Origin of the sequence: Yoonia sp. (genome assembly GCF_965660735.1) — a bacterium.
Lineage (GTDB): Bacteria > Pseudomonadota > Alphaproteobacteria > Rhodobacterales > Rhodobacteraceae > Yoonia.
In genome coordinates this window covers 1-112,884 of record NZ_CBFIBD010000002.1, presented here as the reverse complement: position 1 = coordinate 112,884, position 112,884 = coordinate 1, and the positions used below count along the sequence as shown (strand labels likewise).

The window sequence follows — 112,884 nt, the reverse complement described above, 5'->3', positions numbered from 1 at the left end:
CGACGCGCTTGATCTTGTCATCGGCTGCCAGTGTCGTGTCGGAATTGCCGTGCTGGGCGTCATCCCACAGAACGCGGTGGAAACTGGACCCGGTGGTGAATTCCTCGGCCCGGGATACCGCCATCTTGTGCCGCAAAAGCGATTTTGGCGTCATCAGGATCAGCGGTTTGCGGAATGTCCGGTGCAGCTGGCGGCGGAGCAGGTGGAAATAGTTTGCGGGCGTCGTGCAATTCGCCACGATCCAGTTATCGCCGCCGCACATCGTCAGGAACCGTTCCAGACGGGCGCTGGAATGTTCCGGCCCTTGCCCTTCATAGCCATGCGGAAGCAGGCAGACGAGGCCGGACATGCGCAACCATTTGCTTTCGCCGGATGAAATGAACTGGTCGAACATGATTTGCGCGCCGTTGGCGAAATCGCCGAACTGCGCCTCCCACAGGGTCAGGGCGTTGGGTTCGGCCAGCGAATAGCCGTATTCGAACCCCAGCACCGCATATTCCGACAGCATCGAATCGATGACCTCGTAATGCGCCTGCCCCTTGCGAATGTGATTCAGCGGGTAGTAGCGATCTTCGTTTTCCTGATTGACCAAGGCCGAATGTCGCTGGCTGAATGTGCCGCGGGTGCTGTCCTGACCGGACAGACGCACAGGGTAACCTTCGGTAAGCAATGACCCAAAGGCCAGCGCCTCGCCCGTAGCCCAGTCGATACCTGTTCCGGTTTCGAACATCTGCGCCTTGGCCTCCAGCAGTCGGCCAACGGTCTTGTGCAAGGGAAACCCGTCTGGCGCGGTGGACAGCGCGCGCCCGATATCCTTGAACGTGGCCCCGTCGATTGCGGTCACGCCGCGCTGATAATCATCTTTTTCGCGGTCAAGGTGCGACCATTTCCCGTCCAGCCAGTCTGCCTTGTTGGGCTTATAGGTTTTGCCCGCTTCGAATTCTTCGTTCAGGTGGGCCTGAAACGCGGCTTTCATATCCTCGATCTCGCCTTCGGGGATCAGTCCATCTCTCACCAGCCGCTCGGTATAGAGCGTCAGCGTGGTCTTTTGTTTCTTGATCTTCTTGTACATCACCGGGTTGGTGAACATCGGCTCGTCGCCTTCGTTGTGACCAAAGCGGCGGTAGCAAATGATATCCAGCACCACGTCCTTGTGGAACTTCTGGCGGAATTCCGTGGCGACCCGGGCGGCATGCACCACAGCTTCGGGGTCGTCGCCGTTGACGTGGAAAATAGGCGCTTCGACCATCAATGCGATGTCCGTGGGATAGGGAGAGCTGCGCGAGAAATGCGGCGCGGTCGTGAACCCGATCTGGTTGTTGACCACGATATGCATGGTGCCACCGGTCTTGTGGCCGCGCAGGCCTGACAGGCCAAAGCCCTCGGCAACCACGCCCTGACCGGCAAAGGCTGCATCACCGTGCAGCAGGATGGCCATTACCTTGGTGCGGTCATCGTCGTTCTTCTGATCCTGTTTGGCGCGGACCTTGCCCAGGACAACGGGGTTCACGGCTTCCAGGTGGGACGGGTTCGCGGTCAGTGACAGGTGGACGGTATTGTCATCAAACGTCCGGTCGCTGGATGCGCCAAGGTGGTATTTCACGTCCCCCGATCCATCCACGTCTTCGGGCTTGAACGACCCGCCCTGAAATTCGTTAAAGATCGCGCGGTAGGGTTTTTCCATCACGTTGGCCAACACCGACAGACGGCCCCGGTGCGGCATGCCGACGACGATTTCTTCCAGTCCCAGCTGGCCGCCGCGCTTGATGATCTGTTCCATCGCGGGGATCAGGCTTTCGCCACCATCAAGGCCGAAACGCTTGGTGCCCATGTATTTGACATGTAAAAACTTCTCAAAGCCTTCTGCATCGACAAGCGCCTTGAGGATCGCCTTGCGCCCTTCCTTGGTAAAGGCAATTTCCTTGCCGTAGCCTTCGATACGTTCCTTTAGCCAACCGGCTTCTTCGGGGTTGGAAATGTGCATGTATTGCAGCGCGAAAGTGCCGCAATAGGTACGCTGAACGATGGCCATGATCTCGTTCATCGTGGCGACTTCGAGGCCCAGAACGTTGTCGATAAAGATCGGGCGATCCATGTCCCTGGCGGTAAAGCCATAGTTGGCAGGGTCCAGTTCCGGGTGCGGTTTTGTTTCGCGCATGCCAAGCGGGTCAAGATCGGCAATCAGGTGACCCCGGATGCGGTAGGCGCGGATGATCATCAGCGCGCGGATGCTGTCGAGCACGGCGTTGCGGACCTGTTCCTCGGACAGTTCCACACCTTTGTCGGCGGCCTTTGCCTTGATCTTGTCGCCGGCGGCCTTGGGTTCAGCGGGCCATTGCCCGTCAAGGGCAGCAGTCAGGTCGTCATTGGGAACGGGTGGCCAGTCGGTGCGCGCCCAGGACGGGCCTGCTGCTTCTGCTTGCGCATCTGCGGGGCTGTCGCCAAGGCTGCGGAAAAACGCTTGCCAGCTTTCATCGACCGCGCCGGGGTTGTCGGCATAGCGGGCATACAGCTGTTCCACATATTCGGCGTTATGCCCCTGCAAAAAGCTGGAAGCATGGAAGACGTCATTCGGGGATTGGTCGGTCATGGTCGCACCCTTGGTTTCATACGGACGGGCAGGGACGAGCCCCCGCCCGCAGGTCGGTGTGTCGGGATGATCCCCGACCTACCCGATCGCTTTCAGCACAGCCTCGCCCAGTGTTGCGGGGCTGTCGGCCACGACAATGCCCGCGGCATTCATCGCTTCGATCTTGGATTCCGCGTCGCCTTTGCCACCCGCGACAATCGCACCGGCGTGACCCATGCGGCGGCCCGGAGGGGCCGTGCGCCCGGCGATGAAACCGGCGGTGGGTTTCCAGCGGCCAGCCTTGCGTTCGTCGGCAAGGAACTGGGCGGCATCCTCCTCGGCGGAGCCACCGATTTCGCCGATCATGATGATGGATTGCGTTTCAGGATCGGCAAGGAACATTTCCAGCACGTCGATATGTTCGGTCCCTTTGATCGGGTCGCCGCCGATGCCCACGGCGGTGGACTGGCCAAGGCCGCTGTCAGAGGTCTGCTTGACCGCTTCATAGGTCAGCGTGCCGGAACGGGACACAACGCCGACCGACCCGCGCTTGTGGATATGGCCGGGCATGATGCCGATCTTGCAGGCGTCAGGCGTGATGACACCGGGGCAATTTGGCCCGATCAGACGCGATTTCGACCCTTCCAGCGCGCGCTTGACCTTCATCATGTCCAGCACGGGGATGCCTTCGGTGATGCAGATGATCAGTTCCATTTCGGCGTCGATCGCCTCAAGGATACTGTCCGCGGCAAACGGCGGGGGCACATAGATGACCGATGCGTTGGCTTCGGTTACATGCTTGGCCTCGTGGACCGAGTTGAAGATCGGCAGGTCAAGGTGTGTCTGCCCGCCCTTGCCGGGGGTCACGCCGCCGACCATCTTGGTGCCATAGGCAATCGCTTGTTCCGAGTGGAATGTCCCCTGCGAACCGGTGAGGCCCTGACAGATGACTTTGGTGTTTTCGTTGACGAGAATGGCCATGTGGGCCTCCTTGGAAATCTTGCTGTAGGGTGGGGTTCACCCCACCGATGAGGGAGCACGGCGGGGTGAACCCCGCCCTACGATTAACCTTTGACGGCTTTCACGATCTTCTGTGCGCCGTCTTTCAGGTCGTCGGCGGCGATGACGTCAAGGCCGGAGTTGTTGATGATCTCTTTGCCCTTTTCGACGTTCGTGCCTTCCAGACGCACGACGAGTGGAACCTTCAGGCCCACCTCTTTCACAGCCGACACCACGCCTTCGGCGATGACGTCGCAGCGCATGATGCCGCCAAAGATGTTGACCAGAATGCCTTTGACGTTGGGGTCGGATGTGATGATCTTGAACGCCTCGGTTACCTTTTCCTTGGTCGCGCCACCGCCCACATCAAGGAAGTTGGCAGGCTCGGCCCCGTAAAGTTTGATGATGTCCATCGTCGCCATGGCCAGGCCCGCGCCGTTGACCATGCAGCCGATTTCACCGTCCAGTGCGATATAGTTCAGATCGTATTTCGACGCTTCCAGCTCCTTGGAGTCTTCCTCGGTTTCGTCGCGCAGGGCGGCGATGTCGGCGTGGCGATACAGCGCGTTGCCGTCGAACGATACCTTGGCATCCAGCACCTTCAGATCGCCCTTGTCTGTCACGATCAGCGGGTTGATTTCCAGCATCTCCATGTCTTTTTCGGTGAACGCCTTGTAAAGCTGCCCCATCAGCGTCACGCATTGTTTGACCTGCGGACCGGTCAGGCCCAGCGCGAAGGCCACCCGGCGGCCATGGAACGGCTGGTAGCCGGTGGCGGGGTCCACGGTGAAGTTCAGGATTTTTTCAGGGGTCGATGCGGCGACTTCCTCGATGTCCATTCCGCCCTCTGTCGAACAGACGAACCCGATGCGGCTGGTTGCGCGATCCACCAGAAGGGCAAGATACATTTCCGTTTCGATCCCGGAACCGTCCTCGATGTAGATGCGGTTGACCTGTTTGCCTGCCGGACCGGTCTGATGCGTGACCAATGTGCGGCCCAGCATGCGTTTCGCCTCGGTCGCTGCTTCCTCAACAGATTTGGTAAGCCGCACACCGCCTGCTTCGCCTGCATCGGCTTCCTTGAACTTGCCTTTGCCGCGGCCACCTGCGTGGATCTGCGCCTTGACAACCCACAGCGGGCCGTCAAGTTCGCCTGCGGCAGATTTGGCTTCTTCTGCGCGTGTGACAGGGCGACCGTCGGAAACAGGGGCGCCATAGCTGCGCAGCAGGGCTTTGGCCTGATATTCGTGGATGTTCATAGGGACATGTCCAATTTGGCTTCGATTGCCCTATCTAAAACACAGCCTATGAACAGTTTCTAACCGAAATCACCATTACACATGAATATTCGAACATTTGTGATCACAGTTTTTCAGGGTGTGATCACAAATGACGGCCCTGAAACGCGCTCTCGTCAACTTCTCGAGATTCGGGAGCGGGATCGCTGAAAATTCACCGTGGTCCGACTCTGCCGTGTGATGCGCGTAACGAAAAAGGGCCGCCCGTGGGCGACCCTTTGGTGTTCAATGGGCGACCAGATCAGGCAAGGCTGCTGTCGATTTCCTTGCAGGCAGCGACCAGGCCTTTGACCGCATCGACGGATTTGTCGAACATTGCCTGTTCGGCCTTGTTCATCTTGATCTCGACCACCCGCTCGATGCCACCGGCGCCGATGATTGTCGGCACGCCGACATAGAACCCATCAAGACCATAGGCGCCCTCGACATGGGCGGCACAGGGCAGCAGGCGTTTCTGATCTTTCAGATAAGCCTCGGCCATTTCGATGGCAGAGGTGGCAGGCGCATAAAATGCGGAACCGGTTTTCAGCAGGCCGACGATTTCGGCACCTCCGTCACGGGTGCGCTGCACAATGGCGTCCAGTTTGTCTTGTGTGGTCCAACCCATCTCGATCAGATCGGGCAGGGGAATGCCGGCGACGGTGGAATAACGGGTCAGCGGCACCATCGTGTCGCCGTGGCCGCCCAGTACAAAGGCCGACACATCGCGCATGGAAACGTTGAATTCCTCAGCCAGGAAATGGCGGAACCGTGCGCTGTCCAGCACACCGGCCATGCCACAGACCTTTTCGGCGGGCAGGCCGGAAAATTCGCGCAGTGCCCAGACCATCGCATCCAGCGGGTTGGTGATGCAGATGACAAAAGCGTCGGGCGCATGGGCCGCAATGCCTTCGCCCACGGATTTCATGACCTTGAGGTTGATCCCCAGCAGATCATCACGCGACATGCCGGGCTTGCGCGGCACACCTGCGGTCACGATGCAGACATCGGCACCTGCGATATCGGCATAGTCGTTGGTGCCCTTGAAGCTGCCGTCGAATTTTGCCGACGGTCCGGATTCGGCGATATCAAGCGCCTTGCCTTGGGGGAAACCTTCGGCAATGTCGAAAAGCACAACATCGCCGAGCTCTTTGACAGCGGCGAGGTGCGCGAGCGTGCCGCCGATCTGTCCGGCGCCGATAAGGGCAATCTTGGGTCTGGCCATGGAACTTTGATCCTCTGGTGTGGTTTGGATTTGGCCGTGGGGGTAAGCCTTTGACGGGCCGCTGGCAAGGGTGCTGCGCTGCGGCATCACAAATTACAGCGTGGTCAATGGCGCGGCTGCGCAGTAACGAAGTGCAAACAACAGACGTTATAGGGGCGTGATGTGCTTGAATTTGATTGGCAATTCTTTGCTGTGGGCATTCCTGCAATCATGTTTGCCGGAATATCCAAAGGTGGTTTCGGATCTGGTGCAGCATTTGTCGGGGGTGCGATTCTGGCGCTTGTCGTGCCGCCGGGGGCCGCATTGGGGATCGTCTTGCCGCTTTTGATGGTGATCGACGCGGCCACGCTGAAACCTTATTGGCGACAATGGCACTGGCCCTCGGCCAAGGGAGTGATTGTTGGTGCGGTCCCGGGGATCGCGATTGCTGCGCTGATCTATGCCTTTGTGGATGCGGATATGTTCCGCCTGCTGATCGGTGTAATCTGTCTTGCGTTTGTCGCGTTTCAGGTCAGCCGCGCAAGGGGCTGGCTGAAAGTACCGCACATCGCGTTTTCGCAGCTTTTCGCGTGGGTTGCGGGCCTTGTGGCCGGGTTCACCAGTTTCATCAGTCATGCCGGTGGCCCGCCGGTGGCCGTTTTCCTGTTGTCGCAGGGGATGGCCAAGACAACCTATCAGGCGACCACCGTTATCACGTTCTGGGCGATCAACTGGATCAAGGTCTTGCCCTATGCCTATCTGGGGATTTTCAGCTGGGACACCTTGATGGGCAGCATCGCACTGGCGCCTTTTGCCGTGGTCGGGGCGCTTATTGGCGTGCGCGCGCATCATCTGGTGCCCGAACGGCTGTTTTTCGCGATTACCTATGTATTGTTGGTGGTGACGGGGCTGCGGCTGATCTGGCTGGCGCTGACGTGATTCGCATGTGCCGGCTCACGCGCCCTGTTCGATGCCGGGCAGGGCGTCGTTCAACTGCTGGAACGCCTGACCGGCGGCGACAAGGCAAGTCGGCCCGCCCGGCGTTGTCACCGTGATGGTCCAGCTTCCGGTATCCATGGATGCAAACACCTCGACCAGTGTATTGTCATCGCCCAACCCGATGGATTGGCGGCTTTCGCCATAATGTTCGGACAGACGCGCCACGACGGTGCCGTGATCGGCGCAGCTGCGCGCCTGCGCTTGCGCGTGATTGGCTGCCAGCAGCATCGCGCCGATGCCAAAGGACAGAAGGAACAGATTGCGTTTCATTTCATTCACCTTGATGCAATGGGGACCGCGGCGTTTCGCTGGCGGTCAGCAAGTGGTGGACAGTTTGAAATCAATTTGCCGCAAATTGGTTAACGCACCGTAACGATGGCCGTTGCTGCAATGCGGCAATCAGCCCTTGAATGAATGGCGCTTTTCTGGCCTTTTTCACGCAACATTATTACAAGGAAGATTCGATGCAGGACCGCCCCCACCGTTCAGCCCTATATATTCCCGGTTCCAAGGATCGGGCGTTGGACAAGGCCCGTGGCCTGCCCGTCGATATGATCCTGTTCGATCTGGAGGATGCCGTCACCCCCGACGCCAAGATTGCCGCCCGTGACACGCTTTACGCTGCACTGGCAGCGGGCGGTTACGGCCCCCGGCTGAAAATTGTGCGAATCAATGCGCTGGATACGCCGTGGGGGGTGGAAGACGCCGCCGCCGTTGCTGCGATGGCGTGTGACGGTGTGTTGCTGCCCAAGGTCAACGGCCCCGGCGATGTGGATGCGTTGGCGGGTCTGGTGCCGGACCTGCCGATCTGGGCGATGATGGAAACGCCGCAGGGGGTGCTGAATGCCGCCGCGATTGCCGCGCATCCGCGGATTGCGGGGTTCGTGCTGGGCACCAATGATCTGGCCAAGGATATGAATTCGCGTGGGCGCACCGCCTTGATGATGTCGTTGCAGCACTGCCTGTTGGCGGCCAAGGCGGCGCGGATCGTGGCGCTGGATGGCGTTTATAATGCCTTCAAGGATGATGACGGCCTGCGCGCCGAATGTGCCGAGGGGCGTGACATGGGCTTTGACGGCAAAACCCTGATACATCCCGCACAGATCGCGATTGCGAACGCAGAATTTGGTCCATCCGAGGATGAAATCGCCCTTGCCCGCCGCCAGATCGCCGCGTTCGAAGCGGCCGAGGCCGAAGGGCAGGGGGTGGCCGTCGTGGATGGCAAGATCGTAGAGAACTTGCATATCGTCACCGCCCGCGCGACCTTGGCCAAAGCCGAAGCCATCGCCGCATTGGAGAGCGCATGATTTATCTTATCCTTGGTCTGATCCTGTGGTCGGGCACGCATTTCTGGAAACGACTGGCCCCGGCGCATCGCGCGTCATTCGGGGACAAGGGCAAGATGGTCGTCGCGATCGGGTCGCTGGCCGGTCTGGTGCTGATGATTGTCGGTTATCGCATGGCCGAAACGACATTCTATTGGGGCCGCTCCCCTGCGATGACGGGTATCAACAACCTGCTGATGTTGCTGTCGTTTTACCTGTTCGCCGCCAGCGGATCAAAGGCGAGGATCACGCAATATATCCGCCATCCGCAACTGACGGCGGTGGTGATCTGGTCGGTCGCGCATTTGCTGGTGAACGGCGACACCGCGTCCTTTGTGCTGTTCGGCGGGCTGTTGGTCTGGGCCACGTCTGAAATGGCACTGATCAACCGCGCGAACCCGAACTGGACACCCGGCCCCGACGTGCCGATGAAAAAAGAGATATCTGCCGTCGTCGCGACCGTGATTGTCTTTGTCGTCGTATCGGGCGTGCATATCTGGCTTGGCTATAACCCGTTTGGATAAATCCATGAAAATCTACCGGCTGTTGACCGAAGACGACACATCGGCGTTCTGCCACAAGGTGTCGGACGCACTGTCCAAAGGATGGGAACTGTATGGCGATCCGACCTATGCCTATGATCACGCCAATGGCGTCATGCGCTGCGGGCAGGCGGTCACCAAGGAAATCGACATACCCTATTCGTCCGACATGAAGCTGGGCGCACAATGACCAAGACAAACGCAGGCCGGTTTTTTGAAGATTACGCCGTTGGCGATGTGATCCACCACGCGGTGCCGCGCACCATTTCAGGGGGGGAAAGGGCGCTTTACCATGCGCTTTATCCGGCACGCGGGGCGCTTTATTCGTCGGATGAATTCGCGCGGGCCTGTGGATTGCCCGCGTCGCCGGTGGATGATCTGATCACCTTTCACACGGTTTTCGGCAAGACGGTTCCGGATGTGTCGCTGAATGCTGTGGCCAATCTGGGCTATGCCGACGGGCGCTGGCTGGCGCCGGTCTATCCCGGTGACACGCTGACTGCGACGTCACAGGTGATCGGGGTCAAGCAGAACTCCAACGGGAAAAGCGGTGTCGTGTGGGTGCGCACCACTGGGCGCAACCAGCGGGGGATTGATGTCCTGCGCTATGTCCGCTGGGTCATGGTGCGCAAGCGGGGGGATGGACCCGCGCCGGAACCGGTGATTCCTGTGCTGCCGGCGGTGGTCGCGGCAGGCGATCTGGTGGTGCCGGACGGGCTGACCTTTACCAACTACGATTTCGCGCAGGCGGGTGAACGGCATCGGCTGATCAATTATGGTGTTGGCGAAATTATCGACCACGTGGACGGCGTGACCGTGGAAGAGGCCGAGCACATGTTGGCCACACGTCTGTGGCAGAACACCGCCAAGGTGCATTTCGATGCCACCCAGCGGGCGGATGGCAAGCGGCTGATCTATGGCGGGCATGTGATTTCGCTGGCGCGGGCGCTGTCGTTCAACGGGCTGGCCAATGCGCAGATGATTGTGGCGCTGAATGGCGGTGCCCATGCGAACCCCTGTTTCGCGGGCGACACGGTGCGTGCCTGGTCAGAGGTGCTTGACGTGGCTGAAACGGCGGCGCATGGCGTCGGCGCGATCCGGCTGCGGCTGGTGGCGACCAAGGGGTCCGCGGGAGTGCTGCGCGGCGATGACGGAAAATATCACGCGGACGTCCTGCTTGATTTGGACTACTGGGCGCTAATCCCAACTTAAACAGTTTGGAATATTTGTGATCACAGTATTTTTTTCTGTGATCACAAAGTACTAAAATCTGCAAAATCGCGTCACTTTTTCACAGTTTGTCCGCGTTGGGCGGCGTGACTCTGCCTGCGGAATGGTGCAGAACAGGGTGACTGCCGCGACCTGTCTCAGGCCGCCAATCCAACGAAGGGATGACACATGGCCGATGTGAACCGGGGCAACCGCCCGCTTTCGCCGCACCTGACGATTTACCGCCCGCAGCTAACCTCTATGACATCGATCTTTGTGCGCCTGACGGGGAACGCCCTGTTGGTGGCCGCGCTGATGATCGTCTGGTGGTTCATTGCCGCAGCAACCGGGCCAGAGGCGTTTGCCCGCGCCAATGGTTTCGTGACCAGCTGGTTTGGTGATCTGGTGATGTTCCTGTCGGTCTGGGCCGTCTGGTACCACATGTTCGGCGGTATCCGGCACCTGATCTGGGACAGCGGCCATATGCTTGATGTCGAACGTTCTGAAAATGCAGGGATTGTGATGATCATCGCGTCCGTGCTGTTCACCATCTTCACCGTCATCGTGCTTTGGTAAGGGGGGCGCAGCATGGCTTTTCTGACTGACCGTAAACGCGCCGAAGGCTTGGGGTCTGCCAAATCCGGCACCGAACACCACTGGCACATGATCGTGACTTCCGTGGCCCTGGTGGGGCTTGTGCCGCTGTTTTTATTCACGTTCGGCGCAATCCTTGGATCAAGCCATGAGGAAGTGATTGCCTATTATCAGCGCCCGTTCCCTGCGATCGTGGCAATTCTGACCATGGGCGTGGGTTTCCTGCACTTCAGCAAGGGTGTGCAAACCTTGATCGAGGATTACGTCCATGGTTTCGCCCGCAAGGTGCTGATCATCGCGATGATCTGCCTGTCCTATTCTGCTGCTGCCGTTGCGATTTACGCAATCGTGCGCATCGCCCTTTGATTTTCCGGAGCATCTGACACATGGCTGCATACGAATACGAAACCCATACCTATGACGCGATTGTCGTGGGGGCTGGCGGCGCTGGCCTGCGTGCCACGCTTGGTCTGGCTGAACAGGGACTGCGCACTGCCTGTATTTCCAAAGTTTTCCCGACACGGTCGCACACCGTTGCCGCACAGGGCGGCATCGCTGCATCGCTGGGCAACATGGGTCCCGACAGCTGGCAGTGGCACATGTATGACACGGTCAAGGGGTCTGACTGGCTGGGCGATACCGACGCGATGGAGTATCTGGCGCGCGAGGCGCCCAAGGCGGTCTACGAGCTGGAACATTACGGCGTGCCGTTTTCGCGCACCGAAGAGGGCAAGATCTATCAGCGCCCGTTCGGCGGCCACACCACCGAATTCGGCGCAGGCCCACCCGTGCAACGCACCTGTGCCGCCGCCGACCGGACAGGCCACGCCATTTTGCACACGCTTTACGGCCAGTCGCTCAAGCAAAAGGCAGAGTTCTATATCGAATATTTCGCGCTCGATCTGATCATGTCGGATGACGGCGTCTGTCAGGGGGTCATCGCGTGGAAGCTGGATGACGGCACCATGCACGTGTTCAATGCGAAAACCGTAGTTCTGGCCACGGGCGGCTATGGCCGCGCCTATTTCAGCGCCACATCGGCCCACACCTGCACCGGCGACGGTGGTGGTATGGTCGCGCGGCAGGGCCTGCCGTTGCAGGACATGGAATTCGTGCAGTTCCACCCGACCGGCATCTATGGTGCGGGCTGCCTGATTACCGAAGGCGCACGCGGTGAAGGCGGCTATCTGACCAATTCCGAAGGCGAGCGGTTCATGGAGCGTTACGCCCCGAATTACAAGGACCTCGCGCCGCGCGATTACGTCAGCCGCTGCATGACGATGGAAATCCGTGAAGGGCGCGGCGTCGGGCCGAACAAGGATCACATCCATCTGAACCTGAACCACCTGCCAAAGGAAGCTCTGGCCGAACGTCTGCCCGGCATTTCCGAAAGCGCGCGGATCTTTGCCGGGGTGGACGTCACCAAAGAGCCGATCCCGGTGCTGCCCACTGTGCATTACAATATGGGCGGCATTCCCACGAATTATTATGGTGAGGTGCTGAACCCCACCAAGAAAGACCCTAACCGCGTGGTTCCCGGCCTGATGGCCGTGGGCGAGGCGGGCTGTGCATCGGTCCATGGCGCAAACCGCCTTGGGTCCAACAGCCTGATCGACCTCGTGGTCTTTGGCCGCGCGGCGGCCATCCGCGCCGGAGAGGTCGTGGATCGCGACGCACCCAACCCGACGCTTAATCAGGCATCAATCGATGCGTGTTTTGATCGGTTCGATAAACTGCGCCATGCCGACGGCAATACACCGACTGCCGAACTGCGGCTTGAAATGCAAAAGGCCATGCAAGAAGACGCTGCAGTCTTCCGCACCGACAAGACGCTGGCCGAGGGTGTGGAAAAGATGACGGCGATTGCCGCAAAGCTGGATGACCTGCACGTTACCGACCGCAGCCTTGTGTGGAACAGCGACCTGATGGAAACGCTGGAACTGACAAATCTGATGCCCAATGCGCTGGCCACCATTGTCGGGGCCGAGGCCCGCAAGGAAAGCCGTGGCGCCCACGCACACGAGGACTACGCCACACGCGATGATGACAAGTGGCGTGTGCACACCATCAGCCATGTCGATGGTGCAAAGGTGAAGCTGACATATCGCCCCGTGATCACGACACCGTTGACGACCGAGGCGCAGGGCGGCATTTCCGAGGCGCAAATTGCCCCGAAGGAAAGGACGTTCTGATGCGTCTTGCAGCCTTGATGTTGACAGGGCTTTCCCTGTTGTCGGCCTGCGCCGAACTGGGCGCAGAGGGCGACAGGGTGGCCCGCCAAGCCGCAAAAGGCGTGGTGAATACCGTCATCTCAAACCGGTTTCCCGGGATGAATGCCGCCCCGCTGACCGACTGCATAATTGACAATGCCGACATCACCGAAGTTTACCAGATTGCCGAAGCGGCCGTCGTTGGCCCTGGCCCGACGACCACGAACCTGATCGTCGACATTGCCAGCCGCCCCGAAACAGTGCGATGTGCTGCGGATAATGCACTGTCAACAGTGCTGTCGGGGGCGTGATGTTAGGGCGTGTCGCTGTTATAGTGCTGGCCTTGTCTGCCTGCAGCACGACTCCACCCACCCCGGAAGAAGCGGCACGCATCTGCGAAAAACGCGCACAGGCGGCGCAAGCCCCCGAAGTCGGCATGACCATCGGCGCCAGCAGCAGCGACGGACCCTTTGCCAGTGCCAGCATTGCGCTGAGCGCAGATCTGTTGCGGGGGCGCGACCCGATGGAAGTCTATGAAAGCTGCGTTATCGAACTGACCGGCGAAATGCCGATCCGGCCACCGCGGCTTCGCGATTTGTAAGTTTTTTGGGGGCCGGAGCCCCCATATGGAAGGAACATCAAGATGGTGCAACTGACACTTCCCAAGAATTCCCGCATGACTGTGGGTACGACCTGGCCGAAACCGGAAGGGGCGACCAATCTGCGCAAAGTGCAGATCTATCGCTGGAATCCCGATGATGGCAAGAACCCGCAACTTGATACATATTTCGTTGATATGGATAGCTGTGGCCCGATGGTTCTGGACGCATTGATCAAGATCAAGAGCGATATCGACCCAACTCTGACCTTCCGCCGGTCCTGCCGCGAAGGCATCTGCGGATCCTGCGCGATGAACATCGATGGCATCAACACGCTGGCCTGCATCTATGGCATGGATGAAATCAAGGGCGACGTGAAGATCTATCCGCTGCCGCATATGCCGGTGGTCAAGGACCTGATCCCGGACCTGACGCATTTTTACGCCCAGCACGAATCCGTCATGCCTTGGCTGGAAACCAAAACGAACCGTCCCGCAAAGGAATGGAAGCAGTCAATTGACGACCGCAAGAAGCTGGACGGCCTATATGAATGCGTCATGTGTGCGTGTTGTTCCACCAGTTGCCCCTCTTACTGGTGGAATGGCGACCGTTACCTCGGGCCGGCCGCCTTGCTGCATGCCTACCGCTGGATCATCGACAGCCGGGACGAGGCGACAGGTGAACGGCTGGACGAGTTGGAAGACCCGTTCAAGCTCTACCGTTGCCACACGATCATGAACTGCGCAAAGACATGCCCCAAGGGGCTGAATCCTGCCAAGGCGATCGCGCATATCAAACAGATGATGGTCGAACGGGCCGTCTGATCAATATCCGGATAAAGGGCCCGCCTCCTATGATGTTGGCGGGTCCTTCCCGGTCATTACCGGCCACGGACATCGGCGTCCCCGCCTGTACCGCAACGCCAACTTCGCATATCAACATTAATTTTTCGTTATTATTGGCCCATAAATATCCTGGGGGAGACCCGTTAGGGGCGGGGTCAAAGCCCCCTGATCAAATTTCGCGAAATTTGATGCCTCCGGCGGGGATATTTATCCTCGGAAGAAGCGGATTGTATTCCGTACCGATTTGCGTTGATGATAGCACATGATGGAAGTTCATCCCCCACGCGATGCAGACGAACGGCGCGCGGTGCCGCCTGTCATCTGCTATCTAACAGATACACTGCCGCAACCTGATATGGCGATATACACGGCAGCACGGACCGATCTTGTCGAGACAGATCATGTTACCGCATTGCCACGCAGCGCGGCCGCAGTGGTCGTTCCGGCGGGACATTTCCTGCGTATTGTCAGCGTCGGTGGCCCCCAGGTTGGCGACCTGAACCTGTTCAACGCTCATGATCTATCCGAACGGTTCTATTCGGGCAAGACCCGCGCGCTACATGGTGCCCATGTGACGTCGGGTGACAGGTTGTGGTCATCCTTTCCAACGCTCCGCCCGATGGCGACAATTACACATGACACCCTGGGGTGGTATGGCATCGACGAATTCGGAGGAGGCGTGCATGATGTTATCGGCACCCGCTGTGATCCCTATACGGGGCGTTTGCTGTCCGGCTATGACTATCACAATTGCTGCCATTCCAATCTGACCCGCGCGCTGGCCGATCATACCGGGTTGTCATTGGCCGAGGCGGAACCCCTTGTTCACGACGTTCTGAATGTCTTTATGTGCACTGGCTTTACCCGCGACACAGGGCAATATTTCATGAAGGCCAGCCCGGTGCGTCCCGGTGACTATCTCGAGCTGTTTGCCGAAATTGATCTGCTGGCTGTGCTGAGTGCTTGTCCTGGGGGCGATTGCAGTACGGAACATTCCAGCGACTCTGCCGTCTGTCACCCTCTGGACATGAAGGTGTTGCGCCCGGCCGATCTGTTCGGATGGACACCGCCTGCTGTCAACGCTTACGATCGCAGTCACGGGCGTTGATGGTTTTCAGGTAAATGCCGCTGCCAGCGCGATTTCCACCATGTCCCCAAACGACCGTTCGCGGTCTTCTGCGGGCAGGGCCTCTTGTGTCAGCAAATGGTCGCTGACTGTCAGGATAGCCAAGGCACGTCTCCCATGGCGGGCGGCGAGGTTATAAAGCTCTGCCGCTTCCATTTCGACACCAAGGATACCGTGGCGGACCATTTGGTCGTTCAGATCGGGGCGTTCGTCATAAAACACGTCCGAAGAATAGATGCCGCCCACATGGGTAGGCACAGCTTTGGCGGCTGCGGCCCTGTGCGCTGCTGACAGCAGCCCGTAATCGGCACAGGGCGCAAAGTTCAGTTCCTTGAATATCCCGCGTGATGGCGTGGACAGGGTGGAGGCCGTCATGGCCAGGATCACATCGCGAATACCGACATGCTCTTGCATGCCACCGCAGGAACCGATGCGGATCAGGGTCTGCGCGTCATAGTCGCGGATCAGCTCATTGGCATAAATCGACAGCGATGGCATGCCCATGCCTGACCCCTGGATCGTCACCGGGTGGCCGTTCCATGTGCCGGTAAACCCCAACATGCCGCGCACCGCGTTGATGCAGCGCGCGTCGTGCAGGAACGTCTCGGCAGCCCATTTCGCGCGATAGGGATCGCCGGGCATCAGAACGGTTGGCGCGATGTCATCTTTCGCGGCGCCGATGTGGATTGTCATACTGTGCCTTTTCAGATTTCCAGACTGTCCGGCGATGTGCCTGCCGCCAGCGCGGATTTGAACCATTCAGGCTGACGCCCCTTGCCCGTCCAGGTTTGTTCGGGGTTTTCGGGGTTGCGGTATTTCGGCGGAGATACCTTTTTCGGGCCGGATTTCGTCTTGCGTGTTTTTGCCCCGCCATCGCCCGTGATTTCGGAAAGGGAGAACCCGTGTGCGGCTGCTGCCTTTTCGGCGGCGGCACGCGCGGCTTTTCTCTCTTGCTCTGTCACGTGTTCAATGGCTTTTTCCACATCAGCCCTGAGCTTTTCCAGCTCTTTGCGGGTCATGGATTTCAAATCAGCTTTCATTGCAGTCTCCAATTCAAGATAAGTGCAATTATCATCGTGCCAATGATAGTAAAGTCAGTTTACATCCAAACATATGCAAAAGTATATTGTGTGATCGTTTATTCTGCTGCCAATGACCTTGGATCAACCAAAGTCACGATATCACCCATGATCTTGTTCAGCTCGAAATCTTTCGGTGTATAGACTTTTGCGACACCCATTTTCTGCAATTCGACAGCGTCTTCTTGAGGAATAATACCGCCGGCAATGACAGGGATATGTCCCAGACCCGCAGCGCGCAGCCTGATCATAACATCGCGTACAAGTGGAATATGCGAACCCGACAGAATCGATAATCCGATCACATGCGCATCGTCGTTCCGTGCGGCTGTGACGATTTCGTCAGGCGTCAGGCGAATACCTTCATAAGTGATGTCCATGCCGCAGTCACGCGCGCGTGCCGCGATTTGTTCCGCCCCGTTCGAATGACCGTCCAGCCCCGGTTTCCCGACAAGAAACTTCAACCGGCGGCCCAGGGCCGTACTGACCAGATCAACCTGTTCGCGCAGATCGTCCAGTCCCTCGGTTCGGTTGGAGGGGTGATTGCTGACGCCTGTGGGCGCACGGTATTGGCCAAAGACGGCACGAATGACATCGGCCCATTCGCCCGTTGTCACGCCAGCGCGGGCGCAAGCGATGGAAGGGGGCATGATGTTGCTGCCGTCTGCGGCGGCTGTTCGCAGGGCGGTCAGGGCTGCCGCCACGGAACCTGCGTCGCGGCCGGATTTCCATGCGGCGAGACGCGCAAGTTGATGCGCCTCGGCCTCTGGGTCGGCTGTCATGATCGCGTCGTCCCCGGCGGTCAGCGGCGATGGCTCGCCCGTCTGCCATTTATTGACGCCGACAACGGTGGTTTCGCCGGTTTCAATTCCAGCAATACGGGCGGCATTACTTTCGACCAGTCGTGATTTCATATAGGCAATCGCGCCAACGGCGCCGCCCATCTGGTCGATTTGCGCCAATTCGGCGCGCGCGCCTTCTTTCAATGCGTTTACTTTGCGATCAATCGCAGGGTTTCCGTCGAACAGGTCGTCGAATTCCAAAAGGTCCGTTTCATAGGCAAGGATTTGCTGCATGCGCAGCGACCACTGCTGGTCCCAGGGGCGTGGCAGGCCCAAAGCCTCGTTCCAGGCAGGTAATTGCACGGCGCGGGCGCGGGCGTTTTTCGACAATGTCACCGCGAGTGTTTCGAGCAGAATGCGATAGACGTTGTTTTCAGGTTGTTGTTCGGTCAGCCCCAGCGAATTGACTTGTACGCCATAGCGGAAACGGCGGTATTTTGCATCGGTGACCCCATAGCGGGTTGCGCAAATCTCGTCCCATAATTCAACAAAAGCGCGCATTTTGCAAAGTTCGGTCACAAACCGAATGCCCGCATTCACGAAAAACGAAATGCGGCCGACCATCGCGGGGAAGTGTTCCGCCGGCACCTTGCCGCGCAAATCATCCAGCACGGCGGTGGCGGTTGCCAATGCAAAGGCCAGTTCTTCCTCTGGCGTGGCACCGGCCTCTTGCAGATGATAGGAACAGACATTCATCGGGTTCCATTTGGGCAGATGTTCGCGGGTATATGCGGCCACATCGGTAATCATACGCAAGGACGGTTCTGGCGGGCAGATATAGGTGCCGCGCGACAGGTATTCCTTGATGATATCGTTCTGGACCGTGCCTTGCAGCGCGCTGATATCCGCGCCCTGTTCTTCGGCCACAGCGATATAAAGTGACAACAGCCACGGTGCCGTTGCGTTGATCGTCATGGATGTGTTCATCTGGTCCAGCGGAATATCGTCGAACAACGCGCGCATGTCGCCCAGATGGCTGACGGGCACGCCGACCTTGCCGACCTCGCCCCTGGCGAGCACGTGGTCGCTGTCATAACCCGTCTGTGTCGGCAGATCGAAAGCGACTGAAAGACCGGTTTGCCCCTTTGCCAGGTTGCCGCGATAAAGCGCATTGGACGCCGCAGCGGTGGAATGGCCCGCATAGGTGCGAAACAGCCATGGGCGGTCTTTCTGCGGTTGCGACATCTCGGGCCTCCTTTTGAATCAGTGCGCGTAATTAAATTACGCCTCGGCCCCATTTATGGGAAATTATATGACGCTGTCAATTCGCCGCGGCGCGGCATGACGGGATTTACCCCGGCGTCATTCCCTGTCACTTTCACGCAATGACACAAACTGTATCCATGCCGCTTTGGGCTTTTGTTCTGATTGTCCTTTTTGCGGCAGTCACCTTTGCGTCGCATTTTCTGTTTCCATCGGTGCGCTGGTTTTTCCGCAAACGGGCCGAACGGGTGATCGCGCGGGTTAACAAGCGCCTGCGCCGCCCAATCGAGCCGTTCAAGCTGGCGCGGCGTTACGACATGATCCAGCGCCTGATCTATGACCCCGAGGTGACGCAGGCCATTGTCGACCACGCCGTGGCCGAGGGTATCCCCGAAAACGTGGCGTTCGAACAGGCCCGCCGCTATGCCCGCGAAATCGTGCCGTCATTTTCGGCGACGGCCTATTTCAGCTTTGGCATCCGGTTGGCACGATGGTTGTCGAAATCGCTCTACCGGATCAAACTGGGCACGTTCGACCGGGACAGGCTGGAAAATATCGACCCTGACGCGACCGTGATCTTTGTGATCAACCATCGCAGCAACATGGATTACGTGCTGGTTACCTATCTGGCCGCAAACACCGGCGCGCTATCTTATGCGGTGGGGGAATGGGCGCGGGTCTGGCCGCTGTCGGCGATCATTCGGGCAATGGGCGCCTATTTCATCCGGCGCCGGTCTGCTGGCGCATTATACCGCAAGGTTCTGGCCCGTTACGTGCAGATGGCCACGCGCGGCGGCGTCAGCCAGGCGGTGTTCCCCGAAGGCGGGCTAAGCCTGACAGGGCGCACGGCGCCGCCCAAACTGGGACTGCTGAATTATATCGTGGATGATTTCGACCCTGAAAAGCGCGAAGTGATTTTCGTGCCTGTCGCGCTGAATTATGACCGCGTGCTGGAGGATAGTTTCCTGATCACCGCCGACAAATCCGGCAACCGCCGCTTTCGGCCGCCGCTGCGGGTCATTGTCGGGGCGGTGCTGGGGCATCTGTGGCAGCGGATAACCGGGCGGTTCAAAGGGTTTGGCGTTGCCTCTGTCAGTTTTGGAGAGCCACTTGAATTATCTGCCATGGCCAGAAAAGACGGGGGCGACCTGACCGCAGCGGTGGGTGCCGAATTGATGCGCCGGATCAACGATGTCATCCCGGTGATGGGGGTGCCGCTGGTTGCGCGGTCATTGATGCGCCATGCGCCGATGACGCGCGATGCACTGGAACAGGATCTGACCGCTGCCATTGCCACATGCGCCGAACACCGGCTGCCCCGTCCGGTGCGCAAGGTAGGTGCCATTGCGCAGGACGCGATCACGCGACTGGCGGCGCGTAATCTGATCCGCGAAACCGGTGGAAACATCACGGTGACCGAACAGGGGCGGGATGTTCTGGCCTATTACGCCAACACGATTGCGCATCACTTTGATGCAGGTGCAGCAAGTTCTGATGAAAATGCTGCAGTTGCAGAGTAATTAAATTACAAATAATGACCTATACGGGTTGCAAAGTTACCCTGATAATCGCTATGCATGGATGAACGCACCGATTCTGCGGTGCGGCAAAAACGGAATCGCAGCGATGGAGTTAACGATGGCCCTTGACCAGTCAGACCAGACCGCCCCCTATACGGCGCCGCAAAAGGACCTTTACGAGGTGGGTGAAATGCCTCCCTTGGGTTACGTGCCTGCGCAGATGTATGCGTGGACGATCCGCCGGGAACGTCATGGCGAACCCGAAAAGGCATTCGAGATTGAGGTGGTGGACTGCCCCAAGCCCGACAGCCACGAGGTGCTGGTGCTCGTGATGGCGGCAGGTGTGAACTATAATGGTGTCTGGGCCGGGCTTGGCATTCCGATCAGCCCCTTCGACGTCCACAGGGCCGACTACCATATCGCCGGGTCCGATGCGTCGGGCATCGTCTGGGCGGTGGGTGACAAGGTCAAGCGCTGGAAGGTCGGGGATGAGGTCGTCATCCACTGCAATCAGGACGATGGCGACGACGAACACTGCAACGGCGGCGACCCGATGTTTTCGCCCAGCCAGCGGATCTGGGGCTATGAAACGCCGGATGGATCGTTTGCGCAGTTCACCTGTGTGCAAAGCCAGCAGTTGATGCCGCGCCCCCAGCACCTGACGTGGGAAGAAAGTGCGTGTTACACGCTGACGCTGGCCACCGCATATCGGATGCTTTTCGGCCATGAACCGCATGATCTGAAGCCGGGCCAGAATGTGCTGGTCTGGGGCGCCTCGGGGGGGCTGGGGTCTTATGCGATCCAGTTGATCAATACGGCGGGGGCCAATGCGATCGGCGTGATCAGCGACGAAAGCAAGCGTGACTTTGTGATGTCGCTGGGCGCAAAAGGCGTGATCAACCGAAATGATTTCAACTGCTGGGGCCAGATGCCCACGGTGAACACCCCCGAATACAAGGCGTGGTTCAACGAAACCCGCAAGTTCGGCAAGGCGATCTGGGACATCACCGGCAAGGGTAACAATGTCGACATGGTGTTCGAACACCCCGGCGAGGCGACGTTCCCGGTGTCCACGTTCGTCTGCAAACGTGGCGGCATGGTGGTTATCTGTGCGGGGACCACCGGCTATAACCTGACGTTTGACGTGCGGTATATGTGGATGCATCAAAAGCGTTTGCAAGGCAGCCACTTTGCCAACCTCAAACAGGCAAGTGCGGCCAACAATCTGATGGTCGAACGTCGTCTTGACCCTTGCATGTCAGAGGTCTTCGGTTGGAACCAGATACCGGCCGCCCATACCAAGATGCGCAAGAATGAACATAAACCCGGCAACATGGCGGTGTTGGTGCAGGCCCCCGTCACCGGTCTGCGGACGTTTGAAGACACGATCGAGGCGTCGCAAAAACGCTAACGGCGCACCGGAATATTTCGAAAGGCGCGGCAAGTGATTGCTGCGCCTTTTATATTTTTCAAGCACTTGACGAGAGGCGCCCCCCCTATTTCTGGGGGGTCTGAAACGGTCGGTTTAAAATTTGTACTCAATTTCCTAAACTAAGACCTGAGCATTTGGTTAATAACGAGCTGAGAGACTTCTTATGGGACATGACTGGATCATCGACGTTCTTGCCGACCTGAAAAACTTTGCCAAGACAAACGATTTGCCACTGCTGGCAGCAGAAATTGAGCATACAGCACTTGTTGCTTCGGCAGAGATCTGTTCACATGCAACCAGACCATGTCTGCCGACCCGAGGTGAATGTGCCGAAAATAGATCAGTTCCTACAAGCTTTGGACCGGGCCGGGGCGCTTGACGAAATACATGCGTTAACGGTCGGATTGCGTGACGCATTCAAAGTTGATCACATCGTTTATCATTGGGTCAGCCCCGATGGGGAACAATATGGTTTTGGCACGTATGATCCTGCTTGGGCGCAGCGCTATGTCGAAAAGGATTATCTGCGCGTTGACCCTGTCGTCATCGGATGCTGTCAACGATTTGACCCTGTAGACTGGAAACAACTGGACTGGTCCGCAAAGGCAGCACAGGCGTTCCGCAAGGACGCGATAGCATACGGCGTCGGAAATCAAGGGTATTCAATCCCGGTTCGCGGGCCGAATGGGCAATTCGCACTGTTGACGGCGTCACACGCGACCGATGATGCGACATGGGATGCAATCATCGCCAGTCACCAACGTGATTGGATCCTGATTGCCCATTTCCTGAACCAAAAGGCGCTTCAGCTTGTGAAAAACCGCGCGCCAGAACCATTGCGCGCCCTATCGCCGCGCGAAACCGATGCGCTGACCTATCTTGGCATGGGTTACAGCCGGGGACAGGTGGCTGATTTGCTGAAAATATCAGAGCATACCCTGCGCGCCTACATCGAAAGCGCCCGTTTCAAGCTGAACGCGCTGAACACTACCCATGCGGTGGCGCGCGCCGCCAGCGAAGGCTTGATCCTGGTGGGTGGTGCCGCGCGATCCGCCACCGGCGGCTGGCCCGGGCGCGATGCCGAAGACAGCCATGTCACGATTGCCAATCAGTAAAATGTTAACGTTAGATTAACGTCGCGGCCTCCGCGTTAACTATTGGTGCTCTTACCGAACCTACCCTGTTGCCACTTGATCATCTTTCAAAGGGTAGCAGCATGCTTCGTTACATTTACGCATCAGACTTGTCGCAGTATCCCGCATTGCGGGCATCCATGCATCGTGACCGCGCGACGCAATTTGCGGATCGGTTGAAATGGGCCGTCACCGTTGATGAAAGCGGGTGGGAGCGCGACGAATACGACGCGATGAACCCCCTTTATGTGATCTGGGTGAACCCGGATGGCACCCATGGCGGATCAATGCGGTTTTTGCCGACAACCGAGCGCACGATGGTCAACGACCATTTCGCGAATTTGCTGAACGGGGTCGATATCCGCAGCCCGTTCATTTGGGAATGCACGCGGTTCTGTCTGGGCCGACAATCCACGCCGCGTGTGGCGGCGGCCATGATGCTGGCGGGCGGCGAATTGATGCGGGCGTTTTCACTGACCCATCTGCTGGGCGTGTTTGACCCACGCATGGTGCGGATTTATTCCATGATCGGGGCCTCGCCCGAGGTGCTGGGCAGCATGGGTGAAGGCCGCGACAAGATCAGCGTCGGCCTGTGGCCCTTCCGCCCCGAGGACCGGGTCAAGGTGTTGCGCCGCGCAGGCCTGTCATCCGAAATTTCAGAACACTGGTTCGCGCGGTCATTTGGCCGGACGGTGCAACAGATCGAAAAAGCCGCCTAATCCGCTGGCAGCGTCGCGACGGTCAAGATACTGTCGCGGCATGAACGCACCAACGATCACATTTTCCGACGATCAGGCCGAGGCATGGGATAATGTGGCCATTGCCCTGCGCCAGTCCGGCGTTGATCTGGACGACAGCCTGCTGCAACCGCCGCAAACCGACACGACGTCGGTGATGGCAGTGATCGGCAAGGCGGGGTCGGGCAAGACGATGCTGCTTGCGCGTCTGTATAAGGCGCTGGAGGATGCAGGCGTCGATGTCATTTCCGGCGATTGGGAAGGGCGCAAACGCAAGGACCGGCGCACGCTGGCAATACTGGCCCCCACAAACAAGGCCGCCAGCGTGCTGCGAAATCGCGGCGTGCCGGCAACCACGATCCACCGTATCCTGTATACGCCTGTCTATGACCCCGAATACGAAAAGGTCGCAGAATGGCTGGCCGGTCAAGGCGAGCGCCCGGATATCGCGGCGTTGACCGATATCGCGCTTGATCGCGCCTATGCGTCCTATCAGATCAATAAATCGGTGCCCGCCGCATTGGCCGCCGCTGGCTTGCGCGGCAGCGATTTCATCACCGGCTGGAAACGGCGCGAGGAACCGATGGATATCGGATTTGTCGATGAAAGTTCCATGCTGGATGAAAAGCAGTTTGCGGATCTGAAAGAGATTTTTCCAACGCTTTTGCTGTTTGGTGATCCTGCGCAGTTGCCGCCTGTGCAATCAAGCGGCGGGATGGTCTTTGAAACCCTGCCCAAAAACCGCGTGCTGACCCTGAACCGGATCCACCGGCAGGATGCGGGCAACCCGATCCTTGATCTGGCCCATGCGCTGGCTGACCCCGATGTGGATTTCCACGCATTTGAACGCATGGTCGAGGAGGCCGCCGCGCGCGATGAACGGGTCGTCATGGCCCAGCGTGTCGAGGCAGACCTGATGGCCCGTTCCCCTTGTCTGGTGTGGCGGAATGCCACGCGCATCCGGCTGATCCACGCGTTTCGGGCGGCCTTTGATGCGCCGGTGGACGAACTGTTGCCGGGCGAGCCGTTGATTTGCGACGGGCTTGAGCTGCCGTTGAAGCACCGCAAGAAACGCCTGGACCTTGAGGCGCGGGGGCTGATCAAGGGCGCGCAAGTGATCTACCTTGGGCCAGGCCGAAAGCCGGGTTTTTCGCGGCTGCATGTGATGGGCGCCGAGGACCCCCAGGTCAGCGCGGCCAGCATCGTCAAGATCGAACAGGAAGGCGACACTGAACCTTTCATCCCCTTTGCCGCGCGCATGGGGGCGACATTTCTGCACGGGGCCGCAGTGACGATTCACAAGGCGCAGGGGTCGCAATGGGACACGGTGCAGGTCTTTGCCCCCGATATTTACGCCGCGTCCCGCATGGGCCGGATCGAGGCGGGACAGCCGTTGTGGAAACGGCTGGCTTATGTGGCTATCACGCGGGCGGAAACGCAGCTACGCTGGGTAGTGCGCAACCGGCTTGCGCGGCCGCAAGGCATCCTGCGGACCGATGATCTGGAGGTTCCGGCCGTCCCATTGGAATTGAAAAGCGAAGAGATATGAAAAGCATCATCATCACAGGCGCCAGCAGCGGCATCGGGCGGGTCACGGCAGAACATTTTCTGGAACAAGGCTGGCGGGTCGGCCTGATCGCGCGGCGCGCCGATGTCTTGGCCGAGTTCACGCATGAAAACGCTGTAGCGCTGCCCTGCGATGTGACGGACGAGACAGGCGTTGACGCGGCCTTTGAAAAATTCGGCCATCTGGATGTGCTGTTCAACAATGCGGGCATGTTCGGCCCGCAGACCACGATTGATGAAATCGCGCTGAAGGATTGGAAGCAGGTGGTAGATGTCAACCTGACGGGGATGTTCCTGTGCGCGCGCGCTGCATTTCGACAGATGCGCCACCAGACGCCGCAGGGTGGGCGGATTATCAACAACGGGTCAATCTCGGCGCATACCCCGCGCGAAGGGTCGATTTGTTATACCAGCACCAAACATGCCGTGACTGGCCTGACCAAGACGCTGACGCTGGATGGGCGGGCGTTCGATATTGCCTGCGGGCAGATCGACATTGGCAACGCCCGCACGGATCTGGTGCTGAACCTGGAAAAGACCCGCGCCGCCCAAGGGCTGGAGCCGCTGCCATCCATGGCCGTCGCGGATGTGGCGAAATCAGTCTATCACATGGCATCACTGCCGCCCGAGGCAAACGTGCAGTTCATGATGGTGATGGCGACCAAGATGCCGCATATCGGGCGCGGTTAGCGGCGCAGCAGGCTGAACGCAGCAGAAGCCCCCCAACCCGCACCAATGGCAATCGCAAGTGACATCAGCCCGTAAAGTATCGCCTGTTCATGAGCGAGGTTGTAGAGCCAGCGTTCCATCCCGACCTTCCGAACCGGTATCGAAGTAAGGTATTGATCAATGACACGACCATCCCGCGTCAGGAAAATCCGCGCGGTGTAGTTGCCTTCGGTCAGGTTGGCGGGCAGGCTGATTGCTGTGCGAAACAGGGTTTCTTCTTCAAGGTCAACAGTGTCTTCCAGCACCTGATACAGACCCTCGCTAGCGCGAATGCGGATCAGGGCCTGTGTAAAGGCGCGGCTATCGCTGACATCTGCCCCGACGGACCTGATCGCGCGGGGGATGCTGACCTTGTAGCGCAGATCCTCAACTTCGCGCAGCACGTCATCCATCGGCCCACTGCTGGCCACGGCATAAAATGAAGGGGCCGCGTCCACCTCGACGTTGTGGGTGTTGACCCAGATGCCAAGGCGACGATCCTTGCGGCGCACGGTCACAGGTAGAGTGGGCCCGGCAACGGTCACAATGACGCCCAGATCATCGCCTGCCGGAATTGCTGTTTCGCGTTTGACGGCCCCAAAGATCAGGATATCCGAACCGTCGAAATTCGCGGTAATGGCAACCTGATCGCGGCTGAGGCCCAGCACGATTTCCTCGGCCTGTGCGGGCAGGGCAAGGACCGTCAGAAAGGCCAGCATGCGGATCATGTTTTCACGTCCATGCCGATCGAATACAGCTCTTTGGGTTGCACCAACAGGTCAAAGGCCAGTTTGCCGCAGACGCCCAGCACCATGATTGCCAGCAGGATGCGCAGTTGTTCGGCCTTCATCTTGACCCCGATGGCGGTACCGAACTGTGCGCCGATCACCCCCCCGACAAGCAGCAGCACCGCCAGAACGATATCGACGGTATAGTTGGTCGTTGCATGCAGCATGGTCGTGAAGGCGGTCACAAATATGATCTGAAACAGCGATGTCCCAATCACGACTTTGGTTGGCATGCCCAGCAGATAGATCATCGCGGGCACCATGATGAACCCGCCGCCAACACCCATGATTGCGGCCAATACACCCACCAGCAGCCCCACCATCAGCGGCGGAATAACCGAGATATACAGCCCCGACACACGGAATTTCATCTTGAAGGGCAAATTGTGCACCCAGTTATGCTTGCGCCGCGTTGGTCGCGCGCCACCGGGTTTGCGGGATCGACGGATTGCGTTCAGACTTTCGATGAACATCAGCCCGCCGATGGTCCCCAGAAACACGACATAGCAAAGCTGCACCAAAAGATCGACTTGTCCAAGCGAGCGCAGATAGTTGAACACCACAATGCCCAGTGCCGACCCGATGAGGCCACCCACCAGCAGCACCGACCCCATCACCATATCAACGGTCTTGCGTTTGAGATGCGCCAGCAGTGCTGAAAATGACGATGCAACGATCTGGTTGGTGCTTGTTGCCACGGCAACGGCCGGGGGGATGCCGATAAAGAACAAAAGCGGCGTGATCAGAAACCCGCCACCGACCCCGAAAAGCCCCGATAGAATACCCACAAGTCCGCCGATGCCCAAAAGCAGGAAAGCATTCACCGAAACTTCGGCGATGGGGAGGTAAATCTGCATCAACACATCCGGGCGTTTGTGCCTGTAGCAGCAACAAAGACCTTTCTGTAAGCCCTGTCAAATGCCCATAGCGATTTCACACTGCAAACGCAGCATATTTGTCTTCTGGCATTATAGGCGATAAGGAATTGGATCTAAATTTCCCGCCCTATGCCAGTTCGGACAAGAACCGCCGCAGGATTGCTTCCAGTTTGGCTGCTCCGATCGGGGCCATCGCCTTGGTATGTTCATGGCTGATCGCCTCATCGCTCAGCCCCGCAGCCATATTGGTGATGGTGGATATTGCAGCGGCTTTCAGGCCCAGAAAACGCGCCAAAATCACCTCTGGCACGGTGGACATGCCAACGGCATCGGCCCCCAGCATGCGGATCGCCCGGATTTCGGCCGGGGTTTCGAACGACGGGCCTGAATACCAAGCATAGACACCATCGGCCATGTCGGTGCCGGTGGCATCGGCTGCCGCCCGCAGGCCTGCCCGCAAGTCTGGATCATAGGCGTCCTTCATCGGAACAAAACGCGCATCGGTCGTTTCGCCGATCAGTGGGTTCAGACCGGAAAAGTTGATATGATCCGACAGGCACATGATTGATCCAGTGGGCATGTCGGGCCGCATCGATCCGGCGGCATTGGTGGCGATCATCGTGTCGGCCCCCAAATTGCGCAGCACCTCCAGCGGCAGGCGCATCGTGTCAGGCTTGCCGTTTTCGTAGTAATGCGACCGCCCCCCAAAGACAGCGACGCGCACGCCTTCCAGATCACCGATAACCAGTTTGGGGTTGTGGCCGGACACACCCGCATGGGGGAACCCGGCTAAGTCTTCATAGGGAATAGCCACGCCATCGACGCTGTCTGCGATATGGCCAAGACCGGACCCCAGGATCAACCCGGCGCGGACCGGTGCATCGCCTGCTGCGCCCTTGATCTGGGCGGTCAGCAAATCAGCGTTCTTTGACATAGGGCTGCCCCCCCGCGCGTGGGGGGATCGCCTTGCCAACGAAACCGGCAAGGATGATCACCGTCAGAATATAGGGCAACACGTCCAGCAACTGCCCGTTGACCTGGAAACTCAGCACCCGCTCGATCACGTCCGGGCGTAGCGCCATCGCTTGCAGGAAACCGAACAACAGGCAGGCATAAAGCGCATACCACGGTCGCCATTTGGCAAAGATCAGAGCGGCCAGCGCGATATAGCCGCGCCCCGCGCTCATGTCCTTGACGAACCCGGCTTGCAGCGCCGTCGCCAGATATGCACCTGCAAGGCCGCACAGCACGCCGCAAATGCCCACAGCCGCAAAGCGCAACCCGATGACCGATACACCGGCGGTATCGACGGCGGCAGGGTTTTCGCCCACGGCACGCAACCGCAGGCCAAACCGGGTGCGAAAAAGCACCCACCATGTAAGCGGCACCATCAAGACCGCGACATAGACAAGGATCGTGTGGCCAGAAATCAGTTCATAATAAATCGGTCCGATGACGGGCACTTCGCGCAGCGCCTCGGCAAAGGGCAGGGTGATCGGGTTGAATCGCGCATCGCCGGATAATTGCGGTGTGCGTCCGCCTTGGCGAAACCAGCTTTGCGCGACCACAACGGTCAGACCCGCGGCCAGAAAATTGATCGCTACCCCGGAAATCAATTGGTTGCCGCGAAATGTGATAGAGGCAAGCCCGTGTATCACTGACAGCACCAACGACGCGCCAATGCCCGCCAAAAGACCAATCCAGACGCTGCCCGTCACAGCCGCAATAGCCGCCGACATAAAGGCGGCTGCCAACATTTTACCCTCTAGCCCGATATCAAAGATACCGGCCCGCTCGGAAAACAGGCCGGCCAGACAGGCCAGCAACAGCGGGGTCGCCAGACGCATCGTGGCGTCCAGCATCTGCAAAAGGGTGGCAAAGTCCATTTAGGCGACTTTCTCCTTGATGAAGGGGAAGAGCGAACAGAAACGGTCTACCACTTCGGGGTGACGCCGCAGGGCGGCCTCGGCCTCGGCTTCGGTCATATCGGCCATGCCGGCATGTTCGGGGCGCACAAGAAGGCTCATTGCCATCATCGCGTCGAACCGATCATCTGTGATGAACGGATCATGGGGCAGGCGGCGCATGACCGCCTCGTTCGGGCGAAACACGTTCGACCGGTTCTTGACTGCCAGCAGTGCCACCAGATGCGGTGGCACATCGCCGCCGGGGGTTTCTGCGATCACATGATGGATCCACATATGCAGTTCTTCCATTGTGATCACGCCCATCGCCAGACAACTGAGCACAAAGCCCAAGTCTGCGCCGGAATCATCATCGACACCGATTTTAAAAGGTCCTGCCATCATTTTATGCTCTCCTCATTGCCAGGAATAGCCGCTCGAGCGGCATACGCACCATGTTATCCAGTGCGCCCGTGAACAGGATCACCAATGCCTGTATTACGATGATCAATTCACGGGGGATCGACGTCCATAGGGCGAGTTCTGCGCCGCCTTGATATAGAAAGCCGAAAAGAAGGGCCGCCAGGAACACCCCAAACGGGTGGCTGCGCCCCATCAGTGCGACGGCGATGCCGATAAAGCCCGCCCCCTCCACTGCGTTCAGGACCAGCCGTTCGGCCTCGCCCTGGACATTGTTGATGGCCATCATTCCGGCCAGCCCGCCAGAGATGAGCATGGCCACCATGATGATTTTTGTCGGATTGATGCCCGCGTATTTTGCGGCCTGGTCCGAATGGCCAAAGGCCCGGATCTCATACCCCAAGCGGGTGCGCCAGATCAGCGCCCAAAGCGCGATGCAGGCCGAAACGCCCACGAAAAACGCCACATTCGCAGGGGCACCGCGGAAAAACGTGGTGTCACCCCAGTTGAACATGTCCTGAAACGACGGCAGATGCGTCGCCTCGGGGAATTTGGCGGTGGCGGGTTCCATCGAACCCGGCACCTTGAGCGCGCCGATCAGCAGGTAGTTCAGCAAGGCGGCAGCAATGAAATTGAACATGATCGTCGTGATCACGATGTGGCTGCCGCGCCTGGCTTGCAAATACGCAGGGATTGCGGCCCAAGCGGCCCCGAACAGGGCTGCCGCGACTGATGCCCCGATCAGCGCGACGGTCCAGTGCGGCCAAGGCACGTAAAGACAGGCCAGCGCGACACCAAGTCCGCCCAGCACCGCCTGGCCTTCACCACCGATGTTGAACATCCGCGCATGAAACGCGATGGACACGGCCAAACCGGTAAAGATGAAATTGGTGGCGTAATACAGCGTATAACCCCAGCCATAGGTCGACCCCAACGCGCCATCGACCATCAGCTTCAGCGCGCGCCAAGGGCTTTCGCCGATCGCAAGGATCACCAGCGCCGACAGCATCGCCGCCAGCAGGACCGAAATCAGGGGGATCAGGACAACATCAGCCCACTTTGGCATCTCAGACTTCCTTGCTTGCGTCGCCGCCGGCGTGGGCAAGGTTTTCCGCGACCGCCTTGTGCAACGGGCCACGCGGCGCGGTCGTCATCCCGGCCATGAGCAGGCCAAGTTCTTTTTCGTCGGTTTCATTTGGCATCCGCTCGCCCATCAGTTTTCCATCAAACATAACAGCGATCCGATCAGAGAGGGACAAAATTTCTTCTAACTCTACGGAAACCAACAGAATTGCCTTACCCTGATCCCTAAGTGCAACAATCTGCTGGTGGATGAATTCGATGGCCCCGATGTCGACTCCCCGCGTAGGCTGGCCGATCAACAGCAAGTCGGGGTTACGCTCGATTTCACGGGCGAGGACGATTTTCTGTTGGTTGCCGCCGGAAAAATGTTTGGCTGCAAGGTTCGGATCAGGGGGGCGCACGTCGAAACGGGCCATCTTTTCTTCGGTATCGCGCTTGATCGCGGCGTTATCCATGAACAGGCGCGATTGCTGATAGCGCGCATCGTGATGATAGCCAAAGACGGTGTTTTCCCAAGCGTGAAAATCCATGATCAGCCCCTCGCGCTGCCGGTCTTCGGGGACATGGGCGATCCCGCGCGCGCGCCGGCTCTGCCCGTCTGCCGTTGCACCGGACAAGTCGATATCCTCACCGTTCATGCGGATGCTGCCGGTGGCTTTTTCATAGCCTCCCAGCACCTCGAGCAGTTCTGACTGCCCGTTGCCGGCCACCCCGGCAATCCCGAGGATTTCGCCAGCATGGACGTCGAAGCTGATCCCTTTCAGGCGATGCACGCCCTTTTCGTCGCGCACGTTCAGGTCGCGGACTTCCAGTATCTTACGGCCGACTTGCGCAGGGGCCTTATCCACCCGCAACAGCACTTTGCGGCCCACCATTAGCTCTGCCAGTTGCGCGGGGCTTGTTTCGGCGGTCTTGACCGTCGCGGTCATTTCGCCGCGCCGCATCACGCTTACGGTATCGGTGATTTCCATGATCTCGCGCAGTTTATGCGTGATCAGGATGATTGTTTTACCTTCGCGGCGCAGGTTTTCAAGGATGCGGAACAGGTGATCGGCCTCTGCCGGGGTCAGCACGCCTGTGGGTTCGTCAAGGATCAGAATATCCGCCTTGCGATACAAAGCCTTGAGGATTTCGACACGCTGTTGCATGCCCACGCCAACGTCTTGAATGACGGCATCGGGATCGACGTTCAGTTCGTATTCTTCGGCCAGCGATTTCAACTCGCGCCGTGCACGTGCCAGCGACGGGCGCAGCAATCCGCTGTCTTCGGCCCCCAGCACCACGTTTTCCAATACGGTGAAATTTTCGACCAGTTTGAAGTGCTGGAACACCATTCCGATGCCTGCTGCGATGGCCGCCTGACTGTCGGGAATTGCAGTTTTGCGACCTGAAATCCAGATTTCGCCCGCGTCTGCCTTGTAGAAACCATATAAAATCGACATCAGTGTCGATTTTCCCGCGCCGTTTTCCCCGATGATCCCGTGGATCGTGCCGGGCATGACCCGGATCGATATATCCTTGTTGGCCTGAACAGGTCCAAACGCCTTGGAGATGCCTTTGAGTTCAATGGCGGGGGCGGTATCGGTCATGTGGCACCTTTGTCATGCAAAGGGCCGCGCGGATAAATCTGCGCGGCCCTGTTTGGTCGTGGCCTGCCCGGCTGGCTTAGAAGTCGAGCGCAGGGCAGCTTTCGTCGGATGTATAGTCGTGCACCATCAGGTTACCCGCAGCCATTTCTGCAGCGGCGGCATCGACGGCGGCTTTCATTTCTTCGCCAACCAATTCGGCGTTGAATTCATCCAGCGCATAACCGACGCCTTCGTTTGCAACGCCCATGACGTTGAAACCGGTTTCCAGATCGGTGCCGGCGGTAAACGCGTCATAGACAGCGTTATCGACACGTTTCAGCATGGATGTCAGCACCTGGCCGGGGTGCAGGTAGTTCTGGTTCGCGTCAACGCCGATCGACAGGATATCGTTATCAGCGGCCGTTTGCAGAACGCCAACGCCGGTGCCGCCAGCGGCAGCAAAGACAACGTCAGACCCCTGGCTGATCTGCGCCAGTGTCAGCTCGGACCCTTTGACGGGATCGTTCCATGCGGCAGGTGTGGTGCCGGTCATGTTGGCGATGATGGTCACGTCAGGATTGGCCGCCTTTGCCCCCTGCGCATAGCCGCACGCAAATTTGCGGATCAGCGGAATATCCATGCCACCGATAAAGGACACCGTGTCACTTTCGGATGCCATGGCGGCCATCATACCGACCAGATACGACCCTTCGTGTTCGTTGAACACGACGGACCGCACGTTTGGCGCGTCCACAACCATGTCGATGATGGTGAATTTGGTGTCGGGATAATCAGCGGCCACTTCACCCAATGGTGTGGCCCATGAAAAGCCCGCCATGACGATGGGGTTGGCGCCGGATTCGGCGAAACGGCGGATCGCCTGTTCACGCTGGGCGTCGGACTGGATTTCCACCTCGGCATAGGAACCGCCGGTTTCTGTGGCCCAGCGTTCGGCCCCGTTATAGGCGCTTTCGTTGAAGGATTTGTCGAACTTGCCACCAAGGTCGAACAGGATGGCGGGGTCTGCAGCAGCAGCGCCAGCCGTCAGGGCCAGCGCAGCAGAGGCGCCCAGGAATTTCTGCATAAGGGTCATTTTTGTCTCCCAAGTCGTGAGGCGAGGTTTGTGCGGGCGAAATATCGCCCCCTCTGATTAACGCGATCCGATCTTTGTCGGTTCATCGTGCGATAAGGCAACGGTGTGCCCCGAAGATCAACAGGTTTTTCGGGGATTTGCAGGCGTTCGCCCAGAAAACAGGCGCAATTTCCAATATGACGCAGGGTTAGGCGGCGACCAGCTGTTTGCGCAGCACCAATGCAGCCACCGGGGCGGCATCCTTGGGCTGGTAATATCCCGGCCGGCGCCCGACCTGCCCATAGCCTGCGTAGGCATAGAGCGCGCGTGCGGCTGTATTGTCTTCAGCGACTTCTAGAAAGATCTGGGTCGCCCCGGAGTGGCCGACAGTGTTTTCGGCAGTCTGCAGCGCGACCCTGGCCAGCCCCTGCCGCCGGTGGCTTGGGTCGGTCGCGATTGTCAGCACTTCGGCCTCGTCCAGCGTGACGCGGATCAGGGCAAAGCATCGGGTGTCGCCGATCAATATCGTGCCGGGCTGGGCCAGAAGGCTGGCAAACTCTGCCGCTGACCACGTGCGCGTGGCACTGAAGGCACGGGCATGTGCTGTGGCCAGATCATCCGCCGTCATGGCAGGATCGTCGGGGCCGCATCGCGGGCCGGGGCTGCATCGGCGGCGCGCACATAAAGCGGGGCAGGCCGGTCGTGCGCGTGACCCATCCGTGCAGCGGCAACATATGCGATGGCTGTGATCAGTTGATCAGGGGTTTTTTCATCCAGCGCCGGATAGGTCAGTTGCAGATTGTCGCGCAGCACCTGCACCGGGGGCGATGCGGTGCCGGCTGCGCTGAATTCCTGCACATAGCATTGATCGCGCGGTGCGGTGATAATCGCCGTGGCAGGCAGGGTCGCACCGTGAGCACGGGCGTCAAAGCCTGACACGCCGATGGCCGGCTTGCCGAGCCCCAAAGCCAGACCACGTGCGGCGGCAACCGAAATGCGGATACCGGTGAAATTGCCGGGGCCGATGCCCACACCGATTGCATCCAGATCGCGCCACACCATTGCTGCATCCGCCAGCATCTCTTGCAACATGGGCATCAGATGTTCGGCCTGTCCTTTGGCCATCTCATCCACGCGGGTCACAACCCGGTCGCCAAACAGCAAAGCGGCGGCGCAATGCGCCGCCGATGTGTCGAATGCCAGAACGACAGGGTCAGGCCGCAACCGGTCGCACCTCAACCACTTCGGGGATGTAATGGCGCAACAGGTTTTCGATCCCCATTTTAAGTGTCAGCGTGGACGACGGGCAACCGGCACAGGCCCCCTGCATATGCAGATACACAATGCCGCGATCAAAGCCGTGGAATGTGATGTCGCCTCCATCCTGCGCTACGGCAGGACGCACACGGGTGTCCAGCAGTTCCTTGATCTGGCCCACGATTTCGGCATCTTCGCCGGAATGTTCGGCGTGGCCGCTGACGGGCTTGTGGTCTGCCGCCATGACAGGCTGGCCGGACTGATAGTGTTCCATGATTGCGCCCAGAATACCGGGTTTGATATGGTCCCATTCCACCGCGTCGGCCTTGGTCACGGTGACAAAGTCGATGCCAAAGAAAACGCCTGTCACATCGCCAGCCGCAAAGATCCGCTTGGCAAGCGGCGAATTTTCGGCCGCTTCGACGCTTGGGAAATCTGCCGTTCCAACCTCAAGCACATTCTGGCCGGGCAGGAATTTCAGCGTGGCGGGATTGGGTGTGGATTCTGTTTGGATGAACATGGGACCAACCTTTTTTATCAGGCTTCAGATATGGCCCCCGGCAGTGCGCATGTCAAGGATTGGAATCGTTCTAATTTGGGGCAGCAAGGGGCGACATGAACTGCCACCCCCTGCCATCGTCATTCATCGCGGACATTAAAGTGTTTGACCGCCACAACATCGTCACCTTCCAGGATCACCGCCAATACGTCTTGCTGTGGGGGCGTGCCGAGGTTGACACGGACGTCCGGGTTCGCCCCTGTGTGCAGGTCGGCGCTTCCCAAAAGCTCTCCCATTGCACCGCCCGAGAACTCATAGACGTGCACAGTTGCGTCCTGATTTGTGGTGATCAAACCAAGTTCAACGATTGAAGAAGATTCAAGGAATTCTCCAAAGCCAAAATGTGCTTCGGCCCATACCCCGGTTGCAAGTATCGCCGAAAGAGCAACTGTTGTGATGACTGTTTTCGAGGGTTTCATATCATCCTTTCCGGGTCGTTTTGACGACCGCAGTCTGTTACGTTCGAGGAGTCATCTCCTGAAATTGAAAATAACGCATCAAGCCATAACCAGATTGATATTTGTCAGCACCAACTTGAAAAAGCCGGCCCATTTCTGGACCGGCTTTGTGTCTTGCAAAGCGTTGCTTAGCGGTTGATGTCGTATTCACGTTCCACGACGACTTCACCGTCGATCTTGAGCAGTGCGATCACATCCTGTGTCGGGCGCACGCCAACGTTCACACGGACGTTCGAGTTTGCGCCGCCTTTCACTGACTGAGTCCCGAGCAATGCGCCCGGTGCGCCACGGGAATTGTCATAGATTTCGATGACACCGTTGTCGGCAGACCGGACCAGCCCGAGGTCAAGTACGGACGAGCTCTTCAGTGTTTCGCCAAATTCGAAGTAGCTGTTTGCAGTCGCGGCAGAACCGGCTGTGGCGACAATGGCGGCAAGTGCGATTGGTTTGATAAACATGTTTTTTCCTCTCGGGGTTTCAATTGTTGCGGCGGGATTGCCGCGTTTGATGACACCAAGATTGGGCCTGAACCGTTCGGCGTGAAGTCCGCCAGCGGTCACAAAAAAGAGGAACGATGTGATAGCTGCCTGTGCTTGACATGCGGGTCATGTGCGCAGTCACGGAATTTCCTGCAAAAACGCACAGAAGCGCACGTGTTTCTGTGCGTCGCCGGAAGGGAGTTATCGATATTGCGTCACGGGCTGTCTTTCAGCTGTTCACGCATTTCATCAAAGCGCAAATCTGTGAACGTCATTTGTTACGCCCCGCTGACCTGCCCGTGATCGGAAAATGCGGGGAACGTGAGGACATCAGCGCACAGTGGCCGGAAATCAGACCTAGTCCCTGGCAATCAGGTGATTGCCTCCAGCCGTTCCTTGGACAGGTCACCAGGAACAATCGTGATCGGGACAGGCAGGCTTCCCGATTGCCGCACCAGATTGCTCACAAGCGGGCCGGGCCCCTTGTTATCGGTGCCCGCGCCAAGCACAAGAACCCCGATCTCGGGGTCTTCCTTGATCTGGTTCATGATCTCGACCAGCGGTTCGCCTTCACGGATGACCAATTCAGGGTTTACGTTCTGCTTGTCGCGCATCCATTTGGCAAAAACTTCGTAATGCGCTTCGATCCGTTCACGGGCTTCGGCGCGCATGATTTCGCCGACACCGATCCAATGGTTGAATTCATCCGGGGGAATGATCGACAAGATCGCAACCCCGCCACCCGAATGGGCCGCCCGCATCGCGGCAAAGCGCATGGCGTTCAGACATTCGCGACTGTCATCAAGCACGACCAGAAACTTGCGCATTTTGTTCTCCCTGTTGGCTTGGGGGATATTGGCGCATCACCGCTGCGCTGGCAACGGGTCTTGCTGGCGGCGCATCAACAACGGCACCAGCGCCGACAATAGCAGTAACCGCCCGACATGGGCTGCTGCAACAAAACCGGGGTTCGCCCCGATGGCACCCCCGATGACGGCCATGGTTTCCAGTCCGCCGGGGGCAAAGGCGACCAGCACATGGGGCAATGGCATGTCGATCAGGGGGGCCGCGATCCATGCGGCAATCAAGGTCAGCCCGGCGGCCAGGGCAGTCCCCGCGACACCGGCCAATGCCGAGCGGCGCAAGGCACCTAGCGTGATGCCGGCAAACCGGGTGCCGATCAAGGCGCCGACGGCGGCCAGAACCGGATAGGCGATCAGGTGGCTCATGCCGCCGGAGGAATATCCACTAAGCCGGGCAGCGGCGCCAACGACCATGCCGGCCAGCAGCGCAGGCGCAGGCGCGCGCAGCATCACCATCAAGGGAACAACGCCAAGAGCAGCCAACGCGCAAATCATGGTCTGGCCCAAAGACATTTCGGCGACCGCCCCCGCAGCCAACCCCACGCCGGTTTCAAGACCGGTCATTTGCACCGTAAATGGCACGAATAGCGTCAGCGCCAACAGGCGAATGGATTGCACCACGGCAATACGGTCGGTTGAAAGCCCAAGGTCTTCGCCCAATGCAATGACAAAGCTCAGGTGGCCCGGCGTCGCGGCCAGCAGGGCAGACCGCGGGTCTGCGGGCATCATCCTGCGCATCATCTGCTGCCCAAGCAAGATCAAGACGATCACCGTGGCGGCTAGAATTGCAAAGGCAATGGGCCAATGCAACAACGCCGACAGGCTGTCAGCCGACACCGTGGCCCCGATGGCGATACCCGCCAACAGGAATACTGCCGCCCTGACGCGATGCGGGAACACCAATGGCACGCCGGCAAGACAGGCCAGCGTCGTGATGATGGCCGGCCCGGTGAGGAGTGGCACAGGCAAACCCAGCCCCACGGCCAGCATCGCCCCTGCCAAAGTCAGCCCGGTCAAAAGGGCCAGCCGTCTGATCATGACGCGGACGCGGCCCAATCCCAATACATGTCACGGACCCGCCGGGTGATGGGGCCGACCTGATATTGGTGATCTTCAAAGGCAGTGACCGGCGTGACCTTGGACATGTTGCCAGAAAGAAACACCTCGTCCGCCGTCGCAAAATCGGCAAAGCCCAGCACGGCTTCATGTATCTCCATGCCGTCGGCGCGCATATTGGCGATATGGCGCGCGCGTGTGATGCCAGACAGAAACGTGCCGTTTCCGATGGGCGTGAACACGGCCCCGTCGCGCACTATAAAGACGTTGGCCGTCGCCGTTTCGGCCACATTGCCCAGCGCATCGGCTACCAGCGCGTTGCCAAAACCGCGCGCGCGCACCTCGGCCAGCATCCGGGCGTTGTTGGGATACAGGCACCCTGCCTTGGCGTTGACCACGCTGCTTTCCAGCACGGGGCGGCAAAACCGGGTCCGGCCCAGTGTTGTGGTTGCTGTCGGTGCGGCCATCGGGATCGCCTCAAGGCAGATGGCAAAGCCGGTGGTGTCGGCGCTGGGCACAATCGCAGTCGGGTCGCTGTCGATCCCCCAATACATCGGGCGGATATAAACGGCGGCGTCCTTGGGATACAGCGCCAGCCCGTCACGGACGATGGCAACCATCTCGTCGGTGCTGACGGTCGGTGTCAGCATCAGCGCGCTGGCCGACCGGTTCACGCGGGCGCAATGCAAGTCCAGATCGGGGGCCAGCCCGTCTACAAATCGTGCCCCGTCAAACACGGTGCTGCCGAGCCATGCACCGTGGTCTGCCGCACGCATGATGGCGATATCGCCATCGTGCCACTGCCCTTTGAAATAGGTGCGAATATGTGTGCCGGTTGCCATGGTGGTCCTCCTTGGGGCGGACATTAGGCTGGCGTTTGTTCAAGGTAAAGCGGCCTGCGCGCCCGGTGCCGGGGAACACCGGGCGCTATGCCGGGCGGGTGTCGTGGGATAGAGCCCGACACCCAAGGCAAAACCGCAGAGCGAATCGATGCGGTGCGATGGCTCCAGGATGGACCGGGGCGGATTCAGTTTTATGACGTGCGTGCCAGGGCGACCAAAGCTGCCACATCCAGAGGCGCGTTGACCATCGCCAGATTACCTTGCGTATCGCGCGGCCAGTCGGCGGCAGGCTTGTCGGCATAAAGCTCGACACCGTTCTGGTCGGGGTCGCGCAGGTAAACCGCTTCGCTGACACCATGGTCGGCGGCCCCGTCCAGCCGAATGCCGGCGGCCTGGACCCGGGCAATGGCCGCACCCAGCGACGCGCGGTCAGGGTAAAGGAACGCAGTATGATACAGCCCCGTATGCCCGGCCGGCGGCGGCGTGGCGCCAAGGCTTTCCCATGTGTTCAGCCCGATATGGTGGTGATAATCACCCGCTGCCAGAAAGGCCGCACCGGGGCCATAGCGCTGGGTCACGGCAAAGCCCAGCACGTCGTGATAAAATGCAATCGACCGGTCAAGATCAGAGACACGCAGGTGAATATGCCCGACACGGGCGTTGGCAGGGGCAGACATGGCAACCTCTTTTTGAATGGCCTGCCATCAACCTAGGCCTATGCCCATTTACGCGCAATTGTCCGGTTTCAACCGGCTTTGTGCATTTTTGCGTAGGGTGGGCCTTGACCCAGCTTAGGACCGCAGCAACCCTACAATGTCATAAGTGTCACGCAGGATCGGTTCGGCAATCGCGCGTGCCTTTTGCGCGCCATCCCCTAGAATACGGTCAATCTCTGCGGGGTCGTCCATCAGCCGGGCCATTTCCAGCGATATGGGCGCCAGCTTTTCAACTGCCAGATCGGCCAGTGCGGGCTTGAACCGGCCCCAGCCTGCACCCGCGTACTCGGTGATCACGGCCTCGGCTGTTGTGTCGTTCAGGGCTGCGTAGATTTCGACCAGGTTGCGCGCCTCGGGGCGGGTTGCCAGCCCGTCGATGGTGTCGGGCAGCGGTTCGGGGTCTGTTTTGGCCTTTTTGAATTTCTTGGCAATCGTCGTCGCATCATCGGTCATGTTGATGCGTTCCATATCGCTTTCCCCTGACTTGGACATCTTCTTGGTGCCGTCGCGCAGGTTCATGATCCGCATGGCGGGGCCTTCGATGACGGGTGTGGTCATCGGAAAGAAATCAGCGCCGAAGTCGTGGTTGAACTTGGCCGCGATATCGCGGGTCAGTTCCACGTGCTGTTTCTGGTCCTCGCCGACCGGCACATGGGTCGCGTGATACAGCAGAATGTCGGCGGCCATCAGCGCGGGATAGGCATAAAGCCCCAGCGACACCTTTTCCGCGTTGCCGCCGGCCTTGTCCTTGAACTGAGTCATGCGGTTCATCCAGCCCACACGGGCGACGCAATTGAAAATCCAGCCCAGTTCCGCATGGGCAGGCACCTGGGATTGGTTGAACAGGATCGACTGCGCGGGGTCCAGACCGGCGGCAAGATAGCCTGCTGCGACCTCTCGCGTCATGTTGGCCAGTTCCTTGGGGTCTTGCCAGACGGTGATCGCATGCATGTCGACCACGCAATAGATCGTGTCCATCTGGCCCTGCATGCCGACAAAGCGTTTGATCGCGCCCAGATAGTTGCCCAGCGTCAGACCGCCGGACGGTTTGATCCCGGAAAAGACGCGCGGGGTGAAGGTGGTCTGTGTCATCGTGGCATGTCCGGGCTGGATTTCGGGGCAGGGGTCGCATACCCATGCCAGACAGACCCGTCAACTTCAACTGCCCGCAAAGGTCACCATGATGCAGCCTGAACGCGCCCTGAATGTCATCCCACCGGTGGTGATTGTCCTGACCCTGTTGATCGTCGCGATCGAGGCGGTGATGCAACTGGCCAATCAGGGGATTATCGGTGGCCCGCAGGGGGTCGGCTGGCGGTTGGCAGCAATACAGGAATACGGGTTTTCGGCGCGTGTGTTCGACCGGGTTGTGGCGCAGGGGGATATGTCGTTCGATATGCTCAAGCGGTTCGTGACCTATCCCTACATCAACGCGGAACTGACGCAGGTTGCGTTTTGCGCCGCACTGACGCTGGCGTTGGGGAAATTCGCGGGTGAATATTACGGCGGTACGCGGGTGCTGGTCGTCTATGTTTTCGCGACGGTTTTCGGTGCGGTTGCGTTTGGGCTGCTTGCGCAGGGGGATTATCCGCTGTTCGGTGGGTTCACCCCGGTATACGGGCTGATCGGGGCCTATACCTATGCGCTTTGGCTGCGACAGGCAGAAGCGGGCGACAACCAGCTGCTGGCGTTCCGGCTGATCGGGTTCTTGCTGGGGATACAGCTTGTGTTCGGTCTGATCTTTGGCACCACACCGGCATGGATCGCGGAACTGGCCGGGTTCGCGGCGGGTTTCGGAATATCAGTTCTGCTGGCGCCGGGCGGTTGGGCAGCCTTCGTCAGCCGGATGCGTCAGCGGTCCTGACGGCGCAGGTTGCGGCGGAATTCGCCGATGCGGAACGCGCCGATCAGATGGCCAATGCCGAAATAGCTGACGATGCCCGCAACCACCAACACAGCTAACGCGCCATAGCGTAGGGTGGCGATGGCAAAGAATGGCGACATGGCACCAGCCAGCACGGCAAGAACCAACCCCATGCCCAGCGATGCCAGAACGATCCGCATCAGCCGCCGCTTGAACCGGTCATCAAAACGGGCGGCATCGCCCATGGTCCGCGACCCGCGCCACAGCATGAACACTGTCGCCCAGCCCGTCAGTGATGTGCCGACCGCCGCCGCCACAAAGCCGATGACCGGCGACAACCCGATCGCCAGTGCAGCGTTCAATGCCAGCGCGACCAACGCATAGTAGAACGGACGCTTGGTGTCTTCGCGGGCAAAAAACAGCGGTTGCAGCGTTTTTTGCAGCACAAAGGCGGGCAGGCCCAGCCCGTAGATCGCCACCGCCAGTGCCGTCGCCGCCGTATCATCGGCGCCAAAGGCCCCACGTTCATACAGCACACTGACAAGCGGCATCGGAATGATCAGCAGAGCGGCAGCAGCAGGCACAGTCAGCGCCAGGCTGATTTCGCAGGCGCGGTTAAAGGCGTCGCGCCCGCCATTTTCGTCGCCCGCCCGCAGGCGGCGCGACAGATCGGGCAACAGCACCACACCAATGGCAATGCCCACCACGCCAAGCGGCAGCTGATACAACCGGTCCGCATAATTCAGCCAGGCCACCGCCCCGTCAAAGAAACTGGCAACTTGCCGTCCGACCAGCAGGTTGATCTGCACCACCCCGCCAGCTAATGCGGCCGGGGCGGCGATCACGGCAAGGCGTCTGAGTTCGGGGGTCAGTTTCGGCCAGCCCGGCATCAGGGCAAAACCTGCACGTCTGGCGGCAAACCAGACCAGCATCATTTGCGCTATGCCGGCGATTGGCACAGCATAGGCAAGGGTTTCGCCAATGGCCGTCGGCTCTTGCCCTCCAAAGACCGCGCCAACCAGCAGGGCGGCGATAAAGACCATGTTCAGCAACACAGGCGCTGCCGCAGCAGCGGCGAAGCGGCCAATCGCGTTCAGCACACCGGACAACAGCGCGGACAGCGAAATGAACAGAATATAGGGAAAGGCGATCCGCCCATAGAAAACTGCCAGATCAAAACGGTCTGATCCGATAAAGCCGCTGGCCATCATCGTCACCAGCGCAGGCATCAGGATGACACCACCCACCGTGAACAGCGTCAAAACCCCCGCCAGCCCGACGAATGCATCCTGCGCGAAACGCTGCGCGTCTTCGCCACCTTCCATTTTCTTGGAAAACATCGGCACAAAGGCCATGTTGAACGCGCCTTCGGCAAAAAAGCGGCGAAACAGGTTAGGCAGGGAAAAGGCGACCAGAAACGCCTCGGCGACGGGGCCGGTGCCAAGGTATGCGGCAATCATGATGTCGCGGACAAACCCCATGATCCGGCTGAGCAGTGTCCAGATGCCGACAGTGAAAAAGCCCGACATCAGACGGATGGGTTTCACGTCTCGGCCCTTTGGACACCCTGCACGATGGCCTCGCGTAGTTTGCGTTCAAGGGCAGCGCGCTTGGCCTCGGAGTGGAATTTCAGCCCGACCATATCCTTGACATAAAAGGTATCGACCACCTGTTCGCCATAGGTCGCGATGACGGCAGATGCGATATAGACATGGTTTGCCGCCAGCGTGCGCGTCAGGTCATACAGCAGACCGGGGCGGTCGCGGGTGTCGACCTCGATGATGGTGTAAATCTCCGAACCGTCGTTATCAAAGGTGATATTGGTCGGCACGCGGAATGCGCGCTCGCGCTTCTTGATCTTGTCCTTGTCTTTCAGCGCTTCGCGGGCGACGACCTCGCCGCGCAATGTGCGGCTGATCATCTGGCGCAGGCGCGGCAGGCGCGATTCCTCGTAGGGGTTGCCGTCGTTGTCCTGCACCCAGAACACGGCAGTGGCATAGCCGTCCTTGGATGTGTACGTGCGTGCATCCACGACATTCGCCCCGACAAGCGCAAGTGCCCCGGTCATCCGGCTGAACAGGCCGGGATGATCGACCATGGCAAAACAGGCGCGGGTGGCGTCGCGGTCTTCGTCGGGCATCAGGTCGATCTTGATCTGATCATTGGCCAGATCGCGCAGGAGATTGGCAAAGATGATGTGCGTCGATAGCGGCAGACCCTGCCAATACGTCCCGTAATGGCGGCCCATTTCGACGCGCAGCGCCTTGCTGTCCCAATCGGCAAGGGCTGTGCGCAGGGCACGCTTTGCCTCGGCTTCGCGGGTTTCGCGGTTCAGATCCTCAAGGCCGGTTTGCAGCGCGTCCTTGGTTGCCTTGTACAGGTTGCGGATCAGCACGGCCTTCCAGTTGTTCCATGTGCCCGGCCCCACGCCACGAATGTCACAGACCGTCAGCACGGTCAGCAGGTCCAGCCGTTCCACCGATTTGACGGCCTTGGCAAAGCCGCGCACGGTGCGCGGTTCGGCGATATCGCGTTTCTGGGCAGTGTCCGACATCATCAGATGGTGCCGGATCAGCCATTCGACGGTTTCACATTCCTTCTTGTTCAACCCCAGCCGTGGAGCCACCTTGCGGGCGATCTGCGCGCCCAGTATCGAATGGTCTTCGTCCCGACCCTTGCCAATGTCGTGCAACAACAGCGCGACATAAAGAACCTTGCGGTTCACCCCGCGTTCCAGAATGCCCGAGGCAACAGGAAGTTCCTCAATCAGTTCCTTGCGTTCGATCTGGGCAAGGTTGCTGATGCATTGGATCGTGTGTTCATCCACCGTGTAGTGGTGATACATGTTGAACTGCATCATTGCCACGATCGGTGCGAATTCAGGGATAAATGCGGCCAGCAGATCAAGTTCGTTCATGCGCCGCAGGGCGCGTTCAGGGTTGCCGTGTTTCAGCATGAGATCAAGAAAAATGCGGTTCGCCTCGCGGTTGGTCCGCATGTCGTCGTCGATCATGTCCAGATTTGCAGAGATCATCCGCATGGCGTCGGGATGCAACAAAGTGCCGGTGCGCAAGGCTTCTTCAAAGATGCGCAGCATGTTCAGCTTGTCGGCAAAGAACGCCGATTCATCCGCAATCGTCAGGCGGTTCTGCTTGATCGCATAGGGCGCCTTGGCCTTTTTGCGTCGCGACAAAAGCCGCACCAGCATCGGGTCCGGTTTGGTATGGGTCGCCTCGAGCGCGGTCAGAAAGATGCGGGTCAGTTCGCCCACGCGGTTTGCCTGCCGGAAATAAGCCTGCATGAAATGTTCGACCGCGCGCCTGCCGCCGTGGTCGGTATAGCCCATGGCCGCGGCGACTTCGACCTGCATATCGAAAGTCAACTGATCCACCGCACGCCCGGACAGCAGGTGCAAATGGCACCGGACGGCCCACAGGAAATCCTCGGCGGTGACGAAGGTTTCAAATTCTTCTGCGGTGAAAACGCCCAGATCGACCAGCTCGGCGGCGTCTTTGACACCATGAATATATTTGCCCATCCAGAAAAGCGATTGCAGGTCTCGCAACCCACCCTTGCCTTCCTTGACGTTGGGTTCGACGACGTAACGCTGGCCGCCCTGCTTGCGATGTCGCTCGCTACGTTCGGCCAGCTTGGCCTCGACGAATTCGCTGGCGGTCGATTTGAACAGGTCGTTCCAAAGCCGCTGGCCCAGTTTCCCGGCCAATGCCGCATCGCCTGCCAGAAAACGATATTCCACCAGCGATGTCCGAATGGTGTAGTCATCGCGCGCCAGCCGGATGCAATCCTTGATGGTGCGGCTGGCGTGGCCAACCTTGAGCTTCAGATCCCACAGCATGTAAAGCATCGATTCAATGACGCTTTCGGCCCAGGGTGTGATTTTATAGGGCGTCAGGAACAACAGGTCCACATCGGAAAACGGGGCCATTTCGCCCCGCCCGTATCCGCCGACCGCGATCAGCGCCAGTTTTTCGGCCTCGGTCGGGTTGGGCAGTGGATGCAGCCGGTTGAGCGCGACACCCAGCACCAGCCCGATGATCTGATCCGTCAGCCAGCTGTAGGCGCGGGTCGTGGGGCGCGCGGCGAAAGGTTGCGCCTGAAACGCCTCGGCGATGACGGCCATGCCGGAATTGCGCGCCTCGGTCAGGATTTCCACCGTGGCGCCACGCACTTCCTTTTCAGAATTTGCCGCATGAATAGCATCCGTCAGCCTGCGGCTGACGGTGTCGTGGTCGAAAATATCATGCGCCGGACAGATAAGATTGTCCGGCGCATCGCAGATCCGGGCCTGAGCGAGTTCAGAACCCGGCAGCGCCAAAGCTTCTTGGGGCTTGTTCAAGGGTTACCACCTGATTGTCTTGAATGGTTGCAATGGCCAGCGCGCGTTCGTTCAGCCCGTTTGGCAGAAGGCGAAATGCGCCCGATGTGCCGCGAAATCCTTCGGGTGTGGTCAGCGCTGCCTTGGTCAGCGCGTCGCGATTTCCCTGCGCGATAAGCGCGCCAATGGCGGCGATCCCGTCATAGGCCAGCCCCGCCAAAGGATGCGGTTGCTGGCCATAGGCTGCGGCATAGCGGTTATTGAACAGGCTGGCGGTTGCCTGGTCGGGCATCGCGAAAACGCCGCCTTGCAAGCCGGGCAAAGACAGCGCCTGTGGCACCGTATCCCACCGTGTCAGACCGAAAAACCGCGTGTTCTGGGGGTCGATCCCGGCATCGGGCAGCGCCGTGGCCAGGATTGGCAGATCGGCGTTCAGGCTTGCCGTCATGAAAATGGCTTGTGCACCAGAACTGCTTGCGCCAGCCACGATCTGTTGGGTTGCGCTGAATATGCCCTGCTGCGAAAGCCCGTAACTTTCAATCGCGACAACCTGCGCGCCATTGCGTTGCACCGCATTGGTGATGGCATCGCGGCCTGTCTGGCCTTCAAAGTTATTGCCGTGGACAACCATGTAGCGGTTGATGCCCTGGCGGGCGCCATATTGCACCAGCCGGTTCGCAGTGTTGTCAAAGGTGGCCCCCAGCAAAAAGACATTGCCACCGGCAATTGTCGGGTTGTTGGACAGGGCAAGCACGTTCACGTTGCGCCCTGCAACGGCAACACCGGCAGCATTTGCAGCCTCGCCATAAAGCGGGCCGACGATGATTTTTGCCCCGTCATCGACAGCTGCGCGCGCGGCCTCTGCGGCCTGTGCGGGGTTCCCGCCGCCGGTATTGTAGACGCGCAGGTCAATCCTGGCGCCCGCGATATCCGCGATCGCCAGACGGGCCGCGTTTTCGAAATCACGTGCAATCAGATTGTCACGTTCCTGCGCAGACCCCCCCGGCACCAAGAGCGCGACTTGCACCGGCGCGGTAGGATTTATCTGGCGACCGGTGTTGGCGTCGGGCGCCACTGTGACGTCACAAGCTGCCAGCCACAATAATGAGATAAAGGCGAAAAAGCGGGCAACCGGCTTGCGGGCAGTGCTGAAACGGGCGAACATGAAAGAAATTCCTCCTGAATGGCGCGACGATCATGCAGGCCGTGGCCCGACAGGTTGCCGCCATGTAACACCATCATAAAGCAGGGGGCACCCGGGTCCAGCCATGAATCATATGACCAAGCCACTCTCTGCCGGATTGTATTTCGTCGCAACACCGATCGGATCGGCGCGCGATATCACCCTGCGGGCGCTCGACATTCTGGCCTCGGCCGATCTGATCGCGGCAGAGGACACGCGGACAGCGCGGAAACTGATGGAAATTCATGGGGTTGCCCTGAACGGTCGCAAGGTTGTCGCGTTTCACGATCACAGTGGTGAAGGTGCTGTCGCACGGCTGGTCGCGGATATTCAGGCGGGTAAATCCGTCGCCTATGTGTCAGAGGCCGGCACGCCACTGGTGGCTGATCCCGGTTATGAGCTGGGCCGCGCCGTGATTGCCGCAGGTTTGCCGGTAACATCGGCGCCGGGGGCATCGGCGGTGCTGGCGGCGCTGACCGTTTCGGGGCTTGCCACGGATCGGTTCGCCTTTGTGGGGTTTCTGCCGGCGGGCAAGCAGCAGCGCGAAACCGAAATCGCCTTGCTGCGCGATGTGCCGTTTACGCTGGTGTTTTACGAAAGCCCGAAACGCGTTGGTGAAATGTTAGGTAATTTGCGCGATGTTCTGGGGGGCGAACGGCAGGCGGTCGTGTGCCGGGAACTGACAAAGCGATTCGAGGAAGTGACGCGCGGCACGCTGGCTGAACTGGCTGACGCCTTTGCAGATCGGAATGTAAAGGGTGAATTGGTTGTTCTTGTGGGCCGTGGCGGGGCCACGGATGTGGCCGACACGGATGTGACAGAGGCCCTGCGAGAGGCGATGAAAACGATGCGTGTAAAGGATGCGGCCACTGTTGTTGCCGGTGCGCTGGGCCTGCCCCGCAGGCAGGTCTACCAGATCGCGCTGAATATGGGAGAAGACGGATGACCGGATCGGTCGGGTATTATGCAGGACTAGTTGCAGAAGATATCGTCGCGGCAGATTATGCCCGGCGGCGGCACATGCTCGCCGCGCGTCGCTGGCGTGGCCAGGCTGGAGAGATTGACTTGATCATGCGCGATGGTGAGACGGTCGTTTTCGTCGAAGTAAAGAAAAGCCGCACGATGGGCCGGGCCGCATCCCGGTTGGGGCGGCGACAAATGGACCGTATTTGTGCCGCAGCCGGTGAATTTCTTGCGGGTGAACCCAAGGGGCAGTTGACTGATGTCCGTTTCGACCTGGCGATGGTGGATGGTCGGGGCATGACTGCTGTCATCGAAAACGCATTCATGGAAATGTAACCGCCCATTGCACAAGCCCCTTGGCTGCGCCATGTATCCTGACGATAATGATTGACGGTGAGGACACCCGCATGGCGCTGAAGATTGCTTTTCAGATGGATCCGATCGGACCCATCAACATCGATGCCGACAGCACCTTTCGCATTGCCGAAGAGGCGCAGGCGCGCGGACACAGCCTGTTTTACTACACCCCTGATTTGCTGGCCTACGATCGTGGACGGGTCATCGCGCGGGGCTGGCCGTTGACTGTGCGGCGGGTGAAGGGCGACCATTTTCAACTGGGTGCGGAAACCACCGTTGATTTGGCGGATGTTGATGTGGTCTGGCTACGCCAGGATCCGCCGTTCGACATGAGCTATATCACCACGACTCATATTCTGGATATGGTCCACCCCGGCACATTGGTTGTGAATGATCCGTTTTGGGTGCGTAATTATCCTGAAAAACTGCTGGTTCTGCAATTCCCGGACCTGACACCACCCACGATGATTGCCCGTGATCTGGCGACGCTGAAATCCTTTCGTGACGAACACGGCGATGTAATTCTCAAACCGCTTTACGGCAACGGAGGCGCGGGCGTGTTCAAGCTGGCCCATGCCGACAGCAACCTAGCATCGCTGCACGAGCTGTTTTCCGGCATCAACCGCGAACCCCTGATCATGCAGAAATTCCTGCCAGCCGTGTCCAAGGGTGACAAACGGGTCATTCTTGTCGATGGCGAACCCGTGGGGGCGATCAACCGTGTTCCCGCAGCAGGTGAAACCCGGTCCAACATGCATGTTGGCGGGCGCCCGGAGAAAGTGGAACTGACCGACCGCGACCGCGAGATTTGCTCCCGGATCGGGCCGTTGTTGCGCGAAAGGGGCCAGATTTTTGTGGGCATCGACGTGATTGGCGATTGGTTGACCGAAATCAACGTGACCTCGCCGACCGGCATCCAGGAACTGGAACGATTTGATGGCGTGAACATTGCCGAAAAGATATGGCAGGTGATCGAGGCGCGGCGCAAGTGAGCTGGCAACTGGCCCTTTTGAACCGGCATCTGCGCTGGTTCGAAAAGCCGGCACTGGCGCGACATGGAATCGCGCGGTTGCGCAAATCGTTCGCCTTCAAGGCACGGCTTTATTTTCATGCGCCCAGGGGCACCCGGCGGCGCCGCGCGACTCTGGGCGGGGTGCCGGTGCAATGGGTCTGTTCACGTAGGGCGCGCAAGAGTCCGGTGATTTTGTATCTTCACGGCGGGGCTTTCGTTTTCGGGTCATCCGACACGCATAGCGCGATGCTGGGCAAGCTATCCGACTTGACCGGTCTGCCCGCCTGTTTGCCCGATTATCGGTTGGCGCCGGAAAATCCTTTTCCAGCGCAAATCGACGATACGCTGGCATGCTATCGTGCGCTGCGGGCCGACAACGAGGTGATCATTGGCGGTGACAGCGCAGGTGGCGGGCTTGCACTGGCGCTATTGCACCAGATCATAAACCTGGATTTGCCACAGCCCAAGGGCGTGTTCGCCTTTTCGCCGCTCACCGACGTTACCTATTCAGGTAAATCGGTTGTCGAGAACGCGCAGAGTGACAGTGTCTTGACCGCCACGCGCATTGGCGAGATGGTGCAGGCGTTCATCGGCTCGCATGACCCCAGGGATCCTCTTGCATCACCCCTGTTCGGGCAATTCAAGGGTGCGCCGCCGGTTTGGCTGACCGTGGGGGATACGGAAATCTTGCGCGACGATTCGCTGCGGATGCAGGCGGCGCTGCGCACTGAAGGGGTTGAATGCGCCCTGACGGTTGTTCACGACCATCCCCATGTCTGGCCGATGTTTCACAATGTCCTGCCAGAGGCGCGGGCGACCCTGCGCGATCTAGCTGCATGGATTGCCGCGCGCCTGGCCTGAGTTTCACCCTCAACTGTCGCGGGCAGTCATGAGACGATAACTCACCGCCTCGGCCACATGGGGTTTGCGCACGTCGTCGCTGCCTTCCAGATCGGCGATGGTGCGGGCCACCCGCAACACGCGGTGATAGCCACGTGCCGATAACCCGAACCGTTCGGCGACCCTGACCAGCAAATCGCGGCCTTCGCTGTCCGGGGTGGCGATCTGGTCCAGCAGGTGCCCTTCGGCATCGGCATTCACACGCGCGCTGTCGTGTCCGGCAAAACGCTCTGTCTGGCGCGCGCGGGCCGCGGCGACGCGGGCGGCGACGCTGGCAGAGCTTTCACCGCTGTCGGGCAGGTCGAGGTCGGTAAATGCGACGGGCGGCACCTCGACCCGCAGATCGAAACGGTCCATCAACGGGCCGGAAATGCGGCCCATGTAATCCTCGCCACAGATGGGCACGCGTGCGCAGGCGCGGGCGGGGTCGGCAAGATAGCCGCATTTGCAGGGATTGGCCGCCGCCACCAGCATGAACCGGCAGGGATAGCGCACGTGGGCGTTGGCGCGGGCGACCACGACCTCGCCGGTTTCAATCGGCTGACGCAAGGTTTCCAACACGGCACGCGCGAATTCGGGGAATTCATCCATGAACAGCACACCGTTGTGGGCAAGGCTGATTTCGCCGGGTTTCGCCGTGCGCCCGCCGCCCACGATGGCCGCCATGGATGCGGTGTGATGGGGTTCGCGAAAGGGCCGTTCGCGGTTGATCCCGCCTTCGTCCAGCAGGCCGGACAGGGAATGGATCATGGATGTTTCCAGCGCCTCGGCCGGGGTCAGCGGCGGCAGGATGCCGGGAATACGTGCGGCCAGCATGGATTTTCCCGACCCCGGCGAGCCAACGAACATCAGGTGATGGCGCCCGGCCGCCGCGATTTCCAAGGCACGTTTGGCGCGCTCCTGGCCCTTGACCTCTGACAGATCGCGGGTGGTCGCTGTGCCGCGCACCTCGCCGGGTTCGGCGGGCGATAGCACGGACTGACCCGTATAGTGCCGGACGACATCGGCCAAGGTGCGCGGTGCGATGACTTTCGCGGCACCGACCCACGCGGCCTCTGCCCCGCAGGCGTGAGGGCACAGCAGGGTGCGGTCCTCTTCTGCGGCGGCCATGGCAGCGGGCAGGGCGCCAATGACGGGGACCAGCGTGCCATCCAGCGACAATTCGCCCAAGGCCACGGTTTGTGCCGCGTCATCAAGCGGGATGATATCAAGCGCGGCCAGCAGGGCCACCGCGATGGGCAGGTCGAAATGCGATCCTTCCTTGGGAAGGTCGGCGGGGGACAGGTTTACTGTGATGCGTTTTGAGGGGAGCGCGATCGCCATGGCGGTCAGCGCCGCGCGCACTCTTTCGCGGGCCTCCGACACGGCCTTGTCCGGCAAGCCAACGATGGAAAAGGCGGGAATCCCGGGTGAAATGGCACATTGCACCTCGACCAAGCGGGCCGCGATCCCTTCGAATGCTACCGTATAGGCCAGCGCGACCATCCATCACCCTCCGTTGATGGTTAACGGGTAGCGGGGCGCAGTTTACGAAAGGTTAATTTCCGGCCATGGCGCGCGATCAAGTTGCATCGGATAGGGCCATGGGTCGTAGGTTTCGGATAATGAATCTGTCCGCCACGTCAGAAAGGCCGAATCTGTCAGATGGTGATTGATATAGGTCTGGCTGGTGTCGCTGACCGGCAATCCATAGGCCGTCATCCGTAGTGCCACCGGAGCAAAGAACACATCCGCCAGCGAATAGGCCCCGAAAAGCCATGGCCCGTCCTGCCCGTGCCGTTCCCGCGCCAGCCCCCACAACATTTCAATCCGGGCGATGTCGTCCAAGACAGCATTTGACGGCACAAAGCCTTTCCAGACATGGCTGATCATGTTGGGGCAGTCGCCGCGCAGCGCCAGATAGCTGCTGTGCATTTCCGCCGTCATCGACCGTGCCAGCGCCCGCCCACCCGGATCGCGCGGGTATAGCGCGATATCGGGGTGCCGTTCGACCAGCGTTTCGGCCATCGCAAGGCTGTCGGTCAGCACGTGACCTTCGGGCGTACGCAGCACGGGCACCGTGCGTGCGGGCGCCAGATGTGCAAGGTCATCGGCCATGGTGCCGGCATAAAGCCCCACCATATGCGTCCGGTATGGCAGGCCGAATTTTTCCAGCATCAGCCAGCCCCGCAAGGACCAACTGCTGAATGTGCGATCACCGATATAGAGGTCATATGTCATGACGGGCAGAATAGCGCGGTCATGCTGTCTGTGCATAACGCCAATTTTTGACCCCCCGCATCACGGGATGTGATTGATGCGCCCGACCGTCCAATCGCCGTCATAGTGCAGATCGGTTACCGACAGGTTGTCGATCTTGTGGCCAAAGGCGGCATAGGCCCCTATGCCAAGCGCGCGTTGTAGCTGGGTCAGGATCATGCCGAAATGCGCCACGATGATCAGGTCGGCATGGCCTGACTGCACATAACCGTCGATCGCGGTATCGACGCGCGCCCGCACCGCGTTCCAGCTCTCGCCGCCGGGTGGGGCGATATCGCCGGGGGTTTCCCAATAGGCGCGAATTCTGGTGGGGTCTTCGGCCTCTACCTCGGCGAATGTGCGCTGCTCCCACGCGCCGAAATTAATCTCGCGCAGGGCGGGGTCATGGGGCAGGCGGTGGTGACGGATCAGCGTATCGGCTGTGGCTGTGGCCCGGATCAGGTCGGATGACACGACCGGGGCATCGGGCAGGTAATCGCGCAAACGTGCAAGGGCGGCCGTATCGGAAAGGTCCGCAGGCAGATCGGACCAGCCCACCATGGATTTTGCATGGGTCGGCCCGTGGCGCACCAGCCAGAGCCGGGTCAAGGCAGCGTGCCCTTGAGGGTCAATGGCAAGCCTGCCATGATCGCGACAACCAGATCGGCCTCGGCTGCGATGATCTGGTTCAGTGTGCCCTGGGCATTGCGGAATTTGCGTGACAGCGCGTTGTCGGGCACGATGCCCTGCCCGACTTCGTTCGATACGATCACGACAGGGGCAGGACAGGCGCGCAGCGCAGCGGACAGCCGGTTTGTGTGCGCGGCGATATCATGGTCGCCCAATATCACATTTGTCAGCCACAGCGTGGCACAATCGATCAGGACGGCCTGATCTTGGGTGCACCGGCCCAGAACGCTCGGCAGATCCAGCGGTTCTTCGATTGTGAACCAGTGATTGCCGCGCTGATCACGATGCCGTGATACCTTGGCAGCCATTTCGGCGTCAAATATCTGTGCCGTTGCAATGTAAACGGGCGCGTTTGTCCCTTGCAAAACAAGGGTTTCCGCAAAGGCCGATTTCCCCGAGGCAGCGCCCCCTAGCACCAATGTCAGATCCGGCAATGTCATTGAGCCATCTTTGTGTGATCCACATTTATTAATGGTGCGTAAATAAGACGAACAACACACAGGCGCAACCTGCGCCCCACGGGAGAAATAACATGGGAACGTCCGGTTTTTCTGATCAGAGTTTGTCGCGGACGGCCATGAAGGCCGAACTGTTGGATGCAGAAACAGAACTCAGGCTGGCGTATGCCTGGCGCGACCAGCGCGATGAAGAGGCGCTGCACCGCCTGATCACTGCCTACATGCGGTTGGCAATCTCGATGGCGTCGAAATTCAAACGCTACGGCGCGCCGATGAACGACCTGATCCAGGAAGCATCGGTTGGATTGATGAAGGCTGCTGATAAATTCGATCCTGACCGCGGCGTGCGTTTTTCGACCTACGCTGTCTGGTGGATCAAGGCGAGCATTCAGGATTACGTGATGCGCAACTGGTCGATGGTGCGCACCGGGTCCACGTCTTCTCAGAAATCGTTGTTTTTCAACATGCGCCGCGTTCAGGCCCGTCTGGAACGCGAAGCCGCCGCCGAAGGCCGCACCTTGGAACGCTACGAATTGCACGAATTGATTGCGATCGAGGTGGGCGTGCCGCTGCATGATGTGCAGATGATGGAAGGGCGGCTATCTGGGTCAGACTTTTCGTTGAACGCGACCCAATCGTCAGAGGACGAAGGCCGCGAATGGATTGATGCGCTGGAGGATAACGGCCCGCAGGCAGCGGAAACCGTCGCCAACGGCCATGACAACGCGACCTTGCGGCAGTGGCTTGTCACAGCGCTTTCAAACCTGAACGACCGCGAACAGTTTATCGTGCGCGAGCGCAAGATGCGCGAAGATCCCCGGACATTGGAAAGCCTTGGCACCGAACTTGGCCTGTCCAAGGAACGTGTCCGCCAGCTGGAGGCCGCGGCCTTTGGCAAGATGCGCAAGAGTCTGGAACAGCAAAGCAGCGAAGTGCACGCATTTTTTGCGTGACCGCTTGTCATTGTGTTTCTGGTGTCATCTGACCTAATGTCCGCTCAGGTGATACCGGGGACGGCAGATGCTGGCTGACAAACATATCCTGTTGATCGTGGGCGGCGGAATTGCCGCATTCAAGGCCCTGGACCTGGTGCGGCGGCTGCGAGAGCGCGAGGTGCACGTGACGCCTGTGCTCACCCGGGCCGGAGCTGAATTTGTCACGCCGCTCAGCCTTGCTGCGTTGTCCGCCTCGAAAATCCATCAGGATCTGTTTGACCTTACGGAAGAGGCCGAGATGGGCCATATCGAACTGTCCCGCGCTGCTGATTTGATCGTTGTGGTCCCGGCCACAGCCGATCTGATGGCGAAAATGGCGGGCGGGCTGGCGCATGATCTGGCCAGCACCTTGCTGCTGGCAACCGATAAACGCGTGTTGATCGCGCCTGCGATGAATGTGCGGATGTGGGACCACCCGGCAACCCAACGCAATCTGGCGACGCTGCAAGGCGACGGCGTGCTGGTCGTCGGCCCCAATGACGGCGACATGGCCTGCGGCGAACACGGGCCGGGGCGCATGGCCGAAGTGCCTGAAATCATTGCCGCGATTGATGCGGCCCTGTCAGATGGCCCGCTGCGCGGCAAACATGTGCTGGTCACATCCGGCCCGACCCATGAACCGATTGATCCGGTGCGCTATATCGCAAACCGGTCGTCCGGTGCACAAGGCACCGCGATTGCGCGTGCGCTGGCTGATTTGGGGGCCGATGTGACGTTTGTGACCGGCCCTGCCGACGTGCCGTCGCCTGCGGGTGTCAAGGTGGTCAGGGTCCAGACCGCCCGCGAAATGCTGACCGCCGTGCAGGCCGCGCCCCCCGCCGATGTGGCAGTCTTTGCGGCTGCCGTGGCGGATTGGCATGTAACAAATGCGGGCAAGGGTAAGATCAAGAAAGACGGTGACCGCTTGCCGAAACTCGAATTTTCTGAAAACCCCGACATCCTGGCGACTGTTGCACAGATGAAATCTGGGCGCCCCGGTCTGGTCATCGGCTTTGCCGCCGAAACCGACGATGTGATCGCCAATGCGACAGCCAAACGGGCGCGCAAAGGGTGCGACTGGATCGTCGCCAATGATGTGTCGCCCGCAACGGGGATCATGGGGGGCACTGAAAACGCGATCACGCTGATCATGGAGGACGGGTCTGAAACATGGCCCCGCATGACCAAGGATGCGGTTGCCGCTGCACTTGCAAAACGCATTGCAGAGGCGATGTCGTGACGCCGGACATCCAGTTTAAGTGGGTCGATGATGCGGATACCAGCCTTGGGCTGCCGTCATACGAAACATCCGGTGCCGCCGGTGCCGATCTGCGTGCGAACCTGCCAGACCAGCCGCCCGTGATCTTGACCACGGGGGAACGGGCGCTGATCCCAACAGGCCTTCGCATGGCGATCCCGCAGGGGTTCGAGGTGCAGATCAGGCCACGGTCCGGTTTGGCGCTGAAACATGGGCTGACGCTGGTCAATACACCCGGCACGATTGACAGCGACTATCGCGGTCCCGTCGGTGTGATCCTGGTCAATCTGGGGCAAGAGGATTTTCAAGTGACGCACGGCATGCGCATTGCGCAAATGGTGGTGGCCCCTGTGGTGCAGGCGCGTTTTGTCGCTGTAGACGAACTGGATGAGACAGCCCGTGGCGCCGGTGGGTTCGGGTCCACCGGCCAATGATTATGGTTGGCGCAATGATCGCGGCCCTTTGGGGGATCGGTGTCGCGATGAAAACCCCCTATCAGGCGCGGTGGACGATGATTGCCATTCTGTTGCTGGCGGTGATGATGTTGCAGGTGGTTCTGCCCGACGGCCATCCGCTGCGCACCGCGACAGGGGGCGATGCACGGCTTTGGGGCTTGCTGATCGCGTTTGGGTTTATCGTTTGGGGCTATCGCAAAGTGCTGGGCCTGCTGCGCGCGCGGGTGGTGCAAACCGCTGCGCCTGTGGCGAAATCCGACAAGTTTTCCCCAACCGAACTGGACCGTTACGCCCGCCACATAATCCTGCGCGAAGTAGGCGGGCAGGGGCAAAAGGCCTTGCGCGATGCGCGCGTTCTGGTAGTGGGCGCTGGCGGGTTAGGCGCGCCGGCGCTGCAATATCTGGCCGCCGCCGGCGTGGGCACGATTGGCGTGATCGACGATGATCTGGTGGAAAATGCCAACCTGCAGCGGCAGGTGATCCACCTTGACCGCAACATCGGCATGCCCAAGGTCCATTCCGCAGCAGAGGCGATGACGGCCCAGAACCCTTTCGTCACCGTGCGCCCCTATCACCGGCGGCTGGATGCAGATATCGCAGATGACCTGTTTGCGGACTATGATCTGGTGCTGGATGGCACCGATAATTTCGCAACCCGCTATCTGGTGAACCGGACGACCGTTGCACAGGGCAAGCCGCTGGTCGCCGCCGCGCTTACGCAATGGGAAGGCCAGATAAGCCTGTATGACCCCGCCCACGGCACGCCCTGCTATGAATGCGTTTTCCCCACAGCCCCCGATGCCGCACTGGTGCCCAGTTGCGCCGAGGCAGGAGTGATCGGGCCCTTGCCCGGTGTGATCGGCGCGATGATGGCGGTCGAGGCGGTGAAACAGATTACTGGCGCGGGGTTGGGGCTGGGGGGGCGGTTGCTGATCTATGATGCGTTATATGCCGAAAGCCGGACGATTGCGATCAAACCGCGCGCCGATTGTGCTGTTTGTGGCGGCAAAGGCTGATGTGGTGCGCCTGCTGCGCCGGCCCATTTTTTGAGTATTTTTGGCAAGATGATGAGACAGGTTCTGGCAAAAGCCGACCCGCGGACCTAGCTTGAGGGCAAAGGAGATTTGCCATGACAAACCCGTTGCTTGCCGCTTGGGACACACCGTTCGGGCTGCCGCCGTTTGACCGGATGTCGGACGATGATTTCGCTCCCGCCGTCGATGCGGCCTTGGCCGAGGCCCGGGCGAATATCGCTGCGATCACCGATTACCCCGAGCCGCCCACCTTTGCCAATACGATCGAGGCATTGGAACAGGCCGAGGAAACGCTGGGCCGCGTGCTGGGCGCATTTTACCCGATGGCAGGTGCCGACAGTAACCCCGCGCGTGAGGGATTGCAGCGCGAATTTGCCCCCATGTTGGCCGCCTACGGGTCCGAGATTTCGGAAAACAAGGCGCTTTTCGCCCGAATAGAGGCGATCTGGGCCGATCGTGATGCGCTGGACCTGACCGACGAACAAAAGCGCGTGCTGATGCTGACGCGGCGCGGCTTTGTCCGCTCTGGTGCGCAGCTTGACGGGGCCGAGGCCGAGGCATTGCGCGCGGTCAAATCGCGCTTGTCGGTGCTGGGCACGCAATTCACGCAAAACCTGTTGGCGGATGAACGTGCGTGGTTCATGCCACTGGATGGCGATGACCTGACCGGCCTGCCAGATTTCGTGATCGCGACGGCAAGGGCTGCGGGTGCGGAAAAAGACGCAGGCGGCCCGGTGGTCACGCTGTCACGGTCGCTGATCGTGCCTTTCCTGCAATTTTCCGACCGGCGCGATCTGCGCCAAAAGGCATACGAGGCATGGGCGGCGCGTGGCGCCAATGGTGGCAAGACCGACAACCGTGCCCTTGCGGCGGAAACGCTGCGCTTGCGTGAACAGCGGGCAGGTTTGCTGGGTTATGACACATTCGCCGATTTCAAGCTGGAAACAGAAATGGCGGGCACGCCTGACGCGGTGCGCGATCTGTTGATGCAGGTCTGGGAACCGGCCAAGGCCGCCGCCACGGCAGACGCCAAGGTGTTGGAAAGGATGCTGCATTCGGACGGGTTTGACGGCCCGCTGGAACCATGGGACTGGCGCTATTATGCGGAAAAGCGGCGCAAGGCGCTGCACGATCTGGATGAGGCGGAGCTAAAGCCCTACCTGCAACTGGACCGGATGATTGACGCGGCTTTTGCCTGTGCCAACCGTTTGTTCGGTCTGGATTTTGCGGAAATCACAGGGCCGACCTATCACCCCGATGTGCGCATGTGGGAGGTGACGCGGGATGGCTGTCATGTGGCGGTGTTCATGGGTGACTATTTCGCGCGCGGATCGAAACGGTCGGGTGCCTGGTGCACTGCGCTGCGCACGCAAAAACGGCTGGGCGGCGATACCCGCCCGCATGTGCTGAACGTGTGCAATTTTGCCAAACCCCAGAATGGAGAGCCCGCTTTGCTGTCCTATGATGATGCACGCACGTTGTTCCACGAATTTGGCCATGCGCTGCACCAGATGTTGTCGGATGTGACCTATGACAGTATCAGTGGCACATCGGTGGCGCGCGATTTCGTGGAATTGCCCAGCCAGCTGTTCGAGCACTGGCTGGAAGTGCCGCAGGTTCTGGCGGAGTTTGCCACCCATGCGGATACCGGCCAGCCGATGCCGCAGGATTTGCTGGACAGGATGCTGGCCGCCACGACCTATGACATGGGATTTCAGACGGTGGAATATGTCGCCTCGGCGCTTGTCGATCTGGGGTTTCACGATGGCCCGGCCCCGGTGGACCCGATGCAGAAACAGGCGGAAATACTGGAAAGTATCGGCATGCCCCACGCGATCCGCATGCGCCACGCGACGCCGCATTTCGCCCATGTGTTTTCCGGTGACGGATATTCCAGCGGCTACTACAGCTATATGTGGTCCGAGGTGATGGACGCCGACGCCTTTGCCGCCTTTGAAGAGGCAGGCGACCCCTTTGACGCGGATATCGCCAAACGGCTGGAGGCAACGGTGCTGTCATCTGGCGGGTCGGTGGATGCCGCAGATCTTTATACCGCGTTCCGTGGCCGGTTGCCGGGGGTCGGGGCGCTGTTGAAAGGGCGCGGGCTGGATCGGGCCGCCTGACGTTTCAGGCGCGCACCAAACCGTGACAATTGCTGATCCCGCTGTGACGATCAACAGGGTTACGCTCTTTCTTGTGGGTGAATTGGCACCCGTTTGAAAGAAGGAGGGTAAAATGAGGATTTTGACATTTGCGATTGGCGTCGCGCTGGCAACACCGGTAATGGCGCAGGATGCCATGCCGTTTGGTTCGGATGCGGACAAGGCGTATGCCGCAGCGCTTTGGGATACCATGATCGAGAAAAATCTGGCGGGTGACGGGCTGATGATTTCGTTTCCTTATCCGGGGACTGATCCGCACGGGTTCCTGTTGGAGACACTCTATACCCAGGCCACGATTGACGGACACACAGGCGCGCTGGTGGTCAAGCGGAACTATGGCCCCATGAACGTGAGCGAGGACGAAGTGATCGCCGACCCCAAAGGGCATTTGGGCGCCATCACCGTGATGTTCGAACGCGAAGCGGGTTATGACGATGCGACGCAGAACTGGTTCTATGCCAAATACCTGCCTGACGGGACATTGGACGTGAACCCGATGGGGGCATCGCTGGCAGGTCTGGTGGGCAAGGATGCGGATGCCGGGTGCATTGCATGCCATCAGAATGCGGGTGGCGATGATTACATCTTTACCACAGATGCCCGGGTCACGGTGAACTAAGGCCGCAACGCGCTAGGGGCGTGGATCATCGGGGTGTTTCTGGACCCCGACGGGGTCTTTGTGGATCAGCACATCGGCGCGCGGATAGGCGGCAATGATCGCCCGGCGCAGGGCGGCCCCGATCGCATGGGCCTGGTCCAGCGTTTGATCGCCGTCCAACTCGATATGCAGGTTCACGAACACCCGGCTGCCTGCGACGCGTGTTTTCAGGTCGTGGTAACCATGCACGCCGGGGAAATCTGCGGCAATCGCACTGATCCCTGCGATCATGTCAGGGTCTGCCTGCCGGTCCATCAGCGCGTCCCACGCGCCCTTGCCGATCCGCAGCGCGCCCACCGCCAGCAGGGCGGCCGCCCCTAGCGCCACGACGCTATCAATCTGGCCAAGCCCGAATGTCGCAGACGCCCAAAGCGCAATGATTGCACCGATATTCGGGATCAGGTCACCCAGATAATGCAGACTGTCGGCCTTGACGACCTTGTTATCGGTTTTGCGCGCCACATGGCGCTGCCACAGCACCAGCCCTAGCGTGACGGCAATGGAAAACACCATGATTGCGATGCCCTGACCTTCGCGGTCGGGCAGGGTCACGGTGTCGTCCAGCAGACGCAGGATGGCGGCGACGGCAATCACCCCGGCTGAGATCAGGATGAACAGCGACTGGCTTAGTGCTGCCAGATCCTCGGCCGAGGTGTGGCCGAAATTGTGGTCTTCGTCCGCAGGTTTGGCAGCATAGGCGATGGCCGCCAGCGCGCCCAGCGACATCATCAGGTCCATTGCGCTGTCGGCCAATGTGGCAGCCACGGCAAGTGAACCGGTTTGACCCAGTGCCCAAAGTTTCGCCAGCACCAGTACCAATGCCACCATCACCGACAAAAAGCCGGCGGACAGGTTCAGGCGGGTATCATGGCGGTGGGTCATCGGGCTGGACCTATGGTGTTTGGGGCGTTGTATCACCCCTGTTTGCGGATGTCAGACCTAAGCGCCGTTCCTTTGCGCATCAACTGCTGTGCAGTGGCTTTTTGTTGTGCCTAAAATGTGGGCGTAACCGGTTCACCGCACAATCATTGTGCAGGCCTATTGCGCATTGGCTGTTTCCAGCTACCCTATCCGAATGAGCAATAGACCGGATTATTTTGACGAAATGATGCAGGCAGGTGGTGTGCCACGCGCGCCCTACGCCGATTATCACGACTGGTTCAAGGGCGAGGAGGCCGGTCGGCTGCTGGAAAAGTCAGCCGAGGCCGAGGCGCTTTTTCGCCTGACAGGGATTACTTTCAATGTTTATGGGGATCCAAGCGCAGCCGAGCGTTTGATCCCCTTTGATCTGATACCGCGGATCATCGGGGGGCGCGAATGGTCGCGCGTGTCCAAGGGGATCGAACAACGGGTGCGCGCGTTGAATGCGTTTTTGCACGATATTTATCATCGGCAGGAAATCGTCAAAGCGGGGCGTATTCCCGCCCACATGATCGCGCGCAATGCGGCATTTCTGCCCCATATGATCGGCGTGACGCCACCGGGCGGGATTTATACGCACATCGTCGGCACCGATCTTGTGCGGACCGGGCCGGACGAATTTTTCGTGTTGGAGGATAACGCACGCACACCTTCGGGCGTATCCTATATGCTGGAAAATCGCGAAACGATGCTGCACATGTTCCCCGAACTGTTTTCCAAGGTGAAAGTGCAAAGCGTGTCGCAATACCCCCGGTCGCTGCGGCGGTCACTGGGGGCCTGTGCACCCAAGGCCTGCGAGGGTCGCCCGACGCTGGCGGTGCTGACGCCTGGGATATACAATTCGGCCTATTACGAACACGCCTTTCTGGCCGACCAGATGGGTGCCGAACTGGTCGAGGGTCACGACCTGCGGGTCGTGAATGGCCGTGTCGCGATGCGCACGACCGAAGGGTATAAACCGATTGATGTGCTCTATCGCCGGATTGACGATGACTATCTTGATCCGATGAATTTCAACCCGGATTCGATGCTGGGTGTTCCCGGTATCATGGACGTTTATCGTGCTGGCGGTATCACACTGGCCAATGCGCCCGGCACAGGCATTGCCGACGACAAGGCGATTTATTCCTACATGCCCGAGATCGTGGAATTCTACACCGGCGAAAAGGCGATCCTCAAAAATGTGCCGACCCATCGCTGCTCGGAACCCGAAGCGCTGAAATATGTGCTCGATAATCTGGCTGAACTGGTCGTGAAAGAGGTGCACGGATCGGGGGGTTACGGCATGCTGGTCGGCCCTGCTGCCAGCAAGAAAGAATTGGCGGCCTTCCGCGCCAAGCTGGAGGCAAACCCCGACAACTACATCGCACAGCCGACTTTGGCGCTGTCCACCGTGCCGATCCTGACTGATGCGGGGCTGGCCCCGCGCCACGTCGATCTGCGCCCCTATGTGCTGGTGTCGCCGGGCAACATCGACATCACGCCCGGTGGTCTGACCCGTGTGGCCCTGACCAAAGGGTCGCTGGTGGTGAACTCGTCCCAAGGGGGCGGCACCAAGGATACCTGGGTGCTGGAGGAGTAGGCAATGCTAGGCAAGACAGCAGGCGGGCTTTTCTGGCTTTTCCGCTACATGGAGCGGTCCGAGAATACAGCGCGGATGATTGATGCAGGGCTGCGGATATCGCTGACACGCTCGAGTGCGGCGGTGTCGGAATGGACCTCGATCCTGAATTCCACGGGGCTGCAAAATGTGTATCTGCAGCGCTATGACACCTACACCGGCCCGCAGGTCATTGATTTTCTGCTGCGCGATGAAACGAATCCCGGCAGCGTGCGTGCGGTGGTCGAGGCCGCACGCAATAACGCCCGGCTGGTGCGGACCGCCCTGACCCGCGAAGTCTGGGAGGCCGTGAACGAATGTTACATGGCGTTGACCGATGTGCTGGCAAACCCTGTCAGTGACCGCGATCTGCCGCGCGTGTTGCAGATGATCCGCCAGCGCAGCGCCTTTGTGCGTGGGGCGCTGCATGGCACCATGGTGCGCAATGACATGTATGATTTCGCGCGCATCGGCACGTTTTTCGAACGCGCCGACAATACCGCCCGTATTCTGGATGTGAAATATTATATCCTGCTGCCGTCAATCATGCATGTGGGCACGGCGACCGACAACGTGCAGTGGGAAACCATTCTGCGCGCCACGTCATCCGTGCGCGCCTATCAGACCCTGCATGACGGCGAAGTGGACCCCAAGAGTATCGCACATTTTCTGATGCTGGACCGGCGCCTGCCGCGCAGCCTTGCGTTCTGCTATAGCAAGATCAAGGATAACCTTGCCTATCTGGAAACCGACTATGGGACGCGCCACCCCAGTCACGATCTGTCCGACCGGGTCTGCAAGCGGTTCTCGACCTTTGATATCGACATGATCTTTGAGTATGGATTGCACGAATTCATTCAGGACTTTCTGAAAGACAATGCCGCCCTCGGGCAGCAGATCGAAACCGATTACCGTTTCATAGAGTGACCCCCATGCGCCTGAAAATCGAACACCAGACGACGTATACATATGATCAGCCCGTCCCTTACGGTTTGCAACAGTTGCGCCTGCGCCCCAAGTCGCGCGACGGCCAAGAGGTGCTGTCATGGGATATTGAGGTGCGCGGTGGCAGCCGCGAAGTCACATACGAGGATGAACACGCCAATTCCGTCGACCTGATCAGTTTTGACGGTGGCCAACACGAGATCAGCATCACCTGCAAAGGCGAGGTAGAGGTGACGGACCGGGCCGGGGTTGTCGGACGCCAGATGGGGTTTGTGCCGCTGTGGCTGTATCAGCGCAGCACGCCGTTGACCGAAGCGGGCGCCGGTGTGGCGGCGCTGGTCGCTGGCGTGAAGCGCGAAGATACTGACCTTGCGACATTGCACGCATTATCTACGCATATTCTGCTTGCAGTCCCTTTTTCCACCGATCAGGCCGCATCCGATCTGACGGCTGAGCAGGCGATTGCGGCAGGGCATGCCGTCTGTCAGGATCACGCGCACATCTTTATTTCTGCGGCGCGCGCGATGGGTTTTCCGGCACGTTATGTGTCCGGCTATCTGATGATGAATGACCGGGTGTTGCAGGATGCCGGCCACGCTTGGGCCGAAGCCCACGTCGAAGGCCTGGGCTGGGTCGGCTTCGATGTCTCGAATGCGATTTCGCCAGATGCGCGTTATGTCCGGGTTGCAACTGCCCTTGATTACCGCGGCGCGGCCCCCATTTCCGGCATGCGTTTCGGCCACGGCAGCGAAAGCCTGCAAGTCGCCTTGCAGGTGCAGCAGCAATAGGTGCATGTTAACGCCAGTGTAACGACCCCGTGCTAGGGGCAATACGTTTGTATCGGGCGGACAGTAAGATGACATATTGTGTTGGCATGCGGCTTGATCGTGGGCTGATTTTCATGGCGGATACACGCACCAATGCGGGTATCGACAATATTTCGACTGCCAAGAAACTGCACACCTGGGAAATCCCCGGTGATCGCGTGATCACCCTGATGACAGCGGGCAATCTTGCCACGACCCAGTCGGTCGTCAGCTTGCTGGATGAACGCGCCAAGGCACCGGTGGATCGCAAACCCTCAATCCTTGAAGCACCATCGATGTTTCAGATCGCCCGCGAGGTCGGACAAACCCTAAGAGAGGTGATCCAGGCCAATGCAATGACGGGCGAAACCGCCGATGCAACCTTTAGCGCCACGATCGTCTTGGGTGGCCAGATCAAGGGATCGCCGCCGCGCCTGTTTCTGATCTACCCCGAGGGGAATTTCATAGAAGCGTCGGATGACAACCCGTTTTTCCAGATCGGAGAGACGAAATACGGCAAGCCCATTCTGGTGCGCGCCTATGATCCCGCAATGCAGTTCGAGGCGGCGTTGAAGCTGCTGATGGTCAGTTTCGATTCCACGATCAAATCAAACCTGTCCGTCGGTCTGCCACTGGATTACATGACCTACGATACCGACGCATTCGAACTGGGTCATGTGGGGCGGATCGCGGTTGACAATGCTTACTACGATGCGGTGTCAAGCGGGTGGGGCGAGGCGCTGAGAGCGGCCTTTGATCACCTGCCGGAGTTTTCTTTCGACGACTGATCAATCGCGAAGTTCGGTGGGGGCCACACCCCATAAAACCGATTTCGGGGCCCAGCCGCGATAGCCGCCAGCGGTCAGTTGGCACCAATCCGCATTGCATTCACCCAGCCGCGCGATCACGCCCGGTTCCAGCAGCGCGTTTTCCAGCGATGTTTCATCCGGCCGCGCGCGCAGGGCGGTCGTTTCCTTGTTGATCAAAACGGTGCGGGCACCTGACAGCATCGAATAATGCACCCAGCCACCCTGGCCGTCCCTGTCAATGACCCGCCGCCAGTGCCCGTATTCCGCGATCACCTGCAACGGCATGTTGCGCCGGGTATAAACCCAGTCGATCCGATGCGACAGCGATGGCCCCCGCCGCACGTTCGATTCAGACGCCTTGAGCGAGACATACCTTGGCAGTGGCAAGTTTGTTTCAGGGCCAAGCGTGGGTGTCTGGCTGGTGGGTTGTGCGCTGGCCATGCAGCAAGACAGCACTACAGCGCATATCGCTGTCTGCACCACACGGAACCCTTGCACCCATGCAATCATTGTCTGCCCTTAACTGCTCAAAATTCGGTGCGCGGTTCTTGTGCTGCGCGTCCCTTTCGCGCAACCTGCCACGACAGGAATGATTTGAAAAGCCATGGGAGGGCGTGCCATGCCGGGTAAGCATTTGAGTGTTGTTGTTACGCGACGGTTGCCCGAAGTCGTCGAAACCCGGATGAAAGAGCTGTTCAACGTCACCCTGCGTGAAGATGACACCGCAATGACGCCGGATGAACTGGCCGCAGCGATGCAGGACGCGGACGTGCTGGTGCCCACGATTACCGATCAGATCGACGCCAAGATGCTGGGCCGTGCGGGTGACAGGCTCAAGCTGATTGCGAATTACGGGGCCGGGGTCGACAATATCGACGTGGCCACTGCCCGGCAGCGCGGGATTCATGTATCCAACACGCCCGGCGTCGTGACCGAGGACACCGCCGATATGGTCATGGCGTTGATCCTTGGCGTCACGCGCCGGTTGGCCGAAGGGATCAGGCTGGCGCAGTCGGACGATTGGCAGGGCTGGTCGCCGACGGCGATGCTGGGCGGGCGCATCGCAGGGCGCCGGTTGGGCATTCTTGGCATGGGCCGGATCGGGCAGGCAGTGGCCAAACGCGCCGCTGTCTTCGGGATGCAGGTCCATTACCATAACCGCAAGCGCCTGCGCCCTGAAATCGAAGATGCGCTGGACGCGACGTACTGGGAAAGCCTTGATCAGATGGTGTCGCGCATGGATGTGATTTCCATCAACTGCCCCCATACCCCGTCCACCTTTCATCTGATGAACGCGCGCCGGTTGAAACTGATGAAACCCGATGCGGTGATCGTGAACACCTCGCGTGGCGAGGTGATCGATGAAAACGCGCTGACCCGGATGCTGCGTGCGGGTGAAATTGCGGGGGCAGGGCTGGACGTGTTCGAACGCGGGCATGAAATCAACCCGCGTCTGAAAAAGTTGCCCAACGCGATCCTGCTGCCGCATATGGGTTCTGCGACCCGCGAAGGGCGGATCGAGATGGGCGAAAAGGTTATCGTCAATATCAAGACCTTTGCCGATGGTCACCGCCCGCCGGATCTGGTCGTGCCGTCGATGCTTTAACATCGTATTGCGTCATGATCATGCCACGCCTGTCGCAATCGTGCATAAACATGTCGGCTGGTTCTGACGTGCGGCACTGATTTTCGCGCAAATGGCCTTGCATATCTGCCAAGGGGAATCGCCATCATGAAAACGCAAGTCAAAGCATTGGTCGTGGGCGGCGGTGCCGTTGGTACGTCGATCGCCTATCATCTGGCCAAGGCGGGCTGGAACGATGTGATGCTGCTGGAACGCGATGAACTGACATCCGGTTCCACATGGCATGCGGCGGGGCTGCTGCCCCTGTTCAACATGTCCTTTGCGACGACCCACATTCACAAATACTCGGTCGATTTTTACAAGACGCTAGAGGCCGAAACAGGCCTGAATGCCGGTTTTGCTGTCGTGGGGAACCTGCGCCTGGCGCAGACGCAGGACCGCATGGATGAATACATGCTGTATGCGTCCACCGCCGAAACCTGCGATGTGCCCTACGTCTGGATGACCCCGGACGAGATCAAGGCGAAATGGCCGCTGATCGAAACCTCTGACCTGAAAGGGGCGCTCTATCACAACACCGACGGCTATATTAACCCTGCCGACGTGACCCAGGCGATGGCCAAGGGTGCGCGCCAGCGCGGTGTGGACATCGTGCGCAAATGGCAGGCCGATGCGTTTCACTGGAACGGCACCCATTGGGAAGTGACCTGCACCAAGATGGTGGAAAAGGGCGGCAACCTTGTCCCCTCCGACGAACAGATCGTCATCACCGCCGAACACGTGGTCACCGCCTCGGGCAACCACGCGCAGACGACAGCCAAAAAGCTGGGTATCAAGATTCCCGCGATTCCGGTCGAGCACCAGTTCATCGTCATGGATCAGGATCCCGCACTGGTGGAATACCGCGCGGCGGGCAACCCCGAACACCCCGTTATCCGCGACGCTGACGCGCAGTCCTATGTGCGCGAAGAACGTGGGGGGTGGATCCTGGGCGTCTACGAGAAAAACGCCCCTGCCGTGTTCGAATACGGCGTGCCTGACAGTTTCCGCGCTGACCTTTTCCCGCTCGATCTGGAACGGATCGAGGACCAGTATATGGCGATGATCCACCGTATTCCGTCCTGCGAGGAAAGCGGCCTGAAAGACGATTTCAACGGCCCGATCTGCTATACCCCCGATGGCAACCCACTGGTTGGCCCGGCGCCCGGCCTGCACAACATGTGGCTGGCCGAAGGGTTCAGCTTTGGCATCACAGCTGCTGGCGGCACTGGCTATTACCTTGCGCAGATGATGGTCGATGGCGAAGCCGAGATCGACATGGCGTCACTTGACCCCAAGCGCTATGGCGACTGGATGACGACCGAATGGGCCGCGCGCAAGAACGAAGAAGCCTATGACCACGTTTATATCGTGCACCACCCGGATGAAGAGCGCCCGGCTTGCCGTCCGCTGCGCACGGCACCGGCCTATGACCGGCAGGCGGCCCGTGGCGCGCAATTCGGGTTCGTGAACGGCTGGGAACGCCCGAATTATTTTGCACCCGCAGGCTTCAACGACCATGATGCGCGGTCTTTCCGACGCGGTGGCTGGTGGCAATATGCCGTGGAAGAAGCCAAGGCGATCCGCGAAGGCGTTGGCCTTATCGACGCGACTGCGTTCACCAAACATGTCGTCAAAGGCCCCGGCGCGACGGCGTTTCTGGATTGGTTCACTACCAACAAACTGCCCAAGGTGGGGCGCATCAACCTGACCTATGCGCTGACCAGCCACGGCACGACGCGCACCGAATATACGATCGTTCGCATGAAGGACGACGAGTATTATCTGGTCAGCGCCGGTGCGTGGACAGCCTATGACGCGGATTACCTGCGCAAGGCGGTCGCGGATAAAGAGCCGGAGTTTGGCCGGATCGACGTGCAGAACGTCACGACCCAATGGGGTGTATTCGCCATTGCCGGCCCGAAATCGCGCGATGTTCTGAACGCCGTCATCAAGGACGCGGACCCAGCGACCGCACTGTCCAACAAGCGTTTCCCGTGGCTGTCTGCCCGCCAGATCGAACTGGGCATGTGCCCGGTCAACGCGATCCGGGTCGCCTATACAGGTGAGCTGGGTTGGGAACTGCACCACCCGATCGAGATGCAGAACTATCTGTTCGATCTGCTGGAAAAAGCAGGTGGGGCGCATGGTATGAAGCTGGTAGGCGCGCGGGCGCAGAACTGGCTGCGGCAGGAAAAATCCTATCGCGCCTTTGGCAACGAGTTGGGACGCGACGCCACCCCGCTTGAGGCTGATTTGCCGCGTTTCGTTGACATGTCCAAAGATTTCCACGGCAAGGAAGCGATGGAGGCCAAGGGTATCCGTTCCAAATGCGTCACCCTTCTGATCGACGGCCCCGACGATGCCGACCCATGGGGCCGCGAGGCGATTTATGACGGCGAAACCCGTGTGGGGCGCCTGACATCGGGCGGCTATTCCGTGGCGTTCAGCAAATCCATTGGCATGGGCTATGTCCGCCCGGATATGGCTGTCGTCGGCACCAGACTGCAGGTCAAGATGCTGGATCAACTGTGGCCCGCGACAATCGTCGAGGACAGCCCCTATGATCCGTCAAACACCACTATTCGGGTGGATGGCTGACCTGTCGTTTGCCGCGAAACTTGCGCCGCAGGGTATGCGCCCTGCGGCGTCCGCGAATGATCAGTGACGCGATCGGCCCCTGCAGCGCGGGCACATCCACAGCCAGCAGCAATAGCCCCAGCGGGATCATCCAAAGGCCGAACACGGGCAGAATGGCCAGAAATCCGCCAAGGATGAACACCACGGCCAGCATGACACGCAAAATCATCCAGCCCGGGCTGCGGATCTGGTCGATACCGGGGACCACCTTGGACATGCGGTGAAATTGCCTGTCAAAGCGGTGGCGGATAGCCTTGTGTTTCTTGTCATCCATGCTGCCTAGATGGTGCAGCAGTCACCGGTTTGAAAGGGGCGTTTTGCCTCAGGATTGAAACCGCGCGGGCGACAGTGATTTAATTGTATCTGCCGATAATATGGATGGCTTGCCACTGATCAGGTCGGCCAGCAACTGGCTTGCCGCAGGGCTGGATTGCATGCCATAGCCGCCTTGCCCCGCGCACCAGATGAACTGCGGGTCATCATTCGCGGGGCCCAGGACCAGCGTGCGATCGGGCGCGAAAGTGCGCAGCCCGGCCCATGACGACAGCAAGCGTGTCACAGGCTCGGTGACATGCGCCTCGTAGCGGGCCAGGCCTTCGGCCAGGACCATGTCGTCGGTAAAGGCGTCGTGGGGCTCTACTGGGTCTTCCTCGGCGGGGGATATGATCAGTGCGCCTGCATCGGGTTTGGCATACCAGTCCTCGCCGGGGCCAAAGATCATGGGCCAGCCCGACACATCATGGCCGCCCGGGGCGGGAATGCGGGCCATGGACCGGCGCAATGGCGTGACCCCCAGGGGCGTGACACCGGCCATCTGCGCGATCACATCGACCCATGCGCCTGCTGCATTCACCAGCGTGCGCGCCTGATAGGTCGCGTCCCTGGTCGTGACGTCCCAGCCTGCTGCGGTGCGTGTGATGCCAGTGACCTGTGCCTTGGTCACGATGGTGCCGCCGTTCGCGCGCGCAGTGCGGGCAAAGGTCTGGACCAGTTTGTCGGTGTCGATATCCCATGCGTCGGGGTGATAAGCGGCGCGATCCACGACAGCGGGGTCAAGGACGGGGATCATCGCGCGCGCCTGCGCGACTGTGATTTCGGGCAGTTTCATATGCGTCCTGTCGGTCTCGAACGCAGCGGCGGCATCGGCGGTTCCGACCAGCATCAACCCCCGTGGGGAGAGCACATCGGCAGTGCGATGAAAATCAAGGCTCGCGGCGTTCAGGGCCACGGTGGATGGCTTGCCATAGCTTTCCTCGAACAGGGCGGCGGACCGGCCGGATGCGTGATAGGCCAACGCATCCTCGCCTTCCAGCAGGGTGACGCTGCCCAGTCCCGACAGGCGCGCGGCGGCGGACACGCCACCGATGCCGCCGCCGATGATCAGAAAGTCGATCATGCTTCCTCCAGCCGGTCGGTCGCCGGTGCTGGCGTGGGCGAAAGCGCGGTGATCCGGTCATAAAGCGCAGGCGTCATCGTGAAATCGATCGCTGCCAGTGACGGCTGCAACTGCGCCACCGACCGGGCCGAAATGATGGGGGCGGGCTGCGCTGCATGGCTCTTGACCCATGCAACGGCCAGCGTCGCGGGGTTGGTGCCCAATTCTGCCGCCAGATTGGACAGCGCAGCGGCGGTCTGGTGCATCCAGTCCTGCCCGTAGCGGGCGCGATAGCGTGGATCATCCGTCAGCCGCCCGGTGCCGCCACCGGTGTATTTGCCTGTCAGCAACCCGCCCCCCAGCGGTGAATAGGGTGCGATGGCGATATCCTGATCCACGGCCATCGGGAAAATCTCGACCTCGGACTGCCGTTTCACAAGGCTGTACATGGGCTGGATCACATCGATTTTCGTGCCCAGCGATTTTGCCACGGCCTGCGCCTTCATGACCTGCCACGCGGCATAGTTGGACACGCCGATATGCCGGATGGCACCCGTTTGCTGCAATTCAGCCAGCGCACTGAATGTTTCTTCCAACGGGGTGTCGGGATCAAAACGGTGCATGTAAAGCAGGTCAACCGCGTCCTGATCAAGCTGCCTGCGGCATTTGTCGAAATGCGCGATGATATTCGCGCGCCCTGCGCCACCGGTATAGCCGACCTTGGTCGCCAGATAGAGGGCGTCGCGGTCCTGTTTGATGAAACTGCCCAGCAGGGTTTCAGATGCCCCGTTCGTATAGCCAACAGCGGTATCGAAATGGGTGATGCCTGCGGCAAGGGCGGCATCGAACATGGCGCGGCTTTCGCCCGCATCGGCCTTGCCACCGAACTGCATTGTGCCGAAAATCAGCCGGGAAACGGGCGCGTTATTGCGTGTGGTCAACTGTGTCATGGCGGGACATTGGCACGCGACTTGCGTAATGAAAAGATGGGTTTTGCCTGAAACGGGCGGTCAGGGCGCGGCAGGTTGCCGCCGCCGCCACAGATAGATTTCCAGGCCGATCAGATAGGGCAGGAAGAACGCAAAATTCTGCACCAGATCAAAGCCGCCGGTAAAGTCGGGGTTGGACCAAAGCCCATCCGTCGTCAGATACCACAGCCCGTAATGCACCCGGTATAGCCATGACCCCAGCACCAGCCAGAACAGCCGCAGCGCCCAGGCGTTATGCTGCGTGATACGCCCGGCGCGGGCGTGCCGGATGGTTTGCGTGGCCGCCAACAGCATCAGGCCGCCATAAAGCGTAAAACCCGCATTCATTGTCGCCCCGCCGATGGTGCCACGCAGGGCTATATAGATCAGCCCGCCGCTGGCCGCGATGATCGCGCCCGACACGATCAGCCGCCCCGACCAGCGATGCAAGCGCGGTGCGCGACGGCGCAGTGCCCCGATCAGTTGCAGGGGCACCAGCAATGTCACCAGCGCACCCGCGATCATATGTGAAAACACGCTGTGATTGGCCGGTATGTTCGCGGAAAACAGATAATGCGGTTCGGCCAGTGTCGCGCGAAGACCGGCCTGCCCGAACTGCGCGGCATAGAATACGAATGGCAAAGCCAGCAGCATAACCAGCAGCAACCCGGTCGTTTGCATGTAAAGACGTCTCATGGCAACGATGATAGGGGCCGGTCGGGGTTGCGCAAGGTTGACATCACACAGCCCGCGTGATGGATTTTACGAAATCGTTATAGGAGAATGACCGATGACCTATGTGCCAGCCGAAGATCGCTATGAAAAAATGGTTTATCGCCGCTGCGGCGCGTCAGGTGTGCAACTGCCCGCCGTGTCGCTGGGCCTGTGGCACAACTTTGGCCACGACACCCCCCATGACACAAAGCGCGCGATCTGTCAGGCGGCCTTTGATCACGGCATCACGCATTTCGATCTGGCGAATAACTATGGCCCGCCGCCGGGGTCGGCCGAAGAGGCATTCGGGTCCATTCTGAAAACAGATTTCAAAGGTTACCGGGACGAACTGATCATCAGCTCCAAGGCCGGTTACGGCATGTGGCCGGGCCCTTATGGTGAATGGGGCAGCCGCAAATATCTGGTGGCGTCTTGCGACCAGTCACTCAAACGGATGGGGCTGGATTATGTCGATATCTTTTATTCGCACCGCTTTGATCCTGACACCCCGCTAGAGGAAACGATGGGCGCGCTGGATTACATCGTGCGGTCGGGGCGCGCTCTTTATGCGGGGATTTCATCGTATAATTCCGAACGCACCCGCGAGGCGGTGGCGATCCTGCGGGATCTGGGCACGCCCTGTCTGATCCACCAGCCCAGCTATAACATGCTGAACCGCTGGGTCGAACGCGACGGGCTGAAACAGACGCTGATCGAACTGGGTATCGGATCGATCGCCTTTACGCCGCTGGCCCAGGGGATGCTGACAGGGAAATATCTGGGCGGCATTCCCGATGACAGCCGTGCGGCACAGGATAAATCGCTGTTCCCGTCGATGCTGACGGATCGGGCGATTGCCAATATCCGCAAGCTGAACGACCTGGCCGAAAGCCGCGGGCAGACGCTGGCACAAATGGCGATTGCATGGGTGCTGCGCGATGGCGGGATCACCACCGCCCTGATCGGCGCATCACGACCGTCGCAAGTCGTGGATTGCGCGGGCGCGATCGGCAATCTGGCGTTTACCGCCGACGAACTGACCCTGATCGACGAATACGCAGATGAAGAACAGATCAACCTTTGGGCGCAGTCAGCCGAGCTTGATGCATGATCCGCAACCCGATCCTGCCCGGTTTCAATGCCGATCCGTCTTTTTGCCGGGTTGGGCAGGATTACTATATCGCCGTGTCCACGTTCGAGTGGTATCCGGGCGTGCAGATTTACCATTCCCGCGATCTGGTGAACTGGGATCTGGTCGCGCGCCCGCTGAACCGCGCCGCACTACTGGATATGCGGGGCAATCCTGACAGTTGCGGGATCTGGGCGCCCTGCCTGTCACACGCCGATGGCACGTTCTGGCTGGTCTATACCGATGTCAAACGGCTGGATGGCGCGTTCAAGGATGCGCATAATTACATCACCACCAGTGATACGATCGACGGGGAATGGTCGGATCCGTGGTATGTGAACAGTTCCGGTTTCGATCCGTCGCTGTTTCATGATGACGACGGGCGCAAATATTTCATGAACATGCAATGGAACCATCGCGGCCCCGGCACCGGCGGCAACCCCGCGCATGCGTCGTTTGACGGGATATTATTGCAGGAATGGTCGCCAGAAGACGGGCTGTTCGGCCCCGTGCGCAACATTTACGCGGGCACACCGCGCGGCCTGACCGAGGCACCGCATGTCTTCAAGCGCAATGGATATTATTACCTGACGACAGCCGAGGGCGGGACTGGCTATGACCATGCGGCGTCTTTGGCCCGGTCCCGCGACATCTGGGGGCCATATGAAAACCATCCGGACCTGCATGTCATTTGCACCGCCGGCACAGACGGCCCGATCCAGCGCACCGGCCACGGGCAATATGTCGAAACCCATTGGGGTGGGCACTATCACACATTCCTGATGGGGCGTCCGGTGCAGGGGCCGCATGGCCCTTTCTGCGCGTTGGGCCGCGAAACGGGCATAGCCGAGCTGGTTTGGCGCAATGATTGGCTGTATCTGAAAGACGGCGGGCTGGTGCCTCCGCAAGTGGTCACGCCGCTTGTTGCGGCTACGCCGCGTCCTGTCGCACCTGTGCGGCGGCAGTTGGGTGGTGTGCTGCCGCCGGAATTTCAGTGGCTGCGCACGCCAGAGCCGGACCGGATTTTCCGGCAGGCGGATGACGCGCTGGTCCTGATCGGGCGCGAAAGCATCGGGAGTTGGTTTGAACAGGCGCTGGTCGCGCGCAGGCAGGAACATCACGCCTATACGGCAGTGACCACGCTGGATTTCGCGCCCCAGACCTATCAGCAGGCCGCAGGGCTGACGACATACTATAACCGGCACAAGTTTCATGCCGCCCTGATCAGCGACGAGCCGGACATTGGCCGCGCGCTGATGCTGATGTCTTGCGCCGGCGATTGGCCAGATGGCGTGCTGACCTTTCCCACCGCGCCGGTGCCGTTGGCGGATGGGCCTGTCACGCTGCGCGTCACGGTGGACGGGCCGGTGCAGCAGTTCTGGTATGCGCAGGGCGGTGACTGGGTGGCGTTTGGCCCGCAGCTGGACGCATCGGTCATTTCCGACGAAGGCGGGCGGGGTGAACATGGGTCATTCACCGGCGCCTTTGTCGGGATGGTGGCCTTTGACATCACGGGGCAAGGGAAAGAGGCGCGCTTTGCGCGGTTCGATTACCTGCCGGGGGTGGGGGATCAAGCGTGACCTTGCACAGCCAGCTTTGCATCTTTGACATTGCAGATGGCGCGGTCACGATCGTTCTGGATCATCCGGGCCATATCGAGGCACCGAACTGGCACCCCGAAGGCTATCTGGTAGTCAACGGTGGCGGGCGGCTATACCGCGTGCCGCTGGATGCGCCGGTGCTTGTGCCGATCGACACGGGCTTTGCCGTGGCCTGCAACAACGATCACGGGATATCGCCGGATGGCACGCGGCTGGTGATCAGCGACAGCAGCCGGACGGATGGCAGTTGCATCTATACGCTGCCCATCGCGGGCGGTGTGCCGCAACCTGTGACCGATGCGGTGCCATCCTATTGGCATGGCTGGTCGCCGGACGGGCAGACGATCGCGTATGTCGGGCGGCGTGACGGGCGGTTCGTGTTGCTGACCTGCCCTGTGGATGGCGGCACAGAGAGCTGCCTGACCGATGCCTTTGATCATGTGGACGGGCCCGATTACACACCGGATGGCGCGTGGATATGGTTTAACGGGGAACGCGACGGCGCGGTTGACCTGTGGCGGATCAGGCCGGATGGGTCCGACCTGCAACAGATGACCAAAGATGATCTGGTCAACTGGTTCCCGCATCCTTCGCCTGACGGGGGGGATGTCTTGTATCTGGCCTATCCCGCGGGCACTGCGGGGCATCCTGCCGGTCTGGATGTGGCGCTGTGCCTGATGCCTGCGACGGGTGGCGCGGCGCGCACCCTGACCCGCCTGCATGGCGGGCAGGGCACGATCAATGTGCCCTGCTGGTCGCCTGATGGTCGCTGCTTTGCCTTTGTGCGGTTTGTGACCTAGGGGTTTACTTTTCCGCGATCTGTCGGCTTTTTGCCTGTGGGGTGAAAAGGAACTATTGTGCACAGATTGCCAGTTGCAAAATCAGGGCAGGTCATTGGCCTTTTGGGCGGGTCGTTCGATCCGCCGCACGCAGGCCATGTGCATATCACCAAAGAGGCGCTGAAGCGGTTCGGGCTGGATCACGTCTGGTGGCTGGTCAGCCCCGGCAACCCGCTAAAACAAAGCGGCCCTGCGCCGCTGGCGCACCGGATGCGTGCGGCGCGTGCACTGATGGAACATCCCCGCGTCACCGTCACGGATATCGAGGCGCACCTTGGCACACGTTATACGGCGCAAACGCTGGTGGCGCTGCGCCGCCGGCACCCCGGCGTCCGGTTCGTCTGGCTGATGGGTGCGGACAATCTGGCGCAGTTTCACCGCTGGCAGGACTGGCGCTGGATCATGGACCATGTGCCGGTCGGTGTCATCGCCCGCCCTGACGAACGGATGGCGGCCCGGCTGTCCAAGGCTGCAAGGATCTATCGCGCGGCCCGCCTGCCCGGCCGGGCAAGCCATGTTCTGGGGCAGGTTGCGCCGCCGGGCTGGTGTTTCATCAACCTGCCGATGTCAGGACAGTCGTCATCGGCGATCCGGGCACAAGGAGGATGGTGATGCGTTTTTCAAGACGCGCGATGCTGACGGGGATGGGGGCGGCGCTGGCCACGGGCACCCGGGCTGATGCGCCGCTGACATCAATGCGGCCACGCGCGCACGGTTCCCTGGCAAATCCGTCAGCGCAAATCATCGCGGCGTCAGGTTTGACCGGCCAGATCGGCTTTGTCATCGCGGATGCGGTAACCGGCGAAGTGCTTGACCACTTCGCGCCCGACAGGTTGCTGCCGCCTGCAAGCGTGACCAAGGCCGTGACGGCCTGTTATGCGATGACGGCATTGGGTGCAGGGCATCAGTTTGAAACACGTTTTATTGCTGACGGGGAAATAAAGAACGGCATTTTAGATGGTAATTTGATCCTTGCCGGGGGCGGTGACCCGAATTTGCAGACCGACGATCTGGCCGTGCTGGCCAGTCGGTTGAAAGACAGCGGGCTGAAAGAAGTGCGTGGCGATTTCCTTGTCTGGGACAAGGCACTGGTCAATCTGGCTGAAATTGACGGAACCCAACTGGACCATGTGGGGTATAATCCGTCTGTCGGGGGTCTGAACCTGAATTTCAACCGCGTTCATTTCGAGTGGAAACAGCAGGGTGCGGACATCAGCACGGCGCTGGACGCCCGCAGTGAAAATTTCCGGCCTGTCGTAAAAACTGCAAGGGTGCAGATCACAGACCGACAGTTTCCCGTGTTCACCTACCGCGCAGGACAGGGTGTGGATGAATGGACCGTGGCGCGTGCTGCGTTACAGGGCGAAGGGTCTCGCTGGCTGCCGGTGCGGCATCCTGCGCTGTATGCGGGTGAAGTCGTTGCAACCTTTGCCCGGTCCCATGGGATCGTTCTGAAGTATCCGCGCAAGACAGAAACGACACCGCAAGGCACCGTTCTGGCAGCATTCCAAAGCGCGCCGCTGTCCGAAATGATACAAGGCATGCTGCGTTATTCGACCAATATCACAGCCGAGGCCATGGGCCTGAGTGCCACAAAGGCGCTGACCGGGCAAATGCGGGGTTTGCGCAGTTCTGCTATGGACATGGCACGCTGGGCACAGGTGCGGACAGGTGGCGCGCCATTTTTCGCGGACCATTCGGGGTTGGGCGACACATCCCGCCTGAGCGTGGCCGAGATGGTCGGCCTGCTGAACGCCGACGGGATAAGGCCGATGTTGTCCCCGCTGCTGCGGACGATCCCGATGGTTGATGCAAAGGGTCGCGCGCTGTCCGACCCACGGGCAGAAACGCGTGCCAAAACGGGCACGCTTAATTTTGTTGCCAGCCTTGCGGGCTATCTGGGGCGCGATGATGGTCGCGATCTTACGTTTGCGTTTTTCAGCGCGGATATTCCCGCGCGTGAAGCAGGCAAGCGCAGCGGCGCGGAAATCCCGCCAGGCGCGCGCGCCTGGAACACACGGGCCAAGCGGCTGCAACAGCAGTTATTGCAATATTGGGCGACAGGCTGATGCTAAAGCGTCATGTGCCGGGCGCGCGCGCCGCGTTCGATGGCGGCGGCATGCAGGCGGTCCAGGTCCAATTCGTCCCTGACTTCTTCCAACATGCGCGCTTCTGATCCTTCGATCCGGCCATCGGCGGCGGCCACATCGCACGACAGGGCATAGGCCGTTTCATAGAGCCGTTCCGGCAATGTCGCACGGATCAGGCCGAACAATGCCTCCAGCCCGTCTTCCTGTTCCAGCAGATCGAACACCATCTGCGAAATGCGCGGCAGGCGTTCTGCGTCATATCCGGCGAAAATCGGCAGGTTGTTGATGGCGTTGCTCATCTTGACCAGTTCCGAGGTGCGGATCTGTTCGTCAGAGGCCGAAACGGCGATCATCAGCGCGCAAAGCGCATCCTGCGCGGTCATCGGGGCGTCTTCGGTCATTTTTTATCCTTTGGTTTGCATCCCCCATTTATTGACGCCTTGCCGCTGCCGCAATAGGGAGTGCGCGATGCGGGTGCCATTGGGGTGCCCGATGGGAAGATGAGAAGCAAGATGAGCAAACTGCGTGACGCTGCGATGACGTCCAAGGCATGGCCTTTTGAAGAGGCGCGCCGTGTGCTCAAACGGTATGAAAAGAAAGACCCCGAAAAGGGTTATGTGCTGTTCGAAACCGGCTATGGCCCGTCCGGCCTGCCCCATATCGGCACCTTTGGAGAGGTGAGCCGCACCACGATGGTGCGCCGCGCGTTCGAGGTGATTTCGGATATCCCGACGAAGTTGCTGTGTTTTTCCGACGATATGGACGGGATGCGCAAGATCCCCGGCAATGTGCCTGACCCGGCCGCACTGGTGCCATACATGCAAAAACCGCTGACATCGGTGCCTGATCCGTTTGGCACGCACGGCAGTTTTGGTGACCATATGAACGCGCGGTTAAACAATTTTCTGGATACCTTCGGGTTCGAATATGAATTCGCGTCCTCTACCGAATACTACCGTTCCGGCAAGATGGATGCGATTCTGCTGAAAGCGGCGGAAAAATACGACGAGCTGATGGCGATCATGCTGAAATCCCTGCGCGAGGAACGCCAGCAGACATATTCGATCTTTCTGCCGCTCAGCCCGACAACGGGGCAGGTTCTTTATGTGCCGATGAAACAGGTGACCAAGGATGGCATGATCACCTTTGACGACGTGGACGGCACAGAGGTCACGGTTCCTGTGACAGGTGGAAACTGCAAGCTGCAATGGAAGCCTGATTTCGGTGCGCGCTGGGCGGCACTGGGTGTCGATTTCGAAATGTATGGCAAGGATCATGCGACGAACACGCCGATCTATGATGGCATCTGCCGCGTGTTGGGCGGGCGTCCGCCGGAGCATTTCACTTATGAACTGTTTCTTGATGCTGACGGGCGCAAGATTTCCAAGACATCCGGCAACGGGCTGACGATCGACGAATGGCTGACCTATGCATCCACCGAGAGCCTGTCATATTTCATGTATCTGAAACCCAAGACAGCCAAGCGGATGCATTTTGACGTGATCCCCAAGGCGGTGGATGAATATCACCAACAGTTGCGCGCCTATCCTGATCAGGATGTCGCGGGGCGACTGAACAATCCGGTGTTTCACATTCACGGCCACGATGTGCCGCAGTCCGATATGGTTGTGCCGTTTGCGATGCTGTTGAACCTTGCCTCTGTTTCCGGGGCCGAGGACAAGCAAACGCTGTGGGGCTTTATCCAGCGGTATGCGCCGCACGCATCGCCGGATGCCAACCCGCAGATGGATCAGGCGGCAGGGTTCGCGGTGCGATATTACAACGACTTTGTGAAACCGACCAAGGTGTTCCGCGCGCCCAGCGATCAGGAACGCGCCGCGATGGTCGATCTGGCCGCACGGTTGCGGGTCTGGGATGGCGGTCTGGATGCCGAGGCTTTGCAGACGATGGTCTTTGCTGTCGGCAAGGACCACGGGTTCGAGCCGCTGCGCAACTGGTTTACCGCCCTTTACGAGGTGCTGTTGGGTGCATCCCAAGGTCCGCGTTTCGGCGGGTTCATCGCGCTATACGGGGTCGATGAGACCATCGCCCTGATCAATGAACGGCTGGCCAGCGCGGACTAGGCGCGCAAAAGAAATGAAACTGTTCCGCTGTTTCCCACGTATCTGAATTACAACAGACATGGGAGACAGCGAAATGGGACGGATTTTTGCGGTGGTTTTCGGGCTTTTCCTGACGGTCATGCCAGCGGTTGCGCAGGATACCCAGGCCATCGAAGATGTGATCGGCAGCCAGTTGGAGGCATTCAGCGACCGTGATGTCGCACAAGCCTGGACGTATGCCAGCCCCAACATTCAGCGGCTGTTCGGTGACCCGGGAAACTTTGGCATGATGGTGCAGCGCGGGTATCCTATGGTTTGGGATAATTCAGAGGTGCGCTATCTGGAACTGCGCGAGATCGCGGGAAACCTGTGGCAAAAGGTCATGATCCGCGATGCCAACGGTGGCCTGCATATGCTGGATTACCAAATGGTTGAAACCGAACGCGGTTGGCAGATCAATGGCGTGCAACTGCTGCCCCCACCCGACGTCGGGGCCTGATCACAGGCTGCATGGAAAGCTGACCCGCGTGTTGCGCCGACCACCGTGACGGTGCTGTCAGGCTGAATTCAACCTTTTGTCATACCTCTTTTGCCAGCAACGTATCTGGCTGCCAAAGGGGTGTATGCATGAACAAGGCGATTACAGACGGGATAGTTTTCAACCCATTGGCCTTTGCCGCGGGATTGGGGGTGTGGTCCAGCGGGGATGGCACGCCGGGGTCAGATACCTATGCGATCAGCGGGTCTGGCGTTTTCGTCGCTGCCGATGCCGATTTTGCAGGGTGCCTTGAGGTGCTCAAACTCGATCCGGTGGCGCGTGTGCGCTACATGGGCGAAACGCCGATCCTGCCGGGCTGTTATTTGCAGGTCACGGCCCGCGTCAAGGCAGTGTCAGGTCCGCTGCCGGCTGTGCGGATTTCGGGTTGGGCAGGGCTGGCGGGTGGCGTGCCTGCGACCGGCCTGCCCGAAGCCGGGCCATCGGTGCAGCTGACCACCTATGGTGCGGTGGTCGAGGTGCGCGCGATCATCGGCACGGGTGACCGGACGGGCGTTGACCTGCTTTGGACGGGCGCCAATTACGGGCACTTGGGGATTGATCTGACCGGCCCGACGGGCGGCGTTGTCCGGGTCGATGATATCGTGATCGAAGATGTCACATCGGTGTTCACCCGCGACCTGATCGCGCTGGTCGATGTGCGGGATTACGGCGCCAAGGGCGATGGCATCACCGACGATTCCGCCGCTTTTGAGGCGGCTGATGCGGCGGCCGGTGGGCGGACTGTCATGGTGCCGGCAGGCAGCTATCTGCTGGAAAACAGTGTCACGATGGAAAACCGCGTCCGCTTTGAGGGGATGATCGTGCAGGCCCCCGAACACCGCTTTATCCTGCAACGCGATTATAACTATGACACCTATCTTGATGCCTTCAAGAACGAAGAGGTTGCTTTTAAAAAGGCATTTCAGGCCCTCATAAATTTTTCGGATCATGAATCGCTGGACCTGATGGGGCGAAGGATCGCGCTCAGCGCACCCCTGGACATGCAGGCCTGCGATCCGACGCGTGCCCGGTTCGAAACCCGGCGCGTGATCCGTAACGGCCAGTTTCAGCCCATCGACGGCGCGGCGTGGGATACCACCATTGTGACATCGCAGGCCACCTATGCGGTGTCCGATGACAAGGTGCTGACCAATGTGGTGGATATCGCCAACATTCCCGTGGGGTCATTGGTGCAGGGCAACGGTGTGGGCCGCGAGGTTTACGTCAAGTCGGTCAATATCCCTGCGCAGACACTGGAACTGAGCCAGCCACTCTATGATGCGGAAGGAACACAGGTTTTTACCTTTGCCCGGTTCAAATACCTGCTGGATTTTTCCGGTTTTGAAAAACTAAGCCAGTTCGTGCTGGACGATATCGAGTTTCAGGGCAGTAACACCGCCAGCGGGATCATGATGGCCCCCGAAGGGCTCACCTTTCATGTGCGCGACTGCTTTATCAACAAGCCCAAGGATCGCGGTATCACCTCGCCGGGGTGGGGGTGTCAGGGGATGATGGTTGACCGCTGTCAGCTGATTTCGGGTGAACAGGCGGTGCCGGTGACCGCACGCGTCAGTATCGGTTTGAATACCAACGCCAATGACGTGAAAATCCGCGATAATCGCACAAGCCGGTTCAGGCATTTTTGCGTTCTGGCAGGCAACGCCAACCTGATCACGGGCAATCACTGGTTCCATGGTGACGACGAGGTGAACGGCGTCCGCATGGGGGGTGTTGTCATAACTTCACCCAACCCCAAAAGCATTTTCACCGGAAATTACTGTGACAACAACTTTATTGAATGGACCAATGAACATGCCAGCGAACCTGCATTGGGCCAGCAATTTTCCTTTGGCGGGCTGACCATTACCGGGAACATATTCACCACCAGTGATGTGGCTGATTGGGTGAATTTCATCGTGATCAAACCGTATGGGCCGAACCACTACATCAATGGGTTTGCGGTGGTGGGAAATGTGTTTCGGTCCACCAACGGCCGGATTGACCGGGTGGAACATGTGGATACCACATTTGCCGATCTGGATTTCAGCCGCACGCGGGGGCTGCAATTCACTGCAAACACGTTCCACAATGTCAATGAACCGGTGCAAAATCCGGCCTTTCTGAACCATGAACAGGTGACAGAGGCGCTGACATGGACCATGGACACCGGCACCTATCTGCCCTTCGGGGGGCGTGCGCGGTTTGTCGATGCGGTGATGCCCGAAGGTGCGATCACGGATGCCGCCGGTCAACGCCTGCATGATGCGCCATGGGCCGAAGGGCAAAAGGGGGCTGATCTGCGGTCTGTCCATCTGAATTGGCGGGTGCCGGTCAAGGGGCAGGTGCGGTATCAGGTGCGGATGGATACGCCCGACATCTAAGCGGCGTCACGGCGTCAAAGATTGCGGTGCCCTGGGGTCAGCCCCTTGCTGCAAATGCAGGAAATAGTGTTGCACGCCCGCATGTTTGCCGGCGTACAACGGCTGGCGCTTCTCCCAAAGGTGCCGGCGGTCATACCATGCAGGAACGCCGATTGGTTTTTCGCCAAGTGCAGAAACCAAGCGGAATGTTGGGCTATTCACGATCGGCGGAAGTGTGTCTTCGACGTTTCTGTATCTGCCCATATATGATGCAAAGCGCACAATTTATATGCAATGCGTCCTCTGTGCGCAGGTCTGCCCGGTGAAATCCGGCGCTGCTCTGGCGTAGCGGGGCGGTTCGTTGACAGGGTCGAGCGCGACACCCTGAAGAGAGCTGGACCCGTTAGCTATCTTGCCACCCTCTCGCCGGCCCTGCCGGTGCTGCCATCCCCGCGCGCCGAGGGGGCGTTATTGCTTGCCGCAAAGCGGCGTGGGCCCAACACGGTGATCGCGGATTTGCGACAAGCGGGGTCCATGAAAGCCCTGTTTCCCAAAGTCAGGGGCGATGCGTTGCAGGCGGTTTTTCTGAACACCGCTGGCGGGCTGACCGGTGGCGATGCGATGCAGATCACGGCGACTGCCGAACCCGATGCCCATATCGTCATATCGTCGCAAGCTGCCGAGAGGGCCTATCGTGCCCAGCCGGGCCAGATTGCTGAAATGTCAGTCACGCTTGATGTCGGAACGGGCGGGCGGATTGACTGGCTGCCACAGGAAACGATCCTGTTCGATGCTGCGGCATTGAAACGGTGCCTGCGCGTGCATCTGGCAACCGATGCGACCGCGCTGCTGGTCGAGCCGATAATTTTTGGCCGGGCCGCCATGGGCGAGGTCGTGCATGATCTGCATTTCACCGATCAATGGCGCATCTGCCGGAACGGTGCGCTGGTCTATGCCGATGCCGTGCGGATCTGCGGTGATGCTGACGCGCTTTTGGTCCGCCGCGCCATAGCCGGCGGTGCCGGGGCGATGGCGACGGTCTTGCTTGCCGCGCCCAATGCGGCCGGTTTTGCCGACCTTGATCTGCCTGAAAATTGTGGCGCCAGCCTGATTGCCAACGATCTGCTGATGGTGCGTCTGCTAGCCGCCGATGGTTTTGCGCTGCGCCATATCCTGGTGCCGCTGATTGAAACGCTGTCAGCCGCACCCATCCCCCGTGTCTGGAGATTGTAACCCATGCAACTGACCCCCCGTGAAAAGGATAAACTGCTGATCGCCATGGCGGCAGAGGTCGCCCGCAAGCGGATGGCGCGCGGTGTAAGGCTGAATTACCCCGAAGCGATTGCGCTGATTACCGATGCCGTGGTCGAGGGCGCGCGCGATGGCCGGTCGGTGGCGGATATGATGCAGGCGGGCGCACAAGTCATTACCCGCGATCAGGTCATGGATGGCATCGCCGAGATGATCAACGAGGTGCAGGTCGAAGCGACCTTTCCCGATGGCACAAAACTGGTGACGGTCCATGACCCGATCCGTTGATTTTTCGAGTGTTTGGAACAAAGCGAGGATAGCGCGATGATACCGGGTGAACTGATCGTGGCGGATAGTGATCTGACCCTGAATGCGGGGGCCGAAGTTATCGTGCTGGAGGTCGCAAATACCGGCGACAGACCTGTGCAAATCGGATCGCACTTTCATTTTGCCGAAACCAACAGTGCGTTGAAATTCGACCGGGATGCGGCGCGCGGCATGCGTCTGGATATCGCCGCAGGCACCGCCGTCCGATTTGAACCCGGCCAGCGGCGCGAGGTTTCGCTGATCCCGCTGTCGGGCGCGCGCCGGGTATTCGGATTCAATCAGGCTGTGATGGGGGAGCTTTAGGATGCCAGCAACGATCAACCGCCGTGACTATGCCGCCATGTTCGGCCCCACAGTGGGCGACCGCGTCCGCTTGGCCGATACAGAGCTGATTATTGAGGTGGAGCGTGATCTGACGGCTGAAAGCGCCGGGGCTGCGGCCACGGGCGGCACTGGTGCCAATGCGCTTCATTATGGTGAAGAGGTCAAGTTCGGCGGTGGCAAGGTCATTCGTGACGGCATGGGGCAAAGCCAGATCACGCGCGCAGGCGGGGCGGTTGATACGGTCATCACCTATGCGCTGTTTGTCGATTGGACCGGGATCATCAAGGCGGATGTGGGTCTCAAGGACGGGCGCATCGTCAAGATCGGCAAGGCCGGCAACCCCGATACGCAACCCGGCGTCGATATCATCATCGGACCGGGAACAGAGGTGATTGCCGGCGAGGGACGCATCCTGACTGCTGGCGGCATCGACAGCCATATCCATTTCATCTGCCCGCAACAGATCGAGGATGCCTTGCATTCCGGCCTGACCACGATGATCGGCGGTGGCACTGGCCCTGCGCATGGCACGCTGGCCACCACATGCACCCCCGGCCCCTGGCATCTGGGCCGGATGTTGCAGGCGGCGGATGCCTTTCCGATGAACCTTGCCTTTGCGGGCAAGGGCAATGCATCGCTTCCTGCTGCGCTGGAGGAACAGGTGCGGGCAGGGGCATCCTGCCTGAAACTGCACGAGGATTGGGGCACGACCCCGGCGGCGATCGATTGCTGCCTTTCGGTCGCCGATGCCTGGGACGTTCAGGTGATGATCCACACCGATACGTTGAATGAATCCGGTTTTGTCGAAAACACCGTGGCTGCCCTCAAGGGCCGGACGATCCATGCCTTCCACACCGAAGGGGCGGGGGGCGGCCATGCGCCGGATATCATCAAGATCTGCGGCCAGCCCAATGTGATCCCGTCATCAACAAACCCGACGCGGCCTTTCACGGTCAACACAGTGGACGAACATCTCGATATGCTGATGGTCTGTCACCATCTTGACAAATCCATCCCCGAGGATGTGGCCTTTGCCGAAAGCCGCATTCGCCGCGAAACCATCGCCGCCGAGGATATCCTGCACGACATGGGCGCGTTTTCGATCATCGCATCCGACAGTCAGGCCATGGGCCGCGTCGGAGAGGTGATTATCCGCACATGGCAGACAGCCCACAAGATGAAGGTCCAGCGGGGCGCGCTGCCTGGCGAAAAAGGCGATAACGACAACCTGCGCGTGCGCCGCTATATCGCGAAATACACGATCAACCCTGCGATTGCGCATGGCATTTCCGCGCATGTCGGTTCGGTCGAGGAAGGCAAGCGCGCCGACCTGGTGCTGTGGGACCCTGCATTTTTCGGGGTCAAGCCGGAAATGATCCTGATGGGCGGCACGATTGTTGCCGCGCAAATGGGTGATCCGAACGCATCGATCCCGACGCCGCAGCCGGTCTATACCCGTCCCATGTTCGGGGCTTATGGCCGATCGGTGGAACATTCCGCCGTGACGTTTGTCAGTGCCGCCGCACAGGATGCCGGGATCGGCAACAGCCTTGGTCTGGCGAAGCAGACGCTGGCCGTGCAGAACACCCGCAACATCGGTAAGAAAGATCTCAAACTGAACGACGCCATGCCGCACGTCGAAGTGAACCCCGAGACATATGAGGTGCGCGCAGACGGAGAGTTGTTGACCTGTGAACCTGCCCAGAGCCTGCCAATGGCGCAGCGGTATTTCCTGTTTTGATGCATGACCGCAGCATTGCGCTGGCTGCAAGGCGCTGCGGCAACAATGGAAGTTGTGAACGATGAGCCAAATATGCACATTGCAGGCAGGGAGGAACAGTCTAAGCAAAGAGGCGTTCCATGGCTTATCAAGCAGACAACACACTGATTTCAAACCGCGAAATGCTGGGCGCATTGATCGCACGGCCGTTTGTGGCATTTTTCGAATATCTGATCGCGATGGCCGAGGCCGGCCCGCAGCTGAAGCAATTGAACATGCTGAGCGAAAAATCCGATGCCGAACTGGAGGCCATGGGCCGCACGCGGCAGGGCGAACTTGCCCGGATCATGGGCGCTCACTACATCTGATTTTCGGCGGTGTTTCCTGATGGGAGGCCTGCCAACCGCATACCGCATATTGCATGATGGCCCGGCAGATGGCCGGGTCGCGCTGACATATGACGCACGGCTGCTCCGCCGCAAACGGCTGGTCACCGAAACCGGAGAACCGTTTCTGGTGGACCTGCCGCAAACGCTATCGCTGGATGCGGGCGATGTCTTTGTTCTGGACGACGGCCGCCTGATCGCTGTCGGCGCTGCGGATGAACCGCTGATGCGGGTCACGGGCGATCTTGTGCGGCTGGCTTGGCACGTGGGCAACCGGCATGCGCCCTGTGCTGTAGAACCCGGCGCGCTGATCGTGCAGCGCGAAAAAGTCATGCGCGCGATGCTGGAACAGTTGGGTGCGACCGTCACGGATTTTGACGGGCCGTTCACCCCCGAAGGTGGCGCCTATGGGCATGGCCGCACCATGGGCCACGACCACAGCCATTCTCATGAACACTGATCATCTGCTGACCCTGACACAGTGGTTGTCACCGGCCTATCCGGTCGGGGCCTTTGCGTGGTCGCACGGGTTGGAAAGGGCCATCGGGCGCGGGGATGTGGCAGATGCGGCAATGCTGGCGGATTGGCTGGGTGCCGTACTGGAACATGGCGCCGGGCGGTCCGATGCGATTTTGCTGTGTGCCGCGCATGGTGCCGATGATGTGGCCCCTGTGGCTGATCTTGCCGCCGCCCTTGCCCCCTCGCGCGAACGGCGGATGGAAACATTGCAGCAAGGTGCGGGTTTTGCTGTGACAACCCGCGCCGTCTGGGGGCTGGACCTGCCCGATATGGCTTATCCTGTGGCTGTAGGACGTGCGGCGGGGCTGATGGGCCTGCCGGTGGTGCCGACAACGCAGGTCTGGTTGCAGTGTTTCGCCAGCAATCTGGTGCAGGCGGCGCAACGTCTGATGCCACTGGGCCAGACCGAAGGACAGCGCGTGCTGGCAGGGCTGGCATCGGTCTGCGCCGCTGTGGGGGAAATGGCCGCACGGGCGACGCTGGACGACATCGGATCAGCGACTTTCGCAGTTGATGTCGCTTCGATGCAGCACGCAGCCCAATATTCGCGTATCTTCAGGTCATGACATTGCTGTTGATTCTCATTTCAGTCCCGCTGACGGTGATTGCGTTGATCCACGCGTTTTGGGGGGTGGGCATCTGGGTGCCGGCCCGCAACGAAGAGGCGTTGGCGCGTGCTGCGGTTGGCGCACAGGGTGTCACCCGGATGCCTGGTCCGATCCCGTGTTTTCTGGTCGCGGCGGGGCTGTTTGCGGTGGTCGTTGCACTTTGGCTTCCTCACGGGCCAATCCGTTCGCTTGTTTTATGGCCTGCCGCACTGGTGTTTCTGGGGCGCGGGATGATTGCCTATTCCCGGTTCTGGCGCACGATGACGCCGGTGGAACCCTTTGCCACTTATGACCTGTGGTATTACGGCCCGCTTTCACTGGCCCTTGGTGCGGGCCTATTATTCATCCAGTTGAAAGGCGCATGATGTCATCACCACATGGACCGTTGCGGGTCGGGATCGGCGGGCCTGTCGGCGCGGGTAAGACAACGCTGACAGCGGCGCTTGCGCGGGCCCTGAAGGATGAATTCAGCCTTGGGGTGATTACCAACGACATCTATACACAGGAAGATGCCGACGCCTTGATGCGGATGCAGATCCTGCCTGCGGACCGTGTCATGGGCGTGGAAACTGGCGGTTGCCCGCATACTGCAATTCGCGAAGATGCGTCGATCAACCTTGCCGCAGTGGCCGAAATGCGCGCGCGGCATGATGATCTGGCGCTGGTCCTGATCGAAAGTGGCGGCGACAACCTGTCTGCAACCTTTAGCCCGGAACTGGCCGATGTGACGGTTTATGTCATCGACGTCGCCGCGGGCGAGGAAATTCCCCGCAAGGGTGGCCCTGCGATCACCCGTTCGGATATTCTGATCATCAACAAGACCGACCTGGCCCCCTATGTCGGGGCCTCGCTTGACGTGATGGCGCGCGATGCGGCCCGAATGCGGGGGGATTTGCCGGTGGTTTTTGCCAGTCTGCGCAAAGGGGACGGTGTGGATAGGGTGGTTGATCTGCTGCGGGAAATTGGCGGCCTTTAGAAAGTCGCCCAAAGCTCGAGTTTCAGTGCAGCCCCTCGATCACCTGTCATGGCTTGGATCAGGCCGATATTGATCTGGTAGCGGTCATTGACCGCATAGCCGACCGTCGTAGCGACTTTGGCGTAATAGTCGTCACTATAGCCCTGGCCGGTTTGCAACTGTGCGCTGGCCATCCAGTTGTCTGCGATGTGATAGCCCCAGGAGAGGTCCAGCTTGGGGCGGAATGCCGTATCGATTGTGCCATAGGTGGCGCTCGCATCAACGGATAACCAGCCGCTGTCCAGACCCCGCCCCCAAGCCAGTCCGCCGCGGACCAGGGTTTCCACCGGATGGTGGCGATCCACCCTTGCACCAAAGCCGAGGCTGGCGGCGAACCGATCCCGCCCCTTGGTATCAATCAGAGGAATGCTGGCAAAGACTAATCCGGTATGGATGCGGCCCCGGTCGGCGGTATGATAATCCAGCCCGAAGGTGACACGCGGTGTCAAACCATATTCGACATAGACCGTCGGATCGTAGTGCACCGGCAATTCCGAACCGTCCGACAGGAACAGATTGCTGCCATTCGCAATGAAAAACTGCCCCTTTTCGCGCGTCCATGCCCCGCCAAAGACCGGACCTGCAAGGGCGATCAGGCAGCAAAACCCAGCAATCAAGCGCATGATGCCCCTTCATTTTCTTCAGGGACTTTGCAGCATGATGGTTAATGCTTGGTTAAGACCTGTCCGGACAGTGCGGGTTTCGGGATGACGTCATGCAAATGCGAACTGTGTAAATAAATTTGCAATTTTTTGCGGCCGAAGATGTTAAGATTGACAAATCGCGTCTCTGACCATTTGGGCGGGTTGGATTCCCGTCCAATCTGCTCATGATGGCGTTGGAGGAGGCCGCGGGACACATCCGCGCCTAATATCATGCATTATCAATCAGGGGGGGAGACGCCATGACCGAACATGCACCCGCAATCTATCCACCGTCACCGGAATTTGCGGCAAACGCGCATGCCGACAAGGCGAAATATGAAGAAATGTATGCCGCGTCGATCGCAGATCCTGCGGCATTCTGGGCCGAACATGGCAAGCGGATCGACTGGATCAAACCTTTTACCAAGGTCAAGGACACCAGTTTCGCCCCCGGCAAGGTGCATATCAAGTGGTATGAGGACGGCACGCTGAATGTTGCGGCAAACTGCGTTGACCGTCATCTGGAAACCCGTGGCGACAAAACCGCGATCATCTGGGAGCCCGACAGCGCCGATGCGCCGTCTGAACACATCACCTACCGGCAGTTGCACACCGAGGTTTGCAAATTCGCCAACGTCCTCAAGCAGATGGGCGTCGGCAAAAGCGACCGGGTCGTGCTGTATATGCCAATGATTCCGCAGGCCGCCTATGCGATGCTGGCCTGTGCGCGGATCGGGGCCATCCATTCGATCGTCTTTGCGGGCTTTTCGCCTGACGCGCTTGCCGCACGTGTGGACGGATCGCAGGCCAAGGTGGTGATCACCGCCGACGAGGCCCCGCGCGGCGGTCGGAATACCCCTCTCAAGACCAATGCCGACAAGGCCTTTGCCAAGATCGAGACCGATACAAAGATGCTGGTCGTCCGTCGCACCGGCGGGGACATTCCCATGCAGGACGGGCGTGATTTCTGGCTGCACGAATTGGAAGAAGGCGTGACAGCCGATTGCCCCCCCGAGGAAATGAACGCAGAGGATCCGCTGTTCATTCTTTACACCTCAGGCTCGACCGGCAAACCAAAGGGCGTGGTGCATACATCGGGCGGTTATCTTGTCTATGCAGCGATGACCCATGAATACACGTTCGACTATCACGAAGATGATGTGTTCTGGTGCACGGCGGATGTGGGCTGGGTCACCGGTCACAGCTATATCGTTTATGGTCCGCTGGCCAACGGCGCCACGACCCTGATGTTTGAAGGCGTGCCAACCTACCCCGATGCGGGCCGGTTCTGGCAGGTCTGTGAAGAACACAAGGTCAACCAGTTCTACACCGCGCCCACAGCCATTCGTGCGCTGATGGGGCAGGGGGACGAATTTGTTGAAAAATACGATCTGTCATCGCTCAAGGTGCTGGGCACCGTTGGCGAACCGATCAACCCCGAGGCCTGGAACTGGTATCATACCGTTGTCGGCAAGGGGAACGTGCCGATCGTCGATACCTGGTGGCAAACCGAAACCGGCGGTCACCTGCTGACCCCGCTGCCGGGTGCGATTGCAACGAAACCCGGTTCGGCGACGCTGCCGTTCTTTGGTATCCAGCCCGCCATTCTGGAACCGACCACAGGCGAAGAGATCACGACGACCGAGGCGGAAGGCGTGCTATGCATCAAGGACAGCTGGCCGGGCCAGATGCGCACCGTCTGGGGCGATCATGACCGTTTCGAAAAGACGTATTTTGCGGACTACAAGAACTATTACTTCACCGGGGATGGCTGCCGCCGCGATGCGGACGGCTATTACTGGATCACGGGCCGTGTTGACGATGTCATCAACGTATCGGGTCACCGCATGGGCACGGCCGAGGTCGAAAGCGCATTGGTTGCCCATCCCGCCGTGGCCGAGGCCGCCGTGGTTGGATACCCGCATGCGATCAAGGGACAGGGGATTTACGCCTATGTGACCTTGATGGGTGGCCAAGAGCCGTCAGAGGAGCTGCGCAAGGAATTGGAAACATGGGTCCGTTCTGAAATCGGCCCGATTGCCAAACCCGACCTGATCCAATGGGCCCCCGGCCTGCCGAAAACCCGGTCGGGCAAGATCATGCGCCGTATCCTGCGCAAAATCGCTGAAAACGACTATGGCGCGCTGGGCGACACCTCGACGCTGGCCGATCCGGGGGTTGTCGAAGATCTGATCGCGAACCGGATGAACCGGGCCTGACGATGTGTCGTCGGGTATGAAACAGGGCCTGCCGGAAACGGCGGGCCTTTTTTATGTGCGGTCTTGATCGGCCACGCGCGATGCTAGCCCTGATCATCACCCGGCAGATGAACATCGACCTTGGACCCGGACAGCATCTTGACCTCGCGTTGCGGAAAGGGAATCGAAATGCCGTTTTCGGCGAACGCATCCCAAAGCGCCAGATACACGTTACCGCGGATATTGGTCAGCCCGCCGGTCGGGTCGCTGATCCAGAACCGCAAAATGTAGTCAACGGAACTATCACCGAAGCCGACGATATGGCAGACAGTGGGGCGCGATGTCAGCACGCGGTCAACACCTTGGGCGGCAGCGATCGCGATCTTGCGCACTTCGTGCGGGTTGTCGCTATAGGCAGTGCCGAAATAGATATCGAGCCGCACAAATTCGTTGGAATGAGACCAGTTCACGACCTGGCCGGTGATCAGGTCCTCGTTCGGGATCAGGTATTCCTTGCCGTCGCGGGTGACCACGGACACATAGCGCGCGCCCAGTGAATTGATCCAGCCAAAGGTATCGCCAAGCGATATAACGTCGCCCGGTTTGATGGATTTATCCAGCAGGATGATCACGCCGGACACAAGGTTCGACACCACCTTTTGCAGACCGAACCCGAGGCCCACGCCGATGGCCCCGGACAACACCGCAAGCCCTGTCAGGTCGATCCCCAGCGCCCGCACACCGATAAAGAACGCGGCCCCGTAAAGCGCGATCTGCACGCCCTTGATGATCAGCACCTGCATGGATGGGCTGATATCCTGATTGGACCGGATGCGGCTGGCCGTGGTGGTCGTAAAGAACCGCGCCAGCGTGATCAGCACCCCCAGAACAACAAGCGACTGGACCAGCAGCAGCAGCGAAAACCGGATTTCGCCCATGGTAAAGCCAATGCTGTCAAGCAGCTGTTCCGCCGGATCCAGCACCCCCAGAATCCGCAGCGTCACATAAGTCCATGCCCCATATCGCACCAGTTTGCGCAAGGCGGGACTCTTGATCAGGCGGGTGATGAAAACAATGCTGAGCCAGGCAAAGGACAGTGTACCGATGATGCCGAGCAGATAACTGCGGCTGGGCCATGTTACCTCGCGCATAATATAGGTGACGATCCAGATTAGCCCGACAAAAAAGATCGCGCGCAGTCTTTGGTGGATGACGACAAGAATGCGCATCCGCCATTTGGGCCAGTTTTCGCGCGACCCCATCCATGCCCTGATGCGCGGGCCAAAGATTGCGCGCAACACATGTGAAAGGGCAAGCAACCCAACGGTGATCCCGATCTGATACAGGTTCCACGTGCGAAAAAGGGTTTCAAGAACGGCCTGCCCCTGGATGAACAGGTCAGTTCCGATGTTGATGACCTGTTCCAGTTGCTGATCAGGCGGGTCCTGCGGCATTGCATCGCCTGGGGGCGTGTTTGTGTGATTGGCCATCAATGTCCCTGTTGCATGGGTGCAAGGCAAAGTGTTGCACGCCGGTTGTGCTGCGAGCAAGGGCGCGTCATTGATCGCTGCCCCTTGCGAGACGCGAAGGCAGGGTGTATCTGACGCCCTATGAAACAGGTTTTTGACATGGATGACCGCGCCCGCCTGCCTTGGCGGTTTTTTGGCGCGATCTGCACGATCCTTGCACGGGGCTGACAGCCCCCAGTTTCCGCACGCCTGCCAACTTCTGACATTGATTACGGGAGAGGACCATGTCCCCCAAAACGCTCTATGATAAAATCTGGGATGCCCACGTCGCCCACGAAGCCGACGACGGCACCTGCCTGCTGTATATCGACCGCCACCTGGTTCACGAAGTGACCAGCCCGCAAGCCTTTGAAGGGCTGCGCATGGCGGGTCGCACCGTGCGCGCACCCGACAAGACGATTGCCGTGCCCGATCACAACGTGCCCACGACCCCCGGGCGCGACGACCCCAAGAACATGACCGAAGACAGCGCCATTCAGGTGGCGGCACTGGATACGAACGCCAAGGAATTTGGTATTCACTACTATCCGGTATCCGATGTCCGTCAGGGTATCGTGCATATCGTCGGCCCTGAACAGGGCTGGACCCTGCCGGGTATGACGGTGGTTTGCGGTGACAGCCATACCGCGACGCATGGCGCATTCGGTGCGCTGGCCCATGGCATCGGCACGTCCGAGGTGGAACATGTGCTGGCCACCCAAACGCTGATCCAGCAAAAATCCAAGAACATGAAGGTGGAAATCACCGGCAAACTGGCCCCCGGTGTGACCGCCAAGGATATCACGCTGTCGGTTATCGGGGCCACCGGCACCGCAGGCGGCACCGGCTATGTCATCGAATATTGCGGCGAGGCGATCCGCGATCTGTCCATGGAAGGGCGGATGACCGTCTGTAACATGGCGATCGAAGGCGGCGCGCGCGCTGGTATCATCGCGCCGGATGAAAAGACGTTTGAATACGTCAAGGGCCGCCCCCATGCGCCAAAAGGCGCACAATGGGAGACGGCACTGGCGTGGTGGAAAACGCTTTACACCGATGACGACGCCCATTTCGACAAGGTCGTGACCCTGAAAGGCGAAGACATCGCACCCGTCGTCACTTGGGGCACATCGCCCGAGGACGTGTTGCCGATCACGGCAACCGTGCCCTCTGCCGATAGTTTTAAAGGTGGCAAGGTCGGTGCTGCGCAACGGTCGCTTGATTACATGGCGCTGACACCGGGAACACCATTGTCCGAGATTGAAATCGACACGGTGTTCATCGGTTCCTGCACCAACGGCCGGATCGAGGATTTACGCGCCGCCGCCGCAATCCTGAAAGGCAAAAAGAAGAAAGACGGACTGCGCGCGATGGTCGTGCCGGGGTCCGGTCTGGTCCGCGCGCAGGCCGAAGAAGAAGGGTTGGCGCAGATTTTCATCGACGCCGGTTTCGAATGGCGCCTTGCGGGCTGTTCCATGTGTCTGGCGATGAACCCTGACCAGCTTGCACCGGGCGAACGCTGTGCTGCGACGTCAAACCGCAACTTTGAAGGCCGGCAAGGCCGCGGTGGGCGGACCCACCTGATGTCGCCTGCCATGGCTGCGGCCGCGGCAATCACCGGCAAACTGACCGATGTAAGGGAAATGATGTAATGGAAAAGTTCACCAAACTCAGCGGCATCGCGGCACCGATACCATTGGTCAACATCGACACCGATATGATCATTCCCAAACAATTCCTGAAAACGATCAAACGGTCGGGCCTTGGGGTGAACCTGTTCGACGAAATGCGTTATGATGATGACCGCAACGAAATTCCCGATTTCGTGCTGAACAAGCCGCAATATCGCGATGCGCAGATCCTTGTCGCGGGCGAAAACTTTGGCTGTGGATCGTCGCGTGAACACGCACCCTGGGCGATCAAGGATTTCGGTATTTCCTGCGTCATTGCGCCATCTTATGCGGATATCTTTTACAATAACTGCTTCAAGAACGGCATTCTGCCCATCGCGCTGCCGCAAGAACAGGTCGATGTCCTGATGAAAGACGCTGAAAAAGGGTCAAACGCCCGGATCGAGGTGGACCTTGAGGCGCAGACAATCACATCATCGGATGGCGATGTGTTCACATTCAATGTGGACGCGTTCAAAAAACATTGCCTGATGAACGGTCTGGACGATATCGGGCTTTCATTGGAGAAAGTTGCGTCGATCGACAGCTTTGAAGCCAAGGCAGGCGCAGAGCGCCCTTGGGTCTGACGTTTTTACGCACGCAAGAACCCCACCTGCAAGCTGCGGGTGGGGTTTTTTCATGGTATGCCCCGGCGGTATGATGCCGGCGGTGCGCACCCTGATTCCCGGGCGGGGCATCCGCATCTTTTGAAATGCCCGAATTGCGGCCTTCGGTTGCATTATCGCATCAGTTTCACCCTAAATCACTCAACAGTCCCGTGCATTATATAGGATAGTTGAATGATCAAGACGCATTGGGCACAGTTATCCCATAAGAGGCGGTGACCCCCGGCAGGGTGATTGCCGACAAGAAAGGACAGGCCGGATAATTCACGGCAGTCCCGAGCGAGGGTGAATACAGAGTGATCTTTCGACTGCCAGGAGCGGTAATGCGCGCGATGCTTGTCGTGGTGTTGATCATATTGCCGTCTGCGTTCTTGTCGGGTGGGTCTGATGACAGCACCCAGATCATCGCATTGATTACCATCTTTGCGGCACTTTTCACGATTGTCGAATATAGCGCGACCAGCCCCAGCCTGGTCGAATTTCGCGATGCGCCACCATTCAATCGAGTACGGTTTTCGGCGCTTTTTGCGACGGTTCTGTGCCTGTCCATCATCTTTCGTGGGTATGCGGAACCGTCTCAATTAACCCGCGCTTTTCAAAACAGCGGTCAGTATGTCGGGCAGGTCATCGACTTTCCCTTTTCGCCGGCGCGCCTGATGGTGGATATGATGCCCGACACTGCCAGCCCGGCCGTGGTGGGCAGATTGCGCGATGCTGCCGGGCTCAGCTATCTGATCTCGCTGATTTCGATCATCTGGTTCGTGACGTTGTTGCGGTTGCAGCACTGGCCCCGTCGCGGCGGGTCGTTCAACGTCTGGATCAACCTGCCGACGTTCGACCCGACCGCTGGCGGGGATGTCGTCAGGCGACTGAACCGCGATGGACGGGTTAACATCATTTTAGGGTTTTTGCTGCCATTCCTTATACCGGTGGTGATCAAGCTGATGTCGCTTCTGGGGAACCCTATTCAGCTGGATGATCCGCAAACGTTGATCTGGACGGTGACAGCATGGGCATTTCTGCCGGCAAGTATCTTGATGCGGGGTGTGGCGCTCAGCAGGGTCGCGCAGATGATCGACCTGCAACGCAAAAAGGCCTATGCGAATGCGGCTTCGAATGGTGGATGATGGTATGCGGACGATACTTGCATGACCAGGTATCGTATATTGCATGCGCGCGCGACAAAGCGCGGCACATTCGCGCCGCAGGGTTTTTCCGAAACGCGATAGCCTGCTTGATTCTTGCTTGTTTGCCGGTGCTTGCGGTTGCGGAAACCCTGCGCATCGCCACATTCGCCGCTCCGCTAAGCCGGGATGGACCGGGTTTGTTGCTGCGTGACCTGATCAAGGCCGATGATCCGCAGATTGGCGCTGTCGTGGCGAACATCAAGGCGGTGCGCCCCGATGTGCTTGTTCTGACGGATTTCGATTATGATCAGGACGGGCTGGCGCTTGCCGCATTTTCTGCCCTGTTTGACGGGCTCTATCCCCATTATTTTGCTGCGCGTCCCAATACCGGTATGTTCACCGGGCTGGACATGGATCGCAATGGCCGGAAGGGCGAACCGCGCGATGCCCAAGGGTACGGGCGCTTTGCCGGTGACGGCGGGATGGCGGTGTTATCGCGTTTCGCGATTGGCGACACGCGCGATCTGTCCGGTATGTTGTGGCGGGAACTGCCCGGAGCGACCCTGCCTGTCGCAGATGGCGCGCCCTTCTTGACGGATGAGGTGTTGGCGGTCCAGCGCCTTTCATCGTCTGGCCATTGGATCGTGCCGATAGACTTGCCTGATGGGCCACTGACTGTGCTGGCGTTTTCCGCGACGCCGCCGGTTTTCGATGGCCCCGAGGATCGAAACGGATTGCGCAACCGTGACGAGCTGCGCCTGTGGGATGTCGTGCTGAACGGTGATTTGGGCCCCATTCCTGACGGCTTTGTCGTGGCCGGCAACGCCAACCTTGATCCGTTGGGCGGCGATGGCCTTCGCGCAGCAATGGCGGCCTTTCTGGCGCGCCCTGATCTGCAAGACCCGTTGCCCGGACAGCCAACCGCCGACTGGCGCGACCGCGGGATCGGCACGCTGCGCGTCAGCTATGTTTTGCCCGCGTGGGATTGGCAGGTGCAGGATGCGGGCGTTATGTGGCCGGATACGCAACAAGGTGACGATCCACTTGTCGCCGGGCCGCACCACCTTGTCTGGGTGGATATTGCGCGATGACGGTAGCTCTTATCTTGAACATTCGGGCATGACGGTCTAGGCCGATGAAAGGAATTGCAACCAAGGAAACCCCTATGTCCAACCCTTCCCTTTTGATCCTCGCCGGTGACGGTATCGGCCCTGAAGTCATGGACGAGGTAAAGCGGATCATCACATGGTTCGGCGACAAGCGCGACCTTGGTTTCGACGTGTCCGAGGATCTGGTGGGTGGCGCCGCATATGACGCGCATGGTGTCCCTCTGACCGATGAAACCATGGCCCGCGCCCAAGAGGTGGACGCGGTGCTGTTGGGCGCCGTGGGTGGCCCCAAATACGACAACCTTGATTTCAGCGTGAAACCGGAACGCGGCCTGCTGCGCCTGCGCAAGGAAATGGATCTGTTCGCCAACCTGCGTCCGGCGCAGTGTTTTGACGCGCTGGCCGACTTTTCGTCACTGAAAAAGGATGTCGTCGCCGGTCTGGACATCATGATCGTGCGGGAACTGACGTCGGGTGTTTATTTCGGTGAACCACGCGGCATCCACATGGAAGACAACATGCGCGTGGGTATCAACACCCAGCGTTACACCGAGGCAGAAATCGAACGGGCGGCGCGGGCCGCATTTGATCTGGCGCGCAAGCGGTCGGGCAAGGTCTGTTCGATGGAAAAGGCCAATGTGATGGAATCGGGCATCTTGTGGCGCGACGTCGTGACCGAAGTGCACGACGCGGATTACCCCGATATCGCGCTGTCCCACATGTATGCCGACAACGGTGCGATGCAGCTGGTGCGCGCGCCAAAACAATTTGACGTCATCCTGACGGACAACCTGTTCGGTGACATCCTGTCGGATTGTGCGGCAATGCTGACCGGCTCGCTTGGTATGCTGCCATCTGCGTCACTGGGTCTGCCGATGGCCAATGGCCACCCCAAGGCGATGTATGAACCGGTTCACGGGTCCGCCCCCGATATCGCGGGCCAGGGCAAGGCGAACCCGATTGCCTGCATCCTGTCGTTCGCCATGGCGCTGCGCTATTCCTTTGACCAAGGGGCCGAGGCCGACAGACTGGAATCTGCCATCGAAAAAGTGCTGGCCGACGGTGCGCGCACCGCTGACTTGATGGGGCCAGAGGGTGGCACCCCGCTAAGCACCACCGAGATGGGTGATGCCATTCTGGCGGCACTTGACGCATCGGTCTGACGCGCGCCCATCTCGTGGCTTGGGCGGGTTCTTCTTGACTTGCCCGCCCTTGGCGTCGTGTGCTGGTGCTGCGCTGCCCGAAAGGAATTTGCCATGTCGCCCAACGCAAAAGGCGCAATTTTTGCTCTGATCGCTTTTGCCGTCTTTGCTACCCATGACGTCGTGGTCAAGATATTGGGCGGCATCTATGCGCCGTTTCAGATATTGTTTTTCAGTGTGCTGTTCAGCTTTCCGCTGGCGACCGTCATGCTGATGCGCGATGCCAAGCCGGGCACGCTCTTGCCTGTGCATCCGTGGTGGATGGGGCTGCGCACGGTGGCGACCGTGATCACCGGTGTCTGCGCATTTTACGCCTTTTCGGTGCTGCCGCTGGCGCAGGTCTATGCCATTTTATTCGCCGCACCCTTGCTGATCACGGTGCTGGCGATTCCCATTCTGGGTGAAACCGTCCGACTGCGCCGCTGGATGGCGGTGACCGTGGGGCTGGTCGGTGTTCTGGTTGTGCTGCGGCCGGGCCAGACGGATTTGTCGCTGGGGCATCTGGCGGCCCTTGCCGCCGCGATCTGCGGGGCGCTGGCCTCCATCATTGTGCGCAAGATCGGGTCCAAGGAACGGCCTGTTGTGATCCTGTTGTATCCTATGGTGGCGAACTTTGTGCTGATGGCCTGCGCCTTGCCGTTTTTCTATATTCCGATGCCCATCGAACATCTGGGGATGGTGGGGATCATTGCGGCCTTTGGGTGGATCGCCAACAGGTTGATCATTACCGCCTATCAGGCAGGCGAGGCGGCAATCATCGCGCCGATGCAATACAGCCAGATCATCTGGGCTACAGGTTTCGGGCTGTTGTTTTTTGGTGAAACCATCGACGGCGCCACAGCGCTTGGCGCGTCGATCATCATTGCAAGCGGTCTTTACATCGTCCTGCGCGAAAGCCGGGCAGGGGCGTCGGCGACAACGCCGGTGCTGCGCACAAGGTCGCGGTCTGAAACCGGCACCACCCCGCGCGTTAGCCTGCTGATGCGGCTGCGGGGCAAGGAACCGCCGCGCTAGGCCCGCGTGTCAGGCGGGGCAAAACTGCGGGCGTCGGCGCGTGCCCAACGCACCTTGTAGCCGTCATGGTCATGGCCTGTCTGGCTATCGAGAAGAAAGCCGTTGGGCAGATCCGGGTAGACATCAGCGGCCTCTGTCATGCGACCGTCGGCTTTGCGTGTCATGAAATGATAAGTCCGGAAACCGTTGGGGTCACTTAACCCCGCAGCCCCGGCCATTTCCCCCAAAGCCTTGAGAGTGTTGGCATGAAACCGCGCCACCCGTTGGCTTTTGTCGCCGACATCCAGTGCGCGCTGGCGCAGGGGGTCTTGCGTGGCAACCCCGACGGGGCAGTGGTTGGTGTGGCAGGCCTGCGCCTGAATACAACCGATGGCAAACATATAGCCGCGCGCGGAATTACACCAATCCGCGCCCAGCGACATGGCCCGCGCGATATCAAAGGCGCTGACCAGCTTGCCTGCCGCGCCGATCTTGACCTGGTCGCGAATGCCGGCCCCGCGCAGGGTGTTGTGAACGAATGTCAGCCCCTCGACCATGGGCATGCCGACGTGGTTGGCAAATTCCAGCGGTGCGGCACCGGTGCCGCCTTCGGTGCCGTCCACAACGATGAAATCAGGGATCACGCCGGTTTCCAGCATCGCCTTGACGATACACATAAATTCCCGCCTGTGCCCGATACACAGCTTGAACCCGACAGGTTTTCCCCCGGACAGGTGGCGCAACTGACCGATGAATTCCATCATCTCGATCGGCGTAGCAAATGCGCTGTGGGCCGCGGGTGACACACAATCCTGCCCCATGGGCACGCCGCGCGCTTCGGAGATTTCGGGCGTGATCTTGGATGCGGGCAACATCCCGCCATGGCCCGGCTTGGCCCCCTGGCTGAGTTTCAGTTCGATCATCTTGACTTGATCATCAGCGGCCTGCGCACTGAATTTTTCACCGTTGAACGCCCCGTCGTCACCCCGGCAGCCAAAATAGCCCGACCCGACTTCGTAGATCAGGTCGCCGCCAGCCTGCCGGTGATACCGGCTGATCCCGCCTTCGCCGGTGTCATGGGCAAAACCGCCCATTTTCGCGCCCGTGTTCAGCGCCAGTATCGCGTTTGCCGACAGCGCACCAAAGCTCATCGCCGAAATATTGTAGAGCGAGGCGTCATAAGGTTTCTTGCAGTCCGGGCCGCCTATCCGCACCCGGAAATCGGTATTATCGAAATGCACGGGCGCAACCGAATGGGTCAGCCAGCTGTATCCGGCCTCATAGACTTTTTCCTGCGTGCCAAAGGGGCGCTTGTCCTCGGCTCCCTTGGCGCGCTGATAAACAAGCGAGCGCTGTTCGCGGCTGAAGGGCTGTTCGTCCTGGTCGCTTTCGATCAGGTATTGCCGGATTTCGGGGCGGATTCCTTCGAACAGGAACCGCATGTGCCCGATCACGGGATAGTTGCGCAGGATAGAATGGCCTTCCTGCCGCAGATCATGGATGCCAATGGCCGTAAGCGCCGCAAAGATTGCAAAGGGCAACAACATCCACGCAGACCACAAGGATAAAAACAGGCTCGCGCCGGTCACCGCAGCGACGAAGAAAAGCGCGCTATACCGCTCCAGTTCTTTGAATTTTTGCATACTGCCCCTTTCGTGTCCGTGCCAGATGTTAGGCAGGCAATGTGCACAGTGAAACCCTAGAAATCCGGGGTGACACCCGGCAGGTCCAGCGCGCGGATCAGGTCGCGCAGTTCCTGGCGGGCGGCGACGTTGGAAATATTCATCCCCTTCACGCCAATATCGCGCAGGTCCAGCAGGGTCAGACCACGGGGAAACAGCTCGCGGAAAATGACCCGTTCGTTGAAACCGGGGGCCGTGCGAAACCCGATCCGCTTGGCCAGTTTGCCTATGGCGCGTTCCATCTTTTCCTTGTTGACCATGGCCTGCGCACCGACACGATTGCGCACCACAACCCAGTCGATCGGTTTCAACCCGGCCTGCGCGCGCAGCTGCCGCGCGTTCCAGACCAATTCCGAATAAACGGAAGGGCCGGTAATTTCCTCGCCGTCGCTGTCGACATGGGCCAGCAGGTCAAAGTCGATGAAACTGTCGTTCAGCGGGGTAATCAATGTGTCGGCGAGGCTATGTGCCACTTGGCTCAGCCGTGTGTGCGACCCGGGGCAGTCTATCAGGATGAAATCGCTGTCTGCCTCCATCTGCGCCACAGCCATGGACAGCCGGTGATCAAAGGCGTTCTCGCCCGGTTGCAGACTGTCCTGCGCAATTTCGGGCAGTTCGTGATAGGCTGGCGTTGGCAGGTCAAGCCCTTGTTTCTCAAGAAAACCTAGCCTGTTTGTCAGATAACGGCCCAGTGTTTTCTGCCGCAAATCAAGGTCAAGCGTGGCAACGCTGTGCCCCATGCGGGCCAATGCCGTCGCTACATGCATCGAAACGGTTGATTTACCCGCGCCGCCCTTTTCATTGCCAACAACGATGATATGCGCCACGCGACAGCCCCCAACACTTAGTGGTTTGCCGCAGTATATGGTGGGAAGAGACCAAGTGAAAGCGATAGGGCACGATGCGGTGTAATTTCTGTGCGCCCTTGACATATCCGACGAAACGCATCATCTGCCACACAACCGATGCAAGCTGCCGCGTGAGCAGAGCGGGACAAGATTGTTCATCGCAAGGCATCGTTTGATTTTCCAGGTTCCCAGATCACGCAGGGGTCCCGCGCCAGATCGGCGCCCGGACAATGTGGTCTTGGCTGTCAGCATATGGCGCAACCTTGCACGGGTTCACCCGCACGATGTGGGTGCGCCGAACCATATGCACGGGCCTGATGCCCGTTAGACAGAAAGAGCAATCCAGATGGATTTTGACATGTTGGGCCTTGCGCCCCGCCTTATCGCAATTTTGAAAGAACAGGGGATCACCGATCCCACGCCGATCCAGACTCAGGCGATCCCGCATGCCATGAATGGCCGCGACGTGATGGGCCTTGCGCAGACGGGCACCGGCAAAACCGCGGCCTTTGGTCTGCCGATGATCAATGCGCTGATGAAAGCCGGGGTAAAACCGAACGCCAAGACTGTGCGCGGCCTGATCCTTGCGCCGACGCGTGAACTGGCCAAGCAAATCGCGGACAACCTGACCGCCTATACCGAGGGCAGCCACCTGAAGGTCGCGCTGGTCGTCGGTGGGGCTGGTATCACGGCCCAGACCAAACGGCTGGCCGGTGGTGTTGACCTTTTGGTTGCCACGCCGGGCCGGTTGATCGACCTGCTGGACCGCCGCGCGGTGCGCCTTGATGAAACGATTTATCTGGTGCTGGACGAGGCCGACCAGATGCTGGATATGGGCTTCATCCACGCGTTACGCCGGATTGCGCCACTGCTGGCCAAGGATCGGCAGACGATGATGTTTTCGGCCACGATGCCGAAACTGATGTCGGAACTGGCCGATACCTATCTGACCGATGCGGTGCGGGTGCAGGTCAACCCTCCAGGCCAGGCAGTCAAGAAAATTGACCAGTCGGTACACTTTGTGGCCCAGGCGGCCAAGACCGATTTGCTGGTGGAATTGCTGGACAAGCACCGTGACGAACTGGCGCTGGTTTTTGGCCGCACCAAGCATGGCTGCGAAAAACTGTATAAAACGCTTGAAAACAAAGGGTTTGCTGCGGCATCAATCCACGGCAACAAATCCCAAGGTCAGCGCGAGCGCGCGATCGAGGCCTTCAAGTCCGGTAAGGTCCGGGTGCTGGTGGCGACAGATGTTGCGGCCCGAGGCATCGACATTCCCGGCGTGCGCCATGTCTATAACTATGATCTGCCCAATGTGGCTGAAAACTATGTCCACCGGATTGGCCGCACCGCCCGTGCCGGTGCCGATGGGGCCGCAATCGCGTTGGTGGCCCCGGATGAGATGATCGAGCTGCAGGACATCGAGAAGGCCATGAAGGAAAGCATCCCCGTTGCATCCGGACGGCCTTGGGAAATTCAGCCAGGCCAGAAAAAGCGACCCAACGGTGGCGGCGGTGGTGGTCGTCGTGGGGGTGGCGGGCAACGTGCTGGCGCCAAGCCCGGTGGCGGCAATCCTGGCAAGGCGCGGGCTGGTGGCAACCGCAGGCGTAGCGGCGGCGGCAAATCCAGCCGCAGCAATGCGGCTTAACAGATAAGACGGCGGGCCATTGGCCCGCCTTCAATTTTTCAGGGGATAGCGGTCAGGTTCTGCAAAGATATCGATCACCTTGGTCCCCGCTTTCGCAGACGCTCCATGTTCCGCGCCGGCGGGAATGAAATAGCTGTCGCCGGGACGGTAGGTTGCAGTCTCACCACTGACCGTAAGCACCAACGCGCCATCCAGAACGGTGCCCCATTGATCCTTATGAGCGTGCGGTGGCAGGCTGAAGTCCTTGTGAAATTCAAATATTACAACCAAACCACGGTCGGATGCGATTGCTGAACTTGTAACGGTATCCTCTGCGAAAGGCAGGTCCAGAGAAGGGAATGCTTTGATGAAATCGGGAATCTGCATGATCTGTCCTTACATTTGGCCCTTGGGGTCCGTGCAGAATGCCGCCGGTTGAATATTGACCGCGTGATCTTGCACGGAACCCTGTTTGCCCCGTGTGTTTGTGGAACGCTTTCATTTAAATGACAAGTCTGCTGCGTAAGCGTTGAAATCCAATACATTTGCTTTTGGTGGGCATATGTTGGCCGTGGCGAATGCGGGTCAGTTGGTGTCAGCATTGATCATTCAGGGGCGGTTGGCGTCAGCTGGGCCATTTTGCATCGCAAATGGTCTGTCAGCGCTGGTCAGATTATCGAAACTGCCGCCCCGTTTGGTTTTCTGAAGGCATCGTCGATCAGGGTGCAAGTGGTTGAAACTTGAGATCACGGACCGCCGTGGCCTGCCTTCATCATCCGCCACCCGAGAATGGCAGAAAAGGGGCAGGATGCGAGCCTTGATCCGTTTCATGCGACGCGTATTCTGTTATGGGCTTGCTGATCTGGTGTTCGAAATTGTTGGAGCGTTTCGGTCAGCCGGATCGCTTCTGACTTGAGAGTGTCGCTCGCGGCGTGTGCCTCTTCCCCGAGTGCTGCGTTTTCCTGTGTCATGTGATCAAGCTGTTGCACTCCGGCGCTCACTTCTGACTGGCCCGCTGCCTGCTCTTTCACCGATGTGGCGATATCTTGAATCAACGTGCCCATTTGTTCGACCTGCGCGAGCACCTGCCCCAATGAGACACCTGTATTCTGGACCAGAACGGTGCCTTCGCTGATTTTTGATCGGCTTGCCGTGATCAAGGTTTTGATTTCACGGGCCGAGTCAGTAGCGCGCATGGAGAGACCCCTGACTTCCGATGCGACAACGGCAAATCCCTTTCCTGCCTCGCCGGCGCGCGCAGCTTCGACACCCGCGTTCAAGGCAAGAAGGTTGGTCTGGAATGCGATATCTTCGATCACGGCGATGATCTGGTTGATCTGGCCAGATGATTCTTCGATCTGCTGGATGGCATGGGTTGCATCATCAAGCACCTTGCGGCTTTGCGTGGACAGCGTCAGGCTGGTCTGTGCCATGTCGTCGGCGTTGGCAGCCTTGCCAGCGATAATCTTGCCGGTTTCGCTCAGGTGATGCAGGGTTGACGACGATTCAGCCAAAGTTGCGGCCTGGGTTTCCACCCGCCGCGCGAGTGAATCGGACATCGATGCAATACCGGTGGCGGCTGACGTCACCTCTGCTGCGATGTTGTCAATCTCGGCCATCGTATCGGCCAGGCTTTCGACGACGGCGTTAAAGTCCTCACGCAGCGCGTCGTAGGCTGGGGGGAAAGGATCACCCGGTAAAGACGGTATCCGATATGTCAGATCCCGCTGCGCCAGTCGGGCAAGCCCGTCACGCAGTATTCCCATAACCCTGCTTTGTTCTGCCTGCGCCTGACGGCTTTGATGTTCCAGGTCGTGGTTGCGTTGCAGATCTGCTTTGAACATTGTCACGCGAGAGGCAATTTCACCGATTTCATCGCTTTTTCCTTCGTGGGGAACGGTGGTCGCCAGATCGCCGCCGGCAATGCGGGCAATCGCTGCCGATACATCAGAGATTGGCCGCATCAACCGGGCAGACAACAGCAGAACGATCATCGCGCCAAGCCCGACCACAGCAAGGGATGCCAACATCATTGTCACTTGCTGGTTGCGAATTGCCGCATCGATGACGGTGCGTTCCACCCCGACATAGAGAATCCCGGTCACGTCACTGCCCGCACCATGGATTGGCTGGTAAATGGTCAGATAAGGCTTGCCAAGGATCACAGCCTCACCCCGATAGGTTTCACCACGCTTGACCGCAGCATAGACCGGGTTGTCGCGACCCAGATAGGTCCCGACCGCCCGTTGACCATCAGGTTTGATGATGTTTGTCGTCATGCGCCTGTAATCGCCCTGTGCAGGGTCCCACACGAACAACGTGGCCGTTTCACCGGATATCTGGCCGACCTGATCAACAAGGTCGTGGCGTTCGAATGTCGGAATTTCCGCCCATGTTGCGCGCCTGATCTGGTCATCTGGTCCATAGGCCACATCAAGCCCGTCAAATGCATCCTGAAAAACAGAGGCGATGACACGCAGCGAGATATCCTGCCGGATTTGCGCGTCGTTCAGCATGGTCTGCTTTGTCAGCTGCACGGAAATCAGGGCCAGCAGGGCGCAGACCGTGATCAACATGAGGATCATCGCTGCGGCAAGGCGTAGTCGCATGGAAACGTTTGAGAGGCGTTGCATTCGTTGCTCCGGTTTGTCGGTCCCACCGGGAATACGGCCAAAGCAAGAATACTTTCTTAATTACCCCCGAAAAAAACAAAAAAGGCCACATGTATCGACATGTGGCCTTTGATGCTGTCGGTGAAAAGTCTGATCAGAAACCAAGACCGGCGTATTTGTTCTTGAACTTGGATACACGACCGCCTGCGTCCATCAGACGCGACGAACCGCCCGTCCATGCAGGGTGCACGGATGGGTCGATATCAAGCGACATCTGATCGCCTTCCTTGCCCCATGTGGATTTCATCTGCACCACGGTGCCATCGGTCATTTTGACGTCGATGATGTGGTAATCGGGGTGAATGTCTTTTTTCATGGCCGCAGTCCTTACGCTTCGGCGCCCTTGGGCGCCTTGTAGTTGGAAACTTCTGCAATACGGGCGGATTTGCCGCGACGCGCACGCAGGTAATACAGCTTGGCGCGGCGGACCTTGCCGCGACGCACGACCTCGATGCTGTCGATATTAGTGGAATACAGCGGGAACACACGTTCCACGCCTTCACCAAAGGAAATCTTGCGCACTGTGAACGACCCGGCGATGCCTTTGCCGTTCTTGCGGGCGATGCAGACGCCTTCGTAGTTCTGCACACGCGTGCGGGTGCCTTCGGTCACTTTGTAGCCCACGCGAATGGTGTCACCCGCCTTGAAATCGGGGATCGTCTTCCCCAGCGCAGCGATCTGCTCCGCTTCGATTTGTGCAATCAGGTCCATCTGATGCTCCTTTATGCTTGCGGTTTTCCGCAATATTGTTTCGCCACCAGAGAGCTCTTGGTCTTCGTCCGGGTCCCTATCAAAGATAAGCCCGCCAGAGGTCAGGTCGTCATTCGTTTTTAGGTTCGGGTTTGCCTGCATTGCACCGAAGAAGTTGCAGCAGATGGCATTACCAAACGAATCCGCACCCTTTGAAACGGGTGCAGACCGGCGTCGTATAGGTGCATTGGCCGTTACAATCAAGGCATTTTCGGATCGTCGGTGCCTTACCGAGACAGCCGATGCGGGGACAGGTGAGTGCGATGTGCGTCTGCGAATTTCAGCAATTGAGAAAAGGCCAAAACGTATTGATTTAACGTCATAATTTTACCGCGGTTGCGACAAAGTTTAACCTGGAATTAATAACCATAAGGCATTATCGCCTGCCAGGCAATCTGACCTTTGACCTACGTTTGGGTGCGACTGTTCGGCGTGATTTACAAATGCAGCTCTTGCGAAAGGTTTCTCTCTTCAAATGACAACGAAATTACTCAGCTTTGCAACAGCGTTGCTGTTGGCAGGCGCTTCTGGCGTGTGTGCGCAAGACGCCTTGCGTCTGCTCAATAACCCTGAAAGCGACCGCACGGTCACGGTGGCAGTCGGCGGAACAGCCAAAGAAGGCGTTGACGGCCGGACATCTGACAGCAAAAGCCTTTCACTCGGGTTCTTCAATCCTGTCGATGAACGCATCAGCACGACCTTTGGCCTTTCATTTACCAAGGCGTCATCGACGTCTTTGTCTGTCGCAGGACAGACAGACACGCGCGCACTGAGTGGCCGTATCGGTCTGATCGCAAGGGTGGGCTCCAATAAAACATCGCTCGCGTTGATCGCATTCGGAAACCAGCTAGAGTCCGATATCACATCGAGCGGCATAACGTCCGACACCGCAGTCTCTGGCTTTGCTGTCGGCGTCAGTCAACCGCTGCCGCTGGGCCCGAACACATTTTCCGGCTTTGCGCTGACATATGTCGGCGTTCCGTCCGAGGATACCGAAAGTCTGACATTCTCGACGAACATCAGCCATCGTCTGGACCAGGATTGGACATTGCAGGGTGGCGTCAGCGCGCGCTGGTCGAACCAATCGGTCAATCTCGATGGTGACACCGAACAGCAAACCCTGCGTTTGGGCGCTGCATACCGGGTGAACAAGCAGGTCACCATTGGTGTCGATACAACCTACGGGCTGTCGCAGGACGGTGATGATTTCGGTTTGCGTTTTGTGACGCGATTCAAAATTCCAGGAGCACTATGATGATGCGTTTTCTCAAACTGGCGGCGATTGCTGTCGCCGCCCTGTCCTTGGCAGGTTGCCAGACATTCACGATCGAAGGCCAGGCACGTGCAACCGGCGATGGCAAAGGTGTGATCGCGATCACGACGGATGGCAGCAGCGGCGAAAAAGTCTTTGAGGTTGCATACACCACGCCCCCGGGACCAGAGGCTGTTTACCAGGCACAGGTCGATAAATTCAAAGAAGAATATGAGGCCTACAATACAGCAGACAAGGAGTGGAAGCCGTCTGATCTTACATTTGCGACCGACACACCGGCAGCACCTGCGCCCGTCACAGCCGATGACGCCACTGCGGATGCTGTCGAAGAGGTCATTACAGATCAGACGGATGGCACCACCACGCCAAGCGACCTTGTCAATCCGGTTGACCCGATCGATCCGGTTGTTCCGGTTGACCCGTGCCTCGCGAACCCGATGGCAATTGAATGTGGTGGACCGACTCTGTGTGACCTCAACCCGATGTCACCAGAGTGCGGCGGTGGGCCGGATATTTGCATTATTGACCCGATGTCACCAGAGTGCGGCGGTGGGCCGGATATTTGCATTATTGACCCGACGTCGCCTGAATGTGGCGCGCTTCCCTGATAAAATGACGCGCCCCCATCATCGGGACGCGTTACTTTTCAGATGTCTGACTGGCAAGGAAGGCGGCCCATAAATCGGGTCGCCTTTCTTGAGTGATTTGTTCCGACATCTCGCGCCGCCATTGTGCGATTTTCGCATGATTGCCCGACATCAGCACATCGGGGATGGCGTGCCCCTGCCATTCGGCGGGTTTGGTATACTGCGGGTGTTCCAGCAGGCCGCTGGCGTGGCTTTCCTCGACCGCACTTTCGGCGTTGCCCAGCACGCCGGGCAGCAGGCGGACGGTCGCGTCGATCATGGCTTGCGCGGCAATTTCTCCCCCCGTCAGGACGAAATCTCCCAATGACACCTCTTGAATGCCGAAATGCTTGAGCACCCGTTCATCCACCCCTTCGAACCGGCCACACAACAGCGTCACGCCATCGCCGCGTGCCCATGTCCGCGCCATGGCCTGATCAAACCGGCGGCCGCGCGGCGACAGATAGACCAGCGGCATGACCCCGCGTGCGCCGGCGCGGGCCTCGGTGATGGCGGACGCCACCACATCCGGGCGCAGCACCATGCCGGCACCGCCGCCTGCGGGTGTATCATCGACATTGCGGTGCCTGCCGATCCCATGCGTGCGCAGATCGTAGGTTTGCAACTGCCACAGCCCGTCCTGCAACGCCCGCCCTGTCAGGCTTTCACCTAGCACGCCGGGAAATGCCTGTGGAAGCAGAGTGATGATCTGTGCGGTCCACGATCCAGCCAGATCGGGGGCGTCGGTGATCAGTTCGCGGGGCTGCAACGTCGGGCGGGCGCTAAGGCGGCCATGGGATTTTGGCGTGCCGGTCATGCGTTTGTATCGGGGAAAAGCCCCGCAGGCGGGTCTGCGATAATCCGCCCCCGAGCCAGATCGACCGTTGGCACCGCAACCTTGGTAAACGGCAGCAGGACAGTCTCGGACTGCCCCGGCGCACTGATTTCCAGCAGTGCACCGGCGCCGTGATCCATGACGTTCCTGACGGTGCCCAGCGGCGTGCCGCCCGTGTCCAGCACGGTCAGCCCGATCAGGTCGGCGTAATAATATTCATCATCGGGAAGGGATGGCATGACGGCCCGATCCGCATAAAGGCTGACATTGCGCAGCGCGTCCGCGTCCTCTTTGGTGACGACACCATCAAGGCGCGCGGTAAAGCCGTTTTTCATCTGGCCGGTCAGAACAACCTGCGCAAAGGCATGCCCATCCTCGGTATATAGCGGGGTGTAATCGGCGATGGCCGCCGGGTCGGCGCAGAATGATTTCAGGCGCACTTCGCCCTGGACCCCAAACGAGCCACCGATAGCGCCAACGATCACGCGGTCATTCATCAAGATCTACTCCGACGCAAATATTCGAAATCCATAGTCCGCCCCCGCTACGGCAAATATCCTCGGACCTTCCACGTTCAAACAACATGCCCGCCACAAAGGCAAACATCACAAGGATGAACATGCGCAGCAGGCGGAACATGCAATTTCCTGACAAGTGGGCAGCTTTGCCCGGTCTGACACCGGGCAAAGCAAACGGTCTTATTCTTCGGCAGTCGCTTCTTCAGCCGGGGCGTTCGCAGCTTCTGCTGCTGCGGCATCCTTGGCGGCCTTTTCTTCGGCGCGGGCCGTCGCGGCCTTGCCGGGGGTGCCTTTCTTCAGGTTCGCGCGATCCTTTTTGGGCATCACGCCTGCAGCTTCCAGCATCCGGGCCACACGGTCAGTGGGTTGCGCGCCCTGGCCCAGCCAATGCTGCACACGTTCCATGTCCATTTTCACGCGGTCTTCGCTGTCTTTTGGCAGCATGGGCGCATAAGTGCCCAGCTTTTCGATGAAGCGCCCGTCGCGGGGCATGCGGCTGTCAGCGGCGACAATCGCGTAATGAGGACGTTTCTTGGAGCCGCCACGGGCGAGCCGGATTTTCATAGCCATTTGGTATTCTCCTTTAAGATGGCAGGGGCGGGTGGATTGAATTCCACCCTACGATTGGTGTTGTTGATGGTGTTGGATGACTTCCTGGATGACAAAATTCAGGAATTTCTTGGCAAATTCCGGGTCGAGATCGGCCCGCTTTGCAAGATCGGTAAGCCGCGCGATCTGGGCCGCTTCGCGCGCCGGATCGGACGGTGGCAGGTTGTGTTCGGCCTTGAGCCGGCCCACGGCCTGCGTGTGTTTGAACCGTTCTCCCAGCGTGTAGACAAGGATCGCGTCAAGCCTGTCGATGCTGTCGCGGTGATCCTTGAGGAGCTCTGCCGCGCGGGTAACCTGATCACACATGGCGCGCTCCTTTGGTGGTGCGGGGATGGCGGTAAACTAATGTATCGGCGCCGGGGGCTTTGGCTGCCTCATCCAGCACGGCACCCAGTTTGATCGCGAGCCGGATTGACCGCGTATTGCCGGGCCCGATATAGCTGACAGCGGTGTTCCAGCCCAGCACGTCAAATGCGTGGGTCAGGGCGGCTTGCGCGGCCTCGGTCGCGATGCCGGTGCCTTCGACCCCTTCGGCCAGAATCATCCAGCCGATTTCGGTCTCAGGCCAGTCCGGCGGCGTCCAGGGGCCGACAAGCCCCAATGCGTTGTCGTCGCCCTGCCGTGTCACGGCCCACATGCCATAGCCAAAAATATCCCAATGGCCCAATTCAGCGGCAAAGGCGCGCCAGCTTTTACCCACGTCGAGGTGGCTGCCAAAGGCGGCAGATCGATCCGACATCATGAAATCACGGAACACAGGCCAGTCGCCCGGGGCAGGTCGGCGCAGGTGCAGACGCTCTGTGGCAAGGGTGGGTGCAGAGGTCATGTGGCACCTCCCATTCTGGCGGTGGTGAACAAATTTCGCGAAATTTGTTGCCTCCGGCGGGAGTATTTCTGGCAAGATGATACGGTCATTTCTTTTTCCCGAAACCTGACAGGCCGGGGGGCAGTTGCATGCCGCCGCCCAGTCCGGGCAGGCCGCCGGGCATCTT

Annotated in this window: 116 protein-coding genes (1 of these 116 only partly in view); 62 read left to right on the top strand and 54 right to left on the bottom strand. The window is 59.5% G+C overall.

Going from position 1 to position 112,884, the window contains the following annotated elements; all coding sequences use genetic code 11:
* From ACTG4B_RS01845 to mdh, 4 genes are all read right to left on the bottom strand, one after another.
* Nucleotides 1–2,590 carry the 5' portion of a 2-oxoglutarate dehydrogenase E1 component gene (locus ACTG4B_RS01845; RefSeq protein ID WP_439153970.1) on the bottom strand. Its footprint begins 371 nt before the window's first position, so the window shows 2,590 of its 2,961 coding nt (coding positions 1–2,590); its start codon is at nt 2,588–2,590; the stop codon falls past the left edge of the window.
* A 78-nt stretch (nt 2,591–2,668) separates the two neighbouring features.
* Nucleotides 2,669–3,550 (bottom strand): succinate--CoA ligase subunit alpha, encoded by an 882-nt coding sequence (sucD, locus tag ACTG4B_RS01840; protein WP_439153969.1) that lies wholly within the window; start codon nt 3,548–3,550, stop codon nt 2,669–2,671.
* An 83-nt stretch (nt 3,551–3,633) separates the two neighbouring features.
* The gene (gene sucC / locus ACTG4B_RS01835) at nt 3,634–4,827 is read right to left on the bottom strand and encodes an ADP-forming succinate--CoA ligase subunit beta (RefSeq protein WP_439153968.1); all 1,194 of its coding nucleotides are present in this window, start codon (nt 4,825–4,827) and stop codon (nt 3,634–3,636) included.
* A gap of 280 nt (nt 4,828–5,107) precedes the next feature.
* Nucleotides 5,108–6,070 carry a malate dehydrogenase gene (gene mdh / locus ACTG4B_RS01830; RefSeq protein WP_439153967.1) on the bottom strand — a complete coding sequence of 321 codons (963 nt, stop codon included), beginning with the start codon at nt 6,068–6,070 and terminating at the stop codon, nt 5,108–5,110.
* A gap of 162 nt (nt 6,071–6,232) precedes the next feature.
* On the opposite strand from mdh, the gene ACTG4B_RS01825 reads away from it, so the two are divergent.
* The gene (locus ACTG4B_RS01825) at nt 6,233–6,988 is read left to right on the top strand and encodes a sulfite exporter TauE/SafE family protein (RefSeq protein WP_439153966.1); all 756 of its coding nucleotides are present in this window, start codon (nt 6,233–6,235) and stop codon (nt 6,986–6,988) included.
* A 15-nt stretch (nt 6,989–7,003) separates the two neighbouring features.
* Here the strand turns inward: ACTG4B_RS01825 and ACTG4B_RS01820 are convergent, their stop codons facing one another.
* Nucleotides 7,004–7,318 (bottom strand): hypothetical protein, encoded by a 315-nt coding sequence (locus ACTG4B_RS01820; protein WP_439153965.1) that lies wholly within the window; start codon nt 7,316–7,318, stop codon nt 7,004–7,006.
* A 194-nt stretch (nt 7,319–7,512) separates the two neighbouring features.
* Here ACTG4B_RS01820 and ACTG4B_RS01815 point away from each other — a divergent pair, with 194 nt between their 5' ends.
* The 11 genes from ACTG4B_RS01815 to ACTG4B_RS01765 all read left to right on the top strand — a co-directional run bounded on the left by ACTG4B_RS01815 (nt 7,513) and on the right by ACTG4B_RS01765 (nt 15,480).
* Nucleotides 7,513–8,355: an HpcH/HpaI aldolase/citrate lyase family protein gene (locus ACTG4B_RS01815; protein ID WP_439153964.1), complete on the top strand. Its 843-nt coding sequence runs from the start codon at nt 7,513–7,515 to the stop codon at nt 8,353–8,355.
* On the top strand, nt 8,352–8,897 hold the full coding sequence (locus ACTG4B_RS01810) for an NnrU family protein (RefSeq protein WP_439153963.1): 546 nt from the start codon (nt 8,352–8,354) through the stop codon (nt 8,895–8,897). Before ACTG4B_RS01815 ends, ACTG4B_RS01810 begins: the two co-directional genes overlap by 4 nt.
* 4 nt (nt 8,898–8,901) lie before the next feature.
* Nucleotides 8,902–9,105 (top strand): DUF1737 domain-containing protein, encoded by a 204-nt coding sequence (locus tag ACTG4B_RS01805; protein WP_439153962.1) that lies wholly within the window; start codon nt 8,902–8,904, stop codon nt 9,103–9,105.
* Nucleotides 9,102–10,127: a MaoC family dehydratase gene (locus ACTG4B_RS01800; RefSeq protein WP_439153961.1), complete on the top strand. Its 1,026-nt coding sequence runs from the start codon at nt 9,102–9,104 to the stop codon at nt 10,125–10,127. Before ACTG4B_RS01805 ends, ACTG4B_RS01800 begins: the two co-directional genes overlap by 4 nt.
* Before the next feature lie 186 nt (nt 10,128–10,313).
* Nucleotides 10,314–10,700, top strand: coding sequence for a succinate dehydrogenase, cytochrome b556 subunit (sdhC, locus tag ACTG4B_RS01795; RefSeq protein WP_439153960.1), 387 nt, complete (start codon nt 10,314–10,316; stop codon nt 10,698–10,700).
* 12 nt (nt 10,701–10,712) lie between these two features.
* On the top strand, nt 10,713–11,084 hold the full coding sequence (gene sdhD / locus ACTG4B_RS01790; protein ID WP_439153959.1) for a succinate dehydrogenase, hydrophobic membrane anchor protein: 372 nt from the start codon (nt 10,713–10,715) through the stop codon (nt 11,082–11,084).
* Nucleotides 11,085–11,104: 20 nt separating this feature from the next.
* Nucleotides 11,105–12,910, top strand: coding sequence for a succinate dehydrogenase flavoprotein subunit (sdhA, locus tag ACTG4B_RS01785; protein WP_439153958.1), 1,806 nt, complete (start codon nt 11,105–11,107; stop codon nt 12,908–12,910).
* Nucleotides 12,910–13,239, top strand: a complete 330-nt coding sequence (locus ACTG4B_RS01780; protein WP_439153957.1) for a succinate dehydrogenase — start codon at nt 12,910–12,912, stop codon at nt 13,237–13,239. Before sdhA ends, ACTG4B_RS01780 begins: the two co-directional genes overlap by 1 nt.
* A gap of 23 nt (nt 13,240–13,262) precedes the next feature.
* Nucleotides 13,263–13,529, top strand: a complete 267-nt coding sequence (locus ACTG4B_RS01775; RefSeq protein ID WP_439154085.1) for a hypothetical protein — start codon at nt 13,263–13,265, stop codon at nt 13,527–13,529.
* A gap of 42 nt (nt 13,530–13,571) precedes the next feature.
* Nucleotides 13,572–14,351: a succinate dehydrogenase iron-sulfur subunit gene (locus tag ACTG4B_RS01770; protein WP_439153956.1), complete on the top strand. Its 780-nt coding sequence runs from the start codon at nt 13,572–13,574 to the stop codon at nt 14,349–14,351.
* Nucleotides 14,352–14,634: 283 nt separating this feature from the next.
* Nucleotides 14,635–15,480: an urea carboxylase-associated family protein gene (locus tag ACTG4B_RS01765; RefSeq protein ID WP_439153955.1), complete on the top strand. Its 846-nt coding sequence runs from the start codon at nt 14,635–14,637 to the stop codon at nt 15,478–15,480.
* A gap of 6 nt (nt 15,481–15,486) precedes the next feature.
* Here the strand turns inward: ACTG4B_RS01765 and deoD are convergent, their stop codons facing one another.
* From deoD to ACTG4B_RS01750, 3 genes are all read right to left on the bottom strand, one after another.
* Nucleotides 15,487–16,191 carry a purine-nucleoside phosphorylase gene (gene deoD, locus ACTG4B_RS01760; protein ID WP_439153954.1) on the bottom strand — a complete coding sequence of 235 codons (705 nt, stop codon included), beginning with the start codon at nt 16,189–16,191 and terminating at the stop codon, nt 15,487–15,489.
* An 11-nt stretch (nt 16,192–16,202) separates the two neighbouring features.
* Nucleotides 16,203–16,538 (bottom strand): H-NS histone family protein, encoded by a 336-nt coding sequence (locus tag ACTG4B_RS01755; RefSeq protein WP_439153953.1) that lies wholly within the window; start codon nt 16,536–16,538, stop codon nt 16,203–16,205.
* A 98-nt stretch (nt 16,539–16,636) separates the two neighbouring features.
* Nucleotides 16,637–18,604, bottom strand: a complete 1,968-nt coding sequence (locus ACTG4B_RS01750) for a methylmalonyl-CoA mutase family protein (RefSeq protein WP_439153952.1) — start codon at nt 18,602–18,604, stop codon at nt 16,637–16,639.
* Nucleotides 18,605–18,744: 140 nt separating this feature from the next.
* On the opposite strand from ACTG4B_RS01750, the gene ACTG4B_RS01745 reads away from it, so the two are divergent.
* The 6 genes from ACTG4B_RS01745 to ACTG4B_RS01720 all read left to right on the top strand — a co-directional run bounded on the left by ACTG4B_RS01745 (nt 18,745) and on the right by ACTG4B_RS01720 (nt 25,700).
* A complete protein-coding gene (locus ACTG4B_RS01745) occupies nt 18,745–20,142 on the top strand; it encodes a 1-acyl-sn-glycerol-3-phosphate acyltransferase (protein ID WP_439153951.1) in 1,398 nt (465 codons plus the stop codon).
* 118 nt (nt 20,143–20,260) lie between these two features.
* On the top strand, nt 20,261–21,553 hold the full coding sequence (gene ccrA / locus ACTG4B_RS01740) for a crotonyl-CoA carboxylase/reductase (RefSeq protein ID WP_439153950.1): 1,293 nt from the start codon (nt 20,261–20,263) through the stop codon (nt 21,551–21,553).
* 311 nt (nt 21,554–21,864) lie between these two features.
* The gene (locus ACTG4B_RS01735) at nt 21,865–22,689 is read left to right on the top strand and encodes a helix-turn-helix transcriptional regulator (RefSeq protein WP_439153949.1); all 825 of its coding nucleotides are present in this window, start codon (nt 21,865–21,867) and stop codon (nt 22,687–22,689) included.
* A 101-nt stretch (nt 22,690–22,790) separates the two neighbouring features.
* Nucleotides 22,791–23,426 carry an acyl-homoserine-lactone synthase gene (locus ACTG4B_RS01730; RefSeq protein ID WP_439153948.1) on the top strand — a complete coding sequence of 212 codons (636 nt, stop codon included), beginning with the start codon at nt 22,791–22,793 and terminating at the stop codon, nt 23,424–23,426.
* A 40-nt stretch (nt 23,427–23,466) separates the two neighbouring features.
* Entirely contained in the window at nt 23,467–24,993 is a 1,527-nt protein-coding gene (locus tag ACTG4B_RS01725; RefSeq protein WP_439153947.1) for an ATP-dependent DNA helicase, read from the top strand.
* Entirely contained in the window at nt 24,990–25,700 is a 711-nt protein-coding gene (locus tag ACTG4B_RS01720; RefSeq protein ID WP_439153946.1) for an SDR family oxidoreductase, read from the top strand. The genes ACTG4B_RS01725 and ACTG4B_RS01720 overlap by 4 nt, the downstream gene beginning before the upstream one ends.
* Here the strand turns inward: ACTG4B_RS01720 and ACTG4B_RS01715 are convergent.
* From ACTG4B_RS01715 to trpS, 18 genes are all read right to left on the bottom strand, one after another.
* Nucleotides 25,697–26,446 (bottom strand): TIGR02186 family protein, encoded by a 750-nt coding sequence (locus ACTG4B_RS01715; RefSeq protein WP_439153945.1) that lies wholly within the window; start codon nt 26,444–26,446, stop codon nt 25,697–25,699. The two genes, ACTG4B_RS01720 and ACTG4B_RS01715, sit on opposite strands and share 4 nt — an antisense overlap.
* Entirely contained in the window at nt 26,443–27,363 is a 921-nt protein-coding gene (locus ACTG4B_RS01710) for a sulfite exporter TauE/SafE family protein (RefSeq protein WP_439153944.1), read from the bottom strand. The genes ACTG4B_RS01715 and ACTG4B_RS01710 overlap by 4 nt, the downstream gene beginning before the upstream one ends.
* 148 nt (nt 27,364–27,511) lie before the next feature.
* Nucleotides 27,512–28,318 carry a purine-nucleoside phosphorylase gene (locus tag ACTG4B_RS01705; protein ID WP_439153943.1) on the bottom strand — a complete coding sequence of 269 codons (807 nt, stop codon included), beginning with the start codon at nt 28,316–28,318 and terminating at the stop codon, nt 27,512–27,514.
* The gene (locus tag ACTG4B_RS01700; RefSeq protein WP_439153942.1) at nt 28,302–29,270 is read right to left on the bottom strand and encodes an ABC transporter permease; all 969 of its coding nucleotides are present in this window, start codon (nt 29,268–29,270) and stop codon (nt 28,302–28,304) included. The genes ACTG4B_RS01705 and ACTG4B_RS01700 overlap by 17 nt, the downstream gene beginning before the upstream one ends.
* The gene (locus tag ACTG4B_RS01695) at nt 29,271–29,693 is read right to left on the bottom strand and encodes a hypothetical protein (RefSeq protein WP_439153941.1); all 423 of its coding nucleotides are present in this window, start codon (nt 29,691–29,693) and stop codon (nt 29,271–29,273) included. It abuts the gene before it with no gap.
* Between the two features lies 1 nt (nt 29,694).
* Nucleotides 29,695–30,774 (bottom strand): ABC transporter permease, encoded by a 1,080-nt coding sequence (locus ACTG4B_RS01690; RefSeq protein WP_439153940.1) that lies wholly within the window; start codon nt 30,772–30,774, stop codon nt 29,695–29,697.
* Between the two features lies 1 nt (nt 30,775).
* Nucleotides 30,776–32,380, bottom strand: a complete 1,605-nt coding sequence (locus ACTG4B_RS01685) for an ABC transporter ATP-binding protein (RefSeq protein WP_439153939.1) — start codon at nt 32,378–32,380, stop codon at nt 30,776–30,778.
* A gap of 76 nt (nt 32,381–32,456) precedes the next feature.
* The gene (locus ACTG4B_RS01680; protein ID WP_439153938.1) at nt 32,457–33,452 is read right to left on the bottom strand and encodes a BMP family lipoprotein; all 996 of its coding nucleotides are present in this window, start codon (nt 33,450–33,452) and stop codon (nt 32,457–32,459) included.
* A gap of 187 nt (nt 33,453–33,639) precedes the next feature.
* Nucleotides 33,640–34,059 carry a GNAT family N-acetyltransferase gene (locus ACTG4B_RS01675; RefSeq protein WP_439153937.1) on the bottom strand — a complete coding sequence of 140 codons (420 nt, stop codon included), beginning with the start codon at nt 34,057–34,059 and terminating at the stop codon, nt 33,640–33,642.
* Entirely contained in the window at nt 34,056–34,655 is a 600-nt protein-coding gene (tsaB, locus tag ACTG4B_RS01670) for a tRNA (adenosine(37)-N6)-threonylcarbamoyltransferase complex dimerization subunit type 1 TsaB (protein ID WP_439153936.1), read from the bottom strand. The genes ACTG4B_RS01675 and tsaB overlap by 4 nt, the downstream gene beginning before the upstream one ends.
* Complete coding sequence (locus ACTG4B_RS01665; protein ID WP_439153935.1) at nt 34,645–35,208, bottom strand: NifU family protein; 564 nt, start codon at nt 35,206–35,208, stop codon at nt 34,645–34,647. Before ACTG4B_RS01665 ends, tsaB begins: the two co-directional genes overlap by 11 nt.
* Nucleotides 35,209–35,327: 119 nt before the next feature.
* Complete coding sequence (locus ACTG4B_RS01660; protein ID WP_439153934.1) at nt 35,328–35,666, bottom strand: hypothetical protein; 339 nt, start codon at nt 35,664–35,666, stop codon at nt 35,328–35,330.
* 167 nt (nt 35,667–35,833) lie between these two features.
* A complete protein-coding gene (locus ACTG4B_RS01655) occupies nt 35,834–36,163 on the bottom strand; it encodes a hypothetical protein (protein ID WP_439153933.1) in 330 nt (109 codons plus the stop codon).
* 392 nt (nt 36,164–36,555) lie between these two features.
* A complete protein-coding gene (locus tag ACTG4B_RS01650; protein ID WP_439153932.1) occupies nt 36,556–37,011 on the bottom strand; it encodes a universal stress protein in 456 nt (151 codons plus the stop codon).
* A gap of 36 nt (nt 37,012–37,047) precedes the next feature.
* Nucleotides 37,048–38,085 (bottom strand): AbrB family transcriptional regulator, encoded by a 1,038-nt coding sequence (locus tag ACTG4B_RS01645; RefSeq protein ID WP_439153931.1) that lies wholly within the window; start codon nt 38,083–38,085, stop codon nt 37,048–37,050.
* Entirely contained in the window at nt 38,082–38,945 is an 864-nt protein-coding gene (locus ACTG4B_RS01640; RefSeq protein ID WP_439153930.1) for a branched-chain amino acid aminotransferase, read from the bottom strand. Before ACTG4B_RS01640 ends, ACTG4B_RS01645 begins: the two co-directional genes overlap by 4 nt.
* A gap of 191 nt (nt 38,946–39,136) precedes the next feature.
* A complete protein-coding gene (locus ACTG4B_RS01635; protein WP_439153929.1) occupies nt 39,137–39,622 on the bottom strand; it encodes a VOC family protein in 486 nt (161 codons plus the stop codon).
* Between the two features lie 114 nt (nt 39,623–39,736).
* Complete coding sequence (gene trpS, locus ACTG4B_RS01630; protein WP_439153928.1) at nt 39,737–40,753, bottom strand: tryptophan--tRNA ligase; 1,017 nt, start codon at nt 40,751–40,753, stop codon at nt 39,737–39,739.
* Between the two features lie 88 nt (nt 40,754–40,841).
* On the opposite strand from trpS, the gene ACTG4B_RS01625 reads away from it, so the two are divergent.
* Nucleotides 40,842–41,525, top strand: coding sequence for a rhomboid family intramembrane serine protease (locus ACTG4B_RS01625; protein ID WP_439153927.1), 684 nt, complete (start codon nt 40,842–40,844; stop codon nt 41,523–41,525).
* Here ACTG4B_RS01625 and murJ read toward each other — a convergent pair.
* Genes murJ through ACTG4B_RS01610 form a run of 3 tightly spaced genes read right to left on the bottom strand, consistent with a single transcriptional unit; the run spans nt 41,513 to nt 47,026 of the window.
* Nucleotides 41,513–43,072 carry a murein biosynthesis integral membrane protein MurJ gene (gene murJ / locus ACTG4B_RS01620; RefSeq protein ID WP_439153926.1) on the bottom strand — a complete coding sequence of 520 codons (1,560 nt, stop codon included), beginning with the start codon at nt 43,070–43,072 and terminating at the stop codon, nt 41,513–41,515. The two genes, ACTG4B_RS01625 and murJ, sit on opposite strands and share 13 nt — an antisense overlap.
* Nucleotides 43,069–45,861: a [protein-PII] uridylyltransferase gene (locus ACTG4B_RS01615; protein WP_439154084.1), complete on the bottom strand. Its 2,793-nt coding sequence runs from the start codon at nt 45,859–45,861 to the stop codon at nt 43,069–43,071. The genes murJ and ACTG4B_RS01615 overlap by 4 nt, the downstream gene beginning before the upstream one ends.
* Nucleotides 45,842–47,026 carry a penicillin-binding protein activator gene (locus ACTG4B_RS01610; protein WP_439153925.1) on the bottom strand — a complete coding sequence of 395 codons (1,185 nt, stop codon included), beginning with the start codon at nt 47,024–47,026 and terminating at the stop codon, nt 45,842–45,844. The genes ACTG4B_RS01615 and ACTG4B_RS01610 overlap by 20 nt, the downstream gene beginning before the upstream one ends.
* A 103-nt stretch (nt 47,027–47,129) precedes the next feature.
* On the opposite strand from ACTG4B_RS01610, the gene rsmI reads away from it, so the two are divergent.
* From rsmI to ACTG4B_RS01590, 4 genes are all read left to right on the top strand, one after another.
* Nucleotides 47,130–47,990, top strand: a complete 861-nt coding sequence (gene rsmI, locus ACTG4B_RS01605) for a 16S rRNA (cytidine(1402)-2'-O)-methyltransferase (RefSeq protein ID WP_439153924.1) — start codon at nt 47,130–47,132, stop codon at nt 47,988–47,990.
* On the top strand, nt 47,987–48,343 hold the full coding sequence (locus ACTG4B_RS01600) for a YraN family protein (protein WP_439153923.1): 357 nt from the start codon (nt 47,987–47,989) through the stop codon (nt 48,341–48,343). The genes rsmI and ACTG4B_RS01600 overlap by 4 nt, the downstream gene beginning before the upstream one ends.
* 71 nt (nt 48,344–48,414) lie before the next feature.
* Nucleotides 48,415–49,356 (top strand): glutathione synthase, encoded by a 942-nt coding sequence (gene gshB, locus ACTG4B_RS01595; RefSeq protein ID WP_439153922.1) that lies wholly within the window; start codon nt 48,415–48,417, stop codon nt 49,354–49,356.
* Nucleotides 49,353–50,237, top strand: coding sequence for an alpha/beta hydrolase fold domain-containing protein (locus tag ACTG4B_RS01590; protein WP_439153921.1), 885 nt, complete (start codon nt 49,353–49,355; stop codon nt 50,235–50,237). The genes gshB and ACTG4B_RS01590 overlap by 4 nt, the downstream gene beginning before the upstream one ends.
* Before the next feature lie 9 nt (nt 50,238–50,246).
* Here ACTG4B_RS01590 and ACTG4B_RS01585 read toward each other — a convergent pair whose 3' ends face one another.
* The 4 genes from ACTG4B_RS01585 to cobU are packed head-to-tail and all read right to left on the bottom strand — an operon-like array spanning nt 50,247 to nt 53,644.
* Nucleotides 50,247–51,761, bottom strand: a complete 1,515-nt coding sequence (locus ACTG4B_RS01585; protein WP_439153920.1) for a YifB family Mg chelatase-like AAA ATPase — start codon at nt 51,759–51,761, stop codon at nt 50,247–50,249.
* A gap of 42 nt (nt 51,762–51,803) precedes the next feature.
* The gene (locus ACTG4B_RS01580) at nt 51,804–52,496 is read right to left on the bottom strand and encodes a glutathione S-transferase (protein ID WP_439154083.1); all 693 of its coding nucleotides are present in this window, start codon (nt 52,494–52,496) and stop codon (nt 51,804–51,806) included.
* Between the two features lie 60 nt (nt 52,497–52,556).
* Nucleotides 52,557–53,123: a histidine phosphatase family protein gene (locus ACTG4B_RS01575; RefSeq protein ID WP_439153919.1), complete on the bottom strand. Its 567-nt coding sequence runs from the start codon at nt 53,121–53,123 to the stop codon at nt 52,557–52,559.
* Nucleotides 53,120–53,644, bottom strand: coding sequence for a bifunctional adenosylcobinamide kinase/adenosylcobinamide-phosphate guanylyltransferase (gene cobU / locus ACTG4B_RS01570; RefSeq protein WP_439153918.1), 525 nt, complete (start codon nt 53,642–53,644; stop codon nt 53,120–53,122). Before cobU ends, ACTG4B_RS01575 begins: the two co-directional genes overlap by 4 nt.
* 92 nt (nt 53,645–53,736) lie before the next feature.
* Between cobU and ACTG4B_RS01565 the strand changes: the two genes are divergently transcribed.
* From ACTG4B_RS01565 to ACTG4B_RS01540, 6 genes are all read left to right on the top strand, one after another.
* Nucleotides 53,737–54,615 carry an RNA polymerase factor sigma-32 gene (locus ACTG4B_RS01565; RefSeq protein WP_439153917.1) on the top strand — a complete coding sequence of 293 codons (879 nt, stop codon included), beginning with the start codon at nt 53,737–53,739 and terminating at the stop codon, nt 54,613–54,615.
* A gap of 67 nt (nt 54,616–54,682) precedes the next feature.
* On the top strand, nt 54,683–55,876 hold the full coding sequence (gene coaBC, locus ACTG4B_RS01560) for a bifunctional phosphopantothenoylcysteine decarboxylase/phosphopantothenate--cysteine ligase CoaBC (protein ID WP_439153916.1): 1,194 nt from the start codon (nt 54,683–54,685) through the stop codon (nt 55,874–55,876).
* Complete coding sequence (dut, locus tag ACTG4B_RS01555) at nt 55,873–56,328, top strand: dUTP diphosphatase (RefSeq protein WP_439153915.1); 456 nt, start codon at nt 55,873–55,875, stop codon at nt 56,326–56,328. Before coaBC ends, dut begins: the two co-directional genes overlap by 4 nt.
* Entirely contained in the window at nt 56,325–57,365 is a 1,041-nt protein-coding gene (locus ACTG4B_RS01550) for a HesA/MoeB/ThiF family protein (protein WP_439153914.1), read from the top strand. Before dut ends, ACTG4B_RS01550 begins: the two co-directional genes overlap by 4 nt.
* Before the next feature lie 113 nt (nt 57,366–57,478).
* On the top strand, nt 57,479–59,506 hold the full coding sequence (locus tag ACTG4B_RS01545; protein ID WP_439153913.1) for a M3 family metallopeptidase: 2,028 nt from the start codon (nt 57,479–57,481) through the stop codon (nt 59,504–59,506).
* Between the two features lie 112 nt (nt 59,507–59,618).
* Nucleotides 59,619–60,164, top strand: a complete 546-nt coding sequence (locus ACTG4B_RS01540) for a cytochrome P460 family protein (RefSeq protein ID WP_439153912.1) — start codon at nt 59,619–59,621, stop codon at nt 60,162–60,164.
* Nucleotides 60,165–60,176: 12 nt separating this feature from the next.
* On the opposite strand, the gene ACTG4B_RS01535 is transcribed toward ACTG4B_RS01540, so the two are convergent.
* Nucleotides 60,177–61,085: a cation diffusion facilitator family transporter gene (locus ACTG4B_RS01535; RefSeq protein WP_439153911.1), complete on the bottom strand. Its 909-nt coding sequence runs from the start codon at nt 61,083–61,085 to the stop codon at nt 60,177–60,179.
* 193 nt (nt 61,086–61,278) lie between these two features.
* Here ACTG4B_RS01535 and ACTG4B_RS01530 point away from each other — a divergent pair, with 193 nt between their 5' ends.
* The 4 genes from ACTG4B_RS01530 (at nt 61,279) to ACTG4B_RS01515 (ending at nt 65,263) form a co-directional block, all read left to right on the top strand.
* Nucleotides 61,279–62,706 carry a circularly permuted type 2 ATP-grasp protein gene (locus ACTG4B_RS01530; RefSeq protein WP_439153910.1) on the top strand — a complete coding sequence of 476 codons (1,428 nt, stop codon included), beginning with the start codon at nt 61,279–61,281 and terminating at the stop codon, nt 62,704–62,706.
* A gap of 3 nt (nt 62,707–62,709) precedes the next feature.
* Nucleotides 62,710–63,651: an alpha-E domain-containing protein gene (locus ACTG4B_RS01525; RefSeq protein WP_439153909.1), complete on the top strand. Its 942-nt coding sequence runs from the start codon at nt 62,710–62,712 to the stop codon at nt 63,649–63,651.
* A 5-nt stretch (nt 63,652–63,656) separates the two neighbouring features.
* Nucleotides 63,657–64,457, top strand: a complete 801-nt coding sequence (locus ACTG4B_RS01520) for a transglutaminase family protein (RefSeq protein WP_439153908.1) — start codon at nt 63,657–63,659, stop codon at nt 64,455–64,457.
* A gap of 68 nt (nt 64,458–64,525) precedes the next feature.
* Entirely contained in the window at nt 64,526–65,263 is a 738-nt protein-coding gene (locus ACTG4B_RS01515; RefSeq protein ID WP_439153907.1) for a peptidase, read from the top strand.
* On the opposite strand, the gene ACTG4B_RS01510 is transcribed toward ACTG4B_RS01515, so the two are convergent.
* Entirely contained in the window at nt 65,264–65,794 is a 531-nt protein-coding gene (locus ACTG4B_RS01510; RefSeq protein WP_439153906.1) for an SH3 domain-containing protein, read from the bottom strand.
* A gap of 109 nt (nt 65,795–65,903) precedes the next feature.
* Here ACTG4B_RS01510 and ACTG4B_RS01505 point away from each other — a divergent pair, with 109 nt between their 5' ends.
* Both ACTG4B_RS01505 and ACTG4B_RS01500 read left to right on the top strand, forming a co-directional pair.
* On the top strand, nt 65,904–66,890 hold the full coding sequence (locus tag ACTG4B_RS01505; protein ID WP_439153905.1) for a 2-hydroxyacid dehydrogenase: 987 nt from the start codon (nt 65,904–65,906) through the stop codon (nt 66,888–66,890).
* Between the two features lie 126 nt (nt 66,891–67,016).
* The gene (locus tag ACTG4B_RS01500; protein ID WP_439153904.1) at nt 67,017–69,509 is read left to right on the top strand and encodes a GcvT family protein; all 2,493 of its coding nucleotides are present in this window, start codon (nt 67,017–67,019) and stop codon (nt 69,507–69,509) included.
* Here the strand turns inward: ACTG4B_RS01500 and ACTG4B_RS01495 are convergent.
* Genes ACTG4B_RS01495 through ACTG4B_RS01480 form a run of 4 tightly spaced genes read right to left on the bottom strand, consistent with a single transcriptional unit; the run spans nt 69,490 to nt 72,587 of the window.
* Nucleotides 69,490–69,822 (bottom strand): hypothetical protein, encoded by a 333-nt coding sequence (locus tag ACTG4B_RS01495; RefSeq protein ID WP_439153903.1) that lies wholly within the window; start codon nt 69,820–69,822, stop codon nt 69,490–69,492. The two genes, ACTG4B_RS01500 and ACTG4B_RS01495, sit on opposite strands and share 20 nt — an antisense overlap.
* 48 nt (nt 69,823–69,870) lie before the next feature.
* Entirely contained in the window at nt 69,871–70,944 is a 1,074-nt protein-coding gene (locus tag ACTG4B_RS01490) for an NAD(P)/FAD-dependent oxidoreductase (RefSeq protein WP_439153902.1), read from the bottom strand.
* Nucleotides 70,941–71,873 (bottom strand): aldo/keto reductase, encoded by a 933-nt coding sequence (locus ACTG4B_RS01485; protein WP_439153901.1) that lies wholly within the window; start codon nt 71,871–71,873, stop codon nt 70,941–70,943. The genes ACTG4B_RS01490 and ACTG4B_RS01485 overlap by 4 nt, the downstream gene beginning before the upstream one ends.
* Nucleotides 71,874–71,933: 60 nt before the next feature.
* Nucleotides 71,934–72,587, bottom strand: coding sequence for a DUF2306 domain-containing protein (locus ACTG4B_RS01480; protein ID WP_439153900.1), 654 nt, complete (start codon nt 72,585–72,587; stop codon nt 71,934–71,936).
* Nucleotides 72,588–72,681: 94 nt separating this feature from the next.
* On the opposite strand from ACTG4B_RS01480, the gene mgrA reads away from it, so the two are divergent.
* From mgrA to dacB, 5 genes are read left to right on the top strand one after another with little or no spacing between them, the layout of a single operon-like run.
* On the top strand, nt 72,682–73,716 hold the full coding sequence (gene mgrA, locus ACTG4B_RS01475) for an L-glyceraldehyde 3-phosphate reductase (RefSeq protein WP_439153899.1): 1,035 nt from the start codon (nt 72,682–72,684) through the stop codon (nt 73,714–73,716).
* Nucleotides 73,713–75,314, top strand: coding sequence for a glycoside hydrolase family 43 protein (locus ACTG4B_RS01470; RefSeq protein WP_439153898.1), 1,602 nt, complete (start codon nt 73,713–73,715; stop codon nt 75,312–75,314). Before mgrA ends, ACTG4B_RS01470 begins: the two co-directional genes overlap by 4 nt.
* Nucleotides 75,311–76,135 carry a TolB family protein gene (locus tag ACTG4B_RS01465; RefSeq protein ID WP_439153897.1) on the top strand — a complete coding sequence of 275 codons (825 nt, stop codon included), beginning with the start codon at nt 75,311–75,313 and terminating at the stop codon, nt 76,133–76,135. The genes ACTG4B_RS01470 and ACTG4B_RS01465 overlap by 4 nt, the downstream gene beginning before the upstream one ends.
* 57 nt (nt 76,136–76,192) lie before the next feature.
* A complete protein-coding gene (locus ACTG4B_RS01460) occupies nt 76,193–76,786 on the top strand; it encodes a nicotinate-nucleotide adenylyltransferase (protein WP_439153896.1) in 594 nt (197 codons plus the stop codon).
* Nucleotides 76,786–78,243, top strand: a complete 1,458-nt coding sequence (dacB, locus tag ACTG4B_RS01455) for a D-alanyl-D-alanine carboxypeptidase/D-alanyl-D-alanine endopeptidase (protein ID WP_439153895.1) — start codon at nt 76,786–76,788, stop codon at nt 78,241–78,243. Before ACTG4B_RS01460 ends, dacB begins: the two co-directional genes overlap by 1 nt.
* A gap of 2 nt (nt 78,244–78,245) precedes the next feature.
* Here the strand turns inward: dacB and ACTG4B_RS01450 are convergent, their stop codons facing one another.
* Nucleotides 78,246–78,665, bottom strand: coding sequence for a tellurite resistance TerB family protein (locus ACTG4B_RS01450; RefSeq protein WP_439153894.1), 420 nt, complete (start codon nt 78,663–78,665; stop codon nt 78,246–78,248).
* 111 nt (nt 78,666–78,776) lie between these two features.
* Here ACTG4B_RS01450 and ACTG4B_RS01445 point away from each other — a divergent pair, with 111 nt between their 5' ends.
* From ACTG4B_RS01445 to ureG, 12 genes are all read left to right on the top strand, one after another.
* A complete protein-coding gene (locus ACTG4B_RS01445) occupies nt 78,777–80,348 on the top strand; it encodes a lysine--tRNA ligase (RefSeq protein WP_439153893.1) in 1,572 nt (523 codons plus the stop codon).
* 73 nt (nt 80,349–80,421) lie between these two features.
* Entirely contained in the window at nt 80,422–80,826 is a 405-nt protein-coding gene (locus ACTG4B_RS01440) for a DUF4864 domain-containing protein (protein WP_439153892.1), read from the top strand.
* A 128-nt stretch (nt 80,827–80,954) separates the two neighbouring features.
* Complete coding sequence (locus ACTG4B_RS01435) at nt 80,955–83,246, top strand: glycosyl hydrolase family 28-related protein (RefSeq protein ID WP_439153891.1); 2,292 nt, start codon at nt 80,955–80,957, stop codon at nt 83,244–83,246.
* A 513-nt stretch (nt 83,247–83,759) separates the two neighbouring features.
* Entirely contained in the window at nt 83,760–84,458 is a 699-nt protein-coding gene (locus ACTG4B_RS01430) for an urease accessory protein UreD (protein WP_439153890.1), read from the top strand.
* Nucleotides 84,459–84,461: 3 nt separating this feature from the next.
* A complete protein-coding gene (locus ACTG4B_RS01425) occupies nt 84,462–84,764 on the top strand; it encodes an urease subunit gamma (RefSeq protein WP_439153889.1) in 303 nt (100 codons plus the stop codon).
* Nucleotides 84,765–84,800: 36 nt separating this feature from the next.
* Nucleotides 84,801–85,106 carry an urease subunit beta gene (locus tag ACTG4B_RS01420; protein ID WP_439153888.1) on the top strand — a complete coding sequence of 102 codons (306 nt, stop codon included), beginning with the start codon at nt 84,801–84,803 and terminating at the stop codon, nt 85,104–85,106.
* Between the two features lies 1 nt (nt 85,107).
* A complete protein-coding gene (ureC, locus tag ACTG4B_RS01415) occupies nt 85,108–86,868 on the top strand; it encodes an urease subunit alpha (protein WP_439153887.1) in 1,761 nt (586 codons plus the stop codon).
* A gap of 119 nt (nt 86,869–86,987) precedes the next feature.
* Complete coding sequence (locus tag ACTG4B_RS01410) at nt 86,988–87,215, top strand: DUF1127 domain-containing protein (protein WP_439153886.1); 228 nt, start codon at nt 86,988–86,990, stop codon at nt 87,213–87,215.
* Between the two features lie 19 nt (nt 87,216–87,234).
* On the top strand, nt 87,235–87,693 hold the full coding sequence (locus ACTG4B_RS01405) for an urease accessory protein UreE (RefSeq protein WP_439153885.1): 459 nt from the start codon (nt 87,235–87,237) through the stop codon (nt 87,691–87,693).
* Complete coding sequence (locus ACTG4B_RS01400; protein WP_439153884.1) at nt 87,641–88,318, top strand: urease accessory protein UreF; 678 nt, start codon at nt 87,641–87,643, stop codon at nt 88,316–88,318. Before ACTG4B_RS01405 ends, ACTG4B_RS01400 begins: the two co-directional genes overlap by 53 nt.
* Before the next feature lie 2 nt (nt 88,319–88,320).
* Complete coding sequence (locus tag ACTG4B_RS01395) at nt 88,321–88,725, top strand: DUF3995 domain-containing protein (RefSeq protein WP_439153883.1); 405 nt, start codon at nt 88,321–88,323, stop codon at nt 88,723–88,725.
* A complete protein-coding gene (ureG, locus tag ACTG4B_RS01390) occupies nt 88,725–89,336 on the top strand; it encodes an urease accessory protein UreG (RefSeq protein ID WP_439153882.1) in 612 nt (203 codons plus the stop codon). The genes ACTG4B_RS01395 and ureG overlap by 1 nt, the downstream gene beginning before the upstream one ends.
* Here the strand turns inward: ureG and ACTG4B_RS01385 are convergent.
* Nucleotides 89,333–89,998, bottom strand: coding sequence for a hypothetical protein (locus tag ACTG4B_RS01385; protein ID WP_439153881.1), 666 nt, complete (start codon nt 89,996–89,998; stop codon nt 89,333–89,335). The two genes, ureG and ACTG4B_RS01385, sit on opposite strands and share 4 nt — an antisense overlap.
* A gap of 281 nt (nt 89,999–90,279) precedes the next feature.
* Here ACTG4B_RS01385 and acs point away from each other — a divergent pair, with 281 nt between their 5' ends.
* Complete coding sequence (gene acs / locus ACTG4B_RS01380) at nt 90,280–92,238, top strand: acetate--CoA ligase (RefSeq protein WP_439153880.1); 1,959 nt, start codon at nt 90,280–90,282, stop codon at nt 92,236–92,238.
* Nucleotides 92,239–92,321: 83 nt separating this feature from the next.
* Here the strand turns inward: acs and ACTG4B_RS01375 are convergent, their stop codons facing one another.
* Nucleotides 92,322–93,671, bottom strand: coding sequence for a mechanosensitive ion channel family protein (locus ACTG4B_RS01375; RefSeq protein WP_439154082.1), 1,350 nt, complete (start codon nt 93,669–93,671; stop codon nt 92,322–92,324).
* A gap of 299 nt (nt 93,672–93,970) precedes the next feature.
* Here ACTG4B_RS01375 and leuC point away from each other — a divergent pair, with 299 nt between their 5' ends.
* From leuC to ACTG4B_RS01345, 6 genes are all read left to right on the top strand, one after another.
* Nucleotides 93,971–95,377, top strand: a complete 1,407-nt coding sequence (leuC, locus tag ACTG4B_RS01370; RefSeq protein ID WP_439153879.1) for a 3-isopropylmalate dehydratase large subunit — start codon at nt 93,971–93,973, stop codon at nt 95,375–95,377.
* Entirely contained in the window at nt 95,377–95,982 is a 606-nt protein-coding gene (gene leuD, locus ACTG4B_RS01365; RefSeq protein ID WP_439153878.1) for a 3-isopropylmalate dehydratase small subunit, read from the top strand. The genes leuC and leuD overlap by 1 nt, the downstream gene beginning before the upstream one ends.
* A 362-nt stretch (nt 95,983–96,344) precedes the next feature.
* Nucleotides 96,345–97,148: a hypothetical protein gene (locus ACTG4B_RS01360; RefSeq protein WP_439153877.1), complete on the top strand. Its 804-nt coding sequence runs from the start codon at nt 96,345–96,347 to the stop codon at nt 97,146–97,148.
* A gap of 107 nt (nt 97,149–97,255) precedes the next feature.
* Nucleotides 97,256–98,239, top strand: a complete 984-nt coding sequence (locus ACTG4B_RS01355; RefSeq protein WP_439153876.1) for an endonuclease/exonuclease/phosphatase family protein — start codon at nt 97,256–97,258, stop codon at nt 98,237–98,239.
* A gap of 74 nt (nt 98,240–98,313) precedes the next feature.
* Entirely contained in the window at nt 98,314–99,420 is a 1,107-nt protein-coding gene (gene leuB, locus ACTG4B_RS01350; RefSeq protein WP_439153875.1) for a 3-isopropylmalate dehydrogenase, read from the top strand.
* Between the two features lie 93 nt (nt 99,421–99,513).
* Nucleotides 99,514–100,473, top strand: a complete 960-nt coding sequence (locus ACTG4B_RS01345; protein ID WP_439153874.1) for a DMT family transporter — start codon at nt 99,514–99,516, stop codon at nt 100,471–100,473.
* Here the strand turns inward: ACTG4B_RS01345 and ACTG4B_RS01340 are convergent.
* Nucleotides 100,470–102,095, bottom strand: a complete 1,626-nt coding sequence (locus ACTG4B_RS01340; RefSeq protein ID WP_439153873.1) for an FMN-binding glutamate synthase family protein — start codon at nt 102,093–102,095, stop codon at nt 100,470–100,472. The two genes, ACTG4B_RS01345 and ACTG4B_RS01340, sit on opposite strands and share 4 nt — an antisense overlap.
* A gap of 56 nt (nt 102,096–102,151) precedes the next feature.
* Nucleotides 102,152–102,961, bottom strand: coding sequence for a division plane positioning ATPase MipZ (locus ACTG4B_RS01335; protein ID WP_439153872.1), 810 nt, complete (start codon nt 102,959–102,961; stop codon nt 102,152–102,154).
* Between the two features lie 367 nt (nt 102,962–103,328).
* Between ACTG4B_RS01335 and ACTG4B_RS01330 the strand changes: the two genes are divergently transcribed.
* Complete coding sequence (locus tag ACTG4B_RS01330) at nt 103,329–104,630, top strand: DEAD/DEAH box helicase (protein WP_439153871.1); 1,302 nt, start codon at nt 103,329–103,331, stop codon at nt 104,628–104,630.
* Nucleotides 104,631–104,660: 30 nt separating this feature from the next.
* Here ACTG4B_RS01330 and ACTG4B_RS01325 read toward each other — a convergent pair whose 3' ends face one another.
* The 4 genes from ACTG4B_RS01325 to rplS all read right to left on the bottom strand — a co-directional run bounded on the left by ACTG4B_RS01325 (nt 104,661) and on the right by rplS (nt 107,992).
* Nucleotides 104,661–104,996, bottom strand: a complete 336-nt coding sequence (locus ACTG4B_RS01325) for a cupin domain-containing protein (protein ID WP_439153870.1) — start codon at nt 104,994–104,996, stop codon at nt 104,661–104,663.
* Between the two features lie 440 nt (nt 104,997–105,436).
* Nucleotides 105,437–107,242, bottom strand: a complete 1,806-nt coding sequence (locus ACTG4B_RS01320) for a methyl-accepting chemotaxis protein (RefSeq protein ID WP_439153869.1) — start codon at nt 107,240–107,242, stop codon at nt 105,437–105,439.
* A 133-nt stretch (nt 107,243–107,375) separates the two neighbouring features.
* Nucleotides 107,376–107,597, bottom strand: coding sequence for a 50S ribosomal protein L31 (gene rpmE, locus ACTG4B_RS01315; RefSeq protein WP_439153868.1), 222 nt, complete (start codon nt 107,595–107,597; stop codon nt 107,376–107,378).
* An 11-nt stretch (nt 107,598–107,608) separates the two neighbouring features.
* The gene (gene rplS / locus ACTG4B_RS01310) at nt 107,609–107,992 is read right to left on the bottom strand and encodes a 50S ribosomal protein L19 (protein ID WP_439153867.1); all 384 of its coding nucleotides are present in this window, start codon (nt 107,990–107,992) and stop codon (nt 107,609–107,611) included.
* A gap of 514 nt (nt 107,993–108,506) precedes the next feature.
* Between rplS and ACTG4B_RS01305 the strand changes: the two genes are divergently transcribed.
* Together ACTG4B_RS01305 and ACTG4B_RS01300 are read left to right on the top strand one after the other, a co-directional pair.
* Nucleotides 108,507–109,286 carry a hypothetical protein gene (locus tag ACTG4B_RS01305; protein ID WP_439153866.1) on the top strand — a complete coding sequence of 260 codons (780 nt, stop codon included), beginning with the start codon at nt 108,507–108,509 and terminating at the stop codon, nt 109,284–109,286.
* The gene (locus tag ACTG4B_RS01300) at nt 109,286–109,912 is read left to right on the top strand and encodes a hypothetical protein (protein ID WP_439153865.1); all 627 of its coding nucleotides are present in this window, start codon (nt 109,286–109,288) and stop codon (nt 109,910–109,912) included. Before ACTG4B_RS01305 ends, ACTG4B_RS01300 begins: the two co-directional genes overlap by 1 nt.
* A 31-nt stretch (nt 109,913–109,943) precedes the next feature.
* Here ACTG4B_RS01300 and trmD read toward each other — a convergent pair whose 3' ends face one another.
* From trmD to ACTG4B_RS01270, 6 genes are read right to left on the bottom strand one after another with little or no spacing between them, the layout of a single operon-like run.
* Nucleotides 109,944–110,747, bottom strand: a complete 804-nt coding sequence (gene trmD / locus ACTG4B_RS01295; RefSeq protein WP_439153864.1) for a tRNA (guanosine(37)-N1)-methyltransferase TrmD — start codon at nt 110,745–110,747, stop codon at nt 109,944–109,946.
* Nucleotides 110,744–111,262, bottom strand: a complete 519-nt coding sequence (rimM, locus tag ACTG4B_RS01290; protein WP_439154081.1) for a ribosome maturation factor RimM — start codon at nt 111,260–111,262, stop codon at nt 110,744–110,746. The genes trmD and rimM overlap by 4 nt, the downstream gene beginning before the upstream one ends.
* Entirely contained in the window at nt 111,255–111,404 is a 150-nt protein-coding gene (locus ACTG4B_RS01285; protein WP_439153863.1) for a hypothetical protein, read from the bottom strand. The genes rimM and ACTG4B_RS01285 overlap by 8 nt, the downstream gene beginning before the upstream one ends.
* Nucleotides 111,405–111,463: 59 nt before the next feature.
* The gene (rpsP, locus tag ACTG4B_RS01280; RefSeq protein WP_439153862.1) at nt 111,464–111,853 is read right to left on the bottom strand and encodes a 30S ribosomal protein S16; all 390 of its coding nucleotides are present in this window, start codon (nt 111,851–111,853) and stop codon (nt 111,464–111,466) included.
* Between the two features lie 48 nt (nt 111,854–111,901).
* Nucleotides 111,902–112,198: a chorismate mutase gene (locus ACTG4B_RS01275; protein WP_439153861.1), complete on the bottom strand. Its 297-nt coding sequence runs from the start codon at nt 112,196–112,198 to the stop codon at nt 111,902–111,904.
* Nucleotides 112,191–112,718, bottom strand: coding sequence for a GNAT family N-acetyltransferase (locus tag ACTG4B_RS01270; RefSeq protein ID WP_439153860.1), 528 nt, complete (start codon nt 112,716–112,718; stop codon nt 112,191–112,193). Before ACTG4B_RS01270 ends, ACTG4B_RS01275 begins: the two co-directional genes overlap by 8 nt.
* Nucleotides 112,719–112,884: the final 166 nt, after the last annotated feature.

Coding starts and splice junctions, on each gene's coding strand:
- sucD (WP_439153969.1), bottom strand. CDS start 3,550: ATGGCCATTCTCGTCAACGAAAACACCAAAGTCATCTGTCAGGGCCTC.
- sucC (WP_439153968.1), bottom strand. CDS start 4,827: ATGAACATCCACGAATATCAGGCCAAAGCCCTGCTGCGCAGCTATGGC.
- mdh (WP_439153967.1), bottom strand. CDS start 6,070: ATGGCCAGACCCAAGATTGCCCTTATCGGCGCCGGACAGATCGGCGGC.
- ACTG4B_RS01820 (WP_439153965.1), bottom strand. CDS start 7,318: ATGAAACGCAATCTGTTCCTTCTGTCCTTTGGCATCGGCGCGATGCTG.
- ACTG4B_RS01815 (WP_439153964.1), top strand. CDS start 7,513: ATGCAGGACCGCCCCCACCGTTCAGCCCTATATATTCCCGGTTCCAAG.
- ACTG4B_RS01810 (WP_439153963.1), top strand. CDS start 8,352: ATGATTTATCTTATCCTTGGTCTGATCCTGTGGTCGGGCACGCATTTC.
- ACTG4B_RS01805 (WP_439153962.1), top strand. CDS start 8,902: ATGAAAATCTACCGGCTGTTGACCGAAGACGACACATCGGCGTTCTGC.
- ACTG4B_RS01800 (WP_439153961.1), top strand. CDS start 9,102: ATGACCAAGACAAACGCAGGCCGGTTTTTTGAAGATTACGCCGTTGGC.
- sdhC (WP_439153960.1), top strand. CDS start 10,314: ATGGCCGATGTGAACCGGGGCAACCGCCCGCTTTCGCCGCACCTGACG.
- sdhD (WP_439153959.1), top strand. CDS start 10,713: ATGGCTTTTCTGACTGACCGTAAACGCGCCGAAGGCTTGGGGTCTGCC.
- sdhA (WP_439153958.1), top strand. CDS start 11,105: ATGGCTGCATACGAATACGAAACCCATACCTATGACGCGATTGTCGTG.
- ACTG4B_RS01780 (WP_439153957.1), top strand. CDS start 12,910: ATGCGTCTTGCAGCCTTGATGTTGACAGGGCTTTCCCTGTTGTCGGCC.
- ACTG4B_RS01770 (WP_439153956.1), top strand. CDS start 13,572: ATGGTGCAACTGACACTTCCCAAGAATTCCCGCATGACTGTGGGTACG.
- ACTG4B_RS01765 (WP_439153955.1), top strand. CDS start 14,635: ATGATGGAAGTTCATCCCCCACGCGATGCAGACGAACGGCGCGCGGTG.
- deoD (WP_439153954.1), bottom strand. CDS start 16,191: ATGACAATCCACATCGGCGCCGCGAAAGATGACATCGCGCCAACCGTT.
- ACTG4B_RS01755 (WP_439153953.1), bottom strand. CDS start 16,538: ATGAAAGCTGATTTGAAATCCATGACCCGCAAAGAGCTGGAAAAGCTC.
- ACTG4B_RS01750 (WP_439153952.1), bottom strand. CDS start 18,604: ATGTCGCAACCGCAGAAAGACCGCCCATGGCTGTTTCGCACCTATGCG.
- ACTG4B_RS01745 (WP_439153951.1), top strand. CDS start 18,745: ATGACACAAACTGTATCCATGCCGCTTTGGGCTTTTGTTCTGATTGTC.
- ccrA (WP_439153950.1), top strand. CDS start 20,261: ATGGCCCTTGACCAGTCAGACCAGACCGCCCCCTATACGGCGCCGCAA.
- ACTG4B_RS01735 (WP_439153949.1), top strand. CDS start 21,865: ATGCAACCAGACCATGTCTGCCGACCCGAGGTGAATGTGCCGAAAATA.
- ACTG4B_RS01730 (WP_439153948.1), top strand. CDS start 22,791: ATGCTTCGTTACATTTACGCATCAGACTTGTCGCAGTATCCCGCATTG.
- ACTG4B_RS01725 (WP_439153947.1), top strand. CDS start 23,467: ATGAACGCACCAACGATCACATTTTCCGACGATCAGGCCGAGGCATGG.
- ACTG4B_RS01720 (WP_439153946.1), top strand. CDS start 24,990: ATGAAAAGCATCATCATCACAGGCGCCAGCAGCGGCATCGGGCGGGTC.
- ACTG4B_RS01715 (WP_439153945.1), bottom strand. CDS start 26,446: ATGATCCGCATGCTGGCCTTTCTGACGGTCCTTGCCCTGCCCGCACAG.
- ACTG4B_RS01710 (WP_439153944.1), bottom strand. CDS start 27,363: ATGCAGATTTACCTCCCCATCGCCGAAGTTTCGGTGAATGCTTTCCTG.
- ACTG4B_RS01705 (WP_439153943.1), bottom strand. CDS start 28,318: ATGTCAAAGAACGCTGATTTGCTGACCGCCCAGATCAAGGGCGCAGCA.
- ACTG4B_RS01700 (WP_439153942.1), bottom strand. CDS start 29,270: ATGGACTTTGCCACCCTTTTGCAGATGCTGGACGCCACGATGCGTCTG.
- ACTG4B_RS01695 (WP_439153941.1), bottom strand. CDS start 29,693: ATGATGGCAGGACCTTTTAAAATCGGTGTCGATGATGATTCCGGCGCA.
- ACTG4B_RS01690 (WP_439153940.1), bottom strand. CDS start 30,774: ATGCCAAAGTGGGCTGATGTTGTCCTGATCCCCCTGATTTCGGTCCTG.
- ACTG4B_RS01685 (WP_439153939.1), bottom strand. CDS start 32,380: ATGACCGATACCGCCCCCGCCATTGAACTCAAAGGCATCTCCAAGGCG.
- ACTG4B_RS01680 (WP_439153938.1), bottom strand. CDS start 33,452: ATGACCCTTATGCAGAAATTCCTGGGCGCCTCTGCTGCGCTGGCCCTG.
- ACTG4B_RS01675 (WP_439153937.1), bottom strand. CDS start 34,059: ATGACGGCGGATGATCTGGCCACAGCACATGCCCGTGCCTTCAGTGCC.
- ACTG4B_RS01665 (WP_439153935.1), bottom strand. CDS start 35,208: ATGTTCATCCAAACAGAATCCACACCCAATCCCGCCACGCTGAAATTC.
- ACTG4B_RS01660 (WP_439153934.1), bottom strand. CDS start 35,666: ATGAAACCCTCGAAAACAGTCATCACAACAGTTGCTCTTTCGGCGATA.
- ACTG4B_RS01655 (WP_439153933.1), bottom strand. CDS start 36,163: ATGTTTATCAAACCAATCGCACTTGCCGCCATTGTCGCCACAGCCGGT.
- ACTG4B_RS01650 (WP_439153932.1), bottom strand. CDS start 37,011: ATGCGCAAGTTTCTGGTCGTGCTTGATGACAGTCGCGAATGTCTGAAC.
- ACTG4B_RS01645 (WP_439153931.1), bottom strand. CDS start 38,085: ATGATCAGACGGCTGGCCCTTTTGACCGGGCTGACTTTGGCAGGGGCG.
- ACTG4B_RS01640 (WP_439153930.1), bottom strand. CDS start 38,945: ATGGCAACCGGCACACATATTCGCACCTATTTCAAAGGGCAGTGGCAC.
- ACTG4B_RS01635 (WP_439153929.1), bottom strand. CDS start 39,622: ATGTCTGCCCCTGCCAACGCCCGTGTCGGGCATATTCACCTGCGTGTC.
- trpS (WP_439153928.1), bottom strand. CDS start 40,753: ATGACACAGACCACCTTCACCCCGCGCGTCTTTTCCGGGATCAAACCG.
- ACTG4B_RS01625 (WP_439153927.1), top strand. CDS start 40,842: ATGATGCAGCCTGAACGCGCCCTGAATGTCATCCCACCGGTGGTGATT.
- ACTG4B_RS01610 (WP_439153925.1), bottom strand. CDS start 47,026: ATGTTCGCCCGTTTCAGCACTGCCCGCAAGCCGGTTGCCCGCTTTTTC.
- rsmI (WP_439153924.1), top strand. CDS start 47,130: ATGAATCATATGACCAAGCCACTCTCTGCCGGATTGTATTTCGTCGCA.
- ACTG4B_RS01600 (WP_439153923.1), top strand. CDS start 47,987: ATGACCGGATCGGTCGGGTATTATGCAGGACTAGTTGCAGAAGATATC.
- gshB (WP_439153922.1), top strand. CDS start 48,415: ATGGCGCTGAAGATTGCTTTTCAGATGGATCCGATCGGACCCATCAAC.
- ACTG4B_RS01585 (WP_439153920.1), bottom strand. CDS start 51,761: ATGGTCGCGCTGGCCTATACGGTAGCATTCGAAGGGATCGCGGCCCGC.
- ACTG4B_RS01580 (WP_439154083.1), bottom strand. CDS start 52,496: ATGACATATGACCTCTATATCGGTGATCGCACATTCAGCAGTTGGTCC.
- cobU (WP_439153918.1), bottom strand. CDS start 53,644: ATGACATTGCCGGATCTGACATTGGTGCTAGGGGGCGCTGCCTCGGGG.
- ACTG4B_RS01565 (WP_439153917.1), top strand. CDS start 53,737: ATGGGAACGTCCGGTTTTTCTGATCAGAGTTTGTCGCGGACGGCCATG.
- coaBC (WP_439153916.1), top strand. CDS start 54,683: ATGCTGGCTGACAAACATATCCTGTTGATCGTGGGCGGCGGAATTGCC.
- ACTG4B_RS01550 (WP_439153914.1), top strand. CDS start 56,325: ATGATTATGGTTGGCGCAATGATCGCGGCCCTTTGGGGGATCGGTGTC.
- ACTG4B_RS01545 (WP_439153913.1), top strand. CDS start 57,479: ATGACAAACCCGTTGCTTGCCGCTTGGGACACACCGTTCGGGCTGCCG.
- ACTG4B_RS01540 (WP_439153912.1), top strand. CDS start 59,619: ATGAGGATTTTGACATTTGCGATTGGCGTCGCGCTGGCAACACCGGTA.
- ACTG4B_RS01535 (WP_439153911.1), bottom strand. CDS start 61,085: ATGACCCACCGCCATGATACCCGCCTGAACCTGTCCGCCGGCTTTTTG.
- ACTG4B_RS01530 (WP_439153910.1), top strand. CDS start 61,279: ATGAGCAATAGACCGGATTATTTTGACGAAATGATGCAGGCAGGTGGT.
- ACTG4B_RS01525 (WP_439153909.1), top strand. CDS start 62,710: ATGCTAGGCAAGACAGCAGGCGGGCTTTTCTGGCTTTTCCGCTACATG.
- ACTG4B_RS01520 (WP_439153908.1), top strand. CDS start 63,657: ATGCGCCTGAAAATCGAACACCAGACGACGTATACATATGATCAGCCC.
- ACTG4B_RS01515 (WP_439153907.1), top strand. CDS start 64,526: ATGACATATTGTGTTGGCATGCGGCTTGATCGTGGGCTGATTTTCATG.
- ACTG4B_RS01510 (WP_439153906.1), bottom strand. CDS start 65,794: ATGATTGCATGGGTGCAAGGGTTCCGTGTGGTGCAGACAGCGATATGC.
- ACTG4B_RS01505 (WP_439153905.1), top strand. CDS start 65,904: ATGCCGGGTAAGCATTTGAGTGTTGTTGTTACGCGACGGTTGCCCGAA.
- ACTG4B_RS01500 (WP_439153904.1), top strand. CDS start 67,017: ATGAAAACGCAAGTCAAAGCATTGGTCGTGGGCGGCGGTGCCGTTGGT.
- ACTG4B_RS01495 (WP_439153903.1), bottom strand. CDS start 69,822: ATGGATGACAAGAAACACAAGGCTATCCGCCACCGCTTTGACAGGCAA.
- ACTG4B_RS01490 (WP_439153902.1), bottom strand. CDS start 70,944: ATGATCGACTTTCTGATCATCGGCGGCGGCATCGGTGGCGTGTCCGCC.
- ACTG4B_RS01485 (WP_439153901.1), bottom strand. CDS start 71,873: ATGACACAGTTGACCACACGCAATAACGCGCCCGTTTCCCGGCTGATT.
- ACTG4B_RS01480 (WP_439153900.1), bottom strand. CDS start 72,587: ATGAGACGTCTTTACATGCAAACGACCGGGTTGCTGCTGGTTATGCTG.
- mgrA (WP_439153899.1), top strand. CDS start 72,682: ATGACCTATGTGCCAGCCGAAGATCGCTATGAAAAAATGGTTTATCGC.
- ACTG4B_RS01470 (WP_439153898.1), top strand. CDS start 73,713: ATGATCCGCAACCCGATCCTGCCCGGTTTCAATGCCGATCCGTCTTTT.
- dacB (WP_439153895.1), top strand. CDS start 76,786: ATGCGTTTTTCAAGACGCGCGATGCTGACGGGGATGGGGGCGGCGCTG.
- ACTG4B_RS01450 (WP_439153894.1), bottom strand. CDS start 78,665: ATGACCGAAGACGCCCCGATGACCGCGCAGGATGCGCTTTGCGCGCTG.
- ACTG4B_RS01445 (WP_439153893.1), top strand. CDS start 78,777: ATGAGCAAACTGCGTGACGCTGCGATGACGTCCAAGGCATGGCCTTTT.
- ACTG4B_RS01440 (WP_439153892.1), top strand. CDS start 80,422: ATGGGACGGATTTTTGCGGTGGTTTTCGGGCTTTTCCTGACGGTCATG.
- ACTG4B_RS01435 (WP_439153891.1), top strand. CDS start 80,955: ATGAACAAGGCGATTACAGACGGGATAGTTTTCAACCCATTGGCCTTT.
- ACTG4B_RS01430 (WP_439153890.1), top strand. CDS start 83,760: ATGAAAGCCCTGTTTCCCAAAGTCAGGGGCGATGCGTTGCAGGCGGTT.
- ACTG4B_RS01425 (WP_439153889.1), top strand. CDS start 84,462: ATGCAACTGACCCCCCGTGAAAAGGATAAACTGCTGATCGCCATGGCG.
- ACTG4B_RS01420 (WP_439153888.1), top strand. CDS start 84,801: ATGATACCGGGTGAACTGATCGTGGCGGATAGTGATCTGACCCTGAAT.
- ureC (WP_439153887.1), top strand. CDS start 85,108: ATGCCAGCAACGATCAACCGCCGTGACTATGCCGCCATGTTCGGCCCC.
- ACTG4B_RS01410 (WP_439153886.1), top strand. CDS start 86,988: ATGGCTTATCAAGCAGACAACACACTGATTTCAAACCGCGAAATGCTG.
- ACTG4B_RS01405 (WP_439153885.1), top strand. CDS start 87,235: ATGGGAGGCCTGCCAACCGCATACCGCATATTGCATGATGGCCCGGCA.
- ACTG4B_RS01400 (WP_439153884.1), top strand. CDS start 87,641: ATGGGCATGGCCGCACCATGGGCCACGACCACAGCCATTCTCATGAAC.
- ureG (WP_439153882.1), top strand. CDS start 88,725: ATGTCATCACCACATGGACCGTTGCGGGTCGGGATCGGCGGGCCTGTC.
- ACTG4B_RS01385 (WP_439153881.1), bottom strand. CDS start 89,998: ATGCGCTTGATTGCTGGGTTTTGCTGCCTGATCGCCCTTGCAGGTCCG.
- acs (WP_439153880.1), top strand. CDS start 90,280: ATGACCGAACATGCACCCGCAATCTATCCACCGTCACCGGAATTTGCG.
- ACTG4B_RS01375 (WP_439154082.1), bottom strand. CDS start 93,671: ATGCCGCAGGACCCGCCTGATCAGCAACTGGAACAGGTCATCAACATC.
- leuC (WP_439153879.1), top strand. CDS start 93,971: ATGTCCCCCAAAACGCTCTATGATAAAATCTGGGATGCCCACGTCGCC.
- leuD (WP_439153878.1), top strand. CDS start 95,377: ATGGAAAAGTTCACCAAACTCAGCGGCATCGCGGCACCGATACCATTG.
- ACTG4B_RS01360 (WP_439153877.1), top strand. CDS start 96,345: ATGCGCGCGATGCTTGTCGTGGTGTTGATCATATTGCCGTCTGCGTTC.
- leuB (WP_439153875.1), top strand. CDS start 98,314: ATGTCCAACCCTTCCCTTTTGATCCTCGCCGGTGACGGTATCGGCCCT.
- ACTG4B_RS01345 (WP_439153874.1), top strand. CDS start 99,514: ATGTCGCCCAACGCAAAAGGCGCAATTTTTGCTCTGATCGCTTTTGCC.
- ACTG4B_RS01340 (WP_439153873.1), bottom strand. CDS start 102,095: ATGCAAAAATTCAAAGAACTGGAGCGGTATAGCGCGCTTTTCTTCGTC.
- ACTG4B_RS01330 (WP_439153871.1), top strand. CDS start 103,329: ATGGATTTTGACATGTTGGGCCTTGCGCCCCGCCTTATCGCAATTTTG.
- ACTG4B_RS01325 (WP_439153870.1), bottom strand. CDS start 104,996: ATGCAGATTCCCGATTTCATCAAAGCATTCCCTTCTCTGGACCTGCCT.
- ACTG4B_RS01320 (WP_439153869.1), bottom strand. CDS start 107,242: ATGCAACGCCTCTCAAACGTTTCCATGCGACTACGCCTTGCCGCAGCG.
- rpmE (WP_439153868.1), bottom strand. CDS start 107,597: ATGAAAAAAGACATTCACCCCGATTACCACATCATCGACGTCAAAATG.
- rplS (WP_439153867.1), bottom strand. CDS start 107,992: ATGGACCTGATTGCACAAATCGAAGCGGAGCAGATCGCTGCGCTGGGG.
- ACTG4B_RS01305 (WP_439153866.1), top strand. CDS start 108,507: ATGACAACGAAATTACTCAGCTTTGCAACAGCGTTGCTGTTGGCAGGC.
- ACTG4B_RS01300 (WP_439153865.1), top strand. CDS start 109,286: ATGATGCGTTTTCTCAAACTGGCGGCGATTGCTGTCGCCGCCCTGTCC.
- trmD (WP_439153864.1), bottom strand. CDS start 110,747: ATGACCGGCACGCCAAAATCCCATGGCCGCCTTAGCGCCCGCCCGACG.
- rimM (WP_439154081.1), bottom strand. CDS start 111,262: ATGAATGACCGCGTGATCGTTGGCGCTATCGGTGGCTCGTTTGGGGTC.
- ACTG4B_RS01285 (WP_439153863.1), bottom strand. CDS start 111,404: ATGTTCCGCCTGCTGCGCATGTTCATCCTTGTGATGTTTGCCTTTGTG.
- rpsP (WP_439153862.1), bottom strand. CDS start 111,853: ATGGCTATGAAAATCCGGCTCGCCCGTGGCGGCTCCAAGAAACGTCCT.
- ACTG4B_RS01275 (WP_439153861.1), bottom strand. CDS start 112,198: ATGTGTGATCAGGTTACCCGCGCGGCAGAGCTCCTCAAGGATCACCGC.
- ACTG4B_RS01270 (WP_439153860.1), bottom strand. CDS start 112,718: ATGACCTCTGCACCCACCCTTGCCACAGAGCGTCTGCACCTGCGCCGA.